General features: G+C 34.3%; 87 protein-coding genes, 1 other RNA gene and 1 pseudogene (1 of these 89 cut by a window edge). 48 read left to right on the forward strand and 41 right to left on the reverse strand.

From position 1 onward, the window contains the following. Positions 1-94: 94 nt before the first annotated feature. On the forward strand, positions 95-2062 hold the full coding sequence (locus FEZ18_RS13215) for a M1 family metallopeptidase (RefSeq protein ID WP_153268751.1): 1968 nt from the start codon (positions 95-97) through the stop codon (positions 2060-2062). Positions 2063-2203: 141 nt separating this feature from the next. Beyond that, entirely contained in the window at positions 2204-3115 is a 912-nt protein-coding gene (locus tag FEZ18_RS13220) for a patatin family protein (protein WP_153268752.1), read from the forward strand. A gap of 1 nt (position 3116) precedes the next feature. Here the strand turns inward: FEZ18_RS13220 and FEZ18_RS13225 are convergent, their stop codons facing one another. Next, entirely contained in the window at positions 3117-3638 is a 522-nt protein-coding gene (locus tag FEZ18_RS13225) for a hypothetical protein (RefSeq protein ID WP_153268753.1), read from the reverse strand. 459 nt (positions 3639-4097) lie between these two features. Next, on the reverse strand, positions 4098-4685 hold the full coding sequence (locus FEZ18_RS13230; protein WP_153268754.1) for an RNA polymerase sigma factor: 588 nt from the start codon (positions 4683-4685) through the stop codon (positions 4098-4100). Between the two features lie 95 nt (positions 4686-4780). Between FEZ18_RS13230 and FEZ18_RS13235 the strand changes: the two genes are divergently transcribed. The 7 genes from FEZ18_RS13235 to nikR all read left to right on the forward strand — a co-directional run bounded on the left by FEZ18_RS13235 (position 4781) and on the right by nikR (position 17572). Next, positions 4781-5938, forward strand: a complete 1158-nt coding sequence (locus tag FEZ18_RS13235) for a FecR family protein (protein WP_153268755.1) — start codon at positions 4781-4783, stop codon at positions 5936-5938. A gap of 176 nt (positions 5939-6114) precedes the next feature. Further along, entirely contained in the window at positions 6115-9624 is a 3510-nt protein-coding gene (locus tag FEZ18_RS13240) for a SusC/RagA family TonB-linked outer membrane protein (protein WP_194269481.1), read from the forward strand. Positions 9625-9635: 11 nt separating this feature from the next. Then, positions 9636-10979, forward strand: a complete 1344-nt coding sequence (locus FEZ18_RS13245) for a RagB/SusD family nutrient uptake outer membrane protein (RefSeq protein WP_153268757.1) — start codon at positions 9636-9638, stop codon at positions 10977-10979. A 411-nt stretch (positions 10980-11390) separates the two neighbouring features. Continuing rightward, positions 11391-13535, forward strand: a complete 2145-nt coding sequence (locus FEZ18_RS13250; RefSeq protein WP_153268758.1) for an outer membrane beta-barrel family protein — start codon at positions 11391-11393, stop codon at positions 13533-13535. After that, on the forward strand, positions 13501-13830 hold the full coding sequence (locus tag FEZ18_RS13255) for an outer membrane beta-barrel protein (protein ID WP_153268759.1): 330 nt from the start codon (positions 13501-13503) through the stop codon (positions 13828-13830). Before FEZ18_RS13250 ends, FEZ18_RS13255 begins: the two co-directional genes overlap by 35 nt. 38 nt (positions 13831-13868) lie before the next feature. Next, entirely contained in the window at positions 13869-16694 is a 2826-nt protein-coding gene (locus tag FEZ18_RS13260; RefSeq protein WP_153268760.1) for a M16 family metallopeptidase, read from the forward strand. A gap of 461 nt (positions 16695-17155) precedes the next feature. Then, entirely contained in the window at positions 17156-17572 is a 417-nt protein-coding gene (nikR, locus tag FEZ18_RS13265) for a nickel-responsive transcriptional regulator NikR (protein WP_153268761.1), read from the forward strand. A gap of 100 nt (positions 17573-17672) precedes the next feature. Here nikR and FEZ18_RS13270 read toward each other — a convergent pair whose 3' ends face one another. The 6 genes from FEZ18_RS13270 to FEZ18_RS13295 form a co-directional block, all read right to left on the reverse strand. Next, positions 17673-19943 carry a TonB-dependent receptor gene (locus FEZ18_RS13270; RefSeq protein WP_153268762.1) on the reverse strand — a complete coding sequence of 757 codons (2271 nt, stop codon included), beginning with the start codon at positions 19941-19943 and terminating at the stop codon, positions 17673-17675. A 284-nt stretch (positions 19944-20227) separates the two neighbouring features. After that, positions 20228-20836 carry an ABC transporter ATP-binding protein gene (locus FEZ18_RS13275; protein ID WP_153268763.1) on the reverse strand — a complete coding sequence of 203 codons (609 nt, stop codon included), beginning with the start codon at positions 20834-20836 and terminating at the stop codon, positions 20228-20230. Further along, a complete protein-coding gene (locus FEZ18_RS13280) occupies positions 20823-21722 on the reverse strand; it encodes an ABC transporter ATP-binding protein (RefSeq protein WP_228122765.1) in 900 nt (299 codons plus the stop codon). Before FEZ18_RS13280 ends, FEZ18_RS13275 begins: the two co-directional genes overlap by 14 nt. 76 nt (positions 21723-21798) lie before the next feature. Then, a complete protein-coding gene (locus FEZ18_RS13285; RefSeq protein WP_153268765.1) occupies positions 21799-22662 on the reverse strand; it encodes an ABC transporter permease in 864 nt (287 codons plus the stop codon). Further along, on the reverse strand, positions 22655-23635 hold the full coding sequence (locus FEZ18_RS13290) for an ABC transporter permease (protein WP_153268766.1): 981 nt from the start codon (positions 23633-23635) through the stop codon (positions 22655-22657). The genes FEZ18_RS13285 and FEZ18_RS13290 overlap by 8 nt, the downstream gene beginning before the upstream one ends. A gap of 10 nt (positions 23636-23645) precedes the next feature. Beyond that, positions 23646-25247 carry an ABC transporter substrate-binding protein gene (locus tag FEZ18_RS13295; protein WP_153268767.1) on the reverse strand — a complete coding sequence of 534 codons (1602 nt, stop codon included), beginning with the start codon at positions 25245-25247 and terminating at the stop codon, positions 23646-23648. Between the two features lie 540 nt (positions 25248-25787). Between FEZ18_RS13295 and FEZ18_RS13300 the strand changes: the two genes are divergently transcribed. From FEZ18_RS13300 to FEZ18_RS13325, 6 genes are all read left to right on the forward strand, one after another. Continuing rightward, positions 25788-26240 (forward strand): hypothetical protein, encoded by a 453-nt coding sequence (locus FEZ18_RS13300; protein ID WP_153268768.1) that lies wholly within the window; start codon positions 25788-25790, stop codon positions 26238-26240. A gap of 753 nt (positions 26241-26993) precedes the next feature. Beyond that, positions 26994-28304 carry a hypothetical protein gene (locus FEZ18_RS13305; RefSeq protein WP_153268769.1) on the forward strand — a complete coding sequence of 437 codons (1311 nt, stop codon included), beginning with the start codon at positions 26994-26996 and terminating at the stop codon, positions 28302-28304. A 162-nt stretch (positions 28305-28466) separates the two neighbouring features. Further along, on the forward strand, positions 28467-29927 hold the full coding sequence (locus FEZ18_RS13310) for a gliding motility-associated C-terminal domain-containing protein (RefSeq protein WP_153268770.1): 1461 nt from the start codon (positions 28467-28469) through the stop codon (positions 29925-29927). A 5-nt stretch (positions 29928-29932) separates the two neighbouring features. Beyond that, on the forward strand, positions 29933-32182 hold the full coding sequence (locus tag FEZ18_RS13315; protein ID WP_153268771.1) for a PorP/SprF family type IX secretion system membrane protein: 2250 nt from the start codon (positions 29933-29935) through the stop codon (positions 32180-32182). 1033 nt (positions 32183-33215) lie between these two features. Continuing rightward, a complete protein-coding gene (locus FEZ18_RS13320) occupies positions 33216-47063 on the forward strand; it encodes a T9SS type B sorting domain-containing protein (protein WP_153268772.1) in 13848 nt (4615 codons plus the stop codon). A gap of 18 nt (positions 47064-47081) precedes the next feature. Then, positions 47082-48059: a type IX secretion system membrane protein PorP/SprF gene (locus tag FEZ18_RS13325; RefSeq protein WP_153268773.1), complete on the forward strand. Its 978-nt coding sequence runs from the start codon at positions 47082-47084 to the stop codon at positions 48057-48059. On the opposite strand, the gene FEZ18_RS13330 is transcribed toward FEZ18_RS13325, so the two are convergent. From FEZ18_RS13330 to FEZ18_RS13410, 17 genes are all read right to left on the reverse strand, one after another. Beyond that, on the reverse strand, positions 48049-48795 hold the full coding sequence (locus FEZ18_RS13330) for a tyrosine-protein phosphatase (RefSeq protein ID WP_153268774.1): 747 nt from the start codon (positions 48793-48795) through the stop codon (positions 48049-48051). The genes FEZ18_RS13325 and FEZ18_RS13330 overlap by 11 nt on opposite strands. Before the next feature lie 621 nt (positions 48796-49416). Beyond that, positions 49417-49986: a Pycsar system effector family protein gene (locus FEZ18_RS13335; RefSeq protein ID WP_153268775.1), complete on the reverse strand. Its 570-nt coding sequence runs from the start codon at positions 49984-49986 to the stop codon at positions 49417-49419. 5 nt (positions 49987-49991) lie between these two features. Next, entirely contained in the window at positions 49992-50831 is an 840-nt protein-coding gene (locus tag FEZ18_RS13340; RefSeq protein ID WP_153268776.1) for a restriction endonuclease, read from the reverse strand. Positions 50832-50845: 14 nt separating this feature from the next. Further along, on the reverse strand, positions 50846-51739 hold the full coding sequence (locus FEZ18_RS13345) for a hypothetical protein (RefSeq protein ID WP_153268777.1): 894 nt from the start codon (positions 51737-51739) through the stop codon (positions 50846-50848). Positions 51740-51929: 190 nt separating this feature from the next. Continuing rightward, positions 51930-52694, reverse strand: a complete 765-nt coding sequence (locus tag FEZ18_RS13350) for a TIGR00730 family Rossman fold protein (RefSeq protein ID WP_153268778.1) — start codon at positions 52692-52694, stop codon at positions 51930-51932. An 11-nt stretch (positions 52695-52705) separates the two neighbouring features. Then, complete coding sequence (locus tag FEZ18_RS13355) at positions 52706-53827, reverse strand: ABC transporter permease (RefSeq protein WP_153268779.1); 1122 nt, start codon at positions 53825-53827, stop codon at positions 52706-52708. After that, positions 53827-54933: an ABC transporter permease gene (locus FEZ18_RS13360; protein WP_153268780.1), complete on the reverse strand. Its 1107-nt coding sequence runs from the start codon at positions 54931-54933 to the stop codon at positions 53827-53829. The genes FEZ18_RS13355 and FEZ18_RS13360 overlap by 1 nt, the downstream gene beginning before the upstream one ends. Positions 54934-55062: 129 nt before the next feature. Further along, positions 55063-55449, reverse strand: coding sequence for a GxxExxY protein (locus tag FEZ18_RS13365; protein WP_153268781.1), 387 nt, complete (start codon positions 55447-55449; stop codon positions 55063-55065). A 154-nt stretch (positions 55450-55603) separates the two neighbouring features. Then, positions 55604-55990: a GxxExxY protein gene (locus FEZ18_RS13370; RefSeq protein WP_153268782.1), complete on the reverse strand. Its 387-nt coding sequence runs from the start codon at positions 55988-55990 to the stop codon at positions 55604-55606. 183 nt (positions 55991-56173) lie between these two features. Further along, entirely contained in the window at positions 56174-56902 is a 729-nt protein-coding gene (locus tag FEZ18_RS13375) for an ABC transporter ATP-binding protein (protein WP_153268783.1), read from the reverse strand. 96 nt (positions 56903-56998) lie between these two features. Next, positions 56999-57901 carry an ABC transporter ATP-binding protein gene (locus FEZ18_RS13380; RefSeq protein ID WP_153268784.1) on the reverse strand — a complete coding sequence of 301 codons (903 nt, stop codon included), beginning with the start codon at positions 57899-57901 and terminating at the stop codon, positions 56999-57001. A 6-nt stretch (positions 57902-57907) separates the two neighbouring features. Next, on the reverse strand, positions 57908-58366 hold the full coding sequence (locus FEZ18_RS13385; RefSeq protein ID WP_153268785.1) for an OsmC family protein: 459 nt from the start codon (positions 58364-58366) through the stop codon (positions 57908-57910). A gap of 262 nt (positions 58367-58628) precedes the next feature. After that, positions 58629-59117: a hypothetical protein gene (locus tag FEZ18_RS13390; RefSeq protein ID WP_153268786.1), complete on the reverse strand. Its 489-nt coding sequence runs from the start codon at positions 59115-59117 to the stop codon at positions 58629-58631. A gap of 12 nt (positions 59118-59129) precedes the next feature. Beyond that, positions 59130-60035 carry an HlyD family secretion protein gene (locus tag FEZ18_RS13395; RefSeq protein WP_153268787.1) on the reverse strand — a complete coding sequence of 302 codons (906 nt, stop codon included), beginning with the start codon at positions 60033-60035 and terminating at the stop codon, positions 59130-59132. A 102-nt stretch (positions 60036-60137) separates the two neighbouring features. After that, positions 60138-61388: a TolC family protein gene (locus tag FEZ18_RS13400; protein WP_153268788.1), complete on the reverse strand. Its 1251-nt coding sequence runs from the start codon at positions 61386-61388 to the stop codon at positions 60138-60140. A gap of 1 nt (position 61389) precedes the next feature. Continuing rightward, complete coding sequence (locus FEZ18_RS13405; protein WP_153268789.1) at positions 61390-62004, reverse strand: TetR/AcrR family transcriptional regulator; 615 nt, start codon at positions 62002-62004, stop codon at positions 61390-61392. 236 nt (positions 62005-62240) lie between these two features. Next, positions 62241-63587: a rhodanese-like domain-containing protein gene (locus tag FEZ18_RS13410; RefSeq protein ID WP_153268790.1), complete on the reverse strand. Its 1347-nt coding sequence runs from the start codon at positions 63585-63587 to the stop codon at positions 62241-62243. A gap of 409 nt (positions 63588-63996) precedes the next feature. Between FEZ18_RS13410 and FEZ18_RS13415 the strand changes: the two genes are divergently transcribed. The 5 genes from FEZ18_RS13415 (at position 63997) to FEZ18_RS13435 (ending at position 68954) form a co-directional block, all read left to right on the forward strand. Further along, positions 63997-64446, forward strand: coding sequence for a KTSC domain-containing protein (locus FEZ18_RS13415; RefSeq protein ID WP_153268791.1), 450 nt, complete (start codon positions 63997-63999; stop codon positions 64444-64446). Between the two features lie 63 nt (positions 64447-64509). Continuing rightward, positions 64510-65823, forward strand: a complete 1314-nt coding sequence (locus FEZ18_RS13420; protein ID WP_153268792.1) for a DEAD/DEAH box helicase — start codon at positions 64510-64512, stop codon at positions 65821-65823. A gap of 274 nt (positions 65824-66097) precedes the next feature. Beyond that, positions 66098-67132: a transposase gene (locus tag FEZ18_RS14750; RefSeq protein WP_228122766.1), complete on the forward strand. Its 1035-nt coding sequence runs from the start codon at positions 66098-66100 to the stop codon at positions 67130-67132. A 29-nt stretch (positions 67133-67161) separates the two neighbouring features. After that, on the forward strand, positions 67162-67452 hold the full coding sequence (locus FEZ18_RS14755) for a hypothetical protein (RefSeq protein ID WP_255473326.1): 291 nt from the start codon (positions 67162-67164) through the stop codon (positions 67450-67452). A 350-nt stretch (positions 67453-67802) separates the two neighbouring features. Then, the gene (locus FEZ18_RS13435) at positions 67803-68954 is read left to right on the forward strand and encodes an iron-containing alcohol dehydrogenase (protein ID WP_153268793.1); all 1152 of its coding nucleotides are present in this window, start codon (positions 67803-67805) and stop codon (positions 68952-68954) included. A 282-nt stretch (positions 68955-69236) separates the two neighbouring features. Here the strand turns inward: FEZ18_RS13435 and FEZ18_RS13440 are convergent, their stop codons facing one another. Continuing rightward, the gene (locus FEZ18_RS13440) at positions 69237-69872 is read right to left on the reverse strand and encodes an alpha/beta hydrolase (protein ID WP_153268794.1); all 636 of its coding nucleotides are present in this window, start codon (positions 69870-69872) and stop codon (positions 69237-69239) included. Between the two features lie 51 nt (positions 69873-69923). Between FEZ18_RS13440 and FEZ18_RS13445 the strand changes: the two genes are divergently transcribed. The 6 genes from FEZ18_RS13445 (at position 69924) to mnmE (ending at position 76506) form a co-directional block, all read left to right on the forward strand. After that, the gene (locus FEZ18_RS13445) at positions 69924-70352 is read left to right on the forward strand and encodes a PaaI family thioesterase (protein ID WP_153268795.1); all 429 of its coding nucleotides are present in this window, start codon (positions 69924-69926) and stop codon (positions 70350-70352) included. Continuing rightward, positions 70353-71474, forward strand: coding sequence for a chorismate-binding protein (locus tag FEZ18_RS13450; RefSeq protein ID WP_153268796.1), 1122 nt, complete (start codon positions 70353-70355; stop codon positions 71472-71474). It begins immediately after the preceding gene. Between the two features lie 38 nt (positions 71475-71512). Then, positions 71513-73192 (forward strand): 2-succinyl-5-enolpyruvyl-6-hydroxy-3-cyclohexene-1-carboxylic-acid synthase, encoded by a 1680-nt coding sequence (menD, locus tag FEZ18_RS13455; RefSeq protein ID WP_153268797.1) that lies wholly within the window; start codon positions 71513-71515, stop codon positions 73190-73192. A 127-nt stretch (positions 73193-73319) separates the two neighbouring features. Continuing rightward, positions 73320-73661, forward strand: coding sequence for a DUF2853 family protein (locus FEZ18_RS13460; RefSeq protein ID WP_153268798.1), 342 nt, complete (start codon positions 73320-73322; stop codon positions 73659-73661). Between the two features lie 599 nt (positions 73662-74260). Next, on the forward strand, positions 74261-75091 hold the full coding sequence (locus FEZ18_RS13465; RefSeq protein WP_153268799.1) for a S1 RNA-binding domain-containing protein: 831 nt from the start codon (positions 74261-74263) through the stop codon (positions 75089-75091). Positions 75092-75096: 5 nt separating this feature from the next. Beyond that, positions 75097-76506 (forward strand): tRNA uridine-5-carboxymethylaminomethyl(34) synthesis GTPase MnmE, encoded by a 1410-nt coding sequence (gene mnmE / locus FEZ18_RS13470; protein ID WP_153268800.1) that lies wholly within the window; start codon positions 75097-75099, stop codon positions 76504-76506. 23 nt (positions 76507-76529) lie between these two features. Here mnmE and FEZ18_RS13475 read toward each other — a convergent pair whose 3' ends face one another. Together FEZ18_RS13475 and FEZ18_RS13480 are read right to left on the reverse strand one after the other, a co-directional pair. Beyond that, the gene (locus FEZ18_RS13475) at positions 76530-76895 is read right to left on the reverse strand and encodes a hypothetical protein (protein ID WP_153268801.1); all 366 of its coding nucleotides are present in this window, start codon (positions 76893-76895) and stop codon (positions 76530-76532) included. Positions 76896-77250: 355 nt separating this feature from the next. Continuing rightward, positions 77251-79350: a helix-turn-helix domain-containing protein gene (locus tag FEZ18_RS13480; protein WP_153268802.1), complete on the reverse strand. Its 2100-nt coding sequence runs from the start codon at positions 79348-79350 to the stop codon at positions 77251-77253. Positions 79351-79577: 227 nt separating this feature from the next. Here FEZ18_RS13480 and FEZ18_RS13485 point away from each other — a divergent pair, with 227 nt between their 5' ends. The 11 genes and pseudogenes from FEZ18_RS13485 to FEZ18_RS13525 all read left to right on the forward strand — a co-directional run bounded on the left by FEZ18_RS13485 (position 79578) and on the right by FEZ18_RS13525 (position 88238). After that, positions 79578-80171, forward strand: coding sequence for an ankyrin repeat domain-containing protein (locus FEZ18_RS13485; RefSeq protein WP_153268803.1), 594 nt, complete (start codon positions 79578-79580; stop codon positions 80169-80171). A 12-nt stretch (positions 80172-80183) separates the two neighbouring features. Further along, positions 80184-81269, forward strand: a complete 1086-nt coding sequence (locus FEZ18_RS13490; protein WP_153268804.1) for an acyltransferase family protein — start codon at positions 80184-80186, stop codon at positions 81267-81269. 342 nt (positions 81270-81611) lie between these two features. Continuing rightward, positions 81612-82613, forward strand: coding sequence for a thioredoxin family protein (locus tag FEZ18_RS14760; protein WP_228122767.1), 1002 nt, complete (start codon positions 81612-81614; stop codon positions 82611-82613). Positions 82614-82681: 68 nt separating this feature from the next. Further along, positions 82682-82840 (forward strand): hypothetical protein, encoded by a 159-nt coding sequence (locus tag FEZ18_RS14605; protein ID WP_194269482.1) that lies wholly within the window; start codon positions 82682-82684, stop codon positions 82838-82840. 120 nt (positions 82841-82960) lie between these two features. After that, complete coding sequence (locus FEZ18_RS13500; RefSeq protein ID WP_153268805.1) at positions 82961-83539, forward strand: hypothetical protein; 579 nt, start codon at positions 82961-82963, stop codon at positions 83537-83539. 128 nt (positions 83540-83667) lie between these two features. Beyond that, positions 83668-83862: pseudogene (locus tag FEZ18_RS15005) on the forward strand (DUF4386 family protein); the annotation flags it as partial. A gap of 168 nt (positions 83863-84030) precedes the next feature. Further along, complete coding sequence (locus tag FEZ18_RS14765) at positions 84031-84321, forward strand: hypothetical protein (protein WP_228122769.1); 291 nt, start codon at positions 84031-84033, stop codon at positions 84319-84321. Further along, positions 84318-84713 (forward strand): DUF6624 domain-containing protein, encoded by a 396-nt coding sequence (locus FEZ18_RS14770; protein ID WP_317164443.1) that lies wholly within the window; start codon positions 84318-84320, stop codon positions 84711-84713. The genes FEZ18_RS14765 and FEZ18_RS14770 overlap by 4 nt, the downstream gene beginning before the upstream one ends. A 14-nt stretch (positions 84714-84727) precedes the next feature. Continuing rightward, on the forward strand, positions 84728-85348 hold the full coding sequence (locus tag FEZ18_RS13515; RefSeq protein WP_153268806.1) for a CatB-related O-acetyltransferase: 621 nt from the start codon (positions 84728-84730) through the stop codon (positions 85346-85348). Positions 85349-85427: 79 nt separating this feature from the next. Next, the gene (locus tag FEZ18_RS13520) at positions 85428-86390 is read left to right on the forward strand and encodes an NAD(P)-dependent alcohol dehydrogenase (RefSeq protein WP_153268807.1); all 963 of its coding nucleotides are present in this window, start codon (positions 85428-85430) and stop codon (positions 86388-86390) included. A gap of 414 nt (positions 86391-86804) precedes the next feature. Then, on the forward strand, positions 86805-88238 hold the full coding sequence (locus FEZ18_RS13525; protein WP_153268808.1) for an amidohydrolase family protein: 1434 nt from the start codon (positions 86805-86807) through the stop codon (positions 88236-88238). A gap of 143 nt (positions 88239-88381) precedes the next feature. On the opposite strand, the gene FEZ18_RS13530 is transcribed toward FEZ18_RS13525, so the two are convergent. Next, on the reverse strand, positions 88382-89233 hold the full coding sequence (locus FEZ18_RS13530) for an ATP-grasp fold amidoligase family protein (RefSeq protein ID WP_153268809.1): 852 nt from the start codon (positions 89231-89233) through the stop codon (positions 88382-88384). Between the two features lie 203 nt (positions 89234-89436). On the opposite strand from FEZ18_RS13530, the gene FEZ18_RS13535 reads away from it, so the two are divergent. Next, entirely contained in the window at positions 89437-90474 is a 1038-nt protein-coding gene (locus FEZ18_RS13535) for a glycosyltransferase (RefSeq protein WP_153268810.1), read from the forward strand. A gap of 415 nt (positions 90475-90889) precedes the next feature. Here FEZ18_RS13535 and FEZ18_RS13540 read toward each other — a convergent pair whose 3' ends face one another. The 11 genes from FEZ18_RS13540 to FEZ18_RS13590 all read right to left on the reverse strand — a co-directional run bounded on the left by FEZ18_RS13540 (position 90890) and on the right by FEZ18_RS13590 (position 103447). Further along, complete coding sequence (locus tag FEZ18_RS13540) at positions 90890-91537, reverse strand: hypothetical protein (protein WP_153268811.1); 648 nt, start codon at positions 91535-91537, stop codon at positions 90890-90892. An 11-nt stretch (positions 91538-91548) separates the two neighbouring features. After that, the gene (locus FEZ18_RS13545) at positions 91549-92709 is read right to left on the reverse strand and encodes a glycosyltransferase (RefSeq protein WP_153268812.1); all 1161 of its coding nucleotides are present in this window, start codon (positions 92707-92709) and stop codon (positions 91549-91551) included. A gap of 74 nt (positions 92710-92783) precedes the next feature. Further along, a complete protein-coding gene (locus FEZ18_RS13550) occupies positions 92784-93770 on the reverse strand; it encodes a glycosyltransferase family 2 protein (protein WP_153268813.1) in 987 nt (328 codons plus the stop codon). Further along, a complete protein-coding gene (locus tag FEZ18_RS13555) occupies positions 93767-94867 on the reverse strand; it encodes an EpsG family protein (RefSeq protein WP_153268814.1) in 1101 nt (366 codons plus the stop codon). Before FEZ18_RS13555 ends, FEZ18_RS13550 begins: the two co-directional genes overlap by 4 nt. Positions 94868-94881: 14 nt before the next feature. Continuing rightward, positions 94882-96084: a glycosyltransferase gene (locus FEZ18_RS13560; RefSeq protein ID WP_153268815.1), complete on the reverse strand. Its 1203-nt coding sequence runs from the start codon at positions 96082-96084 to the stop codon at positions 94882-94884. Between the two features lies 1 nt (position 96085). Continuing rightward, a complete protein-coding gene (locus tag FEZ18_RS13565) occupies positions 96086-97183 on the reverse strand; it encodes a glycosyltransferase family 4 protein (RefSeq protein ID WP_153268816.1) in 1098 nt (365 codons plus the stop codon). A 10-nt stretch (positions 97184-97193) separates the two neighbouring features. Continuing rightward, a complete protein-coding gene (locus FEZ18_RS13570; RefSeq protein ID WP_153268817.1) occupies positions 97194-98159 on the reverse strand; it encodes a polysaccharide pyruvyl transferase family protein in 966 nt (321 codons plus the stop codon). Then, a complete protein-coding gene (locus FEZ18_RS13575; protein ID WP_153268818.1) occupies positions 98156-99442 on the reverse strand; it encodes a hypothetical protein in 1287 nt (428 codons plus the stop codon). The genes FEZ18_RS13570 and FEZ18_RS13575 overlap by 4 nt, the downstream gene beginning before the upstream one ends. 9 nt (positions 99443-99451) lie before the next feature. Further along, entirely contained in the window at positions 99452-100975 is a 1524-nt protein-coding gene (locus FEZ18_RS13580; protein ID WP_194269484.1) for a lipopolysaccharide biosynthesis protein, read from the reverse strand. A 177-nt stretch (positions 100976-101152) separates the two neighbouring features. Next, positions 101153-102433 carry a nucleotide sugar dehydrogenase gene (locus FEZ18_RS13585; protein WP_153268820.1) on the reverse strand — a complete coding sequence of 427 codons (1281 nt, stop codon included), beginning with the start codon at positions 102431-102433 and terminating at the stop codon, positions 101153-101155. 18 nt (positions 102434-102451) lie between these two features. Next, positions 102452-103447, reverse strand: coding sequence for an SDR family oxidoreductase (locus tag FEZ18_RS13590; protein ID WP_153268821.1), 996 nt, complete (start codon positions 103445-103447; stop codon positions 102452-102454). A gap of 536 nt (positions 103448-103983) precedes the next feature. On the opposite strand from FEZ18_RS13590, the gene FEZ18_RS13595 reads away from it, so the two are divergent. The 4 genes from FEZ18_RS13595 to FEZ18_RS13610 all read left to right on the forward strand — a co-directional run bounded on the left by FEZ18_RS13595 (position 103984) and on the right by FEZ18_RS13610 (position 110267). Next, positions 103984-105114 (forward strand): DegT/DnrJ/EryC1/StrS family aminotransferase, encoded by a 1131-nt coding sequence (locus FEZ18_RS13595; protein ID WP_153268822.1) that lies wholly within the window; start codon positions 103984-103986, stop codon positions 105112-105114. After that, entirely contained in the window at positions 105111-107063 is a 1953-nt protein-coding gene (locus tag FEZ18_RS13600; protein ID WP_153268823.1) for a polysaccharide biosynthesis protein, read from the forward strand. Before FEZ18_RS13595 ends, FEZ18_RS13600 begins: the two co-directional genes overlap by 4 nt. Positions 107064-107092: 29 nt before the next feature. After that, on the forward strand, positions 107093-107878 hold the full coding sequence (locus FEZ18_RS13605; RefSeq protein WP_153268824.1) for a polysaccharide biosynthesis/export family protein: 786 nt from the start codon (positions 107093-107095) through the stop codon (positions 107876-107878). 187 nt (positions 107879-108065) lie between these two features. Beyond that, a complete protein-coding gene (locus FEZ18_RS13610) occupies positions 108066-110267 on the forward strand; it encodes a GumC family protein (protein WP_194269485.1) in 2202 nt (733 codons plus the stop codon). A gap of 144 nt (positions 110268-110411) precedes the next feature. Here FEZ18_RS13610 and FEZ18_RS13615 read toward each other — a convergent pair whose 3' ends face one another. Further along, the gene (locus FEZ18_RS13615) at positions 110412-111443 is read right to left on the reverse strand and encodes a glutaminyl-peptide cyclotransferase (protein ID WP_153268826.1); all 1032 of its coding nucleotides are present in this window, start codon (positions 111441-111443) and stop codon (positions 110412-110414) included. Between the two features lie 87 nt (positions 111444-111530). Here FEZ18_RS13615 and ffs point away from each other — a divergent pair. The 6 genes from ffs to FEZ18_RS13645 form a co-directional block, all read left to right on the forward strand. Next, positions 111531-111629: signal recognition particle sRNA small type (gene ffs / locus FEZ18_RS13620), an RNA gene on the forward strand. 142 nt (positions 111630-111771) lie between these two features. Beyond that, positions 111772-112575, forward strand: coding sequence for an SDR family oxidoreductase (locus FEZ18_RS13625; RefSeq protein WP_153268827.1), 804 nt, complete (start codon positions 111772-111774; stop codon positions 112573-112575). A 140-nt stretch (positions 112576-112715) separates the two neighbouring features. Next, positions 112716-113822, forward strand: coding sequence for an alkene reductase (locus FEZ18_RS13630; RefSeq protein ID WP_153268828.1), 1107 nt, complete (start codon positions 112716-112718; stop codon positions 113820-113822). Positions 113823-113865: 43 nt separating this feature from the next. Then, positions 113866-114291 (forward strand): OsmC family peroxiredoxin, encoded by a 426-nt coding sequence (locus FEZ18_RS13635; RefSeq protein ID WP_153268829.1) that lies wholly within the window; start codon positions 113866-113868, stop codon positions 114289-114291. Positions 114292-114484: 193 nt separating this feature from the next. Beyond that, on the forward strand, positions 114485-114676 hold the full coding sequence (locus FEZ18_RS13640; RefSeq protein WP_153268830.1) for a cold-shock protein: 192 nt from the start codon (positions 114485-114487) through the stop codon (positions 114674-114676). A gap of 211 nt (positions 114677-114887) precedes the next feature. After that, positions 114888-115343, forward strand: the start of a protein-coding gene (locus FEZ18_RS13645; RefSeq protein ID WP_153268831.1) for a hypothetical protein. 615 nt of this gene lie beyond the right edge of the window; the window shows 456 of its 1071 coding nt (coding positions 1-456); its start codon is at positions 114888-114890; the stop codon falls past the right edge of the window.

Here is a 115343-nt window from a genome sequence, read left to right on the forward strand (position 1 = left end):
AAACCAGTAAGTAGGACTTTGTATAGATGCAAATTAACCTAGGTCTTAGTGACTGTTTTTTAACAATTTAGTTTAAAGTTTTTATATTAGTGCTATGAAGTTTAGGATTTTATTTTCTTTTTTACAACTAAGCCTTTTTGGGTTTTCGCAACAAACCGAATTTGTTGACTTTAAAACTGCAAAAGCTGAAATTTACCTAAATCCCTCACAAAAAGAAGTGTCAGGAACGATTTACTACACTGTAAAGATTATTAAAGATGTAGATTCTGTTTTTATTGATGCCAATAACTTTAAAGATATTAAATATATTCTCAATAATGAGATTAGGGGGGCTAATTATAATGGGAAGCATTTAATAATAAAGCATAATTTTAAAGCGAATAGTACACATAGGATAAAGGTTACATGGAAAACTAATCCTAAAAAAGCCATCTATTTTATAAATTGGGCTAATACAAGTACGAATAATCAAATATGGACACAGGGTCAAGGCAAATATACTAGTAACTGGTTACCCTCTATTGATGATATGAATGAAAAAATTGAATTTGATTTAACCATCAGCTTTAATTCAGATTATCAGGTAATAGCTAACGGTAAACTCAAAGAAAAAGAAATAAAAGATACCATAACCACTTGGCGTTACGATATGCAAAAACCTATGCCTAGTTATTTGGTAATTCTGGCCATTGGTAAATATCACCAGAAAGTAAGCTATTCTAAATCTGGTATCCCCTTAAAAATGTATTACTACCCAGAGGAGGCCGAAAAATTCGAGCCAACTTATCGTTATACCAAACAAATTTTTGATTTTTTAGAAGATGAAATTGGAGTGCCTTATCCGTGGCAAAACTACAAGCAAGTGCCGGTAAAAGACTTTCTGTATGCAGGTATGGAAAACACGGGCACCACTATTTTTTCGGATACTTTTGTAGTAGACTCGATAGGTTTTGTCGATAAGAATTATGTGAACATCAATGCACACGAATTGGCACACCAGTGGTTTGGTAATTTAGTTACAGCCAAGTCTAGTAAACATCATTGGTTACAAGAGGGTTTTGCAACCTATTATGCCTTATTGGCAGAACGGCATATTTTTGGGGACAATTACTACTATTGGCAGTTATATCAATACGCTAACGAATTATTAGAACAGGAGAAAAACGGGGCAAGTACAGCGCTATTAAACCCCAAATCTAGCAGTACGACATTTTATAAAAAAGGCTGTTTAGCCTTACATGTTTTGCGTGCTAAAATAGGCGATCGAGCTTTTAGAGCTGCCGTAAAAAATTATCTTATAAAGCATCAATTTAATAATGTTGAAACGCTCTATTTTTTAAATGAAGTTGAAAAAACCTCCAATAAAGACATCTCTAATTTTGTTGAAACTTGGTTAAATGATCCTACTTTTTATTATGAAGAAGTTGAGAAATTATTGCGCACTGAATCTGATTTTCTTGAAAATTACATTCAGATGGACTGCAAAAAGCCACACTCAAAATGTGGTGAAAATTTAAGGACTTTAATTTCTGATGAGGCTAAGATTAAAATCATTGATCAAAAGCCAGAACTTATCACAAAAGTAGATTTTAACAACGCTATAAAAGTACGTCAAGCTATAGCAAGAAACATATTAGAAATTCCCTTAGAGTTAAAGGAAGAATACGAATCGCTTTTAGATGATAAATCGTATAATACCATAGAAATGGCATTGGCAACCCTATGGAAAAACTTTCCAAACGAAAGACATCGATATCTCCGTAAAACAAAAGATATTTATGGTTTTAATAATCATAACGTAAAAATACTGTGGCTAACTTTAGCTTTAATTACTGACGATTTTGAACCTCAAAATAAGATGATGTATTTTGAAACCTTAACGAATTATACAAGTGATGTTTACGGTTTTGGGACTCGGCAAAATGCGCTGCAGTATTTAGTACAAATTCAAGCTTGCAATAGGGTGTGTAGAAACAACTTAGAATTGGCTACCAAACACCATAATTGGCGATTTGCTAAATTCGCGAAAGGTTTATTAGCGGTTTTAGATTCTAAAAAATAGAGCTAAAACTATTTTAAGTTTTAATTTAAAAGCTTTGGCATTATCGGGGTGAACTGTCAATTTTAATTTGTTAAAACTTAATTTGTTGTCTTTTTTCTTCTTTCTTATCACTTCTTATTTATATTTACAGCTAAAAACGTAATGAGAGCATTAGTTATTTCTGGTGGAGGTAGTAAAGGCGCTTATGCTGGTGGTGTTGCCGAATATTTAATAAAAGAAAAGGGTAGAACTTACGACATGTTTTTAGGGACCTCTACAGGAAGCTTATTAATTCCGCATTTGGCACTCGGTAAATTAGACAAAATTAACAAGGTGTTTACCAGTGTAAATCAAAACCATATATTTAGTGTAAATCCTTTTGTAGTGCGTAAAAGAGGAGATAGAGAGTTTGTGTCGATAGACTTTTTAAATTCATTATGGCAATTTATAAGAATGAAACGTACTTTTGGCGAAAGTAAAGCACTACGTCGCTACTTAAAAAAGCATTTTAGTTACGAAGAGTTTTTGCAAATTCGGGAAACCAAAAAAGAAGTTGTCGTTACGGTTTCTAATCTTTCGAAAAATCAAGTGGAGTATAAATCGATAAAAGATTTTACGTACGATGAATTTTGTGATTGGATATGGATTTCTTGCAATTATATTCCTTTCATGTCTTTGGTTAAAAAGAACGAATTTGAATATGCCGATGGTGCTTTTAGCTGTGTTGTCCCTATTCGGGAGGCTGTTTTACGAGGAGCAACCGAAATTGATGCCATAATATTAGAGTCGGAAAGCATGGCGTATAATAAAATACTGGGTAAAAACCCGTTTTCATTAATGATAAGTCTGTTTGGTCATTTAACCGATCAAGTAGAGCGAAATGATATCTTGATCGGTAAGCTTGCCGCAAAGAATAGGGATGTAAAACTTAATCTGTTTTATACACCTTCAAAACTTACCGAAAATTCTTTAATATTTAATAAAAAACTCATGAGTACTTGGTGGAAGCAAGGTTATAATTATGCTAAACAAAAGGATGAGCAGGCATACCATAACGAGCTAAGGGCTAATTGATTTACAAAAAATCTGAAACCTCATTCTTTATAAACGACAGGGCTGTATCACTAGGCGGACGTCGCTCCATCATTTCAGTTAAAAGCACTTCCCTCAGTTCGTTCGCAGTTTTTGTTTTTTCAAGCATGCTGGCTTTTCTAATGAGCTGAATGGTAGCATTTTTAGCTGCAGAAATAACACTCCAACATTTTTCGCTAACATAAATTTGTTGCGCTAAATTATGATCCATTTCCTGTTCTATATTTTGTATAAGTAATTGCTCGTAATCTTCTTTATTAGAGCTAATTGGAGCAACTCGAACAAGTAGTTTATTAGGCGAAATTCTTTCTAAAAATAAAGTGAGCCTTTCGTACGCCTGTAGTCTTAAAGGTAATGCAGAAACCTGTAAATCTTTTTTTAATAAAAAACGTCTCCTACCATCTTCATTTTTAGTGTGTTCTTTAAAAAAATGATAAGCAATAAGACCAACTATTAACGATGGTATAAGTACTAAAAACAAATCAATAATCCTTTCTGCGTCCATAAAATTGTAAGTTAAGCGTTTCTAATTCATGTAAATTTAATCTCAAATATAAAACTTTCTTTAATATGTTTTATGAAGTATCTTTTTTTGGTTTTATTGGGTTTTTAGATTTAGAGTGTTTTGTTTGAAAAACTTCTAGCTATCCTATTACTGGAGCATGAATTGAAGTCCGACAAGAATAAAAAGTTTAAGTAGTTGTATTCGTTTTTTGTAATACTCAACAAATCACGTTTATCTGTGTATTCTGTTTGAAATAAACCCTAACACCATACAACAATTGCAGAAATACCCCAAGAAAAACAATTATTCGATTTTTAAATGAACACCGTATTAGGTGAGGTAATTTTGATATTTATTGTGTTCTAAAGATAATCCAGTATAATTAGCGATACTAAGAATTAAAAAATCTTACTTGATGTTGTGTTATTAAGAGCACGAGCTGTTTTATTTAAACAAAAGCTAAACTTTTCGCAGGTCAAACAATAAGAATAAAACACCATTGGTTTTGTCTCCTATTTTTTTACGGATAATAGAAAACGCCTTGGTTATTTGGGCTTCAACCGTTTTTATAGATACACTAAGATACTCAGCGATTTCGATATTGGTTAATCCCTCTTGTTTACTGAGGAGAAAAGTCCGTTTGCATTTTGGAGGCAAGTGTTCTATTTCTGCTTTAACCATGGCAATTAATCGTTCTACAGTAGTTTTATCATCTTCTTCTAAAATCGCGTCTAAGGCTTCTATATATTTCTTTTCAATAGCTGTAGTAGATTTCATTTTTCTATACTGATCAATAAACTCGTTATAAACCGATTTGTAGAGGAACCCCTGCACAGCAAATTCACTTTTAAGCTTATGGCGCTGTTGCCACACGCGAATAAATACATTTTGTACAATATCTTGAGCCAGATTATGGTCCTGCGATAAACTAAAAGCATAAACGCATAATTTTTGGTTGTACTGCTCAACTAAAAAGGTATAAGCCTCTGTTTTTCCGTTTTTTAAGCCTTGAATTAAAGCTGCATTATCTGTTAAATAATCTACCATTTTATAAAATTTCTATTGCAAATTAATAAAAATATTGAATAAAAGTTAGGGTTTGCTAAAATAGCTTCGTTATACTGTAAAGTTATAGGGTTAAAATGAAATTCCAAAAAATCGAAAATATAATAGTCAAATACCTGAGTAATCAAGCCAGTTTAAGTGAACTGGATGCACTTACGCTTTGGCTAGATAATCCTAATAACGCTAAGTTATTTAGCGATTATGTTAAAACCAATTATGCTATTAATTATAATATGAAGCAATACAATTCAAAACAAACCAAAGCGCATGTGCTGCATGTTATCAACAAGGATAAATTGGCTCGTCGTGCGGCTAAAAGGAAAAGAAACCTTTTAAAATATGCTGCACTAGCCCTTATATTTTTATCCATTGGGTTTGGTGCAATACATATCTATTTTGGAAATGCAGACACACTTGTTATTCCAGAGGAAAGCATAACGCTACAATTACAGGATGACCTTATTAAAATTATAAATGATGATGAATCTGCCGAGGTTATTGATGCAAATGGCAATATTATAGGTGTTCAATCTGGTAATCAAATAGTGTATCACAAAAAAAATGAAAACGAGGCCTTAGTTTACAATACGCTCGCGGTGCCTTATGGGAAGCGCTTTGAAATTCAATTATCAGATGGTACCAAGGTAAAATTAAATGCAGGATCGACTTTAAGATACCCCGTTAATTTTGCTCAAGGAAAAGAACGAAAAGTTATTTTAAATGGCGAGGCTTTTTTTAATGTTGCTAAAGATACTAAACATCCTTTTATAGTCCATGCCAATGAAATTGACGTTCGGGTATTGGGTACAAAATTTAATATGTCGTCTTACCCTGAAGATGAGCACATAAACACCGTATTGGTTGAAGGCGCTGTAAGCACTTATAAAACTAGTGATACTTACCAACCTGATAACTCTATAGTGCTAAAGCCTGGTGACAAAGCTGCTTGGAGTAAAACAAATAAAACCATGGAGGTTAACCAAACCCATATCGAATCGCATTTGGCTTGGATAGACGGCAGACTTATACTTTATGAGATCGAATTTAACGCCATATTAAAAAAATTAGAAAGGCAGTATAATGTTGTGTTTGTAAATAACAATAAAGACTTGAACAATCGATTTTTTACCGCAACGTTTGATGTTGAAGATATTACTCAAGTGATGAAAAGTTTAAGTTATTCGGGAAATTTCAGCTATGCATTTGAAGACAATAAAATTATCATTAACCAGTAAAAATGAAACACTTATGAAGAAAACCAACAGTTTCAAAGAAATCACTTTTAAATCCAATTTTAAGACCTGATATTTTCTCAAGAAGGTTTAAAACAAAAACCGGAAAATGCTGCAACATTTCCCGATTTTCAAAAAAAGTGATTCCAATGTCTAACACATTAAATCAAACCAAAAGTATGAAAAAAATTATCATTGAGATAGGTAAAATGCCGTATCTCCCTAAACTAAGTTTAAAAATGAAGCTTACGTATTTTTTGCTTTTTTTAACCCTATTTCAAATACAAGCGCATACATACTCACAAAATGTAAAGGTTACTTTAGATTGTAAGGACATGAAGCTTGAAGATGTGCTGCGCGAAATCGAAGAAAAAACAGCATACAAATTTTTGTATGAAAAAGATGTTTTTAAGAAACATAAAATTGTAAGTATAGCAGCAAACAAAGAAAAACTATCGACGGTTTTAAAAACGCTCTTTAAAAGTGAAGGAATAGATTTTAAAGTAAGTGATAAGCAGATTGTGCTGTTTCCAAAAGTTAAAGCAGATAGTTTAATGGAAAGTGCTGTAAATACGGTAGGGAAACTTTTCCAAAGTTATATTACAGGTAAAATAACCAATACTAACGGTGAACCCTTGGCAGGAGCAACCATAATATTTAAAGGTACAAACAAAGGAGTAAGTTCGAATTTCGATGGCCAATACAGAATAGCTCTAATAGATCAAGCAAAAACGCTATCGGTTTCTTACTTAGGATACGAGACAAAAGATGTTGATATTTTAGACAGAACAGTTATTAATATTCAATTAAGTGAGGCGGTTACTGGTCTAGATGAGACTGTGGTTATTGGGTATGGCAACATAAAAAGAGAGACTCTAACTGGGTCTGTGGGCACGGTAGATGTGTTGAGCATTCAAAATCAAGGTCGAATTTTAAATATTGATGCAGCATTACAGGGCCAAGTGGCAGGTGTGCAGGTTAGTAGTCCAAATGGCAGACCTGGAGCAGCAGCAAAAGTAAGAATTAGAGGAAGCTCTTCTATTTTAGGAACCAATCAACCACTTTATGTTATTGATGGTGTGCCTTTATCTCCAAGTGTAGAAATTCCAGGCTTTAAAGATTTTATTGATTTTTCTACAAATAATAACACGACCGATTTTGAGAATGACGGATTTAATAATGACTTAGGCTTTTTAGATTTTAGAAATATTGAAAGTATTTCTGTTCTTAAAGATGCATCGGCTACCGCTATTTATGGCTCTAGAGGCGCAAATGGAGTTATTATGATCTCAACTAAAACTGGAAAAAAAGCAACAAAACCACAATTTGAGCTTTCTACGACACAACGCGTAAACATAAGTCAAAAACTCAATGTATTAAATTCTAAACAATACCAAGAAATTTACAAAGAAGCGATAGAAAATTATCAAAATTCAGGAGGGGTAATTCCAAATAACGATTTGTTTGCTCAAGGTATTTTGGCGGGTACAGAAGTTGATTTGGGGGTGGATACCGATTGGCAATCTTTGGTAGGCAGTGGTACCTCTTACACCAATGATTACAGACTAGCAGTACGAGGAGCAACCGAGAAAGGCTCTTATTTTACATCACTTAGTATTCTAAATGATAAAGGGGCCATTAAAGGCGACGAATTAACGCGATACAGTTTAGGGCTTTCATTAAAACAAGAGTTAAAAGACAATCTTAAATTTTTTAGCAATTTAAGTTTAGGTTTGGTAGAAAGTGAGGCTGTTCTTGGTGGGTTTTTTAGTGCATCGCAGGCCGCTACAACCATTAGACCAGATAAAACACCCTTTGATGATGAGGGTAATCTTCTTGAAAAAATAGGAGATATTTACAATCCCGTTTCTCTCAAAGAGAATAAAATAACTTCAAGCACATTTTCTATACTCGGAAGTATGGGTTTAGAGTACGAGCTTATTAAAAATTTAGTATTTAAATCTATGGGAATACTACATTTTATAGATGGTGAAAATTATTCTTTTTATCCTAGTTTTACCACAGCAGGATTATCTAAAAACGGCAGAGGTGGCCTAATAAATACCAGAACAATTGATCCTTCTGTTGAAACAACAATAACTTATAATTTTTCTGCTGGAAAGCATAATGCTAATATTTTAGCTGGTAATACGTTTCAAAAAAATAGTTCGAAAACCTATAATACCTATGGCGAAAATTTTCCTAACGATGATACATTAACAGGTATAAGCTATGCCGGCGAAAATTTATCCGTTCAAGAAGCTATTACAAAAAGTACTCTTATTTCTTTTTTCTCGAGGTTACAATACGATTACGACAAAAAGTATTTGTTAAGTCTTTCGGCAAGAGCCGATGGTTCGTCAAAATTTGGTGCCAACGAACGTTGGTCTTATTTTCCTTCGGTAGGTTTGGGCTGGAATATCCATAGAGAAAACTTTGTAAAAGAAGTATCGTGGTTAAGCAACTTAAAAATAAGAGCTAGTTTTGGTCAAACTGGTAATGTAACTTTCGATCCTAATCAATCCTTTAGTTTATTTGGGGCATTAAACGGCAATACTGGTATATACAATGGTGATACGGGGGTGGTACCTTTGCGAATTGGTAATCCTGAATTAAAATGGGAGATTACCACACAAAAAGACTTTGGATTAGATTTTGGCTTTCTTAATGATGCCATTGCTGGTGAGTTTGGCTATTACATTAAAGAAACTAAAGATGTACTTTTTCAAACCACATTACCATCTTCTTCTGGTTTGGGCACTGTTATAGCCAATTTAGGTGATACCGAAAACAAAGGCTTTGAGCTAACGCTTAATTTTAGAATTGTAGATAACAAGGATTTTAAATGGAATATGATGTTTAACGCTGCTACGGCAAGCAGTAAAGTAAAGCGTTTAAATAGTAGTTATAAAGATGATTTGGGTAGAATATATCTAGGAGGAGTATATCTAATAGAAAACGAACCATTAGGCTTAATTAGAGGTTTTGTTGCTGAGGGAATTTTTAAAACTCAAGATGAAATTGATGCTTTGAATTCTAGCTCACCCTCGGGTGTTTATCAACACAGTGATACAGGTCCTGGGGATATTAAATATGCCGATTTGAATGGAGACGGATTTGTAAACGCTTCGGTTGGATCTGGAGAAGATGTGACCTCTATTGGTAACGTAGAACCCGATTTCTTTGGAGGCATTAATTCTAATTTTTCTTATAAAGGTTTAAGCTTAAATATTTTCGCAAATTACAGTGTAGGTAACGATATTTACTGGAAAGCTGGAGAAGAAACCTTTAGTTTCACCTCTACAAACGATCAAGCTAATAAGCTGGTGGATGTATTTAACCGCTGGACACCTAATAATCCAAACGCGAAATATCCAAGAGTGAGTTATCGAAATAATTTAGGAGGTGCTAATCGTAATAACAGACGTTCAAGTTTATATATAAATAAAGGCGACTATTTAAGAATAAAAGCGGTTACGCTAAGTTATAGCCTTCCTAGAGACGTACTTAAAAACATAAATATTCAGGATATGTCAATTTTTGTAACTGGTACAGACTTATTCACATTTACCAAATACCCAGGAGCTAATCCAGAGTTTGCAAATGTTTCCAGTCTTCGTTCTCCTTTAGATCGTAACAGATATCCCGTAGCAAAGCAAGTTACGGCTGGGGTGAGGTTAACTTTTTAAAATAATTTACAATGAAAAACAAAACTATAATATTTTGGTTATTCGCATTTACGTTATTTACAGCTTGCGACGATGCGTTGGATGTAAAACCTGAGAATTACTTATTTGAAGAGCAATTGGTAACAGACGATAAAAGTGCACAAACTTCTTTAGTAGGGGTATATACGCAGCTTAATTCAACCTATATAAGTCAATATTCAGAGCTTCTGCCCGCATTAATGGCAGGGGAGTTAAGCACTACTAATACGGGTTTTTTCAGAGATGCCTCTCTTAACGATTTCGATCCTAATTCTATTAGCGTTAAGCTTTTTTATGAGGTCTTTTACGACATTATAAACTCTGCAAATGCAACAATCTCTGGAGTATTAGGAAACGACGCGGTGTCTAAAGTCGAACAAGACAGAATTCTTTCTGAGGCTTATTTTTTGCGTGCGTTTGGGCATTTTCAGGTCTTGAGATATTTTGGTCAGTTTTTTGATATTAATAGTCCGTACGGAATTGTAATTTTAAAAGAACTTTCTACTTTCGAAAATAGAGAAAGACCCCGTTTAAGTGTTCAAGAAAGTTACGATTTTATTCTTAAAGATTTAGACGAAAGTATCAGGCTAAATGCCCCATTTACTAATAATTTTTATGCTTCAGCTTTGGCGGCAAAGGCTTTTAAAGCAAACGTATTGCTTTATATTGGTGGCGATGCCAATTACACGCAAGCCATTAATTTAGCTAATGCTGTAATTAATGATGGTAGTGTAACTTTAGAGACAAACTTTGCAGACATTTTTGATAATGGTAATAGTAATGCAGAGGTGATTTTTTCGCGTTTTGCCGATAATAGTGCCTCAACTAAAACTGCTTCTTTTTACCAATTACAAAACAAAGCCTCGACTTTAATTAAAAACTATTTACAAAACGACCCAAGAGCTACAGACTCTTATAATTCAACTAATAGTAGAATTAAAAAAGTTTATATTCTAGATTTAAAGGGAGGCCCTACAAACTTTATGCGTTTGGCCGAGCTCTATTTAATAAAAGCAGAGTGTCAAGCCAGATTAAATCTGTTATCTGAGGCCGAAACAACATTAAATTTTGTGAGGCAAAGGGCTTATGGAGCAATACCACCCGCATTAACTTATAATAACAGTGACGAATTACTCAATTTAATTTTTGAAGAATACGTAAAAGAACTTTGTTTCGAGGCTGGTTCCGTTTGGTTTTCTGCTGTAAGGCATAACAAGATAGAAACTGTAAATCCTAATGTTTCAAGTACGAACCAATACATATTACCAATACCTCTAAATGAACTTGAATCAAACACCTTGTTTGGAGCACAAAACCCTGGCTACGATGGCATATAATACATTAGAATTTTGAGTTAGTTTTTTAATAGGGCTTTAAATTTTCCCCGAAGGTTTAGGGCTCTATTTTAAAGATTTTTTATTCATATTATATTTTATGGTGCTACAAAACTTAAAGGAATAGGGCAACGAGGTAATTTGTTCGATTGCTCTCTTTAGCAATTTATGCTAAGCAAATAAACCACCATGGATTAGAAGTGCATAGTTTCAGAAAAAAACAAAATGCCTTTAAAACCACGTTTCGTCTGTAGTGTTTAGGCATTAAGAGAGGTTTCATTATTATAAGTTCTATCGCCTCTTAGCACTCTACCGAAATAATCTGTGCTTAAAAGTTTATAGAGATTAAAGTAACTGTAATGAAAAATAAGAGTATTAACCTGTAAATCGATAATAACTTTAAAAAGATTTTTAATGCTCAATAAAAAGAAAATATATAAGAGCTGTTTTGTATGTGTTTTATTGTTTCATCAATGTGTTTATACACAAATAAGCATAAAAGTACCTACAACTCAAACAAAGAAAGTTACTATTAAAAGTAGAGTAGTCGATACTCAAAACGAACCCATTCCATTTGCAAACATTGTGTTTATAAACTTAGAAACCGAAAATAAAATAGGTGTGATTAGCAATGAAGCTGACGGAACATTTACCATAGAATTACCCTCTGGCGATTATATTTTAGAAGTTAGCGTTTTAGGCTATTCAAAACACATAAAAAAATACACGTTTACAGCAGACACGTTGTTAGCAGACATTATATTTTACGAACAAAATGAACAGTTAGATGAGGTGCTTATTAAAGCGGATATCTCAAAAAATATAAAACACAGTGCCACCACGAGTATGACGGTTAACATACAAAATGACTCGTTGTATAAAAAAATATCGACAGCAGATATTTTGACATTACTTCCTGGAGTACAGCTTGATGAAGAAGACAGTGTTAAACTCAAAGGGGAGTCGGCTACCATTACAATAGATGGTAAGAGGCAAAAGATGAGTACCAAAACCCTAATGATGCTTTTAAAAAGCATTCCAGGCGATCAACTAAAAAATATAGAACTTATTAATACACCCTCTGCAAAACATAGTGGTAGACTAAAAAAAATTATAGATATTAATTTAAAAAAACAACGAAAAGATGGTCTATTAGGGTCTTTATCAACAATGGTTATTAATGCCGATTTGGCTATTGGGGCTTCTGCAATAATTAATTATAAAACGGGTAAGTTTATTTTCTCGGGTATGTCGAACCCTTATTCGTATTCTAAAAGGTCAACAAAAGCTTTTGTAGATAGACAATTATTAGATAATAGTTTGTCTTTTATTGAAACTCAAGAAAACATAAGAGAAAGCCGTAATGGTTTTAATCAATTTGGGGTTGATTACGCCATCAATAAAAAGCATTCTGTATCTGCTACCATGAGTTTGAACAATGGTAGCAATGATAATAATACAGATTTTACAACCCATCAGTTTGCCTTTAATACGTTAACCAATCAACAGTTTAATACTAACAGTGATAACATGCAGGACAAGTCTTATGATCTGGATTTTGCGTATCGTTATGATATTGGGGAGCAAGGCACGCGCTTGGATTTTGCTAGTAGTTACGGCTTTAAAAAAGCAGACTATAGTAATTGGAATGAAAGCGAACTTATTGATATACTTAACAATATAACAAGCAATAATACCAATAGAGACACGCAAGAGCAAGAAAATACGCAATACAGTAGCCGATTGGATTACGCTACACCATTAAAAGACAAAAAAGGAAAATTTGAAGCTGGTATTAAGTTCGACGATTTAAAAATAACAGATGCTAACCGTTTTGAAAGCTTCGATGCTGATGCTAACGCTTTTGAAACAAATCCTAATTTCACTAATGCTTTTATGTATAATGAACAGGTTTATACGAGTTACGCCAGTTTTAATGCCAATCATAAGAAACTAAAATATTCCTTAGGTTTAAGGTTAGAGCATGTGGAGACCCAAAGTTTTTCTGAAACCACAAATCAAACATTCCATAATGCATTCACTAATTTTTTACCAGTGGTAGCCTTAAAATATATGACTAACAAAAAGGAAACCAGTAATATAAATTTATCCTACAGAAAAGGGTATAGTCTTCCGCCATACATTCAATTAAATCCTTTTGAGAGTTTTGTAAATTCTAATACTATAAAACGCGGAAACCCTGAGTTATCTCAAAGCATTTACCATCTCTTTAGTTTGGGACATACCATAAAAAACAAATATTTTTTAACGCTTAACGCCAATTTTTACAACAATTTATTCCAAACCACTCAAATATTGGAAGACGAGCTTACCATTATCTCTTATAAAAATCTAGGAACCCGATCGTTGTATAAAGCTAATTTTAGCTCAAGTTTTACTCTATTTCCTTGGTGGCGCTTTAATATAAACCAGGCCTTGAGTTATAGTGTTTTAAAAAATGAAGATGTAGATAATAAGGTGTTTAGCTGGTACACCAATTTGGCTAATTCATTTACTTTACCTCATGATGTTGTACTGCGCTTATCAACTTATTTCTAATGGAGATTCTAACGGCTTAGATAGCCCAAACAGCTTTATTAGGGTAAACACCAACTTGTCTTTGTCTAAGCGATTTTTAAAAAACAAAGCTTCTGCGCAACTGGGCATAGCAGACATTTTTGGAGTAAGCAATAGAATTAAAAGTACAGCCATTATAGACAACACCAGTTATTCTAAAAGAGTAAGCTTACAACGACCAATTATCAATTTTAATTTGTCGTATAATTTTTCAGCAGGAAAAAAAATTAAAAAGAAAAATAAAAAATCTAGTGGCGTAGATAGCTCTAGGTTTTAAATAAAAAATCAATACATAAACATTGAAAACGTACCACTATGAAACATCTTAAATACCTCTTACTAGCACTTCTTTTTATAAACGCAAATCCTTTTTTTGCTCAAAAAGAAGAATTTAGCATTACCAATCTTGATAAAGAAATCCCCATAGATCCTACCGTAAAAACCGGTACATTAAACAACGGTTTAACCTACTACATAAAGCATAATGCTAAACCAAAGAATAGGGCAGAGCTCAGGTTGGTTTTAAAAGCGGGCTCTATTTTAGAGGATGAAGACCAACTCGGGCTCGCCCACTTTGTAGAGCACATGGCATTTAACGGTACGAAAAGTTTTAAAAAAAATGAGCTTATAGATTATTTACAAAGTCTTGGGGTTGAGTTTGGAGCCGATTTAAACGCACACACCAGTTTTGATGAGACGGTTTATAAATTATCGGTACCTACAGATCAGAAAACCTTTAATACGGGATTACAGGTATTGCGTGATTGGGCAGATGGTATCACGTTTGAAGATGAGGAAATTGACAACGAAAGAGGTATCGTGGCCGAAGAACTAAGAGCTAGACAAGGTGCAGGCATGCGTATGTACTACAAATCCATTCCGCTAATTACCAACAATTCCAGATATGCCCAGCGATCGCCCATAGGCACATTAGATGTGATTATGAATTCCGATTACGATGCACTAAAACGTTTTTACCGCGATTGGTACCGTCCGGATTTAATGGCCTTGGTATTGGTAGGCGATTTTGATGTGCTTGAAACCGAAAAAAAGGTAAAGACCCTTTTTAATAGTCTTCAACCCCTTAAAAACCCAAGAGAAAGAGTGTATTACAAAATCCCGGAGCATAAAGATCCCGTAGTTGCCGTTATTACAGACAAAGAGGCTACTGGTGCTAGAGTTTCGCTGTATATTAAAAAAGAAGAAAGCCAGGTAAAAACCTTGCAAGATTATAGGCAAGTGCTTTTAAATCGCTTGTACACTGGTATGTTGCGCCAAAGATTAAGTGATGTGGAGTTACAGCCCAATGCACCTTTTTTAGCAACCACTGTTGGAATCGGTAATTTCTTGGGCAATATGGACAGCTATTATTTAAGAGCTAATCTTAAAGAGGAAAAAATTACCGAAGGTATTGAGGCCTTGTTCACAGAAAGCGAGCGGGCTAAAAAACACGGTTTTACAACCCCCGAATTAGAACGCTACAAACAATTGCTTTTAAACAATGCCGATTTACGCCAAAAAGAAACCGGAAAAATAGGGACAAAATATTATATCGAGCAATATATAGATCATTTTACAGATCGTAAACCCATTCCAAGTGATGCTTTTGTTTATCAGTTTTACAAAGACGTGTTTCCCACCATTACAGTGGATGAGGTTAATAGCATAAGCGAAAAATGGGTAAGAGATGATAATATGGCAATCGTTTTAAATGCTGTTGAAAAAGAAAACTTAAAACTACCAACCGAAAACGATATTAAAACCATCCTTAAAAATGTACAGTTAAAAAACATTGAAGCTTATACCGATACGCTTGGCGATGTTCAATTAATGCCCGTACTTCCAAAACTTGGAAAAATTACGAGCGAAACCTATAATAAAAAAATAGATGTTACCACCTGGCAACTCGCCAATGGCATTAGGGTAATTGCTAAGCCAACAACGTTTCAAAACGATTTAATTTCTATGAATGGGTATCGTCCTGGTGGCAGTTCCACAGCTCCAGATTCCCTTTATGTTTCTGCTAGAAACGCTGGGGTAATTATTGGTTCCAGTGGAGTTAATGGCATATCGAAAAATGACCTTAAAAAGTTAAATATGGGAAAAACGCTACAGGTAACACCCCGCATCAATTTTTATGACGATCTGATTTCTGGTACGAGTTCATCCAAAGATTTAGAACGGATGTTCCAAATGGTACATTTATATTTTACCAAGCCCAATAAAGACGACGCTGTTTTTAATGCCAATAAGGAAAATTTAAAATCTTTATACAAAAACCAGGATAAAAGTCCAGGACGCTTTTTTGAAAAAAAAATTAGCCAATTCATGACCAACAGTCATCTTAGAGCCATGCCCCAAACCATGCAACAAGTTGAAAATGAGCTGAACATCGATGATGCTTATAATTTTTACAAAGAGCGTTTTTCATCAGCCAACGGCTTTACTTTTATTTTTGTGGGTAGTTTTGATATTGAAAACCTTAAAACATATTCAAGCCAATATTTAGGGAGCCTGCCATCAAACCTAAATGAAGAGAGCACATGGAAAGATACTGGTTTGCGATATACCGAAGGCGTAATTAAAAAGACCATTGTAAAAGGTGTGGACGACAAGAGTACAGTAGATATGCGTTTTACAGGAACTTTGGATTTTTCATTAGAAGAAAAGAAGAAATTAAGTCTATTAGGGAAATTGCTTAAAATTAAACTAACCGAAGAAATGCGTGAAAAAATGGCTGGTGTTTATGGTGTACAGGTTTCTGGTTTTGCTTCAGAGCAACCTTATAATTGGTATAGAATGAATATAAGGTTTACCTGCGATCCAGATAATGTAGAACAACTTATAGCCAAGGTTTTTGAGGAAATCAAAAAAATTAAGAACAAAGGGGCTACAGAAAAAGATCTTAATAAAATTAAAGAGGCCGAATTGGCAAACGCTAAAGAATATTTAGAGATAAATAGCTATTGGATTTATAAGCTAAAAGAGGCCCAAGAATATGGTTTAAACCCAGAAGCTATTTTGGATTACAAAAAAACTATCGATAAAATCGATTCTAAAATGTTTCAAGATGCAGCAAACACCTATTTTAACACGGATAATTATGCAGAGTTTATTTTAGTACCCGAATTGAAAAAATAGAATTTATTAAATTTTGGAGCCAGTGGACTTGGGTTTTTGAACAAAATAAAGTCCGCCCTTGGTATTTCGAAAATCATATTTTTTACCTTGAGTTTTGAAATCACTAGTGTATGATTAAAAATATTGTAATGCCATTAATCCTTTTAAAATAAAGAACTTTGCACATTTTTTTAAATGTTACCGTACTTATTTGAAACAATTATTAAGATTTAAAGGAGCTATTTTGTTATTTAAAGTACTGCTGTTTATCAGTTAGTTAGACTCAAGTCTTGGTTCTTATGTCTATTAGCGAAGCGGTCTTATGTCTTTTGTCGGACATTGATGTTTTGAAAGATTATAAAAAAAATTAGTTCTTGTCATATTCTGATGTGCTAAAGCACTTTTAAAAAAACGAAGAACGATTATTTTTATTTAAGCTTTTAACATTGTAATTTTACAATCTAAACAAATTTAATAAAACCATGTCGAATACTGTAAGATTTGCTATTTCACTTGATCGTGAACTCATGGAAAGCTTCGACCGTGCTATCGATAAGCAAGGTTATGTTAATCGTTCTGAAGCCGTTCGAGATTTAATACGTGACAGCTTAGTTACTCAAGATTGGGATGAAAAGGAAGAAGCTATTGGTACCATAACTTTGGTTTATAATCACCATCGCTATTCGTTATCGGAAGAGCTAAACGACAAACAGCACCAACATCACGGATTGATTATTTCGTCGATGCACCTGCATTTAGACCATGATAATTGCCTAGAGATTATTGCCGTAAAGGGCAAAGGAAATAAAATACGCCAATTAGCCGACTCCTTAATCAGTATAAAAGGTGTGAAACATGGTAAACTAACGCTTACTACGGCTGGAAAGGAGATTTCATAGTTAATCTATTAAACTTACTATGATGAGGATTTTAAAATAAAAAGACCTGATGTTCAAAAAACATGAGGTCTTTTTATTTTCTAGAACAATTTCTTAAATTTTAGAAATTATAACTCACACCTATCGAAAAATTACGTGGTGCAGAGACAGCATAAGATTGCCCATCTGCTGGTCCACCATTATCAAACGCAAAGGTTGAGTAATGCTTATCGAACATGTTGTTTACTTCAACAAAAATCTGTCCACGGTAAGACGAGGTACCAGCGAAGTTATAAAAAAGCTTAGCATCTGTACGGGTATAGCCATCATAATAGAAAAAGTTGTCTATACCGCTGGCCCATTTCCCAACATCTCTAACATTTAAGCGTGCTCCAAAACCTGAATTAAAGGTATAATCTAACGAGGCTGTTGTAATGCTTCTTGGAATATTACTAAGTTCTTTACCCACTATAGATTGAACCTGATTTTTAGTTATTTCGGTTTTAAAATAGGTAAACGATCCATTAAAATTTAAACGTTTTAAAGGTTCTGCTTTAATGCCAAACTCTAATCCGCGACGTTGTGTTTCTCCAGCATTTATAAATATGCCAGAGCCTGGAGCAGTCTCATTAATTTCTTTGGTACTGTTTAATATAAAACCAGTTAAATTTAGGCTTAAACGGTTGTTATGCTCGTATTCTACCCCAGCTTCGTATTGCCAAATTTCAGACGGATCTAAATCTATGTCTTTTTCATAGCGCACAGATCCACCTGGTAATGCGAAACCATTAGAAATATTGGCTCTAAAATCAAAACCTTCAAATAATGTAGAGCGAAAGCCGAACTTTGGACTCACGTGCGATAAATCATTTAACGATTTATCTTCGTTTATGCTACCAGGGTCGAGTATTTCCATATTACCATTGTAAACATCGTAACGAACGCCAATGGTTGGTCTAAAATACGGACTAATATCAAATTCTGCTTGTCCAAAAGCCGAAAACGATTGCAGTTCATAGAGGCGGTTTTGGTTTAGACTATTTCGTACTCTATTACTCGTATTCCATCTTTCATAGTCTGTATATTCGTTATAAAATTCTATACCAGTTATCCAATTTACTTCGGTAGATCCCATAGCGTTTTGTCCATTTAAATTGGCACCTGCTGCATAAACATTTCTAGTGGCAAAATATTCGCTTTGTCCGCCTACATCAACACCAAATTTTGAAAACCGTTGGAAATCTTGTTGTACCGCATAACCAAAAACAAGCAAACGTAAATCATCATTAAAAGAATGGTTTATATCAAGTCGCTCTGAAGCGAAAATTTTACTACCACCATCATTCTCAGCATTTAAAGCTTGATCGTAACGGCGGTTTTTATCGTTAAACTGTTCTGTTGGAATATATCCTGTACCATTCCAATCGCCACTATACCCCATTAGAGTTAAAGCAATATCGGTGTTATCGGTGAGTTGATAACCTACTCGGGCATTTAGATTGCCTTTAAAAAACTTAGAGTTTTCGGTAAAACCATTCGTTCTATAAAGTTGAGCCGCGAAATTGGTTTCTAAGGTTTTCTGTCCAATTTCGATTGGTTTTCCAAGAGCAAATTGCGCATCAAATGTTTCATAAGAACCACCTTTAAGGCTTAAGTCTTGATAGTCGCCACCTTTTCTTGTTTCGAAAGCAAGCGTTCCAGCCATTCCAAAACGGCCAAATAGTGCCGAAGATGGGCCTTTATAAACATCAACTTTACTAATATTTAGTGGGATTATGATGTTTACATCGGCATAGCCATCACTATGGCTTTCCCCTTCATTTAAGGATACACCATCAATTTCTATAGCCGCTTCACCAGAGTGTCCACCACCATTAAAACCACGCAGTACAAACACATCGGCCACACCACCTTGATTATATGCACCAATTTCTACACCTGGTACTTGATTTAAAATTTCAAGTGGATTAGTTAGATGTAACTCCTTAATGCTTTTTAGGTTTACTGTGCTCACCGATTCTGTTCTATTACGTTTTTTTAATCCAGCACCTTTAACAACAATTTCATTTAATTCTAAAGCCGTTTCATAAAGCGTTATGTTTACTGTAGTTGCTTTAGAAGCTTCTACATTGAGCGTTTCTCTACAGGTTTGATACCCTATCGCGGTGGCTTCAATAGTATATTCTCCAGCGGGAATATTAGTGATAACAAAAAGACCGTTTTCATCGGTAAAAGAGCCTTTGTTTGTTCCTAAAACGGCAATACTTACACGATCCATACTCGTGTTTTTTTGTGATACAATTTTTCCATTAATTTCACCCGTTTCCTGTGCGCTAACGGCTAAAATGGATAGAAATGCCGAGAGACATAAAAGTAGTTTTGAAAACTTCATAACAATCTTGTTTTAAATGTTGTGAATAATATTTTTTTAACAATTCGTAATACTTCAAATATAAACGCTAATAATGCTTTAGAAAAGAGAAATTCAATTTATTTTATGTGTTTATTTTTTTTTGAATTTATTTACCAAACGTTCTAAGTTCAATTTTTTACAACGTACCAAGACCTTTTAAACACCAAGAAATTCAATGCATTATGGTATAAAATGGAATATTAATTTACAGCTTAGTTGATAAATGGGGATATAAACAATCCTGTTGGATTAGTTTCTAAAGGTTATTTTTTGGTGAGCTCTTCAAAACTGATTATTCGATCACAGATTCGGTTTAATAAAGGCAATTCATGACTTACTACAAGCATCCCTAATTGGCGTTCTTTAACCACTTGCAATACCGTTTGCCATATTTGCGCTTGGTTAATGGTATCTAGCATGGTGGTCATTTCATCTGCTATTAAGTACTTGGTTTCAGGAGCGATAGTTCGGGCCAAACAAAAACGTTGTAATTCGCCGCCAGATAGTTGAGAAGGGTAGCGCTGTAGCAAATCTTTACTAATACCGAAGGTTTTTAAATCGGTATCACTAAAAGAACCAGATTCGGCTAAAACTTGTTTCATACGCCAGCGTGGGTTTATGGCCTTTTCAGGGTGTTGACCAATGATTTGCACAGGGTTTCTCCCTTTGTGATTATAGGCTAAACCATTCACTAAAACAGTTCCTTTATTTGGTTTTAAGTAGCCTGCAATAACTTTAGCAAAAGAACTTTTACCCGCGCCACTTTTACCGTATAAACCAACTATTTCTCCTGGTTTTAAGACAAAGTTAATTTGATCAAATATCCATCTATCTGGACTATAACGAAAACTTATGTTGTTAATTTCTAGCATAAAAACATCTTACCATGGTGTTATTTACCCATGAGGATTCTGGTTTCTTTTCTCGACAAAGATCGGTAGCTATGGGACAGCGTGGCGAAAATGCACAACCCGAAATCACATCATTAACCCCTGGTTGATGACCTTTTAAAGGTTCAAAATCATTTTCAGGTAAGGCACGCCAAAGCGCTTTGGTGTAGGGGTGTTTTAGGTGTTCACCTTGCCCAGAAAAATCTTCTTTTTTTGCAATTTCAATAGTTTCTCCTGCATAAAAAACAGCAATTCTGTCGGCTATTTTTAAAGCGGCATAGATATCATGGGTAATAAACATCATGCCGCTATTAGTTCTTCCCAGTTGCTTGATATGGCTTAAGGTTTCTTCCCAGTTAGCCTTATCTAAACCAGGAGTAGGCTCATCTGCAATTATTAATTTTGCATCGCTTACCATGGCTGTTGCAATTAAAACACGACGCGCCATGCCTCCAGAAAGCTCAAACGGATAAAGATTACCAGTGCCTTCTGGTAAGCCTAATTTGTAAAAAGCATCTTCTTGAGCCTTTTTTTTATCTTTTTTGTTATGTATGGCGTTTTGTACTTGTTTCCCCGTTTTCATTAAAGGGTCTAGAGCTTTAACCGATTGCGGAATTAATGCAATTTCTTTACCACGAAGCAGGTCTTGTTTGCTTTTTGTTAATGGCTGACCTTCAAAATATACTTTACCTTGAGTTATGGCATTTTCAGGTAAAATACCTAATATGGCATCGGCAAGAAGACTTTTTCCAGAACCACTAGATCCCAAAACAGCAACAATTTCGCCTTCATTAATAGTGAGTTCAAAATTTTTAATAACCGCTACCAACGATTCTTCAAAGCCTTTTTTATACTGGGGAAAGGACAATGAAAAATTTTTGACCTCTAATAGGGGCGTAGTCTCTTCTTTATTAAGGATAGCATTGTTTAACATAATAAAAGAATTAATGTTTTTGTCCTTTAAAAGGATCGAAAACTTTGCGTAAATTACGACCTAAATTATCAAATATACCCACCATAACTAATAACATTAAGCCTGGGAATAATGCCAGCCACCACATGCCTGACGATAAATAACCCATGGCTTCAGAGAGGATAATCCCAATTGCTGGTTCTTCAGAAGGCAATCCAAAACCTAAAAACGTCACACTAGCTTCGTGCAAAATGGCATGCGGAAAGGTTAAAAGAAAACCAATGCTTAACTGCGGAAGCAGGTGCGGGAATATATGGTTTCTAGCAATCCAAAACCACGATTTACCCATGTTCCTAGAAGCCGTAATATATTCGGTGTTTTTAATTTGTATAATCTCTGCTCTTAATAAACGTGACAATCTCGGCCAGTGCGTTAATGCTACAGCGATAATAACACCTTGAAGTCCGCCACCTAACATAAAAGATATAAGTATAAGGGCAACAATGTGTGGTACTCCTAAAAATAAATCAATTAACCAGGTTAAAAAGGCGTCTGCTGTTTTGCTTAAAATAGAGAATAAGCTCAGTATAAGCGAAATCACAGCGCTAAGAAATGCCGCTAATAAGCCCACCCAAAAACTTAAAGTCAAGCCTTTTACAGTACGCGTAAACATATCTCTACCCAGCCAATCTGTGCCAAACAGATGTGACCAAGAGGGCGCACTATTTTGAATATCGAGATTAACAGCAAGGCCAGATTCTCCTATAAAAAAGCCCGAAATAACTAATATCAATAATAATGTAACAGCCAAAAACGAAGTGAGTAAAGCACGTTTTCTGACATTCCATTTTTTGAAATGATTTAAAGTAATGTGTTTAGAAATTTGCTCAGACATGTGATGGTTTTGTTTTCATTCGCGGGTCAATAACAACATATAATAGGTCTGCCAAAAAATTACCAATAAATATAAAAATGACACTAAAGAGTGTGATACCTAGAAGCAACGGTACATCACCACCCAAACCGGCTCTTACAACCGCTTGACCTAAACCGGGATAAGAGAAAACCTGCTCGGTTAATATAGCCCCGCCAAAAAGCTCTCCAAACGAAGCGAAATGCAATGAAATAGCTGGTAAAGAGATGTTTCGCAGTCCGTGTCTCCACAATAATTTTGTACCACTTTCCCCTTTAGCTCTAGCAAAACGTATAAATTCACTATTAAGAACTTCTATTAATTTAGATCGTGTATGCAGAGCTATACTGGCTACACCACCAATACTTAATGTTAAAACGGGTAACACCAAATGTTTTGTTTTATCTAAAAAACTCACCTCTCCAGCTATGCTACCAGCTGGTGCAGCTAGACCTACCGGAAACCAACCAAGCCAAGCAGCAAAAATCATGAGCATTATTAGTCCAAACCAAAAGGAGGGTGTTGAGGCTAAGATGAAAGAAAAACTTTTAATAAAGCGATCAATAAAAGAGTCTTCATTCATACCTGCAAAAATACCGAGTACAAAACCAAAAAAGCCTGATAGTATCCAGGCAATTCCCATTAAAGCTATCGATGCTGAAAAGCGATTTGAAATAATATCAGCAACGGGTTCTCTGTATATTAAGGAGTTTCCTAAATTACCTTGAAGTACGGCTTTACCCCAAAGCATAAATTGCTCAGGTTTAGATTGGTTTAAGCCCCAATACGCTTCAATGTTTTTACGTTGTTCTGGACTAATTTTCGATGCTTCTGCCCCAACGTAAGACCTTACAGGGTCTACTGGAGAGTAGCTTATTAAAGTAAAGGATATGATGCTTATCGCAACGAGTAAGCCCGCTAATTTCGCGATTTTTTTGAGTATAAAAATAATCATTTATGGTGTTTTATTCTTTCCAATGCCAGTTCTCAACAAAATCCATTATTGGCCAATCGTGCTCGTGGGGTTGTAATTTTTGGGGACCAATAACAAGGTTCTCTCGCATGTAAAACAAATGATTTAAATTAACTAACCAAACCCAAGGGGCATCACCTTTATTTGAGAATCCAGTGCTGCCATCCCATTGCGCTTTTTTCCAATACCTATTGGCTTCTTTTTGAGATAGAGCTCCAAGTGCTTTTTCAAAATTAGCATCAACAGCATCGTTCGCGTAAAAATTAGGATTGTTTAGTCCGCGACCTTGCACTTTACTGCTGTACGCATGGTATAATTCTAATGGATTATGACTCCCTAAGCCAAATAGAACAGCGTTGGCGTGCATATGCTCTTCAATTTCATTCCAATTTGTACCTTTAATTTGTATTTTGATGCCAAGTGCCTTCATCATATCTGCAAAGGCAATAGCTAAAGATTGTCTAATCTGTTCGTTAGAAGGGTAGTACAAGGTGAATTCTGCTTTTACGCCGTTTTTCTCACGAATACCATCATCTTTTAGCTTCCAACCTCCGTTTTCTAAAATGTCTTTTGCTTTTTCAAGGTCACCATCATTTTTAATTTCTGTTTCAGGATTCCACCAAGGCAAACCATCAGTTATCGTGTAGGCTGGCGTTCCGTATCCTTTTAAAAGCCCATGAACTAAGGCTTTACGGTCTACACCAATATTCATGGCTTTGCGTATAGCTATATCAGACGTGACGTTGTTTCCTAAAGCTAGACCGTTAAAGGTTTTGCCTTCATTAGGTAGGTAAGGTAGGGCAATACCGCGATTATCGACACTTTGTAAATTAACTAAAGTCATACCATTAATTTTTTCGTCTGCCAAGGTTGGAGATACGGCTGCAATATCCACTTGACCAGATTTTGCAGCAGCAAAGGCGGCATCTGCAGATAAAAATAAAAACACTAATCTTTTAAAATAGGGTGTCTTACCAAAATAATTGGGGTTGGCTTCAATAATAAGTTGTTGCCCTTTATCCCACTGTACAAATTGATAAGGTCCAGACCCTATAGGATTCTCGCTGTAGGTCGCATTATAGGCATGCTTAGGAACAATTCCTAAACTTAATAAATGGTGTATAAAGGTGTAATTTCGCTTTATCAAGCTAAACTTAACGGTAAGTCGATCTGTTTTTTCAACCTTATCAAGATTGGTTAAATCTACTAAAGAAGCACTGTTTTTTGCGGTTTGGAAGGTAAAAACCACATCGTCTGCTGTTAGTGGTTTTCCGTCTGAAAATTGAATGTTATCCCTAAGTTTAACCGTCCATGTTATACCATCGTCACTAATACTATAATGGGTGGCGGCATCGTTTTTAATATTAAAATCTTGATCGTATTTTAATAAGGTACTTTGAAAAATAGGTCTAGCATATTGTCCCCAACCTAGGGTAGGGTCAAACCCAGTTTCGGGCTCACCGCCAATAGCTAAAATTAATTCGTCATTTTGTTGTTTGGTCTCACTTTGGTTGCTGCTATCATTATTTTTACATGAAGTCAAGATCATAAAAAAGACTATAGAAAATAAAAATAGCGATTTTGAAAATCTCATTTTTAGTATGTTTTTAATTGAGAATAAAGCATTTAGGTATTATTTCTTGTGCTTCAAGTATTATTTTAGCAAATATAACTACTTATTTAGAAAATAATCCGCAATCTTAGAATAATATTGTTGCATTTATGAAGCTGTTTTTTAATCCTAAAAATGAGTATCAAAATGATGGTCGTTACTTATAAATTGCTCCCCTTAATCTTCAGAATTGTTGTTTTGTTTTTATGTCGTAATTGATTATGGAGTCGTACCCAAATAAATTAATATTAGAATTTTATAGTGAAAATTCTATCAAATATCGTGTTTACAATCTGTAGGTAATTCATCTTTTCTTATAGCGATGGCATCAACTTAAAATACAATAAACTATGTTGAATTTGTTTATTTACCTTAAACTATCAGTCAAAAGATACCAGAGGTTTTTAGAGTAAATTAGTGGTGTTTTTTCGGTTAAAAAGAATATTTTACGAAAATTATCGACTAAACGCTTGTTTTATTCGATAAAATACATAAATTTGTTTTAAATATAAAATCGTAGATATGAAAATAAAAATTATTTTGATAAGCTTTAGTTTGTTTATGGTCACAGCTTTGGGTTTTGCGCAAAAAAAAAATGCGCCAAAAAGTATTATTAACGGAAATGTTTTTATCAAAAAATATCATACTATTGAAGATCTTGAACGCATGCATAAAGGAGAATTATTAAATTTATATACAGAACGCGTAGAGAGTCTTGTTAAGCTGCTTCCTTACATTGCATTTGCTACTAAGCCAGGGGTTACATTAACTGCTTTGGGAATACCAAACGATAGTAACAATATTAAAATTCTTGATAGAAACCTTGAAGCTACACAGAATTATTTAGAAATAAACGGTCAGTTTCAAAGACAAATTCTACCGTACTCAGATACAAAAAACTTAATTGCGGCTATTTTGTTTTATGAAGAAACCATGAAGTCGTTACATGAGTATAGTGAATTTAATTTAAATTAAAATGGTTATTTGTACTTAATACAAAAGCTATTAGTATCGGGTTAACAATAAAAGTTATGTTATAGTTGATAGCGAAGTTATGTTATAGTTGATAGCGAAGTCAAGAAACTTAACAAAGGTTATAACTTCTAAATTAAAGTTTTAATCAAGATAACAAGCTAAATGTGTTCAGGTTATATCCTGCAGAAATGCTGAGCTTGTATATAAAATCAGGAACTGCTCTGGATTAAATTTTAAAGAGGAACTCGAAGAGCTGAAAAAAAATGAAGAGAGATAAAGTGTTAGATTGCAAAGCTGTCTCTTGCTAGTGATATATAATGCATTGGTCACGTAGAAGTTGATGTTGTGATTAAAAATGATTAAGGACTACAGTATTGAAGCTAAAAACCTTTGTTAGAGACATATTTACGATGAAAAACTAAGAAAACGTACTATAAAACTATTCGATAATAAGGTGTTTTGGAGAGGGGGAAATGGATGTGCGTCATGATATGAGTTATTTGAAGAGAGGTGATGCCATGGAAAAACTACAGTCATTTCGGCTAATTGCATTTATGACTTAAATATTAATGCTGGTTTGCTAATTAAAATATTTAAAAATTCTATACAAGTCAAAGGTGACTTTTATGAGATAAATAGCCACAAATCATGGTGTTTCTTGTATTTAATCGAAATAATTGGTGTTTTGTAGATATTGTTATATATTTGATTGTAACTAAAAAAAAGATAGTTTTTGCCTCAAAATAAATAATCATGAAAAATTTTACTCAATTTCTATTTATATTTCTTTTAATTATTGGAAATGTTTATGGGCAACAGGAAAAAGGAATAATAGGCACTAATAATTGGCTTTACAACTGGACAGAATTTAATCCTAAAGCCATGGAATATGGGGAGCCAACACAAATATTAGCAGGAAGTATTACAGAAGACTTAACCTTATCAAAACGCAATGTGTACTTGTTATCGGGCGATGTTTTTGTAACGAATAACGCTTCACTTACCATAGAACCAGGAACGGTTATTATTGGCGATTTTGCTTCTAAAGCATCCTTAACGATTTCCCAAGGATCAAAAATTATTGCCGAGGGTACAGAAACAGATCCTATAGTGTTTACTTCCAACAGAAGTGTTAAAAAAGCTGGTGATTGGGGTGGTATCATCATTCTTGGTGATGCACCAACAAACAGATTTGGGAGCGGATCGGTGGCCTCATATTACGAGAAATTAAACGCCACTACATTTAACAATTCCAATTTTGGTGGTGAAAACATGGAAAGTAATTCTGGGGTTTTAAAGTATGTTAGAATTGAATATGGCGGAAAACGAATTAAGAATGTGGGATATTTTAATGGGCTTTTGCTTGCAGGCGTTGGTGCAGAAACTGTTTTAGAAAATATAATGGTAAGTCATTGTGCTGGCAATTCTTTTGAAGTTTTAGGGGGTAAAGTGTTTTTGCACCAAGCTGTTTCATACAGATCGAATAGAAATGATTATAGCTTTAACTACGGTACGAGTACTAATTTATCTAATTCTTTAGCCGTGCGCTCGCCTTATGTATCAAATAGTGCTGGTGCAAGATGTTTATTAGTGAAGTCTTATGAAAATAAAGAAGAGGTAGATTTTACCAAACCTGGTACCGTACTTACCGCAAATAATATTACCCTAATTACCGATAGTGATAACATAGAGTCGGATATTGAAAGGGGATTAGTGAAAGAAGCGGTTTATGTAGGTCATAACACAACCGTAGATATTATTAAAAGCGTTATTTCTGGTTTTAATCCGGCAGTTATATTGGAAGATAAAATTAAAGTTAATCAAGAAAATTTGGAGAAAATCAAGTTTAATGATATGTATTTTAATAACTGCAACGGAAATATTTTTGTTGAAAATAATAAAAATAATGACGACCTAGAAAATTGGTATGGAAACCCTGCTTTTCTTAATGTGTATTCTAAAAGTTATCATACTGAAACTTTTATTGATTCTAAAAACAGAAGGCGTCCAGATTATAGATTGCGAATTAATGAAATAATAGCCTCGAACAAAGTTAATAATTAGAAAACGACTGCAAGGTTGAAAACAAGTGGTTGTCTCAGGGTTAAAAATAATAATCCAAGATAGACTACAGTGAGTTTTTTATTAACTCACAATGCTAAACCTAAGTAGCAAGAATGGCTAATGTAAACAAAGCGGTACTAACCATTTAAAAACGTACGTTGCATGAAGAACTTTACGCTCAAGTATTTAACTATCTTTTTTGTGCTTTTTAGTGTTTTAAATAGCAAAGCTCAAATAGATATATATCCGCCAAGTTTGGGTTTTACATCAGCTTGTGCAGGAGAGTTATTTAATGAATACAACGTTAACTTTTCTTTTTCTAATCCTGGAAATCTGGGTGTAAATAATCAATTTATTATTGAACTTTCAGATGCTACAGGAGCCTTCTCAAATCCTACTGTGGTCTATACATCGGCAATCGGGGAGGTGGTATCCTCACCAGCAAACTTAAAATTCTCGATACCTACCAATACCTCAGGAGAGTCTTACCGGGTGAGAATAAAAAGTACAGACCCGGTTGCACAAAGTAATGGCTCTACCTCGTTCCCTGCGTATTATAAAGCTCAAGACACACCATTCACAATAAATAACTTTATCGATACCGGTGTTTATTGTGCTGGAGGAAGTTATTTATTAACAATTGACAATCCTGGAGTGGGAGAAAACGACTCTCCTTTGCAGTATCCATCATTAACTTTTAATTGGTATAAAGAAATTAGTCAAACTACATTCACTTTGGTAGCAACTGGTAATTCTTTGGCTGTTAGTGAGCCAGGGACGTATTTTGCCGAAACCAATTACGGTTCTTGTACTTCGAGCTCCTATTCTAATCGGGTTACGGTTACCGAATTTTCTTCAAATGTAGATTCTTCTATCAGTTCTAGTCTAGGGACTAGCTTTTGTGCTGGTGACGGACCTACAACTCTAAGTGCTATAAATGGTCAAAATTACCAATGGTATAAAGACGGTGTCTTAATTGCTGGGGCAACAAATCAAACTTACGTCACCAGTGAGTCGGGTGTGTTTTCTGTAGATATCGATTTGGGATTTTGTAGTACTAGTGCTTCAATTACCATAGATGGGCTTGATTTTACTAGCAGTATTAATGTGCTGGATCTTACAAATATTGAAGCTAACGAAACTTTAGTAGCTACGGTTACGACAACGGCAGATACACCAGAGTTTAAATGGTATTTAAATGATGTTTTAATTTCCGGTGCCATATCAAACACCTACGAGGTTACTCAGGCTGGAATGTATAAAGTCGAAATTTTACAAACGGTTGGTTGTCTAGCGTCAAAAACATTTCTGTTTGAGGTTACCGTTAACGGTGGAGGTGCAATTGATAATTTTCCAGATGTAGCAAATATTCCGAACGTAATAAGTCCGAATGGCGATGGCATAAATGATACTTGGGTGATTCCTAGGGTTTATGTAAATAATTCAAACACAACTGTTACCATTGTAAACTCGCAAGGTAAAGTTGTATTTGAAACAGACAATTATTTAAATAATTGGCCAGAGAGTCAGTTAGAGTTTAAATCTGTTAACCCTGTTTACTACTACATTATTACAAGTGAAGATGGTCAAACTAAAAAAGGCTCAATAACAGTTGTTAAATAGGTCATATGAAAAAACTACTACTATGTGCAATTTTGTTTTTATCTGTTATTCTTGAGAGTTCATCTCAAGAAAGCGGTGTAGTTGCTTTAGATATACCTTCAAGGAACTCATTAAAGTTCAATAAATACACCATTAACCCGACGTTTAGTTTCGTTAGAGAACAAAATAAATATATCACCTTATATAATAAGAGGCAGTGGATCGATTTTGAGGATGCACCATTAACTTATTTAGTGAGTTATACCGGTAGAATAAAAGAAAATATGGGGATGGGAATTGGTTTGTTTCAGCAAGATTATGGGGTATTAACCACCTTTGGAGGTATTGTAAATTTCGCCTATAATGCGGTGTTAGATACCGATAGTAATTTAACTTTTGGAATAAATTTAGCCTATTATCAAAGCGGAATTAACGACGGCAGAGTAAATGTAAATTTTCCCGACCCCGCCTTAGATAATATTCCATCTAACTCAATAATTACAATTAATCCGGGAATAAATTATGGACTTGCTTTTTTAGATTTTGGAGTGTCCGTAAATAATGCGGTGTCTTATAATTTACTAAATTCTGAAATAATTGAGGAGAACCCAGAGCAAAGCATTCAGCCTCATGTCATGTACACAGGCTATATTAATTCTCGAGGGTTTTTTGACGAGAGTAAATTTTCTGGTTTGTTACAATCTGAATTTAAAAAAGAAGAAACCATATTTTCAGGGCTTGCCATGCTAAGTGTGCCTCGCGGAATATGGGCTCAAGTGGGTTACAATACCTTGTACGGTTTATCTGGAGGATTAGGGTTAAATATTACGAATCAAATCGCAATAGAGTACAATTATGAAAAAGCCATGGGCGAATTATCAAATTTTGGAAGCTCTCATGAAATTACTTTAGCCTATAAATTCGTTAACAAAAAAAGCTACAAATATAGTGGTGACGACGAAGAGGTAACACTGTTTGAAAATAGAAAGGGAAGAAAAGTATTAGCATCCAGTGTTAACCATTCAAAACGCAGTGCCGAACAAAAACAAATTGAAGCCCAAAAAGTAGCTCAGGCTAATAATGAAGCAAAACAATTGGCAGAAAATGCGAAGTTAGAAGAGCAAGAAAACCGAGACGAAGCTAAACTAGAGGCAGAACGATTAGCAAATGAAGAACGCCTCAAGGAAGAAGAAGCTAATAGATTAGCAGCAGAACAGCAAGCTCAACTAGAAGCCGAACGATTAGCAAATGAAGAACGTCTCAAGGAAGAAGAAGCTAATAGATTAGCAACAGAACAACAAGCTAAGATAGAGGCAGAGCAACTGGTCAATCAAGAACCTGCAAAGGAAGAGGAAGACGTTAACATAGGTAGTGAAGCTTTAGACGCTGTTATAATTCCTGTGCCTAAAGACGAAGCCACACAGGAAATAAGAGAGTTGACCAAATTGACAGTAGACACGAAGCTCCAACAACAAAAATTATTATTACAATTAAAAGAAACTGTGGCGAATAAAAATCAAGATCTTAAAGATTTAAAAGAAGAAAACGATTTATTCGAACAAGGTGTTTATTTGGCACCAAAACCATTTAAAAGTATTACGGCAGAAAATGCGAGTATAGAGACTTTAAAGTCTGAAATTGAAGAGGTTATTTCATCTCAAAATAAACAAATAAAAACACTAGAAGATGTCTATATGGTGCGACTTAAAAGTGATGATGTAGACGATGTAAGCAGCAGATTTTACACTAAAACTATAAATAATTTAAGAACCCAACAAAAAGAAGCTATTAGAGCTAAAGACAATTTGATTTCAGATTTAGATAAAATTAACGCTAAAATAGAGGTCGAAAGAAAAAGAAGAATTAGACGTGCAGTTTACAACAACGAACAAGATCGCTATTTAAAAGATCGCGCAGCATTAAATCAGATTAAACAATTTACACCATTATCTTCAAGTGAATTAACTGAAGAAGATTTTGACTCTGGAGATGTAGGACGTGCTAAGATTGAGATTGTCAAGGGAGTAAGAAATGCTGAAAACGGCTTCTACGTTATTGTTGCGGCACATACAGATGTGGAAAAAAGAGATGCCTTTTTAAGAAATGCAGTGGCTGCGGGACAGGATAAAATCGATTTCTTTTATGATGTTAATTCGAGTAAATATTATATTTATTATGAGAAATTTGAGAGTATTCAAGAGGCTATAACGGCGATGGAATTAAAAGGAACCGAACCTTATAATGCTAAAATGTCAATCGTTAAAATTGAAAATTAGTAAAAGAAAAAGGACAGTTGTTAGTTCAAAACCTAAAGCATATAAATAGTTTCGGTTGAGATAAATCATACGGTGTAAATCGACATAAAAAACAGTGTTGCTTTTATTTAAAAGTAATGCTGTTTTTGTTTCTCACTGTTTTTGTTGTTTTAAATGACCTCAAACGCTATTGTAGTCGTTAAAATGTTGGTTTTTAACGATTAAAAACATAAAAATTAACATCTTATTATGAAAGTATCAAAATATTTACGATATTGTTACCGTTTAAAAACATTAAAAATCGATGAAGTGTATTAGTTAGAGCCTTATTAACAGCATTAAGACTTGAAATTAACCTACTTTTTCAGTTTTTTGAATCATAATCTTAGCATCGGTCGCCTATGAAAAAAATTACTTATTCTAATAATTTACACATAGCCACATACCTCTTAATAGCTTTTCAGGTTATTTATAAAGAGGTTGTAATCTTTGTTATTTGGCTTTGTCGATATCTTAAAGATCTTAATATTTTCATATCAAATAAGCTTACTAAAGAAGGTGTCGACCATAAGCTTGACGCTAATACGACACACTACAACAAGAGATCTGGAAAGCTTTTCGCTGTATTCAGATCAAGTCTTGTTGGGTTAGGCTTTGCAAATCCTTTGTATTACATCATTAATCAGATCATTTTATTTCGTGGAATAAATCCTAGAGTGTTAGAGCGCCCTTGTGATTACGGCCTTAGTGCCAATTGAATTTAAGTCTAAAAACGATGACTTAGTTATGACGAGTAGTTTAAAAGATTTGTTCATAAAAATTTACAATAAAAAATAAAATACTAGTTTAAAAACATTATTTATCGGTAAAACGCTTAAAATATGACAATTCTTAATGAAATAATGAAAAAATTCATCATCTTTATACAGTTTAAGAACTTAAAAATCTGTTAAAATGTATTTAACGCTGGTTTTAACGGCGTTACACGCATTTATGGTTTTAAATAAGTTACTAAACATCCCAAATTAAAAAAACAAACTAATCATACTTAACCATGAAAAAAACTACTTATACTAATATTGCGCTAACAGCCTTATTAATATTATTTGGTTTTCAAGCGTTTTCTCAAAATTATGTACCGTTTACACCGCGATTTAATCAGGATGTAAAAGGTGACATTGTATTAATTGGTAATAATATTTTAGGACCAGACAACAATGCGTACAATGATAACCGCACATACAACAGTAATGTTAATATGCAGTATATTGATATAGATGGTGATCCCTCAACATTTAGTTCAAGTAGTGCAGATTTAGAGATAACCAATCAAGACTGTTACAAAATTATTCATGCGGGTTTATATTGGAGTGCTGTAGCACCTGGCGATCAACCCATAGATCAAGTCCGATTTAAAGGACCATCGGGAGGCTATTTTGATATCACAGGAACCGTTATTTTTAATGGTAACGATCTCCCTAATCCAGATAGTATTGATGGAGGCAATAGTTTTCCCTATGCATGTTATGCAGATGTTACTAGTATTGTTACGGGTTTAACCAATAATTTAGGAACCTATACCGTGGCCAATGTATCTAGTAGGCTGGGCAGAACATCTTCGTATACACCTAGAAATGGTACGGGAAATTCTGCTGGATGGTCATTGTACATCGTTTATGAAGATCCTACAGTTACAGGTAAATCTATAACGAGTTTCGATGGCTTTAGCGCGATAAGTGCAAGTAATAACCCCACCTTAGATGTACCTGTTTCTGGGTTTAGAACAGTGCCTGCACCAATTCCTGTTCGAGCAAGATTTGCTTTTGCAGCTTTAGAAGGTGATAAGCGCATCACAGGAGATCGATTATTGCTTAATGGGGTAAGACTATCATCTACAGATCGGCCTTCAAACAACTTTTTTAACAGTACCATTAGCCAATTAAGTGGTTTACCGGTTAATGATAGAGACCCGAATAGTACCAACACCTTAGGTTTTGATACTGGTGTTATTGAAGTACCCAACGCAGGTAATAGTATAATTAATAATGATGACACCTCTGCGATCGTAAGCTTAAGTAGTGTGCAAGATACTTATTTTCCATATTTCTACGCTTTGGCAGTGGATATTATTGAACCCAAAATTATTTTGACTAAAACAGTTGAAGATCTTGCTGGTAATGATATTGGTGGACAAATAGTTAACCTTGGAGATGAATTATACTACGTTCTTCGTTTTCAAAATACCGGAAATGATGATGCCACTAACCTCACCATTAGAGATGTACTTCCTAATAATATCGTGTTTAATTACCCAGCTGATATAGATGTTTTACCTCCTGGTGTGAGCCAAAGTTACGATGCTGCCAATAGGGAATTAACATTTACCGTAGATAATAGTGTGGTTGAAGAGAATGATCCTTACCAAGAAATACGTTTTAAGGTAACCGTTGTTCGTACTTGTAGTCTATTGAATAATGCCTGTGATAATCAAGTTGTAAATCAAGCTTTTGCGACTTATAATGGTACTTTAAATCCTAGTTTTACCATTACAGACGACCCGAGTTACGACTCCAATGCCAGCTGCGTACTAGATCCATCACCTACTAATTTTATAGCAGATATAGACTGTAGTTTTCAAGAAGAGGTTATTCTTTGTGGTGCGAGTACAGTGCTTACAGCTGGTGGTGGTTACGACTCGTATTCATGGTCTACCAGTCCAACAGGTACTCCCGTGATTGGGACTTCCCAAACCTTAACAGTTACAGAACCAGGAACCTATTACGTGCAAAATACGGCAACAGCACCTTGCCAATCCATAGATCAAGAATTTGAAGTCATTACTTTTGGTTATGGGGTAACAAATCCTATGCTACCTTTTGCCGATCAAATTGTTGTGTGTCCGAATGACGGAAAACAATTACCGAATTTCTTTTTGTGTGGTACAGGTGATACACGTCTTATTGAAACCAATATAACCGATACCTCTTCTATAATCTGGGAGAAATTAGATGAAACAAGTTGCGATGCTGTCTTAGATTTAGATTGTGCAAATGAAAACGCCTCCTGTATTTGGAATCAGGTGGCAACTGGACCTAATTTTTTATTGGATACAGCAGGACAATATCGATTAACATTAAATTATACTGGAGGTTGTTTTAATCAGTATTACTTTAATGTTTATACCAATTTAGTAGAGCCAACAGTAGCCCACAGAGATATTTATTGTACAACACCTGGCGAAATTGTAGTAGGTGGTGTACCAAGTGGTTACGAGTACAGTATTGATGGTGTAAATTATCAAGCTAGTAATACGTTTTCGATAACAACTCCAGGTAATTATCCTGTTTTTGTTAGACAAATAGGGGTGTCTCCAAATCCTTGTATTTTTCCTGGAGAGATTGTTCAAATAAGAGAGCGAGACTTTACAGCAACCACAAATATCACACAACCTCTGTGTCATGGGGATTTGGGTAGTGTTGTACTAGGTGCAAACGATGTGCGTGCCCAGTACTATTTTTCAATATTCCAAGGAGCAACCGAGATTAATAGCGTGGGACCTATCAATGCCAATACGTACACCTTTTCTAACCTGAATCCAGGGAATTATACAGTAAATATAAGCACAGATGATGGTTGTACATTCTCTCAAAGTATTTCAATTATTGATCCGCCTTTATTAGAAGTTGATTCGGCCATTACAGCACCATTAACCTGTGAAGACGGTGAAATTACGGTAACACCACGAGGGGGCACACCACCGTATTACTATTATGTAAATAGTACGACTGAGGTTCAAGTACCCACATCGCTGCCTATTGTTATTCCTGTAAGCACTGCTGGAGTGTATAACATCACTATTGTAGATTATAATAACTGTACTGTAAGTACAACCCAAACCATAGTGGAAAACCCTGCACCTGTATTTACCATAAGCCAAACCGATATTTTGTGCTACGGTGAAAATACGGGAGCCATTCAGTTTAATGTGACTAATGCCAATGGTTATACCTTAGAATATAGTATTGATGGCGGTACTACATATTCTTCAAACACCACATTTTCAAATCTGGGCTATGGTGACTATGAAGCTATCGTGAGATACACCCTTGCGGGAGCCGAATGTTTTACAACAGCACAAACCATAACCATTACGCAACCATATGAAGCCTTAACAGCAACGGCTGGAATTTCTGAATTGGCCGGATGTGGCCCATCAGGGGAAGGTAGAATTAGAATAACCAATCCGCAAGGAGGTGTGCCACCTTATGAGTATAGCTTTGATAATCAAACATCTTGGGGGCCAGATAACGACGCTTATGTGCTTCCAGGCACTTATACGGTTTACATTCGTGATGACAATGGTTGTATTTACCCCATGGAAAACATTGTGTTAGATCAAGAACCACCTGCACCTACCATAGCTGTGGCCGATCCTGTTTTTAATTGCGATGGTTCAGGAAACACAACGGTTACGGTAACCAATAATGGGGGACCTTCTTACAGTTATAACTACTATATAGATGGTGCGTTAAATCCTAATACTGCCGATCCTACAACATTTTTAAATGTACCTTCGGGATCGCACACCATTACTGTAGAATACACCTTATTAACCGTGCCAACGTTTAGTAATTTACTTTACGAAACCTTTGGTTATGGAGACGACACAACGTCTCCTGGAATTAATACCACCTATTACTGTTTCGAAAGACAAGTAGCAGCCACACAGTGTAATGGTAATCCTAGAATTAATGATGGTGATTACTCAGTGACGTCTAGTATTAGATCGCCTTTTGGAGCTTGGATAAACCCAACCGACCATACACCAGCAACCTCTCCACCAACACCAGATGGACGTTTTTTAGTGGTAAACATCGGAGCTAGCATACCAACAACAGCGACATTATACCAAAAACAAATAAACGATATCATTCCTAACCGTCCTATACAGGTCGAGTTTGCCGCTATGAATTTGCTTAGACCGGGCAACACTCAGTATGATCCTAATTTAACGGTAGCATTAGTAGATGCTTTGGGGAACGAAATTTCGTCTTACAGTACTGGCGATATTCCTAAAACGGGTGATTGGGTTGAGTATCCAATAACACCAGTAACATTAGATCCAGGATCTAACACCAGCTTAACTTTTGTTTTACGATCTAATGTACAACAAGTGAGTGGTAATGATGTAGCTATTGATGATATTAGAGTATATCAATTACCAGCAATCTGTACAACACGTGTAGATTTCCCTTTTGTTGTGCCATCAGGAAATGCCTTTACAGCTAGTATTACCGGAACTTCATCGGTAAATTGTAGCGGATCTGCAGATGGTACTATTACCATTGCTGCAGAAAATTTTGATCCTATCACAGGATTCCAATACTCTATTGATGGGGGAACCACTTGGAATACGCAATTAACCTCGCCATATACCATAACGGGATTATCGGCTCAAAATTACAACCTTTTAATTCGAAATGAGGATAGTGTAGATAATTGTGAGTTTTCCTTCACACCAACCATTGCCGAACCAAATGCTTTATCGGTTAATGTTACAAATACCGAGGTCACTTGTTTAGATGGTGCCACGATTACAGCCACAGCTACAGGAGGAACACCAGGTTATACTTTCGAATTAATCGATGCGACGAATACCGTTACAAATTTCCCAAACAACGGCGTTTTAACGGGTGTAGCAGCAGGAACTTACACGGTTCGTGCTACCGATGCTTTGGGTTGTGTAGATGCGACAACCACATTCACGCTAGTAGCACCTGTATTACCTACAGCGAGTATAGATCCGAGTTCAGATTTTTGTTACGATGCGGGTAATGCTGCAACTTTAGTGGTTAACGCTTCTTCTGGACAACCACCTTATCAATACAATATTAACGGTGGGGCATTTGGTACAAATAATACATTCTCCAACCTAACACCAGGCACTTATAACATCATTGTAAGAGATTCTTATGGCTGTGAGGTTACTTTGCCACCTCAAATTATAGCGCCTCAAATCGCTATTAGTACCATTGTAACAAAAGAACTAGATTGTACAGCATCACCAGAAGCCATTATCACAGGAACCGTTTCTGGTGGTACTATACCTTACACTTATGAGGTTTCAATAGATGGAGCTGGTTATACAAGCTTTACACCAGCGGGCAATCCGTTTACATATACTGCCGCAAGCGCAGGGACTTACCAATTTAGAGTGACTGATGATCTGGGTTGTGAAGTGCTATCGGAGGTTAACACGGTTGATAGTATAGAATATCCAACAGCAACCACAACGGTTATAGATGCGACTTGTTTTGGTAATGCAGATGGATCGGTTCAAATTATACCATCTGATGGTGTAGGGCCATATACCTATAGTTTTGATGGAAGCGCCTTTAGCGCAACCGCATTATATTCAGGTTTAGCGGCAGGAACGTATGCTTACCAAGTTCGTGATGCAAAAGATTGTGTCTTCTCTGGTAGCGTTACCGTAGGAGAACCAACACAATTAACAGCTACGGCGTCAGTTACGGCGTTTTCTTGTGATGCTAGTAATGCACCCCAAGCTGCCGTGGTAACTATCGATGTACCAACTACTGGAACAGCACCTTATTTATATAGCTTTAATGGCTCGGGGTATACCGCAACCAATACCTTAACCGTAAATGATAATGGTACAGACCAAACCATAAACTATTCGGTACAAGATGCCAATGGGTGTACCGCTGGTGGTTCGCTTATAATTTCAAGATTAGATAGTCCAACAGATTTAACCTTTGCTGCAACAGCAGTGACTTGTTCAGTTACAGAAAGTACGGTGACATTAACACCAACCAATGGTGTTGGACCCTTAACTTACAGCATTATTTCACCAGCAACAGCAACAGGAAACGTTTCAGGTGCTTCAACGGGTGTGTTTACAAATTTAGCGCCAGACACTTATGCGTTTAGGGTAACCGATGCTAACGGATGTTACTACACAGAATCCTTTACGGTAAATCCAGTAAGTAATATTACAGTTTCTGGAGTGAAATTAAGTGATGTTTTATGTTTTGGTGATACTACAGGTGCCATAGAATTTAATGTAAGTAATGCCACGAATTTTACATATACCATTAATGGAGGTGCGGCTACAGCTGGAACATTCCCTATAAATCTTACAGGATTAACAGATGGCAGTTATACCATAGTGGTAACCGATACCGATACCGGTTGTACCGCAACAGAAACCATTTCCATTTTAGAACCCACTGCGGCATTAGCCCTATCGGCAAGTGCAACAAATGTACATTGTAATGATTTTGAATCTGATATTACGGTAACCGCAACAGATGGAACACCAAATTATACCTATGCGGCGGTAGTAAGCGGTGCTGGGCCACCATTAGCTGCCAATTATTCGGCAAACAACCCTATTGCGGTTAATACCAATTTGGGTGCCGACTTAGTTTGGGACGTGTATGTGCGAGATGCCAATGGTTGTATAGCATTGACTACTGTTACTATTGCAGAAGATGCATTACCAACGGTTACAGTGCCAAGCGTACCTAGCAACCAATGTACAGTGGCCTCTGGTTTTACATTTACGGCAACAGGAACAGGTGTTGCACCTTTGGAATACAGTATTAATGGTGGCGCTTCGTATCAATCAAGCCCAACCTTTACAGTAAATGCCCCTGGAACTTATACGGTTACCATCAGAGATGGGAACGGTTGTACGGCAACCAGTGCGACAGATGTGGAAGTGTTTGCGCCTTTAACAGCAAGTGCTTTACTTACACAAGATTTAACTTGTTTCCCAACGCCAGATGCTTCAATCGATATTACAGTTTCGGGAGGTAATGCCCCCTATAGCTATGAAGTAAGTTCAGATGGCGGTGTTACATATACGTCTATTACGGGGTCACCATTTACAACAACAATAGCCGGTACTTATCAATTCTTAATTACCGATGCTAATAGTTGTACCATTGTAACGGACCCAATTGTTGTTAATACGCCTGTTAATCCTAGTATTACAGCAGTAGCCGTATCGCAAGCTATTAATTGTAATGCTGAAGAAACGGGTGCCTTAGATATTACCATTGACACTACTCAAGGAGAAGCTCCATTTGTAATTAATGTAAATAATGATACCACCGGTACAAATTACGGAACACAAACTACCGGATTAGCTGCTGGCGACTATACCATTACAGTTACCGATGCCAAAGGGTGTATCGATACGACAACGATTACGATTACTGAACCAGACCCAATAAATTTTAATTTAACTAATGTTGAAATAACGTGTAATAATCCTGGTGGTTCAGATTTAGGATCTATAACCGTTGAAAATGTAACGGGAGGTACTGGACCATTTACCTATTATATTAGCAATAACTTTGGTGATGTAATAGCTGGTAATCCGCATAACGCTCCAACTGGAGGAGATCACACCTTCACCATTATAGATTATGGTATTTATACGGTTAATGTCGTAGATGCCAACGGTTGTAGTTTATCACAACAAATAACAATGGCATCACCACCATCGGATTTAGATATTGTAGTTACGCCTACGGTAGTAGATTGTGCTTCAGGAGGAACCGTAACAGTAGAAGCCATATCTTTACTAGGAAGTGGTAATTATGCGTTTGGTATTTTAGAATTTAACTCTGCGCCTTATACGACCACATGGTTCGGGCCTGACACCCCAGGAGGTAATATTTATACTTTTACCAATTTAACCCCAGGTGTGGTGTACACTTTTGTAGTGCATGATATCACAACCGATTGCTATTTTGTAAAGTCAGCAGATGTCGCTATTCCACCAGCCTCACCTTTAACATCTAGTGTGACAGCAAACAATGTAGAATGCCAAGGGGAAAATAATGGTAGTGTAACCTTTACTATCGATAATTTTGACAGTACCACCACTTCTGTAGATTATCAAATTTTTAGGGCATTTAGTAACCAACCAGTAGGAGCAATTGGTACTACACCAGTTACATTTGGTACGCCAGTAACTATTACAACACCATCGCCAGGCACATTAGCACCAGGGCAATATTATGTTCAATTTACAGAAACAGGAACAGGCATTTATAATGGCTGTGAATCGGCATCTGTGATTTTTGAAATTACAGAATCTGCAAGACCGCTTAATTTGACTGCTTCGGTAGTTTCAAATGAAAACTGTAGTGCTCTAGGGGTTATATCAGCTGTAGCAAGTGATGGTACTGGACCTTATCAATATCAAATTTTACCAGATACAGATCCTGCTCCTACCGCCACAAGTGGAGGTTGGGGAACATCGAATACGTTTAATAGGTCAGCTGGCAATTACATTGTTTATGCTTTAGATGCTTATGCTTGTGTTGCGCCTTCTGCTGCTGTCACTTTAACGAGAGACGCAGACCCTACCATAGATCCTGTACCGCAACAGTGTTTTACAGGCGCACCAATTAACATCACCTTAACAGGCACAACATTTAGCCCAACAGGTGTAACTTATAGTATTGGTGGTGCCTACCAGGCAAGTCCTAATTTCACCATTACGGCTGCTGGTACTTACAGCGTAAGCATTAGAGATGCTAATGGTTGTACTGCAACAGTTCCTTTTGTGGTAGAACCACCGCTATTATTAGATGCCGTTTTAGATGCAGATTTAACCTGTGGCGCACCAGCTACTATTACTCTAAACCCTTCTGGAGGTACTGGAACGTATACTATATACGAAGAAAGTAGTGATGGTGGTGCTAATTATGCTCTTTTGGCTGGACCTACATTTAATACGACTACCGCAGGTACCTATATATTTAGGGTGACTGACTCACAAGGTTGTCAAGCAGTATCTAATGAAATTGTGGTTACACCAAACACAAGTCCTACTCTTACCCACGTTCAAACCAATGTAAGTTGTAACGGTGGTTCAGATGGTAGCATTACGCTAACACCAGCAAATGGTATCGCGCCTTATGAATTTAGTATTGATGGTGGTGCAACTTACCAATCCTCAAATGTGTTTAGTGGCTTAGGTGCTGGTACTTACAACTTTATAGTTAGAGATGCTAAGAATTGTACTGGCACGTTAGCAGTAACCATTACAGAGCCACCAGTATTAGGAGGCACTGGGGTTTTAACACAAGGCTTAACTTGTGGGGCAGGGAATGCCACACAACCGGCACTTATCACCATTACAGCTACTGGTGGTACTGCCCCATATACTTTTAGTTTTGATGGTGTTAACTATACTTCAACAAATACCTATGCCACTACGGTAGCAGGTACGGTAACGGCCTATGTGAGGGATGCCAATGGCTGTGATATTGCAGCACCTATAACGGTAAACGTCCCTGCTTTAAGTGTACCAACAGACTTAACATTTGCTGCCACAGCGGTAACTTGTATTAATACCTCAAGCGATGTTACGGTAACCACTACAGGGGGTGTAGGTCCATTGGTCTATGACATTATTGCACCAGCAACCGCTACAGGTAATACAACAGGTGCAACAACGGGTGTTTTTACTGGTTTAGCACCAGACACTTATGTGTTTAGAGTAACCGATGACAATGGTTGTACTTATGAAGAGTCTCATACGGTTGCTCCTGTGACTAATATTACTGTTTCTGGTACTGTAGTCGCCGATGTGAGCTGTTCTGGTGGAAATGATGGCGCCGTAGATTTTACCGTAGGGCAGTTTGCTGGAACTTACAGTTATGTAATTAATTCTGGAACGCCAGTAATTGGTCAAACCAATACTAGCATTAATATAACTGGATTATCTGTAGGGCCGCAAACCATTGTGGTTACAGACGATGTGACAGGTTGTACAGACACCTTTACAGTAGATGTTAGAGAGCCTGCAGCCGTGGCGCTTACATTAGTAGATAATATTAATGCCAATTGTAATTTTGGCGCCCAAGTAACTGTACAAGGTTCTGGAGGCACAGCGCCATACCAATACGCTTTTGTATTAGACGGTTCGGCACCTACGGCAGCAGATTACTCAAGCAATAATACTGCAGTCTTAGATCCAGCAACAAGTGCAGATTGGGATGTTTGGGTACTGGATAGCAATGGATGTAATGATATGATAGATCTTGTTATCGCAACAGATTCTTTACCAACTTTTACAGTAACTGGCTCACCATGTATTAGTGCGACAAACGATTTCAGTTTCGCTGTAAACGTAACATCTGGTGTGGGCCCTTATGAGTTTAGCATTGGAAACGGATTCCAACCAAGCCCTAATTTTACTGTTAACGCTGCAGGAACTTATACCGTAACCGTACGCGATGTTAACGGTTGTACCGCTGCAGCTACGTACACCATTGATGAGCCTATCGATTTAACACTTGATCCAATAGATCCGAGTTGTTCAGATGATGATGGTGTGATTACCGTTACAGGTTTTGGAGGTACTGGAAACTACGCTTATAGTATTAGTCCGAATGTAGGAATCACTTTAACAGGAAATGCATTTTCTGGTGTATCTTCTAACATAAATTACACAGTTACAGTTGAAGATACAGTTACAGGATGTACCAATACGGCCCAGGTAACTTTAGAACCTGCAACACCAGTTATATTTACACTTAGCGGCGAGAATTTAACTTGTAATGGCAGTAGTGATGGGGTTATCACGGTTAATTTACCAGCAACTAATGATGAGCCTATATATACCTACGAAATTATTTCAGGACCTAGTACGGCGCCAGCCCAAACGTCTAATATTTTTACGGGGTTACCAGCTGGTACATACGAAATTCAAGTAAGGTCTGGTAAAAACTGTACCAATACGGGCAATGTGACGCTTTCTGAGCCTGCAGCCATTAACTTCGATCCTTTAGTGGTTTCTCAATATGGTTGTACAACGGATAATACCGCAGATTACGCCACCATAACTGTAAATAATGTGACGGGAGGTTCTGGAATTTATAGATTTGAGTTTATTGATGGAGGAACAGTTGTTCAAGATGGACCTTCTAATGTGTATACAGAAGCCGATTTCACTGGTGGCACCTACACTGTAAATGTTTATGATGATAGAGGCTGTACAGCGACTTCTGCAACAGCAGTTATTAATCCGTTTATAAGTTTAGATCGTCTAAATGTTGTTGTTGATACTGAGATTACCTGTACGAACCTTGAAGATATTACTGTAACCGCCATTACCACAGGAGGAACACCTGCTAATATGGAATATACTGTTGAAGATGTTGATGGTACAACCATAGGTGGTGTTTACAGCTCAACCAATACTACAGGAAGCTTTACAGGATTAGATGTAGGAAACTATATTATAACTGTGGACAATTTAGATACAGGTTGTAGTATTCAAACAACACATTATGTTGACAATCCAAACACCTTCGATCTTGAGATTGATAATGTTGTTGATGTGACCTGTTATAACGATAATAATGGTAGTGTAGATATTACCTTTGTAGATTTAGTAGTTTCTGGAACCAACCCAGATCAAGCTGGACCTTTTGCTTACACAATTACCGATGCTTTAGGAGCATTTGTTACAAGTGGTACTGCACCTAATGCTGGCCCAATTACGATATCTAATTTAGAAGGGGGTACCTATACGGTTGAAGCAACCTTGGTTAACACGCCGTTTTGTACCGTAACTGAAAACTTTACCATTACAAGACCACCTACGGCCTTATCGGTTATTGCTACCCAAGCTTCTAGTGTAACTTGTGACAATAACCAAGGGTCTATACAAGCTGTAGCAACTGGTGGATGGAGTAATGTTTATGAGTTCCAATTAATGTTAGGAGCAACAGAAATGGAGCCTTATTCTTCAAACAGTTTCTTTACGGGCTTAGCGGCTGGAACTTATACGGTTAACGTAAGAGATTCTGAGGGTTGTATAGCTTCCGATACGGTGATATTACCTGCAACACCGCCAATTACGGTTAGCGCTGTTCCAAACACAACCTTATTAGCTTGTTTTGGAGACACCAATGCTTCTATAGTTGTAACGGCAAGTGGCGGACAAGGGAGTAATTACTCCTATACCCTAAATACTTTAGCCCCAGTAGTGAGTAACTCTGGACCACAAGCTTCTAATGTATTTAACAACTTGGGTGCTGGCGAATACACAGTAACGGTGACCGATGGGTTTAATTGTTCAACAACATCAAACGTTATTACCATTACAGAACCTAGCGAGATACAAGCCAGTTTAGTGGTTGCTTCAACACCAACTTGTTTAACAGAAGCGACACTTACTTTAACGGCATCAGGCGGAACAGCGCCGTATGAGTATAGTACAGATGCTACATTTACAACATCTACATCTTTTACTTCATCTGCAACAATTCCTAATGCAACACCTGGCGTGTACCAGTATTATGTGCGAGATGCTAATGGTTGTATTGCTAATGTTTCGAATGAAATAACGATTGACCCTTTACCACCATTGGTAGTCAATTTAGATACCACCAATGCTACTATTAATTGTTTTGGAGAGAGCACAGGTGTTATTATCGCTACGGCTGAAGGGGGCTTAGGGAATTACGTATATACCCTACAAGACGAAAACGGCGTAGATATTAGTCCGGCGCCAGTGCAAACCAGTCCTGGGGTATTTACTAACCTGCCAGCAGGAACGTACCAAGTGTATGTGGTTAGCGACGATTGTGTTGAAACAAGCGCGCAGACCGTCATTACCCAGCCATTGCAACCACTACAGGCCAATCCTGTAGTAACCAATGTAATCTGTGCAGGCAGTAATAATGGAGCTATGGAAATTGTAGCCTCTGGGGGTACAGGCCAAATTAAATATGCCATTTCACCGCAATTAAATCAGTTTTTTGAAACACCAGTTTTCGAGAACTTAGCGCCTAGTACCTACCAAGCCATTGCACAAGATGAATTGGGTTGTTTTGTGTATTTCAGTTTTGATATTACTGAGCCCGCTCCAATAGCGATTTCGGTTACGCCAAATTCTATTGTACCAGAACTTTGTAGAGGCGACTTAAATGCGGCATTTAGTGTAGATGTTTCTGGAGGTGTGGCACCTTACAGTTATAGTTTAAATGCCTATGGCGGCCCTTATACTGCAGGAGCCGTAGGAGAAACTCAATTTAGTTTCTCGAACTTACCAGGTGGTAATCATGTGGTATATGTGCGAGATGCTAATGGTTGTGAGTCTGAATTAGAAGTCGTATTGCCAGAGTCGGTATATATAAACCCAATGGCTACTGTAGAGTATGGGTGTACTAATAATTTATCGACCAATAGTGTTGTGGTAACCACAGATGCCAGCGTAAATCCTGCCGATTTAGAGTATGCTTTAAATGGCGGGCCTTATCAAGCCAGTAATGTATTTGTAAATGTTCCTCCTGGGTTAAATCACACTATAGAAGTGAGACACGCCAATGGATGTTTACAAAGTACGGTAGGTTTCGATATAGAGGATTACCACCCACTGGTATTAACTATAGAAGAGGGTAATATGAATGAGGTTGTAATAGTAACCTCAGGAGGAGCTGGCGGTAATGAATTTACTGTAAATGGAGAGTCTGTTGGAAATATCAACGCGTTCTATATTTACGAGTCTGGAGATTATACCGTAACCGTAACCGATCGCTATGGTTGTGTAGCTACCGCCACTGGATATTTCGAATATATTGATGTTTGTATACCAAATTATTTTACACCTAATGGTGACGGAAATCAAGATCTATGGGGGCCAGGCTGTACAGATCAGTACAAGGATCTCACCTTCGATATTTTCGATAGATATGGACGTAAAATTGTTAGTTTACGTGCTGGCGAAAAATGGGATGGAACCTATAATGGTGAAGAGCTACCTACCGGTGATTATTGGTATGTTGTTAAGCTCAATGATCCTAAAGACGATCGTGATTTTGTTGGTCATTTCACACTCTATAGATAATATCTGAAAATGAATAAAATGAAAAAACTACTTATATATCTGTTCTTTGCTACTGTTACTTATAGTTATAGTCAAGAATTTAATCTACCTGTGTTTACCCAATATTTGGCTGATAATCCTTTTGTGGTTTCGCCGGCTTATGCGGGTATTGGCGATAATTTAAGAATACGAGCTAATGGTTTAACACAATGGGTTGGCATTAAAGGGGCGCCAGATAACCAGTCCCTTTATGCCGATATAAGAATTGCTAATCGCTCGGGTGTTGGCGTATCTTTATACAATGATAGTAATGGGAATACGAAGCAAACTGGGGCTAAGTTTTCTTTTGCACATCACCTTGTTTTAGATACGAGAACAGAACAATTTTTATCCTTTGGTATTTCGTACAACCTGAACAGTTTTAGAATTGATATCGATAAATTTAATACTACCATCGAATACCCTATCGTAGATCCTTATGTTATTAATGATAGGCGCAGTACCAACCATAACTTTGATATTAGTGCGCTTTATAGAATTAAAGGTTTATTTGTGAGTTTTAATGCTAATAATATTTTAGATAAAAATATTGATGAAACCATTAGAAGATTGGAGCCGAATTTAATCTCTAATTATCAAGTGTACGCCGGATATACCATACCTGGCCCTAAAAAGACGGGAATAGAGTATGAGCCCTCTGTATTTTATCAATTATTTGCTAGTGATAAACGCTCGGCTACCGATATCAATTTTAAATTTCGAAAACACAGCAGAAATTTCGATTATTATTGGGCGGGTATTTCTTATCGTTTTCTTAACGATCAATTTTTCAAGCCCCTTAATGTGGGGCCTATGGCTGGTTTTAAGAAGTCGCAGTTTTATTTCGGATATTCTTACCAGTTAACCATTAACGATATTGCCAGATATAATTCGGGGACACATATGATTACTATAGGTATAGACTTTTTTAATAATATTAGTAACTGTCCGTGTACACAAACGCAAATTAAGTTTTAGAAAACACACGACAAGTATTTTTAATAATAATAGGAAGCTTTCTAGCCAAACTCTTATTTAGAGTGATGTTAGAAAGCTTTTTTATATGCGTCTCGTTGTGTGTATCTGTAGCCACAAAGTCTATTAATTCTTCTTCAATTAAATAATGCGCCATTTTCTCTACATGATTGCCATAATGGTCTGTTAACGACAGAAAATTCAGTTGAAAAAGACAGCCTAACTGTTTTAGTCTGTGGTAATATGTTTTAGAGTCATGATAAAAAGTATAACGCTCTGGGTGTGCTAAAATGGGCACATAGCCTTTTGTTTTAATTTTAGATATAATGTCTTCTAAATTAATTGGCGCCTGAAAATGAGACATCTCAATTAATATATAATTATCTTTTACTGTAAATAGTTCTTGTGCTTCTAATTGTTCTAAAAATTGAGCATCTAACATATACTCTGCGGCATAATTTAAAGTTACGTTAGACACCAAATTAGGATCCATAGCCCGTATTACATTTTGGTAGGCCTCATCAATAGTCTCTTTGGTATTCTCGTAAACACCCTGCATAATATGCGGTGTCGCTGTAAATTGTTTAACACCTAATGCTTCTAAGCTTTTTATAAGATGAATAGATTCTGATACCTGTTTTGCCCCATCATCAATGCCAGGTAAAATATGAGAATGTATATCGACGAAACCCTCTAAAGAATCCCTAAGGAATATTTTTTTATTAAAAATTTGGAACATGAATATAAATAGGTATAAAGTAAAACAAATAAAACTACTGCGCTTCTTTGGTCTCAAAAATAATAGATTCTTTGGCATTACCAACTATAACGATACCTAAATCGTTTATTTAAATATGGTCGTTATCAAAATGAATTATAGTCTACCATAATTTACAACTTATTTTAACGAAATTAGAGCATCCTGCGCTTTTATCTTATAAGCTTTTTGGGGTTCATTTATCACGTTATTGTATTTATGGTCCCTTAAATGTCATAAAGCTATAAATTAGCAACTTATGATGACATCTTTACACTGTTACGAAAACAAATATTTATTTTTATTCCGCGTAAATCTTCGTAATCTACGGGATAATTCTCCCTTATCTAAAATCTGTTTTCCCGCTGATTTCGCAGACGAACGCAGATTTTTTCGTCGTATGGCGAAAAAAGGATATACAGTCGTATTTCAAGGTACGAAGCTAACGAGAAATCTTTCTGTTAAAATTTTTAATACTTTTGAAGATGGTATTACTAAAAAGCTAGTAAGCTAGAAGTCGGGTATACCAAAACCCTGGATTGATTTTTCGTTTTGAACTATTATGGTTGGGAATCCTTTTAGAATAGACCTTATGTTTTAATATTACATACTTAAAAGAACATAAATAATAGTGATGATTAAACCCAATAAAAACACAAATACAGAATAGAGTAGTAGTGTCTGTTTTTTAGAAATTACTAAGCCTAAAAAATACAGATCGTTTATCAGTTCATTATAAATGGCATGACCTGTATTCATTATTCGCTGAAACTCTTCTCTGAACTCTATTAGACTCTGTTTCGAAAAATTGTCGGCATATAATGTGCCTTTATAACCACTCTGTTTGAAACTTTTCCCTAAATAACGATGTGGAAGCATGCTAAACAAAGCAAAGACCATAGATAACATACTGCTTACAACTAGTATTTTGGTGCCTAAGTCTATAGTTAAGGTTTTACTGCTTTTGTCTATAAAATGAATGCCAAATAGTAGTGATGTAATTATAGAGTTTACGGTTAGAATAATTCTCGCTTTATTATCCACCATTCTCAAAAGATTATAATGGTTTCTAGAGAGTGTTCTAAAAAGCGTTTGCACACCTCTGGAATCGTAGCGTTCTAATTTTTCTTGGCTTAGACTGAAGCTACTGTTTTTTTTATCGCCTTTTTTCATAATAATTAAATTCTACATAATTGTCTTACTTCATCTAAAACACGTTTAATCCTTTTATCTGAAATTCCCATATTTTTCATCGCATTGGAAGCCTTGATTAGCTCCTTAACCAAAACAACATCTTTCTCAATAAGTTGGTGTTTTTCTTTTTTGGTTAATGTGGTTAAAGTGGTAACAGGATATAAAGCTAAGGAATCAATATTTGCTTTTAAACCGTTATTTTTTGGGTAATCCCAACTTAACAAAGTCAAACCTATACATTTCCCATAATTAATAGCATCTTTAGTAAATCTGGTATTGGTTACCAACCAACCTTGTTTTAAATGTGTTTTGTTGTTTGGGTCTGCATTCCATTGTTTCTGTACATCCAAAAATCTGGAGTTAATATATAAAGGTACTTGTACATTGCTTGCCCCTCTAGCATCCGAATGAAATTTACATTCTATGGCATATGAAAACTCATCTTTTTCGGCAAGAACATCAATCTCGTGAGTGACACATTCACCATTTAAAATAACACCTACTTTGGTTTTATATCCTTTTTCTTTTAAGAGCGCACCTATCAATCGCTCAAATGGGTAACCTGTAGGACCTAAATCTAAAATGGCTCGTTTTAAACTGTAACGGGAAGCCGAGATTCTATTGTGTTTTTTCAATAAGGCAAAAGCTTTTTTGTATATGTCATTGGAAGACATCCCATCGTAAATATCGGGTTGAATTCTATTTATTATAGTTTCAATGACGTCTTTTGATGCTCCTGTAGATTTAAGGGATTGTCTTAATTTTTCAAATGAAAAAAGCTCAATCTCATCATTGATTTTTTTAATATAAATTTGTTTTTCCATATTATTTTATTGATTTAAAATCTTAGAATTTCGGTCATAATACCAAATCGAATAACAGATATTTGATGATTAAAATAAATATTATAATAATCCATACCGTGATAAAGTTGAACAAACAACCCAATATCTTCTAAAAATTTAGGATGATAGTAAAAGGTGAGGCTTGCATTGAATCGATCTAAATCAAAGGTCTCTAAATCCTTATAATTATCTAGCATTAGTGTGGTTTCTGCTTTTAAGGAAAAATTTGCTCTATCGCTATGAGAATTAGTTAAAGGAAACTTAAACGATGTAAATGAATTATGCCATCTTAAGGCGCTATACTTGCCTTTTAATTCTGGAATCATCCAACTTTTTGGATGAATTTCTATAGAGCTTTTCATGGTCTTTAAAGCTTTAATTCTGTTACTATAGGCTGTTTTAATAAATCCGAATTCCATGAAATTTGTGGCAAAATTTCCCGTTTGTAAGTTGATGGTATTGTCGTCTTTATAAAAATTCCCATCCTGTCCATTGGAATGATGTGCTATTTTCCCAAACAATACTGCGTAATTAAGCGATTTATTTTTATTAGCTAAATAATAAACTGAAATCTGCGGAATATAACTTGGCGTTCGAACAGGATAAGATTCTTCATTGTACATTCTGATTGTGATTTGAGGTTTTAATAGTGCCACTAGTTTCGAGTCTTTCCGTTTTCTAATAACAAATGAAGGGTTTATATTAGCCTCAAACATTAAGGGGTCAAGGTTTCCTATATCTGTTGGAAATGTGATGTAACTATCGCTCTGATTGATTAATGCTATTCTAGATAAATCTAGTTGTGGAATTGAATCGATGTCTTTTTGTGAAAAAGCGAGATGTACAGACCATAACAGTAAAAACGATAAATACGCTCTAATTTTCATTTAATTAAGTTTTAAGTTATTTGTTGATATTAAAAAATACTACTAGCGAGAAATTTAAAGTTACCAACATTTTCAAAGTCATGTTTTTACTGTTTTTGTTTCATGCATCTCACCAATCCAGAATGATAAGGTTATTGAAAACATTAAGTGAGCCATTCGAACAAGACTATCAATAAGGGTATTGATATTTTTATTTTTCATCTGATAAAGTTTTATTGCCCAATTCCCCAAGCCATCTTTTTGGTTTGACTTGTTTTTGGACTAATCCGAATTTTTTGATGGAATATGTTTCTATATGCTTTATTAAATCTTCCACAGAATCTGTTACAAATAGTAGTTCCATGTCCTCTGGGCTGATACTTTCATTTTCTGCCATTAATTGAATATGTTTACATAGTTCTTTATGGTATTCTGAATCGAAAATAACAACCGGAAAATCTTGAATTATTTTGGTTTGAATGAGTGTTAGAGCCTCAAACAGTTCGTCTAAAGTACCAATACCTCCTGGCATGATTACAAAGGCATAAGAGTATTTTACAAGAATTACTTTTCTGATAAAAAAATAAGGAATGTCAATCCATTTATGAAGATAGGGATTTGGTTTTTGTTCAAAAGGTAAAATAATATTGCACCCAACCGAATAACCTCCAGCTTCAAAAGCACCTTTGTTTGCTGCTTCCATAATACCAGGACCTCCACCCGTTAAAACAGTAAAACCTATTTTTGCTAATTCAGCACCAACCTTTTCAGCAGCTTTATAATGCTCAGAATCTGGTGTAAATCGTGCAGAACCAAAAACGGTCACGCTTGGTCCAATAAAATGCATTTTCCTGAAGGCTTTTATAAAATTGAAAAATATTTTAATTGCAAATTTCAGTTCTTTGAAACGGGATAAAGGGCCTCTAACAAACAAAGATTCGCCAGTAGATAATCTAGCATTATTTTGTGTTTTCATGTCAATGTGTTTTAATTGGTCTTTTTATAACTCCAAACCGCCAATCCGTTCATTACAATAGCGTAGGCCAAGGTTTTTACAGCTAGTGGTAAAATATTTTTAAACCCTGATCCTTTAAGCATAACCATACGTATAATCTCAACAAAATACTTAATAGGGTTAAATTCGGTAAGGATTTGAGCCCATTTTGGCATGCTTTCAATTGGTGTAAATAAGCCGCTCATTAAAATAAAAATCACTACAAAAAACCAAGCGATAAACATGGCTTGCTGTTGTGTGTCGGTAAAATTTGAAATAAACAAGCCCATACCTAGTATTACGAGTATGTAAATAGAGGTGTATCCGTATAGTAATAGTAGGCTACCTACCATGGGAACATTAAAAATAAGTTTTACTAAAATAAGCCCAATTGTAAGTAGTCCCATGCCTATCACCCAAAACGGAAAGAGTTTACCAATTATAAACTGACTTTTTTTAATTGGTGTCACGTTGATTTGCTCTAAAGTGCCAATTTCTTTTTCTCTAACGATATTCATTCCTGATAGAAACAACGTGATCATAGTTACTAATAACACCAATATTCCTGGCACCATAAAGGTTTTATAGTTTAGCGTTTCGTTGTACCAGAAAAGCGGAATGGTTTCGATGTTGACTGGTTGAATTTGTTTATCTGAAATTTGAAATAGATCAACTTTTAACTGTTTATTAAAACGTTGAATGATTTGAGTAACATATACATTCTCGACACCAGCAGCTGCACCATCAATAGCATTAATAGTCACTCCTAAACTATGGTGTTTCTCTTTTTGTAAATCGCGTTCAAAATACTGCGGAATTTCTAAAACAACATCCACTTCACCTTGTAACATAGCAGAGCTTGCTAAGGCTTCCGAAGGAAAATCGGTTAATACATTAAAATAAGTAGATGCATTAAATTGCTCAATTAAAGCTCTTGAAGTGGATGTGCGGTCGTTATCGATATAACCAAACTTTATATTTTTAACCTCAAAAGTCGCTGCGTTAGATAAAATAATGAGCTGCAATAAGGGCAGCACAAAAATAATAGGAAGCATGCCTTTATTTCTAAAGATTTGCTTGAACTCTTTTTGTATGATGTATAGAATTGTTTTCATTACTCTAGTCTAATTTTATATTTCTTTACACTCAAAACAATAAAAAACGCAGTCATTCCCAATAAAATTAAAGTTTCTTTCCAAATAAATGTCATGCCTACACCTTTAAGCATAATGCCTTTTAAGATGATGATAAACCATTTTGCTGGTATGATATTACTAATAATTTGTAAGGGTAAAGGCATGCTTGAAATAGGGAAAATAAAACCTGATAATAAGATAACAGGAAGCATGAGTCCCATTAACGAAATCATCATGGCTGTTTGTTGCGATGCTGAAATTGTAGATATTAAAATTCCTAAAGCTAAAGAACTGATTATAAACAGAACACTCTCTAAACCTAATAAAAACAAGCTTCCTTGAACCGGCATTTTAAAAATGAAAATACTTAGCAATACGATTACTACTGCATTGATTATCGATAGAAAAATATACGGAAACACTTTGCCTATAATCACTTGAAAGGGTTTTAATGGCGATACCAAGAGGATTTCCATGGTGCCCAATTCCTTTTCTCTTGTTATGGAAATAGAGGTCATCATCGCAGAAACCAGCATTAAAATAATGGTCATTACCCCAGGAACAAACATATACACGCTTTTTAATTCTGGGTTGTAAACCATTCGTGATTCTGGTATAAGTTGATAGACTATTGTAATATCCTTGTTTAAATCTTTTTGATAGTTTTGAAGAATAGCTCCTATAAAATTGGTGATGGTATTTGCTGTATTTGGGTCTGTAGCATCTGTAATAATTTGTATGGTTCCTTTGTTTTCTTTAATCAGGTTTTTACTAAAATCCTTTTCGAAATTTAAAACCGCTTTTACTTTTCCTTTTTTAAAAATCGATTCGATATCTGATTCTTTTTCAATAATTTGCTTGATACTGAAATATTTTGAAGCTGCTATTTTATTAATTATTTCTTCTGTTGTAGCATCTTTTGAATGATCCAGAATAGCAATGTCCACATTGTTAATTTCATTGGTAATGGCAAATCCAAATAGTAAAATTTGGGCAATTGGCATCCCGAAGAGGATAAACAACGAACGTCTATCTCTAAAAATATGGTAGAATTCTTTTTTTATGAAGCCTTTGAATCTTTTCATTTCTTTTTTTCCCGCAGATTTTTGTTTATATGTTTTTCTCCCGCTAATTTCGCAGATAAGCGCAGATTTTTTTATGCTTGATTTGATATTTTTTTCTGCGTAAATCAGCGTAATCTGCGGGATATTTTTTTATAATCCGTTTACTTTTCTAAAAATTCCTTTTGTTATATCATCTACATTAAAATTTACTAAAATGCCTAACTTCAATTCTGAAATCTTTAAGTAAGTTAAAACTTGCTTATGATGCACTTTTGAGAGAGTTTCTACAGATTTTATTTCTATAATCACTTTATCATTTACTAATAAATCTAACCTAAAACCTACTTCTAATTTATGGCCTTCATAAAACACTGGTAATGGAACTTGGCTTTTTACTTCTAATCCTTGTTTTTGTAACTCAAAACTTAAAACTGCTTCATAAACAGATTCTAATAAACCTGGACCTAATTCATTATAGACTTTGAAAATTGATCCTCTAATTAGATAGGATATATCGTTTTCTGTTTTGTGTTCCATAATTATTGTTTTCTTTCCCGCAGATTACGCAGATAAATGCAGATTTTTGTTTATATGTTTTTCTCCCGCTAATTTCGCAGATAAGCGCAGATTTTTTTATGCTTGATTTGATATTTTTTTCTGCGTAAATCAGCGTAATCTGCGGGATATTTTTTTATAATCCGTTTACTTTTCTAAAAATTCCTTTTGTTATTTCATCTACATTAAAATTTACTAAGATGCCTAACTTCAATTCTGAAATCTTTAAATATGTTAAGACTTGCTTATGATGCACTTTTGAGAGAGTTTCTACAGATTTTATTTCTATAATCACTTTATCATTTACTAATAAATCTAACCTAAAACCAATTTCTAATTTATGACCTTCATAAAACACTGGTAATGGAACTTGACTTTTTACATCTAATCCTTGTTTCTGTAACTCGAAAATTAAAACCGCCTCGTAAACAGATTCTAATAAACCTGGACCTAATTCATTATAAACTTTGAAAATTGATCCTCTAATTAGATAGGATATATCGTTCTCTGTTTTGTGTTCCATAATTATTGTTTTCTTTCCCGCAGATTTGCTTCGCCAGTTCGCTGTCGCTCGGGTCGCAGATAACCGCAGATTTTTGTTTATATGTTTTTCTCCCGCTAATTTCGCAGATAAGCGCAGATTTTTTTTATGCTTGATTTGATATTTTTTCTGCGTAAATCTGCGAAATCTGCGGGCAATCTTTTCTCATCCACGTGCCAATTTTAAAAACACATCATTCATATTTTCAGCCTTAAATTGTTCTTTCAATTTCTTTGGTGTGTCTAAAGCTTCAATTTTACCGTTAACCATTATGGAAACTCTGTCGCAATATTCCGCTTCATCCATATAGTGTGTGGTTACAAAAACGGTGGTTCCTTTATTGGCTGCTTTGTAAATCAGTTCCCAAAACTGTCGTCTGGTAATGGGATCGACGCCTCCTGTTGGCTCATCTAAAAACACAATTTTAGGATCGTGAATTAAAGACACCGAAAAAGATAGTTTCTGTTTCCAGCCTAATGGTAATGAACCAACTAATTGGTTTGCCACATTTTCTAATCCTAATTCTTCAATTAAAGCATTCGATTTTTCTTTGATTCGCTTTCTTGACAACCCATAAATACCTCCAAAAAAGGTGATATTTTCTCTAACCGTTAAATCGTCATACAAAGCAAATTTCTGACTCATGTAACCAATGTTTTTCTTGATATCTTCAGCGTTAGAATACACATTAAAACCTGCAACAGTTGCGCTTCCAGATGTGGGGTTTGAAATACCAATCAGCATTTTTATAGCGGTTGTTTTCCCTGCACCATTGGCACCTAAAAAACCAAATATTTCACCTTTTTCAACTTCAAAAGTAATCGCATTTACCGCTGTGAAATCACCAAACATTTTGGTTAATCCTTCTACTTGTATGACTTTGTTGTTATTCATATTTATTTCCCACAAAAGTGGTGCTTTTCTTTTTTTCTCCCGCTGATTTCGCAGATTTACGCAGAAAAGAGACTTAAAAAATCTGCGGAAAATATTTTATTTCGCTAATTCCATAAAGGTATCTTCTATAGTTGCCACTGTTTTATCAATGTGAATGTTGGATAATTTTTTAGTTTCTAAATACGCTTTTAAATCCTCAGCATTAAATTCTGTTCTGCTGTCTGTATAATGGACAAATTCACCAAAAGGATACACGCTATGCTTGTATTCATAGTCATTTAAACTGCGTATTAATTGGTACATATTGTTTGCACTTACATTATAAATTTGTTTTGGATAGTGCTTTACAATTGCTTCTGGAGTATCAATCTCTAAAATTTTTCCATCTTGAATGAGTGCTATTCTATCACACAAAGCCGCTTCGTCCATATAAGGTGTCGAAACTAAAATAGTGATGCCTTTTTGTTGCAGTCGTTTTAGCATTTCCCAAAATTCTTTTCGCGATACGGGATCTACTCCTGTGGTTGGTTCATCTAAAAACAACACTTTAGGTTTATGAATTAAAGCACAACTTAAAGCGAGTTTTTGTTTCATTCCACCAGACAATTTTCCGGCACGACGATCTTTAAAAGGCTCAATTTGAACATAGATATCTTTTATTAAATCGTAGTTTTCTTCAATGGATGTTCCAAAAATAGTAGCGAAAAACTCTAAATTTTCTTCAATCGTTAAATCTTGATACAATGAAAATCGTCCAGGCATATAGCCCACACTATTTCTAATACTCTTGTATTCTGCAACCACATCATAACCTGCGACAGTTGCACTGCCTTCATCTGCAAACAAAAGGGTCGTTAAAATCCTGAATAGGGTAGTTTTACCAGCACCATCAGGACCTATGAGGCCAAAAAGCTCTCCTTTTTTCACTTCAAAAGAAATGTCTTGTAATGCGTTTACATGTTTATAAGATTTGCTGATATGGTTAACAGAAATACCCATGATATTTTAATGTTGTACTATGATTTTAGTTTCCATGGTCACTTTAGATGTAATAGAATTTGAAATTAAGCAGGCTTTTTCTGCTTTTTCAACGATACGTTGGGTGCGTTCGCGTTTCGATTCGTCTGTAATTACAACTTCTGGAAACAATAGCACTTCGCTCATGACAAACTTGCCATCTACTTTTTCTAAAATCCCTTTAGAATCGCATTTAAAACTTACATATTCTAATTTTGAGAATTCTGCAATCGCCAAAAATGTAGTCATTAAACAACTGCTCACAGCTGCTGTAAATAAGTGTTCTGGTGACCAAATATGTGGCATGCCTCCAGGGAATTCAGGTGGTGTTGCAACTTCTAAACAGTTGGTTTCATTGGTGTCCTTATTATGTAATTCTGGTGAACACATCATCCCTTTTCGGTCTTGTGTCCAATTAATATTTACGTTGTACGTGTGCTTTTCCATGGTGTTATATGTTTATATTATTAAATGATTATTCGTAAAATATCATCAACCTGTAAATTGTTTTCTATGGAATCAATTATATGTTAACTCTAAAAAACAATTAATGGTTTTCATTCTGTGTAAATCTGCGAAATCTGCAGGATAATTTTCCTATTACTAATATTTGTTTTTCCGCTGATTTGCTTCGCCAGTTCGCTGTCGCTCGGGTCGCAGATAATCACAGATTTTTTTCCCTTAAGGCAAAAATCAGGTACAAGTATTATTATTTAAAATAAGTGTTGTAAGCATTAATATTTTCTTTTATACTTTCTTTTAGTTTTGAAGCATCTTCAACAGTTTCAGCTTTTAAAAGGGCGTCAATTTTCTCAATTAACGGGTGAAGCCAAACGTGTAAATTGTCATGAGATGGCCCTTCCATTGTACAATTTTTTATAACAAAATTTTTCTCCTCATTTAGCTGTTTAGCCAATTTATGATAGTCTGCTAATGTGCTTGGTGATTGCGAATTGATGGTGTTTTGTAGTTTTTGAACCCCCTCATTTGTTATATCATCGGCCTGCCACTTAGTTCCATTATCCATTTGGATGTCGTTTACCCAAGCATTGGCATAAACACTTGATTCTTCGTGCTCTTGATGATTGTTATGGGTTTCGGTAGCGTGTTCAATGGATTCTGTTTTTGTGTCTTGATTTTTTCCGTCTTTACATCCTACTAAAGCCAATAGGCTTAATGTGAAAATTACTTGTTTCATTATTATTAGATTTTATTGATTATTAGTACTTGTGTTGTTTAACCATAATTCTGCAGGCATGCCTATTTTAAGGCTACCATCGTTTTTTACATCCACTTTTACGGCATAAACAAGCGCCACTCGCTCTTCTTTGGTTTGAATGATTTTTGGAGTGAATTCAGCTTCAGAAGCCATCCAACTAATGGTGCCTTTGTAAGATTTCATGTCTTCTGCATCATCAATCTTTACCGTTACTTCTTGTCCGATTTTTATATTAGCTAATTGTGTTTCACTGATATAAACTCGTAATTGCATGGTGCTTAAATCGGCAATTTTATACAATGGTTTGCCAAAAGCAGTAATTTCGTTTGGTTCTGCGTATTTGGTTAATACGGTACCTTTTACAGGATTTACGATTTTGCTTTTCTCAATTTGATCGTCTATTTGTTTGAGTTGTACATCAATACTTTTGAGTTCGTTAACAACCGGTGCATTTTGTATTTCTACGCTTCTAATTTGGTTTTTAATAACGTCTATTTCGCCAGAAATATCATCTAATTGCTTTTGTGTTCCAGCCTTGTCTTTTATTAAATTTTCAGTACGTGTTTTGTTGGTATAGGCTGTTCTTAATTTTGAATTTAAAACGGCAATTTGAGACAAAACACCTTTAGATTTAGAGCTTATCACAGCTTTAGACACCTCTAATTGTTCGCGTTTTAATGCCAAGGGAATAGTATCGATATAGCCTATAAATTGTTTTTTTTCAAGCGTGTTACCCTCATTAACATCAAACTGCATGAGTTTTCCGTTATTTTCAGCTGAAATGGTGATTTCTGTGGCTTCAAAATTCCCGTAACCATCAGCTTTATCGTTGCTGTTTCCGCAGGATAAAATAGTTGTTATAATGATTAATGTTAGTATGTAGATTTTGTTTTTCATGTTGTGTAGTTTTTCTCCCGCAGATTTCGCAGATTATCGCAGATTTTTTTATAATATTTAGTCTTTTTCTGCGTGTATCTGCGAAATCTGCGGGATACATTTTTATTGTCCTTTTATAACGTTATAATTCGCTTTCGCTAATTGCAATTGAATTTTATGCCTCACCAACGTGTTTTCGTCTTCGTATAAATTGGTTAATTCGGTGATATATGCCGAAGAAGTGATTACCCCATTTTTAAGTTGCGAATCTGCCGATTTAAGCACGTCTTTTCGAAGTTTGATAATCTCTAAATCGGATGCAATAAAACCTTCAATTTTATTGATTTCCTTTTGTTGCTGATTCAGTTCTATATTTGTATTCAATTTGAAAGTTTCCGTTTCGGTATCTAAAATATCCTTATTAATTGCCAAGGATTGACGTTGTTTTTTGTTGGAATTCCAATCGAAAACCTTCCAATTTAATTTCAGGCCTACTGTGTAAAAGGTTTGAAAGGAATTATCGAGCATATTCAGTCCCGGATTACCATAACCACCAGTTGCAAAACCGAGTAGTTTTGGTGCATTTTGCTTCGCTATTAGCGTTTCGTTACTTTCAATTTCTTTTCTTTTAAGCTGAAATAATTCTAATTCTGGTCTATTAATTTCGGTTTCTAAAGGTGTTTCTACCAGCGGATTTTGAAATGTGGTTGCAGCATCTAAAGGCCGACCAATAATGCTCGACAAGGTTTCTATTAAAGCTGTCTTATTACTTTCTAATTCTCTAAATTGCTGACTTAGTTTTAAAAGTTCTGCTTCTAAAACTTTATCTGATGCCGGTAAAATGGTACCATATTTAATACCCGATTGTACTTCTTTAAGTTTTGCTTCTAACTGTGCTTCTTTGGCTTTTAACAACAGATAGGATTCCTGCGATAATAAAATGGAAAAGTACAATTGGTTAATCTGTTGCTTTAACTGATAGAGGTTAACGTCAACCTGTTTTTGTTTGGTTTTAGTTTGCACTGCTTTTACATTTAAAGTCGCATCTGTGACTCCACCATTATAAATCAATTGATTTACAGAAAGCGTTGCACGATATTGGTCTTTGTTTAAAGATTCAATATTGGCATTGGGAATTGGGATTTCAATCACATCCGATTGGTAAGTGGCTTGCGCATCTAAAGATATTTGAGGTAATTTTGCATTAGAAATAACTTCAGAGTCTAATTTGTTTTGGTCTTCAAATAACTGAGATTGCTTGGCTAAAGGGTAGTTTTTAGTTGCTAAACTATGGCATGCCTCCAAAGTGATGCGCTGTTGGGCAACACTTGGAAGGGTTATTAAGATTGATATAATAATTATAAAGCGTTTCATTTTAGTGTTTCTTTATCGAATTAATAATAAAGCTAGAAACTTCTGTTTTTCGATCTTCCATGAGTTGTTTGTAGTTTTTATCATCTGTTTTGGTAAGTGCCATGATTAAAGGTTTCGCTAGAAAAGGGAAAATGTTAAGCGCTAAAATGTTAATGAATAATTGTTCTGCACTTATGGGTTTAATGAGACCGTTTTTAACGTCATTATCTATTTGTATTTTAAACTTTTCAAGATTTGGAAAGCCTTTCTTTTCGGTCAATTTTAAAATAAACTCTGGATTTCTATTTAATTCCTGAATGATAAAATTTGGTAAATATGGATGCTTAATAATGAATGAAATATAGTTTGATGTGAAGCTTTTTATTTTGTCTTCAATAGAAGAATCATCGTTTAGAATCGCATTTAATTGCGGTGCCAATAATGAAAAGGCACTTTTAAAAACCGCCTCAAACAGCAGTTGTTTGCTTCTGTAATAATAATGAAGCATGGCTTTGTTAATGCCTGCCTTATCTGCTATTTCTTGCATACGTGCTCCAGCCATGCCTTTGGCCTGAAAGACATCTTTCGCAGCATCTAAAATTTGTCCTTCGGTGTTTTCGTCTTTTGTTTTCGCCATATTAACTATATAGTTTAACCATTTGGTTAGCAAATATACAAAAAATAATCAAACGCGCTGTGGTTTGATTATTTTAACAGTTTTGCAAGTGTAAATCTTGTATTAATACAAATGAGTTTCTTATAATGATCTTAGCAGTTTTCTCTCCGACTAAAATGATCAGCTACCATTTAAATTACCTTTTAGTAAATTCTTAATAAAAAAAAAGCCGACTGTAATTGATTTACTTTTCTAAATTAATGAAACGCTTTTACATCGGCTCCTAGATCATAGACAGCAACCTCGTTTGTTAAGTTAGAGATAATACTGCGACCCGTTGCACTTCTGTAACCACCAGCACAATACACCACTATGGATTTGTCTGTGGGGATTTCATCCTTAGAATCTCTTAATTGATTTAAAGGAATAGGAATGGCTTTTTCAAAAATTTGACCTTCTTCTATTTCACTGGTATTTCTAACATCTATTAAGGTGTAAGCATCCATTTGTTTTTTAAAATCCTCGACATTTAAAACTTCAGAGCTTAAAAGAGAAGTGTCATTTAAGGTTATTAAGCTCACCACTTGTTTTTCATAACCTATTTTGGCAATCCGTTTCATAATATCTTCTCTATCATTTATAGAATTTAAAACCACATAGAAAGGTTCTTTAGGTTTAACAATAGCCCCTAACCATGTTTCAAACTTATCATCTTCAGTTTGGGCAATGATATTTATGCTTTTCGCTAAATGCTTCTTATTAAAATCGTCTTTACTTCTAACATCGATGACTAAAACATCATTTGGATCAAAAGTATTTTCTGTTTTAAAATGTAAGGTTGGTTTGGCTATACCTATTTCAAAATTATCTGCACCTTCTTTGTTCATATCGACATTAAAACCAAAATAAGAAGGGATAAAGGGTTGATCTTTTAAAATATGCTCAACAAACTGGTCTTCGGTTAAATTTTTAAATGCCCAGTTCTCTTGTCTTTCTCTTCCTAAAGTACTAGAAGAATCCTTACTCATGTTTTTACCACACAACGAACCAGCGCCATGTGCAGGATAAACAATAGTACTGTCAGGTAAATGGTTAAATTTATTCTTCATGGTGTTATACATACTTTTGGCCAATTCTTCTCGTTTAGCCCTCATATTACCCGCTTTTTCTCTTAAATCTGGCCGTCCAACATCGCCAATAAACAAAGTGTCTCCAGAAAACATGACCTGTTTATTAGATTCATCTTCAGCTATAATTGTGAGACTATCTGGTGAGTGTCCAGGTGTATTGATGGCTTTAAAGGTAACCTTGCCTAATATGACTTCATTGCCATCATCAAAAGTGTTATGAGGATAATTGGCTCCAACAAGCTTGCTTGTATAAATTGGGGCACCAGTTTCTTTGTGTATTTGTAAATGACTGCTAACAAAATCGGCATGTGGGTGTGTTTCAAATACGGCCGAAATTTTAGCATGATGTACTTCTGCTAATTCGTAGTAGGGTTTGGGATCTCTCGAAGGATCAATTAAAGCCATTTTACCTTCACTAATTATAGCATAAGAATAGTGCGCTAAAGGCTTATCTTCAAATTGTTTAATTATCATTATTATTTTTGTATGAAGATAAAAATTTTGTGTCAATATTTAAAATTAACTACTCATTTAATTTGCTTTTTTATGAACTTAAAAATTTTGACTCGTGCTCTAATTTTATGAGAAGACCTTGTATGTATAACTGTTAATCGGTTTACTAAATCGCTATCGCATGTCTTGTGAATAGTTAAAACTACTTGGTATTTTATAAAGCCGATGACATGTTAAGTAGGGTATCAGAAGATCTGGGTAGCATAATAAAGAAAAAACAGAAGGAGTGCTTTTAACAAATATAAAAGCTATTAAACGGGTTGATTTCATAAGATAATACCTCAAGATGACAATTATAAATTATTATCACGTCACATAACAAGTTATTAGAACGAAATACAGTAATTTTGCGCCCTATAAAAAACTAGTTATGAAACGTATAGCAGAATACAAGAAATTATTTGAGGTACAAAAAGATTTAGACCTCAAAACACTAAAAAAGACGTATCGTAACTTAGTAAAGGAATGGCATCCCGATAAATTTCAAGATGGAGACATCAAAGCTTTTGAAGCCGAAGAAAAAAGTAGAAAAATTATTGACGCTTACCATTTTTTAGTAAGTATTGCACCAGAAACTAAAGCTGCTAATTTAGAAGACTACACGAATACCATTACAAAGTCGGCCATTGCAGACTACCAGCACAATGGTATGCTTTTGGAAGTGACCTTTACAGATGGTCATGTTTATGAGTATTTTGGTATTACAAAGCAGGTTTATATAAAAATGATTAATTCAAATAATATCAATCGTTTTGCCAGACGCACTATTTATTCAAATTACATTTACAGAAAGACTAAACGTCAGTTAGAAGAAGCTTAAATTTTAATTTAAGCCTTAGCATATTATTCTATAAAACGTTTTTACAGGACAACAAACCATCTTATGGCAAACACAATTAAAGATCAGCAGGATATTTTATCGAAATTAAATATTCGCGTTTTAAATCCGATGCAGGAAGAGGCTATTTCTGTGATTGAAAAAAACACCAATACCATACTGCTTTCGCCAACAGGAACGGGTAAAACCGTAGCTTTTTTATTGCCACTAATTAAAGCATTAGATCCCGATTGTAGTGAAGTTCAAGCCTTGATTTTGGTGCCTTCGCGAGAATTGGCGATACAAATTGAGCAGGTGGCACGCACTGTGGGTTCTGGTTTTAAAGTGAATGCCGTTTACGGTGGTCGCCCCTTGTCTAAAGATAAGATAGAAATTAAGCACGTGCCTGCTATTTTGATTGGGACACCTGGACGAATTGCAGATCATTTTAGTAACGATCGTTTTTCTAAAACGGCTATTAAAATGCTCATTTTAGATGAGTTTGATAAGTCTTTAGAGGTGGGGTTTGAGTCTGAAATGCGATACATCATCAATCAATTACCATATCTCAATAAACGCGTATTAACATCGGCAACTCAAGGCGTTAAAACTCCTGGTTTTGTGCGTTTAGATAAGCCAACTACAGTTAATTTCTTAAAGGAAAGCACAGTATCTAAATTGCAAATTAAAACAGTATTAACACCAGAAAAGGACAAATTAAAAACTTTGTTAGATCTCATTCATCATATAGGAAATCAACAAGGCATGGTATTTTGTAATTTACGTGGTAGTATCAATGAGGTGAGTCGGTTTTTAGATCGAAATAAGATTAATCACAGTTGCTTCTCTGGTGGTATGGAGCAAAAAGATAGAGAGCGATCCTTAATTAAATTTAGAAACGGAACGAGCCAACTTTTAATAGCAACAGATTTAGCGGGACGAGGTATTGATATTCCAGAATTAGAATGTATAATTCATTACGAAATTCCTAGGGCAGCAGAAGAGTTTATTCATAGAAATGGAAGAACCGCAAGAGTAGACGCCAAAGGAGTCGCTTACGTATTGCAATATAAAAACCGAAATTTACCTGATTTTATTAAGAATTCTGAAGTTGCAAATATTTCTAAAAAAGCCCTTCAGAAGCCTCAATTTTGGGAAACTTTATTTATTTCTGGGGGCAGAAAAGATAAAATCTCTAAAGGAGATATTGCTGGTTTATTTTTTAAACAAGGGAATATCACTAAAGATCAATTGGGAGTGATTGAATTAAAACAAGATTGCACTTTTGTGGCCGTGCCCTTAAGTATTGCAGATACCTTGGTAGAAAAGTTAAATAATACACGGTTAAAAAAGAAAAAGGTAAGGGTTACGGTGTTATAACAGTTAACTTTTTATTTCCAGTATTTAAAACAGCATGGTCTAGATTTATTGTGTTAGGCTGGTGAACACTATAAAGCCTTTTGTATATCTTTAATATAAACCTATTAAAATTTAGCATTCTGTTATAAGTATTACCTTTCTTATATTTTTAAGGCGCATTCATAAAACGTTAAAACCTTAGTAAAACCGATATTTTTTTCGTAAATTGAAGTAAATAAAAACCCCGAAAAAGGCCATTAAGAGCCAAAAACGGGGTTTTCTTTTATCTACAATCATGAAAATACAAAGAATTAGTGAATTACAGCACGAATTTTCATTTTTATCTGCTACTGAAAATTTTGATGCGTTTTATACCCGTTTTTTAAAGAGTGACCTAGGGAAGATTTACTTAGCTATTCCCTGGAAATCTTTAGTCGAAGCTTTTCAGATTAAAGAAAAAGCATTTGGTTCAAAAATGATCTTTAGCCCCAAGGGAAGAATCGCACTGATGTTTTTAAAGCATTACACATGCAGTTCTGATAGGAAGCTGATAGAACAGCTCAATAGTAATATTGATTACCAATTTTTTTGTGATATTCATTTAGGGTTTTCTAGGATTACGAATTTTAAAATAGTTAGTCAAATACGCTGTGAACTGGCAGAAAAACTCAAGATTGACGCATTAGAAAAGTCACTTTATAAACATTGGCGACCCCATATAGAAAATAAAAATCAAATCACAGTTGATGCCACCTGCTATGAGAGCGAGCTCCGTTATCCCACGCCTCAAAAGCTCCTATGGGAAGCTGTAGATTGGTTGTATAGGCAGCTAAAAAAAATCTGTAAGGTTTTAGGTTTAAAAATGATGCGCACCAAGTATATAAAATGGAAAAAGCGCTATTTTGGATTTAGTAAAATGCGCAGAAAAACCAACAAGAAAAGAAAGCCACTTACCAGGGCGTTATTACACCTATTAAATAAGCTTATAGGCTTTGAAAAAGAGCTTCGCACTTCTTATAAACTTGAATGTCGTGTAGCTTATTTTAGAAGAGTCGCTACTATCAAAAAAGTATATGCGCAGCAACAGCAATACTTTGAAACAGGCGTATCACCAAAAAACAGAATAGTAAGTATTGCGAAAAGTTACCTTAGACCAATAGTGAGAGGAAAAGAAGTAAAATCTGTTGAGTTCGGAGCCAAAGTAAACAAGCTGCAAATAGACGGTATCAGCTTTATAGAGCATTTAAATTTCAATGCTTTTAATGAAGGTACAAGATTAAAGAAAACCATTTACAAAGCACAATCGCTTACAAAAATAAAACAAAAATAGTAGGAGCCGATGCTATTTATGCCACCAATATGAACCGCAAATTTGTTACCAAGAACAATATCAAGACGGACTTCAAGCGTAAAGGCAAGCTTCCTAAAAACTATCAGCAAGAAAAAAAACTCAAAGCATTAATTGCTAAAGAGCGAGCTACTAGGCCAGAAGGTAGTTTTGGAAATGAAAAAGAGCACTATCATCTCAAAAAAATAAAAGCCAAGACGAAAGCTACTGAAAAACTATGGATCTTCTTTGGTATACATACCGCCAATGCTCTGGAAATAGGTAGGAGAATACAAAATAATCTAAACCAGATGGCCGCATAAATTTAAGAGTTAAAACATCATGGGATAAGTATGCCTTGTCGGTAATAAAAATATAATTTTTGACCCAAAAACTTAAAAAAGAAAACCCAAGACTTAAAAATGAATTAAATCTTGGATTTTTTTTATCGATAACATTCATCATGGGTTAAATTCTGAATGTGCCTTTTAAGACATCCTAAATCAAACATCTAGTTAACTTTCATGACAGCCCTACGAAATCTTCACGTTTTGCTAGTTTCTTTAAATTGACCTTTTTTCATAAGTCAATGAGCTGAATAAATAACTCACAGAAAAGGGTCTTGATATACTTTTGCAGCAGAAATAATAAACGCAAAATTAATATTAAAACGATGGCAAAATTTATTGTACCAAAGGAAATACATCACGGCTTAGGAAGTCTTGAAAGATTAAAAGATTTAAAAGGAAAAAAAGCAGTTTTTGTAATTGGAGGTAATTCAGTTAGAAAAAATGGTTCACTTGAATGCGCACAAAAGTTCTTAGCTGAAGCTAATATCGAGTCTGCAGTATTTGGAGGTGTAGAAGCAGATCCTTCAATAGATACGGTTTATAAAGGTGCTGCATTTATAACCGAAGAACAACCAGATATTATTATAGGCTTAGGTGGCTGTTCGGCTATCGATGCGGCGAAAGCCATGTGGATTTATTACGAATACCCAGATTCTAAACTAGAAGATTTAGTGGCACCTTTTGCAGTTAAGCCATTACGTAATAAAGCTATTTTTGTGGCGGCACCTTCAACTAGTGGTACAGGTACCGAGATTACTGGCCTTGCTGTAATAACAGATAGAGAAAAAGGAACTAAATACCCAATTGTTTCTCACGAATTAACCCCAGATGTTGCCATAATAGATGGTGAGCTTTGTGTTAGTATGCCAACCCACGTTACTGCTAATACTGGTTTAGATGTATTAAGTCACGGAGTTGAAGCTTATGTTTCTAATATTGCCGACCATTATAATGATGCTTTAGCAAAGGGTGCGACCGACTTGGTTTTTAAAAATTTACAAACCGTTGTTAAAGAGCCTAATAACTTAGAAGCTCGTCAAACTATGCACGATGCTTCTTGTATGGCCGGAATGGCGTTTACCAATGTTTGGTTAGGAATAGTTCATTCCATGTCTCATCAAATTGGTGGTACTTTTGGGATTCCTCATGGTTGTTGTAACTCTATTTTAATGCCTAATGTTATTCGATTTAACTCGAAAGTAACCGATAAATATGAAGATTTAGCAGGTTTATTAGGAAAATCTACTGCTGAAGATTTCGCTCAAGAGGTTTCAAATTTACGTGAATCTGTTGGTGTTGTCGGTTCTTTAAAAGAATACGGTATTGATCAAAAAGAATGGGAAGCAAAACTAGATACCCTTACTGAAAACGCGATGAAAGATCCTTGTACGCTTTTCAATCCTAGAAAACCAAAATTTGAAGAAATAAAAGCTATTCTTCAAGCTTGTTATGACGGTGAAGCAATTACTTTTTAAGTATAGTTTACAGAGCATGAAAAAGCCCTAAATATATTTTGGGGCTTTTTTTGTGTTTAAAATCATTAAAAGCACAAATAAAACAAAGTGCTATTGCGGTCAATTGATAAGATAAAATAAACACCACAGGGTTTAAAAGTAAGTCAAGTTTTTTTTCTGTTGAGGTTATCTTTTTTTTTTTTTGAAAACTCTTTTGCTTCAGTTGGAAACAAGAAAATGACGTCACATTTAGGAGATTTTCACCTTATTCCCATCATAATAGAGTCCTAGAAATGAGGCTTTTTATACCAAACTATTTATAATATCAACATTCACTTCGTGCTTCCCGTCAAACATCATAACATTCAAGTTTTCTTTAAATAAATTTTTGGCTTTTTTAGTTTCAGAGTCTAAGCGTCCTTCTGTTAAATACTCATCATTAGTACCACAAATTAAAGTTACTTTAGCCTTTAAAAATTTAAAATCTTCAGTACTTAATTCCTCTGGAATGCCGCCAGAATGTAAAATTAATTGGTGGCACTGTAGTTGTCGTTTGGCCACATAACGCAGGGCAACACTAACGCCTTGCGAATATCCTAAAACTATTAGATTAAGGTTTTCTGGGATGTTTTCAGCTTCAAAAATAGCATCAAAATTGCGCATAATATTCTCGGTGTCTTTTGCAGTAGTTTCTTTGGTTAACCAATTGGCGCCAACGCGTCTAAAGTTGGCATTAAGATAATATTTACTAGCAGCTTGTGGTGCAATAATATAATTTTCAACGGGATGTAATCCTTTAAAATACTTTAAAAAATACCGACTTAAATAGCCCATACCATGACAAACAAACCATACGTTTTTAGTCGATCTGGAAAGTGAATTTAGGGTAGAATAGGAGTTGATTGTTGTGTATGAGATTTCTTTTTCTTGTGATTTCATATACGTTTATGTTTTGTATTTTTGTTAGCAATTTTAAAAATACACTATTCTATGCAATTATCTAAAGAAGCCGTTTTAATGAAAGCGAATCAAGCGTGTAAAAACACCTTAATGGAAACCTTAAATATTGAGGTTGTAGATTTTGGAGCCGATTTTTTAGTTGCGAGAATGCCCGTTGATTCTAGAGTTTATCAACCAGACGGTGTTTTACATGGTGGTGCTACAGCGGCTTTGGCCGAAAGTGTGGGAAGTTTTGCATCGCATATATTTAATGATACCGAAAAATTTTTTGTGCGTGGTACAGAGATAACAGCCAACCATTTAAAAAGTGTTACAGAAGGTTTTGTTTACGCTAAAGCGACGTTTTTACACAAAGGAAGAACGACACAGTTGTTGGATATTCGAGTGACCGATGACGATGATAATTTGGTTTCTGTGTGCCGACTCTCAACCATTTCATTACCAAAAAAGAAACAGTAAATGACTTTCGATGATTTTTTTAAGCGCATGGCGGCACAGTACGAAAGCGCTAAACCCTTAGTAGCCTATAGTAAACCTAACGACAACAAAATAAAAGCCATACTTCAAGATACAAATGATTTATACTACACAAATGATTTTAACGAACAAGGGTTTGTGTTTTCAACTTTTGATGATAACAAGGATTCGGTTTTAATGCCATTGGAAAATTCGGAAGTAATTTCCACTTCTCAAGAACTTGAGGTTTCTACGGCTGTAAAAACGCCTATTGAAAACTATAAAATTTCGTCTCATTCTAAAGATTTTCATATCAATCTGGTTAGTAAAGGGATGGAGGCTATTAATGCTAGTGCATTTAGAAAAGTTGTTTTATCCCGTCGGGAAACTGTAAATCTTTCGCACTCTAATCCTATTTTAATTTTTAAAAGGCTTTTAAATACCTATACATCTGCATTTGTATATTGTTGGTATCATCCGCAAGTAGGATTGTGGTTAGGAGCCACACCAGAGGCCTTAATTAATATAGAAGGTCAACAATTTTCTATAATGGCCTTGGCAGGTACTCAAGATTACAAGGGCACGCAGGACGTGGTTTGGAAAGACAAAGAAAAAGACGAGCAGCAAATTGTAACTAATTTTATTCTGGAAGGTTTAAAACCATTAACCGAAAAAATAAAAATATCGGAAACAGAAACCGTAAAAGCTGGAAATTTATTGCACTTAAAAACCATGGTATCTGCAAGATTAAAGGCGCAATCAAATTTAAAGGAAGTGTTGTCTGTATTGCATCCCACACCAGCGGTTTGTGGGTTTCCAAAACTTGAAGCAAAACAGTTTATTTTAAAACATGAAAATTACAATCGAGAATTCTACACTGGTTTTTTAGGAGAATTAAATTTTGAAACTACAAAAGCACCGCGATCTGGAAAGCGTAATATAGAGAATAGAGCCTATGCCATTACAAAAAAAAGCAGTCAATTATTTGTTAATTTACGCTGTATGCAATTAAAAGGCTCTAAAGCTATGATTTATGTTGGTGGTGGCATTACTAAAAGCTCTAATGCTGCGCATGAATGGGAAGAAACGGTATCAAAATCTAGGGTTATTAAAAACGTGTTATAAGTATCTTTTTAAGACCTAATTTCTTACTTTTGTACGATATGAAATACCCTAAAATTCCGCTTGCGCAAACGCTTATAAAGCTTTGCGAAGCAAAAGGCATAAAGCATATTATTATTTCTCCCGGTAGCAGAAATGCCCCTCTAACTATTGGTTTTTCTCACCATCCTTATTTTAAATGCTATAGCATTGTAGACGAGCGTTGTGCCGCATTTTTTGCTTTGGGTATTGCCCAACAATTACAAGAACCAACGGCTGTAGTTTGTACTTCTGGTAGTGCCTTGTTAAATTATTATCCTGCTGTTGCCGAGGCTTTTTTTAGTGATATTCCTTTAGTTGTTATATCGGCCGATAGACCTAAACATTTAATTGGTATTGGCGATGGTCAAACCATTAATCAAAACCATGTTTTTGAAAATCATATTTTATATTCGGCAAATTTAGAACTGAATTTAGACAATAAACAAAGCCTCCAAGACCGTAACGAAATAGAAATAAATAAAGCTCTAAATACAGCGTACCTAAAACAAGGGCCTGTGCATATTAATGTGCCTTTTGATGAGCCTTTGTACGACATGGTTGATGCAGCTTCTGTGAATCCTCAAGTGATCCCTGCCGAAGACAACGTTTTACCAATGGAGTCTTCTGTAATAAACACATGTATTAATGATTGGAATAGCGCATCAAAAAAAATGATTTTGGTTGGGGTTAATCCGCCCAACACCATAAACCAAGAATGGTTGGATGTTATTGCAAAAGACGACAGTGTGATTGTGTTTACCGAAACCACTTCGAATTTGCAACACGACGATTTTTTTCCGAGTATCGATAAGATTATTTTGCCTTTAAACGATGAGGCCTTAATGCGTTTACAGCCCGATATTTTATTAACCTTTGGCGGTTTAATCGTATCAAAAAAAATAAAAGCTTTTTTACGCAAGTACAGACCCCAACAACATTGGCATATTGGCACAACCAAAGCCAACGATACGTTTTTTAGCTTGAATAGATGTTTAGAGGCCAAGCCAAACGACTTTTTTTCTGAATTTTTATCAGGAATTACTACAAAACAGTCTGATTACAAACCGAGTTGGAACCAAATAAAGGCTCACCGAAATAGTAAACATGACGAGTATTTAAAAACCATAGATTTTAGCGATTTTAAAGCCTTCGAAATTATTTTTAAAGCCATTCCCAATCACACGATATTGCAACTAGGTAACAGCTCTACCATACGCTACGCGCAGTTATTCGATTTAAACAAAACGCTAAACGTGTTTTGCAATCGTGGCACCAGTGGTATTGATGGTAGCACGAGTACAGCGATTGGTTGTGCCGTGGTTAACACCAAACAAACCACTTTTATTTCTGGTGATTTAAGCTTTATTTACGACAGTAATGCGCTGTGGAATAACTATGTTCCCAATACCTTTAGAGTAATTGTTATTAATAACCAAGGTGGTGGCATTTTTAGAATTCTTCCCGGACATAAAAACACCGAAAATTTCGACACCTATTTTGAAACGAAACATGAGCTAACGGCAGAACACTTATGTAAGATGTATGGTTTTGAATACACTAAGGTTTCAAATACAAAGGCCTTACAAGGTGCTTTACAATCATTTTATCTAGAGAGTAACCAACCCAAATTATTGGAAGTGTTTACGCCACAAACTACAAACGATGAGATTTTACTCGATTATTTTAGATTTATAAGTTAGATATTATAAAAATGAACAGCGATTTTTTATTTCCTGTGAGAAAAAACAGTAATCTTCTGGTTTTTTATTCTATAAAAAAAAGCTATCTTTAGTTCTTGATGATTAACCTTTTTAAAATTATACAATTATGAGCAAAAGAGATGAACTTATTGCAAAGTATGCTGCAGATTTAAAAGATAAATGCAGTGTAACGCCAGACATGGATTTATTAACCAAAGTGACTATTGGTTGTGGGCCGTCTATTTATAATGCAGATGCCTCTACGGTTTCTGGATCTGACGAATCTGAATTAGCAACGGTTAAAAACAATTTCTTAATAAAAAAATTAGGATTAAAGGATAGTCCAGATTTAGATAAAGGCATTGATGCCGTTATGGAGACCTACGGGAAATCGAATAGAAACAAATACAGAGCGGTGGTTTACTATTTACTTACCAAGCATTTTAAAAAGGAAGCCGTTTATAATTAATTGAAATCATAATATGTTTAAAAGCGTTGCCATGTTAGCAGCGCTTTTTTTATTTTAAAAGTTCTAAAGTCTTGTGTTTTAAAGGAAGTTATACCCATTTAATTTTTATGGTCTTGTTAATTTGAATTATTTACTGTTGAGATGAGATAGAAATCGCAGATTCACGAACTCCATATTTTACTATAATATGGGCGTGAGCCAAAAGCATAATACAACCAAAGTTATGGTTTTACTTTATACCGAAATACGGGCGAAAAAGAGAACAATTATAGGCGACATGACTTGGTTAATTTGGTGTTAATGCCAGTATTTAAATTAGGTTTTTTTTGAAATTTATTGGTCGAAAATTCTTAATTCAAAAATTGTGTTGTTGTGAATAGTTATTTATTGCGCGAGCGATTGAATGGCTTGTTTGAGCTCGCCGACGCAGGAGGAAGCAAGTAATGAAATATTTATATTCATGAGTTCCTTAGTTTAAAATAAAAACCAACGCATAAAGCCCGACCCTTGTAGTCGCGCCCAAAAACACAAGCGAGGTAAAACATAAGTTGCTTTGAGGTTACTGCCCACTTAGACTGAAAAATTATTACCTTTGCCGCATGATAAAATTAGGAGAAATAAATACATTAGAAATACTTCGTGAAAGCGAACATGGCGTTTATTTAATTGATAATGACGACAACCAAGTGTTATTGCCAAACAGGTATGTTCCAGAAACGTTTAAGATATATGATAAATTAGATGTTTTTGTATATTTAGATAATGAAGAGCGCCCTGTGGCGTCGACAGATTTTCCATATATAACCAAAGGTGATTTTGCGCTATTGCGTTGTAATCAAGTTACAGAACATGGTGCGTTTTTAGATTGGGGATTGGTTAAAGAATTGTTTTGTCCTTTTCAAGAACAAGCCTTTAAAATGAAACCTAGCGGTTGGTATTTGGTGCATTGTTATTTAGATGAAAAAACAAATAGACTCGTGGCATCGAGCAAAACGAATCGGTTTTTGGACAATAATGAATTAACAGTTGCCGAGTTTGACGACGTGGATTTGATTGTTTCGCATCCATCGGATATTGGGATGAACGTTATCGTTAACAAAAAACATTTAGGCTTGGTCTACAAGGATCAAATATTTAAAGATATTAGTGTTGGCGATAAATTAAAAGGGGTCGTTAAAAAAATACGTCCGGGAAACAAACTTGATATTACACTAGGACAAATAGGCTACAAGAGTATCGAACCCAATGCCGAACGTATTTTGCGGGAGTTACAAGATAATAGTGGCTATTTAAATTTAACCGATAAGTCTAATCCTGAGCTGATAAAAGATCAGCTTCAAATGAGCAAAAAAAACTTTAAAAAGGCGGTTGGTTCTTTATACAAACAAAAACGTATTGAGATAAAAACCGATGGTATTTACTTAGTTTAAAGGGTATGATAAATCAAGACACTATTGTGGCTCTAGCAACACCGTCGGGAGCTGGTGCCATTGCTGTAATACGGCTATCGGGAAAAGAGGCTATTAAAATTGCTGAAAAGCATTTTAAATCGGTTTCTGGTAAACTATTAAGTAAACAAGCCACACACACTATTCATTTAGGACATATTATGGATGGCGATAGGACTATCGATGAGGTTTTAATATCAGTCTTTAAAAATCCTAATTCCTATACGGGTGAAGATGTTGTGGAGGTATCTTGTCATGGTTCAAACTATATCCAGCAAGAAATTATACAATTATTTTTACGCTCTGGTTGCAGAATGGCAACCGCAGGTGAGTTTACCTTACGGGCTTTTTTAAATGGAAAATTAGATTTATCGCAAGCTGAAGCTGTAGCCGATTTAATTTCTAGCGATAACGAAGCCGCACACCAAATAGCCATGCAACAGATGCGCGGTGGTTTTTCGTCTGAAATCGCTAAACTTCGCGAAGAACTTTTAAACTTTGCCTCTTTAATTGAACTTGAACTGGATTTTGCCGAAGAAGATGTGGAATTTGCAGATCGCAAGCAATTTACAGATTTAATCGAACGTATTTCGATAGTCTTGAAGCGACTCATAGATTCCTTTGCTGTGGGTAATGTGATAAAAGAAGGAATTCCCGTGGCTATTGTTGGCGAACCTAATGTAGGGAAATCAACTTTATTAAATGCTTTATTAAATGAAGACCGAGCGATAGTTTCCGACATTGCAGGAACCACCCGCGATACTATTGAAGACGAAATTTCTATTGGTGGTATTGGTTTTAGGTTTATAGATACGGCAGGTATTCGCGAAACCCAAGATGTTGTAGAAAGTATTGGTATTAAAAAAACCTTCGAAAAAATTGAACAAGCTCAAGTGGTTATGTTCTTGGTAAGCGCAACAGAACTAGCAGTAGGAGCAGAGGCGGTTAAATCGATGGCTATTGAAATCGAGAAAATAAAAAATAAGTTTCCACAAAAGCAGCTCCTTGTTATTTTGAATAAAATAGATGAGATTACTGATTTGGAGTTGGCGAGCATTACTGATGCCTTGTCATTAAAAGCGTCAACCATTATTCCCATTTCTGCTAAAACAGGGTTTGGTATCGAAAAACTAACGAATACACTTCTGGATTTAATTAATACAGGTGCGCTACGAAATAACGAAACAATAATTACAAATTCTCGTCATTATGATGCCTTGTTGAAAGCTTTTGAGGAGATACAAAAAGTCCAATACGGCCTAGAGACCAATTTGTCTGGCGACTTGTTAGCTATAGATATTCGTCAGGCACTATATCATTTTGGTGAAATTACTGGCGAAATAACCAGCGATGATTTACTGGGGAATATTTTTGCTAATTTTTGTATCGGGAAATGATTCTTCATCTTATTTGATATTGCTTAATCAAAACTTGGCGAACATGCTAAAACATCTGCATATGGGTAAATATGTTCCCAAAATGCTTTTCCAGCACTATCATAATGGTCTAGTGCATAATTAAATTTTGTGTTCGAAGCAACTTGATAAATGTATACATCGCAAGAGTAAGAGTATTTCTTTTTAAAACAAACTATCGCGAAATAAAGTGTTTTGTAATCCACAGATATGCTAAAAAAAGTTACTTTCGAGATTGCTTCGCTGTCATAACTCCTATAGGTTGTTCCGTATCCTTCGGATTTTACAAATTCCATTATTTCCTCGCAAGATTGAGCTTTCACATTTACGGTTCCGACTGCAATCAATAGAAAGATGAAAATTTTCTTCATATTACATTTTGGTATTAGTTAGTTCTTGGTTAATTGATTAAAAATTTTTCTTTGGTTTTAAAATGTTTATCAAGAGCTGTAAATTGTTTTTATATGGCTTAAAATGATTTTATAGAGGTGAAATAAAGCATCTTTTTTTACTTTTACTATGTTGCAAATTGTTTTACGATTTTAAGCAATAAAAATTAACTGTGAGATTTCTTTTAAAAGAAGCGTACTGTTTAAAAGTAGAATAATTATCTTAATTTTAAATAGCATTACGAGAAAGAATAAATTTCCATGTTCAGCTTGGTTTTCCGATTCTTAAGGTAGTGTAATTTAAACTCTGTTCAATTCATTTTTTAAATGAATTGAATTAAAGTAGGTTTTTATCTTTTAATGATTTTTTCAGCTCATTATGATTTTCCCAGAATCTATCTCTAATTTTTTGAATAACTTCATCATATGCTGGATGACTTTTTAAAGTTTTCATTAAGGGATCTTCTTCAAGAAACAACAAAACCCAATATTGATAATTATTTTTTGTAGCAAATAGCTTTAATTGCTCAATAGCAAGATTTGGATTTTCTTCGTGTAAGTATTTCATGGCCAAACTAGCTGGCTGGTATATAGATTGGTCATTTTTACAATATTCGGCATATGCTTTGTAAAAATCTTCAGCACTTTCATGTAAGCCCATTTTATCGTATACCAATCCAATTTTTAAATTTTCTTGTGGATACATGCTTAACCCATTATTTTCCTTGATTTTTACAAATTTATCATAGTAATAAAACGCACGATCATACTTTTCTTGGAAATAATAAAATTTGCCCACTTCCTGCATAATATCTAAACGTGTTGTATCTTTTTTCCATTCGTTCTCTAATGCATTTGTAGCCCTTTCTATATTTTGATGCTGAGCGTATTGGATAAATACGTTTAAAAAAGGTGCATAATAATTCTCTGGATTATTATCTAAAGATAAATCTATGTACTTCTTTGCTTCATTTGTAAAACCATTTTGAACAAAGGCATTACTTAAAGCCAAATACATATAGCTTTTGCTTATTGAATCGTTTGTTTCAATATCAAGCTGTAAACCTTTTAAGGCGTACTGCAAATATTTACCTGTATCCGGAATTGCTCGCGAATACAAATCGGCAAGTATTTGAACCACAGAAGACGAATTGGGATTATATTCTAAAGCTTTTTTTAAATGTGGTACAGCCAATCGATATTCATTAACATTAATGTAGTAAAGAGCTTTTGCAATTAAACTTTTGGCAGATCTGGAATCATAAAGCAATGCCTTATCTGCATTATTGTTGATAATATCTGTGTGTTTTTTTTCGGCTTGGTTTAAGTCCAAATAATAGTATGCAATCGCAATATCAGAATATGCGAGCGCAAATTCATGGTCTTGGTCTATCGCTTTTTCAAATAAAATAATAGCAGCTTCCAAGCCCTCCTTAGTTTCTTCTTGCAATCGATCAAGCCCTTTTAAGTAATAATCATAGGCTAGTAAGTTTTCTGTTGGTTTTTTATCAATTTGTTGTAATTCTGCTGGTGTAACTGTTGCCTTTATCGCTTCTGTAATCTTTTTGGCGACGACATTTTGTAAGGAGAAAATGTCTTCCGTTTTATGATTGTACTGTTCAGCCCATATTGGTGTATCATTTGATGCGTCAATCAATTGAATATTCAATAAAACCTGATTATTAAAGCGTTGCCCGCTTCCTTCAATCAAGTAATTGACATTAAGTTCTTCCGCTATTTCTGAGATGGTCTTATCGGTATTTCTATATTTTTCTACAGAGGTCCTACTTATTACTCGGAGATCTTCTATCTTTTGCAAATTGTTTAGTGTCGACTCCATAAGTCCGTTCACAAAATACAGATTATTCGAATCGCTACTCATATTCTTAAACGGCAATACGGCTATAGATTTTCTAAAGTAAACATCTTCTTTACCGGAATTGGGCGTTTCTTTTTGGAAAAACAAGAATGCTACTAGGGTTAAAACCGAAGCAAATACTAATATTATTTGAGCTCTGTACTGTAGAAAAAAACCTTTTTTATTAACTTCAATAGGTTCTGCGGTTTGCTTATCTTCTTGTATTAATTCTGTTTGTTCACCTATTTTTTTTCTAGCCTCGCCTGGCGAATACCCATAATAGTCTCTAAAGCACTTAATGAAATAAGAGTTATTACTAAATCCAACCTGATGCGATATTTCAGAAACAGTAAGTTCCGTTTCTTCTAACAGCGTCATCCCTTTTTGAAGCCGAACTTCACGAATAAATTGACTAGCACTAAGTTGAGTTTGTTTCTTAATCTTTCTCAACAAGTTTGATCTACTCATATTCATGAGGTCAGCCAATTCTGAAACCCCAAATTGCTCATTAGAGATATGCTCTAAAATAAGTGCCTCAGCTTGCTCAATAAATTTTCCTTGATGTGAGATGTCAGTCATGTTGTTTCAAATTTAGAAATTTTTATTTAAACAACGTGCCGCTTCAAGTTTAAAGTGCCTTGTTAAAAAATGGTTACTTGCGTCATAATTTACACTTCTGCGTCATAATTTTCAACCTCACATCAAACTTGATACAATTGGCTTCATGCCGATTATCAGGCAACTAGCTTAGTGTCGCATCTTTGTAGAAACAAAAATCAAGTTGTTGATCATTAAAAATTTAAATCATGAAAACACTTAAAATTACATCAATTAGAAAGGCCGTTCAGATGTTATGCTTTAGCCTTTTATTAACTAGCTCATGCGCACAATCTGACAAGAAAACAAGCTCAGATAGTAATGTTAAAACAACAAAATCAGTAAACAAGCCTAATATAGATATTCATGGAGCTGTACTTACAGGAAATTTGGATGCCGTTAAGCAACATATTGAAGCTGGGACTGATATTAATCAAAAAGAACCTATGAGTGGATCTACACCTTTAATGTCTGCAGCCACTTTTAATAAACCTGAAATCGCTAAAGTACTTATCAATGCAAATACAGATTTGTCTGTAAAAAATAATGATGGCGGAACGGTTTTACATACGGCAGCATTCTTTGGACGTATAGAAATTGTACAGTTACTAATTGATGCAAAAGCAGATAAAACCATTCGTAATAATTTTGGAGCTACACCTAGGGAAATTGTTATGGTAGATTTCGATCAAATGAAACCTATTTATGAAATGCTAATTCAACAATTAAAACCAATGGGATTTACATTAGATCTCAATGAACTACAAAAAGCGCGTCCTGTTGTTGCAATGATGCTACAATAAATAACAACTACGATGACCACAGAAAGAAGATACGATATTGATTGGCTAAGAGTCATTGCTATAGGTTTATTACTTATTTACCACATAGCGATTATATTCCAACCATGGGCCATGTTTATAGGTTTTATAAGAAGTGACGATGCTTTAGTAGTGCTTTGGAAACCGATGACCATGCTCAATGTCTGGCGGATACCTCTACTGTTTTTTATCTCTGGAATGGGCTTGTATTTTGCAATGAAAAAAAGAAACTGGAAGCAATTGTTCTTAGAGCGAGCTAAACGAATTTTCTTGCCCTTTGTGTTCGGAATTTTGGCTATCACACCATTACATTTTTTAATTTTTCAGAACTACTACAATATGCCATTGAGTTATTTTCCGCACATGGGACACTTATGGTTTTTAGGAAACATTGTTGTCTATGTTGTAGTGTTGTCACCTGTTTTATTCTACTTGAAGAATAACGAAAAATGGAAATTTAGGAAAGCCATTTCAAAAGTGATGACCTATGCCATAGGACCATTATCTATATCAGTATTTTTTATGTTAGAAGTAGGTTTTGTTAAACCACAGCTATTTGAACTGTACGCTAAAACCTGGCATGGCTTTTTTATCGGGTTTTTGGCTTTCTTTTTTGGTTTTCTTTTTGTGTATAGCGGTAAAGCATTCTGGCAAACCGTTTCAAAATGGAAATGGTTATATATCGGCTTGGCCACAATCCTCTTCCTAATTCGTTTCACTGGATTTGAGTCATTATCAAATATGTATGTAACCACCATAGAATCTAATGTTTGGATATTGGGTTTATTCGGAATAGGATATAGCTACTTTAATAAACCAAGTGCATTACTAAGCTATTTAAGTGCAGCTGTTTATCCTGTTTATATTATTCACATGTTTGTATTATATGCAGGTGTATTACTCATTCTGCCTTTAGATCTTCATCCTATGCTAGAATTTATAGGAATCACTCTATTTACGTTTATAGTCTGTTTTCTTATTTATGAATTTATCCTCAGACGCATTAATATTTTAAGACCATTGTTTGGATTGAAATGGAAATTTAAAGGCGTAACACAGAAAAAATTAAAGCGTATTTAGAGCCCAATTCAACACGTTGTATTTCAATTTGATAAATCATTAAATCATAATAAAATTATTTAGAAAAAATAGATTAAGAATGATTACCAAAAATAAATTTGGAGCCTATTTAGCTTATGCCGCTGGATAAATTATTCTGGTTATAGTTGGAATCCTCATTGCATTAGAAATTAATGAACATTCAAATAGGGAGAAAAAATTAGAGTTGAGTAACTCTTACATTATTCAATTAAATGCGGAATGACTACAATAGCTCAAAATAGAGAATCATACCTCTAGGCCATTGAATCACTCAAAAAACTAAAAAATACGTTTACTGAATTACTAAATACAAATTAAAAAATGAAGACCGAAAAAAATAAATCAAATAAGAAAACACATCCATTTTGGAGCTTTTTCTGGCTTACTTTTCTGGTCCTTTCTCTTTGGTATGCGTGGTACTCATTTTATGCGCCATCAAATGATATTACTTGGACAAATGACATTGAATCCGCTAAAAAGCTTGCCAACAATTCGGATAAAAATATAATGGTATTCTTTACTGCGGAATGGTGTTCACCTTGTCGCATTATGAAACGTCAAGTTTTTGCAGATAGCGAAGTTATGACAGCTATTGATGCGGAAGTTGTACCAGTTGAAATTGACATGGATGACCCGAATAACGAACAACTTGTAAATCAATATAAAATCGGTGTTACACCGACAACCATTTTTATTGATCCCGAGGGAAAGGTGATTGATTACGCCGTTGGAAAAGTGGATAAAACAAAATTTCTTCAGATTCTTAAAAAAGTAGGCTTTCAGGAAAGTGATAAAACCAAATCTAGTATAACCAAACAACCCACTTTAGCTGATTATAGCTCGGGTGAAAAATGGGTATGGAAATATAAAGGTGTTACTACTGAAGGAGAGGTTCGCTCGGATGGAACAGATACACGGGAAGTCGTAAAATTTGGAGAGGTTCTAGGTATGACTATTGGTAAGGACACCATTCCTGTTAGCGATATTGTTAAACCAGATGTTAGCGAAACGCCGAAGTATGATTGGCCTCTTAAAGTGGGTAAAAAATGGAAATATGAAAACAATTGGACCAGTCAAGATGGAACAACGGGAAGCCAAAGTCAGAATGCCGAAGTATTATCGTACCGAGAGGAAACGGTAGAAGCGGGAACATTTATGGCTTATACAATTAAATATACTGGAAAAACCACCAATTCCAGAGGATATAATGCCGATGAAACAGAGGTTTGGTTATATGCCCCATCCGTAAAAAATTTCATAAAACTCACTCAAAATCAGGGTGATTTTCACTATGTGGAGGAATTAATCGAATATTCAAAATAAAAACAACCATTATATTAAAATAGAAATTATCAATCAATAATAATTCACAAATCAAAAAACGAACAATTATGAAATTAATTAAAAGTAATAAAGGAATTAGACTTGCAATAGGCATCGTTTTAGGAGTATTATTAGGCTTATTAACCTCAAACATAGCTTTGTGGCTTCCTATAGGAATTGCTATTGGTGCAGCGTTAGAATACTCAAAAAAAATCTTGATGTATTAACCAACAATACAAAATAAATCATTAATCAAAAAACGAACAATTATGACATCAATAAAAATGAAAACACAAAAAATTATTCTATTACATAGATTCTATTATTAGCACTTATTTCAGAAAAAAATGAAACGATTAACCAAATTTATAGAAAAGAATATTTCAGGAAAAAAAGTTTTAGGTCTTTTTATCTTGACAAATGCTGTTTACACCTTTATGCTCACTGTTACAATTCCTAAAACATTGGAATTCTCTAACGGAATGAAATTACTGGATATGATGCCTACAGGATATGATTTGGATTATGTAAGTGAATTATTCAGTTTGCTTGGAGAAAATGGACGTTTGACATATCTAAACAACCAAATACCTTTGGATATGATTTACCCACTACTATTCGGACTTTCTTACTGTTTGCTTTTGGGTTATTTCTTAAAAAAATTGAACAAATTAAATTCCCCTTATAAATATCTCTGCCTAATACCTATAATTGCAGGAATTGCAGATTATTTAGAAAATTTTGGAATTATCAGAATGTTAAAAAGCTACCCTGATTTGACAGAGATTTCAGTAAATACGACTAGCTTATTTTCACTGATAAAAAGTATTTCGACAACTGCTTTTTTTATAGTCTTGGTAGTAATGCTAATTATACTTGGAATTAAATTAATGAAAAGGAATAAAACAAGTGCTAATAATGTGTAACCGCAATTACGGCGGATTCGACTACATCCAAATCCGCTTGGAATTGCTAAAGTTGGTGTCAAACCGAAAATTGTAACAATTACTCTGTTACATAGTCATAACTGATATCTAAATAGTTCCCTGTCTGGTTAGGAAGAGTCCTTATTTTAGGTGGTATGGGTTATCTAATTTCTACAGTTATACGCTACGCCGGAATTGATTTTAGCTTCAATAGATTTCTTACTCTACCTGCAACCATTGGAGAATTTTGGATGATTGGTTATTTGCTAATTTTTGGAATAAGACCAAATTATGGAGTAAAATTAAGTGGAAACTCGAAATAGTGCCGAATGTAGGGCATAATCAAAAAAAGATGGCACAGGCAGCAGCAGAATATTGATATAAATAAAATAGATAAAACATTAGCTAATAATGTGTATTATTCTCTGATTATTGTCTTTTTAAACAAAAATTCAGACAGATTAATCATGGTATTAAAAACCTTTAAAGAAATGAAGCATATCTTATTATTCAGTTTAGTTTTAATGTTCAATTGCACAAATAAAACCAAAGCAGAAAAGAAAGTATCAGTAAATGAAAAAGAAAACCTAATAGCACTAATTGATGAAATCTGGAAAACAGAACAAGAACCTATTAGACGAAGAGATTCATTAATGTCAATTTATGGTGTCGATTCTGACATAGTTAAAAAGCAGCAATTCATCATCGATAAAAACCTCGCTATTAATGAGAAGAAAGTGATAAATATTCTCAAAAAATATGGTTGGCCAAAAAAAAAATGATAGGCGAACGAGGTAATTGGACCATATGCAACGTTATTCAACATTCAGATAATGAAGTTCGAATACAATTCCTACCAATGATGAGACAAGCCGTTAAGGATAAAAAGTTAGAACCTCGATTTTTGGTAAGAGCAGAGGATAGAATAGCAACTGAGAGAGGTGATTTACAAATCTATGGTGGACAAATGAAATACTACCCAGAAACCAAGAGTTTTAATTTATGGCCAGTTTTTGATCCAGAAAACATAGATAAACGAAGAACAGCAATTGGGCTGGATTCAATCGCAATATTTCTTAAAAATAGATTTGATTTTGAATGGAATCTCGAAGAACAAATCAAAAGAACAAAAGAGTTTGAATTGTCAAAGCAAAGAAGAAATAGTATCAACTAAAAATATAATAACTTATGAACGGACCAGATAAAAACATAAAATACCCACTAGAGAATTACGACAGGCTTTGTTTCTTAAAAAATGTTGTAAAGAATCCCAATATTAGTGTTGGCGACTACACCTACTATGACGATTTTGAAAATGTAGAAAACTTTGAAAAGAACGTAAAATATCTTTTTGACTTTGTAGATGACAAATTAATAATAGGAAAGTTCTGTATGATTGCTTCAGATGTTAAATTCATAATGAATGGTGCAAATCACTTAACAGATGCCTTATCAACATATCCTTTTGCAATTTTTGGGAAAGGTTGGGAACGTGCAATGGACGGAAAAAGTTATCCAAATAAAGGAGATATTAATATTGGTAATGATGTTTGGATTGGCTACAACGCCACTATTATGGCTGGAATAACCATTGGAGATGGCGCAATTATTGCCACAAACTCAACAATAGTTAAAGACGTTGAACCCTATTCAATTGTTGGTGGAAATCCTGCTAAAGAAATCAAAAAACGTTTTGATAACAGCACCATAAAAAAACTATTAGAAATAAAATGGTGGAATTGGGACATCGAAAAAATCACAAAGAATGTCCAGAACTTAACAGATAACAACATTGAAAATTTAATTTAAAAATTGGTTTGGTTGAGTTTTATAAAGGCAAACTTTTGAAGATTATATGTTTCTCAATTTTATTTTAGAATAATTTTATATGAAAACAGCAATTTATACAAAATATGGTTCACCAGAAATTATCAAGATTATTGATGTTGAAAAACCTTCGCCAAAATCAAATGAGGTTTTAGTGAAAATTAAGGCTTCATCTGCAACAAGAGCAGATACAATGATGAGGCAAGGATCACCAACATTCGGAAGATTGTTTTTAGGTCTTTTTAAACCTAAGAACACGTCTCTAGGAACAGGGTTTTCTGGAGTAATTGAATCCATTGGTGATGAAGTTTCCAAATTTAAAATTGCTGATGCCGTATTAGGTGAAAAATTATTTAGTAATGGTTGTAATGCAGAGTATATATGTATTGCAGAAGATATGATAATTACACACAAGCCAATTAATATTTCACATCAAGAAGCAGCTCCAATTTGCGATGGTTTTTTAACCTCTTATAACTTCTTAAAAGACATTGCAAACATACAACAAGGACAACATGTTTTAGTAAATGGAGCTTCTGGTAGTTTGGGCAGTGCAGCAGTACAATTGGCTAAAGTAATGGGAGCTAAAGTGACAGGCGTTTGTAGTACTAAGAATATGGAGTTGGTCAAATCCTTAGGAGCTGATTTTGTGATCGACTATAAAAAGAACCATTTCTCAAAAAACACCAATATGTATGATGTCATCTATGATTCGGTAGGAAAAACCAATTATAGTATGTCCAAAAAAGCCTTAAAACCTAATGGAGTATTTATGACACCTGTTTTAAGCCTGAATGTCTTATGGTATTCAATTAGTAATTCAAAAAGAGTAAAGTTTGGGGCAACAGGTCTGAAAAAACCTGAAGATTTGAAACCGTTATTTTTAGAGCTAGTAACCTTTTTTAAGCAAAAAAAACTTAAAACGGTTATTGATAAAAGCTACGACTTATCAGAAATTATAGAAGCTCATCATTATCTCGAAACTGATCGAAAAGTGGGTAACATCGTCATCATCAATCAATAAGAATTCATCAATCAAAAAACGAACAATAACGAAAGCAATTAAAATGAAACTAGAAAGCCTAATGAAGAGAACTGGTGCGAACAAGGTTCATATTTAAATCTTAAAGGAAATGGAGGCATTTTATCAAGAGTAAGCGATTTACTATTATGAAGTAAAGCCATAAGGGATAATTCAGTACTTGATAAAAAATCAACATCAAAATATCTTTATCCTCATATTTTGGAATACAGTGATGAAATTCGTATCATGGATATGGTTGGGTAATTGAAAATATTGATTTAGAAGATAAGTTGGTATGGCACAATAGTGGAAGTGAAACGTTTGCATCGGATTTCATAAGAAACAAAATCAAAAGTAAAACCACAACGACTACATATTTCTTACTGATATAATCCGTCGTTTAAATTTATTCAAATGAAAATAGTAAAACGAATTTTAAAAATTGTCATCGCTCTCATCGGCTTACTTTTGCTGACAGGAATCATTACACTCTGGCTGGATTCATCAGGAACAAATTATCTCAAGATTAATAAGAATGAATCTCAATTTGGTAATTCTTATCTCATTAAGAACGTAAATATTATTCCAATGAACCAAGACACTGTTTTAGTTGACAAAATGGTGTATATAAAAGAAGGAATTATTAAAAAAATTGCAGATACTATTGAGGTCAATGGAATTCAAATTTTTAACGGGGAAGATAAGTATCTAACACCAGGACTTATCGATATGCATGTACATGTGTGGGATAGATATGAACTCGGACTTTATCTATCAAATGGTGTTACAGCAGTTAGAAATCTTTGGGGCATGCCAATGCATTTAAGAATTAAAGAAGATGCAATGGCAGACAATATTTTTTCACCAGCCTTTTTTACGACAGGACCAAAACTAACAGGCTCAGAATTCGTTGGTGATGACAATTTAAATCTAAGTAATCCGAGTGAGGCTAAAGAAAAGGTTATTTTATATAAAGACAGAGGTTACGATTTTATCAAAACATATTACGGATTGGATAAAGAAATTTTTGATGCCGTGATTGAACAAGCCAAAATTTCTGAAATTGATATCGTTGCTCACCCTTCTCAAAAAGTGGCATTTTCATATCATTTAAATCCCCAAATCAAATCTATTGAACATGCCGAAGAAATAGTGCAGCAACCGTTACAGTTTGATTTAGATGTCATTAAGTTGCAACCTATTATTGATTCCATTTCGCAATCCAAACACACGAGGTATAGTACTACAATTACTGTATTTAATAATATTTATCAAATGATGATGGATGATTCAATTTTAGATTCGGAATCATTGGAGTTTATGAATCCACTCATCTTAAAAGTAGATAGTGAAAATCAATTTAACCGTTGGTTTAATGCAAAGCAAGAAGATTCAACTACAGTTAGTAGAATAAAAAAACAACATGATTTTCATATTACCATTGTAAAAAAACTGCATGAAGCAGGTGTAACTATAGTTTGCGGAACGGATGCTGGTATTGGTGTTACCCTGCCGGGATTTTCAATTCATAAAGAACTGGCCTTTTACAAAGAGGCAGGCCTTTCTAATTATGAAATTTTGAAAACAGCTACTATAAACGCCTCCCAAACGCATTCCATGATGAGTCAACTTGGAACTGTTGAAGAGGGTAAGATTGCTAACTTATTATTAGTGGATGAAAACCCGCTTGTTACCTTATCTACACTTAAAAATCCAATCTGTGTTTTTGTGAAAGGACGAAAATTGAACAGAGAGACACTAGATTCTTTTAATGAAAAGGCAAAAAATCGAAAGAATTTGATGGCTTCGACGCTAAGATATTTGGAAAACTTAGCAATTGGCAAATGATTCCTTATTTTATTTGATATCATTTAATTCGTTTTAATGTTAAACCTCTCTTTTATGGCGTTATAGATAGTTTGTGTATTTTCTTTACTTTTCTAATTATAAAGTATGGATGAAAATTTTTATATCTTTTAACTAATAAGGTTTTAATCCCATAAGTGACCCCATTCCAAATCTTTTTCGTAAGATTTAAACTTGTCAATACCACCGCCTGGTGTAAATGTATATTCACCAAAATATATTTTATTATTTACCGAGTATAAATCTAATCGCACATAATCGAAAGGCTTGGAGAGTTTGGTGGCCAGTTTAACCATATCTTCAAAATTTTCTGGTTTTTTAACTTTAGAAGGGTCTTCGACTTCATTGAATATATAAGGATATTCTTGAATTTCCCATTTATCATCGAAAAAGGCTACTTTGGTATTTATAAATCTATCTATATAAACCCCCAAATAAATCTTATTTTTAAAACAATAAAATTTGTAATCTTTTGGTATGCTACCCTGTTCATCTAGAAGTAGCTCCTCTACAATAAGCCTTGGTTTAATTGCTTTATAATGCAACTCCATCCCCAGTAAATAATATTTGGTTTTAAGCCAGGCATCTGTAATTTTTTTTAGTTCTGTATAACTGTAATCCGCCTTGTTTTTTACTATGGCATTAAATCCGCTACCGTGATTTGCTTTTATTACAAAACTATTTGGAAGTTTCTTGTAAATCACTTCATTTAAACTCTCCATTTCAAAAAGCATAGGCACCAAATACTGTTCGCCAATGCATTCTCTAACATGCTTTCTCACGGCTATTTTATCAGATAAAAGAGTCATTTGTTTGGTGTATTTAAAACGTCTTTTAGCCATTCGCTCATTATGCGTCTTGGGGTTTTTAAAATTTGGGTTATATTTTAGGTTGGCTTTAAAACTTTGTTTTACATAAAACTCTGGATTAACTTTAGATAAAAAAACCTTAATTTGATGTCTTAAAAACGATTTCATGTAGTTTTTTATTAAATTTATATTCGATCTATTACTGCATTACTTTTATTATTATTTGAAAGTCCTTGAGAAAATCACAGCACACAGCATATAAATATCACTACAATAAATATAATGTTTTATTATAAAAATCCTTTATATTGTTTGGTGTTTATAGGATTTTAACTCTAAATTTATAAATAATCATTATTTATTAAAAATTATTGGAAACGTCGTATACTCTTAGCGTAGTCATTCCTATGTATAATGCCGAAGATTATATAGGCATTTGCTTAGATAGTCTTTTAAACCAAAACTTAAAGTTAGATTCTTACCAAATTATAGTTGTAAACGATGGCTCTAAAGATAATAGTAAAGCCATTGTAGAGGGGTACGTAAAAAAGTATTCTAATGTTATTCTCTACAATCAAAATAATTCTGGAAATGGTGCGGCTAGAAATAAAGGTATGGAATTGGTTAAAGGAAAATACCTGTATTTTTTAGATGCTGATGATTATATTGCGAGTGCTGTTTTAGATGAATTAGTATCCGTTTTAGAGAAAAAAAACTTAGATATTTTAGGTTTTAATTCGATTAATACAAGATCTTCTCATTTAAATACCTCTAAGACCGCTTTAAATATTCGTGCACTTGAAGATTACAAAGTTAAAACAGGTGTAAAATTTATTGCCGAACATAATTACAGAGCAGAGGTTTGGTGGTATATTATGAAAACAGATTTTTTTAGAAGTACGGGAGTTGTATTTTACGACCGTAAATTTGTGCAAGATTCGTATATAACCCCTACTATTTTTCTTAAAGCAGAACGCGTTTTATTTATACCCCATGATGTCCATAGATACCGACAAAATGATGATTCTATAACACACATAAAAGCACCCGCTCATATAAGAAAGCACATGAATGATTTAATTTTTGCAGTTAAAAAATTGGATGCATTAATACACAGCGTTAATGATGAGCCATGTGAAAACCGTTTAAAAAACAGGCAACAAGGCTATGTTTTTTTCTTTTTAATTCGATTTGCCAAGTCTGATATGAGTTTTAGAGCACTTCGCAGTATTTTAAGTGAACTTAAAGCGATTGAGGCCTACCCAATAAGGCATTTTATTGGAAAAGATTATCACGGGTTTAAATATAGAGTTTTAGTATTTGTTTTAAATCGTTCGTTTTTAAGAGCTATTTTTTTATACACTTATAGGTTTGCATATCAGCAGATTAATAAAAACGATAGACCTTAATTAATACCAAATTATCAATGTCATGTTGCATATAATTTGTTTTTTTTGCTCATATTTCGGTATAACATAAAACCATATGTCAGATTAAAAATATTATGATGCTGTCAATCCTTTTAAAATAAAGAACTTTGCACATTTTTTTAAATGTTACCTTGCTTATTTGAAACAATTATTAAGATTTAAAGGGCGTTTTTTGTTAATTAAAGTACTTTTGTTTATCAGTTAGTTAGAGTCAAGTCTTGATTCTTATGTCTATTAGCGAAGCGGTCTTATGTCTTTTATCGGATATTGATTACTTTCAAAATTAAAATTATAGATTTTCAAGTTTATCTATCTTTTCTAGAATTTCTGAACAACATAGCTCATAATCCTCAAAGTAGGTGCTATTATCAATAATATAATAGTTTTCTTGCTGTTATTGTGAAATGTAATCTTTTTTTGCCTTAAACTTCCGATAGGATTTATCTAACTCTTCACGTTTCTCTTCACTTGAAAGCCCTCGCCAATTAACGGGCCAGTCTTCTGTTCTTTCAGAAAGCCTAGAATAAACCGTATCGATATCACAATCAATAAAAATAAATAATGACTTGTTTATGTTCCATTTTGTGCTTTTTAAGTTTTTATAGAACAAGTCGAGACTCGCCGCGTTGCACTCGTCCATACCAATAGAAGACGCGTGTAAAAGGCCCTCATCTAAAACGAAAAGGCATTTATTATTGTACGTTTTCTTCAAATCATTAATAATTCTATAGTTTGAAAATATATCAAGTAAGTACATCGCTAGATTCGTTTTTGTTTTAAAAGGATATGGACTCGATACAAACAAACGCCATAGCGATTTTAGTAAATAAAAATCAATGACTTTAAGGTATTGTTTGATGATGTTTAACCGAATAAGATTTTTATTGGTTGTCGGTTTTTTAGTGTTTTTTATAAGATTTATATCATGCCTATTAAATAGCTTAACATCTTTTGATTTCAATTCCTTTTTGAGATAAGTGTAGAGTTTATCTGAAAAAAATGTTTTGCCTGATCCTGGTACTGCTATAAATTCTATTATCATCTATTGGATTTTTATACAAGATTTTTATAAAATTCCACCCAAGCATTCGATATATCCTCCGATGAAAAGTTATGTCTGGTATATTTTAAACCTTGCGCACCTAAAGTGCTTCTTAGGTTTTTATCGTTTGCTAATAACTTCATTTTATCATACAAATCATTCACGTTTTTAACTTTATGTCTCAATCCTGTTTCGTTATCCATAATCGTGTCAAGCAGGCCATAGGCGTCACTACATATTACTGGAATGCCACAAGCAGAGGCCTCTATAACACTCATTCCGAACCCTTCTCTATAACTAGGTAAACAAAAAACATCACAACTCTGATAGTACATTTCTGGAGTGTCTGTTTTACCAACAAAGTTAAAAAAGGCTTTGTCTTTAATAATTTCTTTCATGGCCTCAAGAGCGCCCTCATCAAAACCTGCAACCAATAAATAGGCGTTTTTATTTTCCAATCGAAGCTTATTAAAAGCTTTTGCCAATTCAATCACCCCTTTGTCTTCTGTGATTCGTCCAATAAACAGAAAAACAACCCAGTCATCCGAAATATTGAGCTGCTTTCTAAGCTCAGACCGCTTGATAACATTTGGAGCAAATCGATTTAAATCTACACCACAAATAGAACCCGCGCCTAAAACTTGGCCTTGATTAACTTTAAGAATCTTTTCTGAAATTAAAAAGTCTCTCTGAGAATTTCCATCCACTAAAATATGAGTAGACCAATTGGCGATAACTTGATCTAATTTTTTTAATAGGTATCTAAAAGCACCTTTTTTTGTCGCCCAAACTTGTCCGGTGAAAATATGTACTCTTATACCAACTCCAGCTAATTTACCCGCAATTGCGGCAGTTAAGCCCGCTTTTGGAGTTAGAGAATGAATGGCATCAAACGAGTTGCTTTTAAAATATTTATAGAGTTTATAAATACCATGGATATCTTTTGTCATGTTTATACTTCTCTGTATTGGGATGTTTTTAAAGCTTTTGTGTTCAAAATTATCCAATATAAGACTATTGGTATCATTTATGTTAGCTACCAGATGAATATGATAATATTTACTCAGCTTTTCTAAATGAACCTTTAGAAAAAAGAAAGAATAAGGGGAGGATACGATAAAACAGATGTTTTTTTTCATGTGTTTGTATTTATTGTTTTTCATCGGTCGCATGCAACATCCATTTAATCATTTCCTTGAGTCTCTAGTTTTAGCTATGGATGTTTCATAATTTCTTTTATCATACTTTATTTCAGAGCAACCCGAAATAGAGGATTTGTTATTCTAAACAGCCAAAAATGTTTTAAAAAAGTTCTTCTAAAAAGGTCTTTTTTTCCTTCTGGTAGTGCATAATTTACATGAAAAAGGTTTTCATTTTTCAACAGTCTTTTAACTTTTTTGATTTCTGCATAAGTCTTTTTATTTTTTATAAGTTGATAAAAAATAGTCACATTAATAAAGCACATTCGGTAACCAAAATATTGATTGTTTTTTGAGTTTTGCTCTGCTTTTTCGCTAAAAGACTTCGTAATTCGTAAAACTGTTATAAGATCATTAAGCATTTTTGCTTTTTTTTTGTCGCTTGTATTTCTTGTAATAGAATCTGGCGATTGCAAGTAATGAGCGCCAATGGTATCTACTGCCATGACGTTTTGAGCATGATAAAAGACACGTGTGTTAAACTCGAAATCTTCAATATAAATTTGTTCTAAAAATAAATTGTTATGTTCTAGTAAAAGTTTCCGTTTATATAATTTGTTACAAGCCGAATTCATGTATTTAAAGCGGTTGTAATAGTCTATACCTTCATAAATTTTACCATTACTATGCATCGCAACTTTGTATGTTGTGTTTCCGTTAGGCAATACGCCTTGACTGCCAAATTCTAAGATATCAAGTCTTTTACTTAAGGCCATATCAACTAAAAATTTAAAAGTATTTGGCAAGAGATAATCGTCTGCGTCTAGAAATAGTAAATATTCCCCTTTAGCATGTGTTATTCCCGTGTTTCTTGCGCCACCTAAACCCTTGTTTTTTTGACTTATTACTGTAATATTAGCGTGTATTTTTGACATATCTTTGGCGATATCGAGACTGTTATCGGGCGACTCATCATCTACCATAATAATTTCAAACTCATCTGTACTTAAACCTTGATTAAACGCAGACAGCACACATTTACGCAGGTATTGCGCTACATTAAACATGGGTATAATGATACTTAATTTAATCATTGTATATAATTATAGTATATAAACATAAAATAGGTAAACATGAAATACACAAAAAGTACTTTCCCGATAACAATGTGCTGCCTTTTAAAAAAATTCTCTTTCAGAAAGGGATAAATAATTACCAAAGGCATTAAAAACCACGATAAATAAGCAAAACGATTGGAGAAATTGGCTCTAATCACCAATATCCAAAAGGCATTTGCAGTTAAATAAATATTGAATAGCTGAATAAAAACGGGATCGTTGTATTTTCTTTTAAAAATGAAGTAAGCTCCACTAACTACGGCAAAAGCACTATAGAAAAGAAAGTCGTATCTAAAACTAGTATTGGCAAAAGCCTCATGTCTTTCCCCTGTTAAATAGCCACTTAATCTATCGTCTGCAAAACCAAGTTGTGCGAATAAATTCTCCCAAAAGTTACCTAAGGTTATCGATAGCGGTATGGCTAATAGCCAACCATACATATACCATTTTGGGTTTTTTACAAAAAGTGTTAATATGAAGGCTCCAGTAGGTAGAAGCATGGTTTTATGAAATAAGCACGCGAGTATTATAACGGGTATAAATACCGTTTTTTTATTGTGATAGGATAGGGCTAAGATAAACAAGGATGTCGCCATACCGTTTCTAATGCCATTTACCCCATAGGTCCAAAACGAAAAAGACACCACAAACATAAAAAAGGCATAAAACCAATATTTATAAAAAAATCGTTTTGAAGCAACATAAAGTGGTACGATATATATAATGGCGCATAAAAAGAAAAAAGCACTGGTAGAGAGAAAATAGGAACAGATTTTCATTAATCGATGAAAAAACAGGTCGTTCTTTATAGTTATTTCTCCACCCATAGCATAACTATCGTAAATGCGAGCATAAGTAATCATATCGACAAAATATTTCCCGCTAATGGGGCGTAAACCAATATATAATGTTAGAAAAATCAAGATAAAATATCCCATGAAGTTAGTGTATCTTATATTTTTCTCTTCATTTATTTGTAATATAAATGTATGAAACAGTGTGAATAAGGCAATACCCAAAGCACTATAAATATAAACTCTATAATAGTATTCTAAGGGTATAATTTCAATCATTGCGGTAAACCGTTTTACATTAAATATTTTTTTGATACGACCTCTACATCAAATTTATATAATAAATCTGTTCTCTTTTCGAATAATTGATCCTTTAATTTATTAGATTTCAGGGCGTATTCTAAAGCCTCAGCAAATTTTTCTTCTTCGGGTATATGTTGGGTTGTTTTGGGTATTCCTAATTGGCCTTTATATAAATTAGGGGTTATAATACCGGCATCGACGTGTACATTTTCTTCATTTACTTGTTTAGACTGCATGCTCATCAATTCCATAATGCCATCGGTACAATACGAGGATACCACAGGAACCCCAATAGCTATCGATTCTACAATAACATTTGGCGTGCCTTCATAATGAGAAGATAAGGCAAGAACATTAGCGTGTTTTAGATATTTATACGGATTATTTTTTCGGCCTAAAAAATGAATTTTATCATCTATGGCGTAGTTTACACCCAAAGATTTTACTTTTTCGATAACGTTCAAATTACCATCTCCAATAAAAATTAAATGACAGTCAATCTCTTTTTTTAATACCAAATTAAACGCATTAATAAGATGCCAAGGTGATTTTTGTATGGAAAGTCGCCCTATAAATAAAATAGTTTTTTTTGAGAATAAGGCTTTTTCTACTTCGTCGTTAATCGGTTCTTCAGAAAGCTCAAGTAATTTTTTTATGTTATGCGGATTGTAAATGACTTCAATTTTATTAGAAAACCGAAAACCACAATTTTTTATTAAATCGCGTTTAATATCATGACTAATACAAACTACTTTTTTAAAACGACCATATAAATTTTTGTAGCTAAACTTAATTAGTTTATTAAAGCTATTATTAGCATTTAACTCTACACTTTTTAAGGCGTGTATACTGCCAATTTTATTTTCTCTGGTGTAGCTTAAGGCACTAAAAATATTAGCCATATCTCCAAATGAAATTGAATCTGTTGCCTGTTCTTTTTTTAGTATTCGCCTTATTTTAAAAGGCGCGACTATATAAAATAAAGCTCTTTGCAAGATGTTTAATTCTGAAAAGTCCTTATCGCTCAGAAAATATTCATCATCATTAAAATGAATAATATCAGATTTAAGCTTAATCAATTTAATAGCTTTAACCTGATAACCTTTTAATTGATAATGGTTATAGAAAGTAAGTGCCAAGCGCTCCATTCCGCCAACACTTCCATAGGGCATTATCAATATAATTTTTTTCATATTATTGTTTTAAGCTTTTAAAAAGAGCATCCCATTTTTGCATTATTTTTTCGGGTACATAGTTTTGGGCTTTTACTTGGGCATTTTCACCCATGTCTTGTCTTAAACTTTGGTTTTCTATTAGTTTTATAATGGCGTCTGCAAAACTTTGTATATTACCGTTTTCTATTAAAATCCCATCTTTGTAGTCTGTAATAATATCTGAAGGGCCATAAGGACAATCGAAGGAAACACAGGGCAAGCCATAAGACATGGCCTCAATTAACACCATGCCAAAACCTTCGAAACGCGATGACATGGCATATATCGAGGCCTGCTCGTATTTATCTTCAATATTTTTTACGGGTTTATGAAAGTTTACGGTATCGCCAATACCCAAATTATTGGCCTGAGTTTGTAGTTTGAGATTTTCATCAATTTTTCCGTAAATCTCTAAGTTCCAATCTGGATGTTTTTTGTGAACAATATGCCAGCTTTTTAGTAAACGATCATAAGCTTTTTGATACGATTGTCTGCCAACAGCTAAAACAATTTTATGGTTTAATTTTGAGGTTATCTCTGTATTAAAAGGTAATGGGTTAGATATGACAAGAATGTTCTTTAAATCCCATTCTTTTAAATTTCCACGAGTAAGAACAACAAAGGCATCGTAGCGTTTGGCACCAAACAACATGAGTTTGTGTTTAATTTTTTGGGCAATTGAAGCGAAATAATTGTTTTTATCTTTTTTTTGCTCCACATGAATAGAAACATGCCGCTCGTAAACCATGGGGCAAGGTTTGTTTGTAAATAGAGGTACGTAAAAACCTTTCAAGCCATCATCGCAAACTAAAATAATATCTGGTTTAATTTTTTTAATAGTCTGTCGGATGCCTTTTATATATTGAAAAACGGATTTAAAAACAGTGCCTTTATAGGGGATATCGTGATAAATTAACTTGTCGCTAAAATCGTAAAATAGCGGTGTGTTGTTTTGATTGAGGGTTAAAATATGAACTTCGTAATTTAACGTATCGGCAAGGTAGCTCGCTTTGATTGAGAGGACTCGTTCTAAGCCAGCAGCACCAGAAATTTGATTGGTTATATACAATAGTTTCATAAAAAACAGTTTATTTTACAAAAGCTTTACAAGTTTCTTTAAGAGCTTCGGCAAGCTCATGATGTTTGCCCAAATTTTTAACCATAGTGTGTTTATCAATTTTTCCGTCGAGTTTAAAATTAGCCTTCCAATTACCGTCATCATCCACATCAATCCTATTAAATAACTCAATAATACCGTCAAACCTGCATGTATCGACAAACGAATTAAAACTGTTTAAAAAAATTACAGGCGTGCCCATGGCTAAACAGGGTAGGGCGCAGTGAATTCTTGAGGTTATAACCAATTTAGCTTTGGCGTATTTTTTTAGACAGGAATCGGCATATTCAAATTTTTCTTCTTCGGTTTGTTTTCCTGGCGGAAGTATTTGCGTTATGTAGTTGGCATTTTCCAGTAGTTCTTTATCAACAATTTTTTTTAGCTGATTTTTTATTTTCCCCAGTTTAAAAACATCGCCATTTAAAACACTTTTTACAAGGTGTTTTGGAGTTAAAGACACCTTTTCGAGCGTGGGGTAATTATAAAAAGGATCTACAATGTAAATGGCATCTTCTCTTTCTGAATCACTTACTTTATATTGATCTAAAGTTAAGGTGAGGCATCCCGTAAAATAGGCCTCGATGCCTTTATCTTTAAGGATCTTTACAGTATACTTATCTCTGCAGCCAATAGGTTGATGTTTTTTAAGATAATTAATACCTTTTTCACTTAGCATGTACGGTGCTGCAGTATTATTCATATGAAAGGACACAAACAAGGGCATGATGTCTTCGCTTGGTACCCAATGCATAATATTATGAGTAAACCAACCATTCATAATAAGTTTTGTTGGCTCGTTTTTGTATTCGCCTAGTTTTTCCCGATTTATCCATGTGTTAACAGTTGGTAAATATTGCTTGGCAGCTAAACTTTGAACGTAGTCGCCAACATTGTATTTCTCTTTACTTTCTTGGTATGTTAATAGGCCGTACTTCATAATTTTGAATATCTAATTTTTTTATAAAAAGCATATAATTTTGAAAACTTATTTCTAATAATAAATTTTCTAATGGCGAGTTTATTTACTTTTTCTTCGTTTTTATTTATAATTTTTTTTAGATCGAGCTGCGCGAATGTATGTAATAGAGCGCTTTCGCTTTCTTTATTGTCAATCACAAAAAAAGGCTTGTTTTCTTTGGCTTTTTCCTGTAAACACCACCATTCGTATTCTAAGCCTTTACTCATGGTTGTATTTTGATTAAAAATGGATAAAATTCGATGGTAAAAATTCTCGGGTATTTCAAGGCCTAGATTAATAGGATTTGTGTTGGTCATAATCGTGCCTAAAATGGTTCGAAGGCATTTAGCACATTTGTTACAATTGGCACCATGGCGTAACTCTGAATAGCAAACCCGGAGTTTTATTGATGTGTTGTTTGCGTTTATATAAGAGACTACGTTTTCAATTTTTTGGGTTCGTCTTAAATGATATCCATCGTGAATCACGCTACAGTTTGCCCATTTCATTTTCTCGTCAATATTTGGACTTGAGCCCCAGCCAAAGTCTACTTCATTTGTATTCGACGAACCTATTAATACCGTATCGAAATTTAATTTATAGCTTAAAGGTGCTAGCACGCCTAATAATGCCATGCCGTGTTGAATTTTGCCCCACCATCCTATGTCTACCAAGAGCTCTACATGGTAAGTGTAAAAATCTCTCACATTAGTTTCTATGTATTGAAGCCTATTTTTATTTACAATTTTTTCTTCGTTGTTAAAGCGCTTAAAGTCTGCCCAACGTTTTGTATCGTCTATTGCAATATCTGCCCCGTGTATGGAGATTAAATAGGGATTTAAACTGTAGTTTCTAGTATAAGATTCAAAAGAATCTAAACCACCACTAAATAACAGGGCAGAATCACCTCCTTTAATGTTGTTTTTAACTAAAGTGCTCGCTTTTAAAGCACCACCTAAGGTTTTATTGGGATGGTATTTTGTGAATTCTTCTTTCAAATTTGCTAAGGCCTTGTAAAAATTTTCATCGACTTCGTCTACAAAAACATCAAAACCTACAAACCAGGCTATAGGCATGATGTTAGATAGAAGAGGAATAACAGCAATACTCTTTGGGGTGGCACTAACATCGATATCATATTTAGAGTAATAAGAGTCATTTAAATTGAAATATTTAGATAGGGATTTACTAATACTGTAATCATAGCAAATTTTTTTACCCGACTCTTCAAATGTTATGGAATGTAGTTTAAAATGCTTCATAGCTAGTTGTTATGTTATTCTGCTGAATATTGCTGAAAATGAATTTTTAAACAAATCTTTTTCAAAATTAACCATACCAAAAAAGTATATTAAAACGCCGTATGTTAGGGTATAGGTCACTCCTTTTATGACGAAATTAATCCATCCAGATCCTGGAATTAAATTAATAAAAAAACTAATAAAAACAACAGCCAAAACGACTATTATTGTTTTATTTAATAAGCCTTTGAAAAATCTAGGTATGTTAAGACCGATAACATTATGATAATAAAAATTCATGACATTTTGCACAATAAGCCAACCGGAAATAGAACCAGAAATCATACCAATAGCGCCATAAGATCTTGCTAGGAAAGCTCCGGCAACGGTACCTATAAACATAAACGTTAAATACAAAATAGCTTTAAACGACAGTTTGTTTTTAGCTTCCAAAATAGAGTTGCCAAAACCTTGAACTAGAGGTAGGGTATAGGCTACCATAATCATTAATGCAATTAACCATGTTTCGTAGCTGCCTTGCTCACCTAACTCTGCACCAACCCAAAGCTGGACAAATTGTTTTCCAAAAAACACAAAAGCAACTAATATATACATGAGTATAATAAATGAAAGTCTTCCTATTTTAATCATCATAGAGGTTAACTCTTCTCCAGAAGCATTTCTCACCGACATTTGTGTTGCTCTTGGTAAAAAAACACTAGAAATGGCCGTAGAAAATGCGCCGTAATAGCTACCTAAAACAATACCAATTCCATAAATGGTTAAAACTTCGGGTGTGGCGATGCGGCCTAAAACCCAATGCCCAGATTTCCATTGAAAAAGACTAACTAATGCAAAAACAAATATCCAAGTCGAATAACTAAAAATGTGCTTTACAAATTTACCAGATAGTTGATGTAGTTTTATTTTTACCTTTAATTTTTTAAAAACAAAATAGGCTGTTGATGCGATAACGAGAATATTAAAAATAGATTCTACAATAACTAGTGCGATAGCCTTACCACCAAAAGATAGAATAGCTACCACTGTTAATGAGCGTAATACATAACGTATAATATTGAGTGTTTTAGGAAAAACAAAGGCTTCATAACCATTACAGATGCCAGTTAAAGCGCCGCCAGGGAGTCCTATTGCTAAGTTGAAAATTAGTATAATAAAAATAACCTTAGCTATTTCTAGTTCTGCTGAAGTCATTTGTGTAAAATAGGAGTCGATATAACCGTAAAACACCATGCCAAAAATAACCACGAGCGTCGATATTATACCGTATAATAGCATGGTTGTAGCAAGAAAATTTTCAAGTCCAATACGGTCTTTTTCCGCTTTATACTTTGCCACAAACCGCACCACGGTATTGTTTAGTCCGAAATCTAATAGCGAAATTGTTCCTACTAAAGCACCAATGGTTATATAGATACCATATTCAGATTTACCTAGATGATTCAAGATAAAAGGAGTCATTAACAAACCTATTATGTTTGTTAAAAAAATAGTAATATAATTTAGAATAGCTCCTTTTTTAAGTTGACTCAAAATATTTAATTTATTTATTATCTGAACGTTAGCAGACTATTTTCATGATATGAATTATTTTTATTTTCAATTCTTATTAGTTTTTCATGAGTTGATGGCAAACGCCGATTAAAAATAAAAATAGAGCGATCTATAAGAAACAAATATCATGTTGCTAAGTTTCTGTCCAGACCCTATTTACAATCTTCCATGCACAAACTCTTTTAAAACACTTTTAACATCGTATAGTACACCGTTTTTATTTAAAAACGATTTAAAATTTATCTCTAAAAACGCTCTATGTGCCACGGTGAGCACGATAGCGTCGAAGGTGTCTTTGGGCATTTGGGTAACCATATCTAATCCGTATTCACGCTTCACATCGTTAGGATTTGCCCAGGGGTCGTAGATACAAACATCTAGTCCATAACTTTGTAATTCTGTGATTACATCTACAGTTTTAGAGTTTCTAACATCTGGACAGTTTTCTTTAAAAGTAACCCCTAAAACCAGAACTTTAGAACCTTTAATTTTTAAGTCGTTTTGTACCATGAGTTTTATTACTTCCGATACAACATAATTGCCCATACTATCATTAACGCGGCGACCAGCTAATATGATTTCTGGATGATATCCAACCTCTTGTGCTTTTTGAGCTAAATAATATGGGTCTACACCAATACAATGCCCACCTACAAGACCTGGTTTAAAAGGTAAAAAGTTCCATTTTGTTCCTGCTGCTTTTAAAACTTCTTGGGTATCAATATCTAAAAGGTTAAAGATTTTTGCTAATTCATTTACAAAAGCTATGTTTATATCACGCTGTGAATTTTCTATAACTTTCGCTGCTTCGGCAACTTTTATAGAAGGAGCCAGATGTGTACCAGCTGTTATAACGCTAGCGTACAAAGCGTTTATTTTTTCTCCTGTTTCAAGATTAGAGCCAGAAGTTACTTTAAGTATTTTATCGACAGTATGCTTTTTATCTCCAGGATTTATGCGTTCTGGAGAATAGCCCACATGAAAATCTACGTTAAATTTTAAACCGCTTATTTTTTCTAGAATTGGCACGCATTCATCTTCTGTCGCGCCAGGGTAGACTGTAGATTCGTATATAACGATATCTCCTTTTTTTAAAACTTTTGCAACTGTTTCGCTGGATTGATATAGAGGTGTTAAATCGGGTCTATTGTTTTTATCAACGGGCGTAGGCACTGTTATTATATAATAGTTACAGTCACTTATAGCCTTTATATCAAACGAGCAAATTAGACCTTTGTTTTGGTTCGGTTTGGTTCTTAACACTTCCCGAAGTGTGCTTTCTTCAACCTCTAAAGTGCTGTCCTTTGCTTGATTTAATTCGTTTATTCTATTTTGGTTAATATCAAAACCAGTAACATGGTATTTGGTTGCAAAAAGACTTGCTAATGGCAAACCCACATACCCTAAACCAACAACTGCAATTTTAATGTTTTTCATTTATAAGTTTTAATAGTATTATTTTAAGTTCTCCCAATACCATTGTACTGCTTCTTTTAGGCCAGCACTCACATTGTATTTAGGGTTGTAATTTAATAAGGTTTTGGCCTTATCAATAGAGGCTAGAGAGTGGGGTATATCACCAATTCTGTTTTCGGTATGTTTAATTTCTATGTGGTTTATAGCATCGTCAAATTGCGCTAAATAGGTTTTTAACATGGTCGCTAATTCAATTAATGTTGTGCGTTCGCCGCAAGCCACATTATAAACTGTATTTAAGGCATTAACATTATTAGTTGTAAGTGCATTCATGTTGATTTGAATCACATTATCTATATAAGTAAAGTCTCTTGAATAGCTGCCGTCTCCATTTATAACAGGAGATTCATGCCTAATAAATTGTTGCACAAATTTTGGAATTACCGCTGCATAAGCGCCACTGGGATCTTGTCTTTTTCCAAATACATTAAAGTATCGCAATCCTATAGTATCTAAATTATAAGTCTTTTTAAAAATATCGGCGTACAATTCATTTACATATTTTGTAATGGCATAAGGCGACAGGGGGTTTCCTATAGTGTCTTCTACTTTAGGTAAAGCCTCATGATCGCCATAGGTAGAAGAACTTGCCGCATACACAAACCGTTTAACGCCTGCATCTCTTGCGGCCACCAACATATTTAAAAAGCCAGATACGTTTACAGCATTTGTGGTAATGGGATCTTTTATAGACCTGGGTACAGAACCTAATGCAGCTTGATGCAATATAAAATCTACACCATGGCAGGCTGTATGGCAATCTTCTAAACGCCGAATGTCGCCTTCAATTAATTTAAAATTAGAATTTTTAAGGAAAGGTGCTACATTTTCTCTTTTTCCAGTAGCAAAGTTGTCTAAGCACACAACTTTTATATTGTAACCTAATAAAGTTTCACATAGGTTGGAGCCAATAAATCCTGCACCGCCAGTAACTAGCACTTGTTTTCCTTCTAATTTCTTTAATTGAGCAGTCATTTGTATGGGGTATTTTAATTTATTTTGAGCTTTACAAATATGATTAAAATAAACCAAACCTACTTAGTTATTTACTTCAAGGTGGTGTTTTTTTCGATGAACTCCATTTTCTAATTAGATATTGTCATTTTTAAAGTGAATTCTAGTCAAAATTATCGTTTTGGTCAAATCGATAAAATGTAATGTTTTATCGCCAACCAGATTGCGCTTTGGTAGTTGAGCGACTATTGTTACTGTATAACGAATTAGTGATTTAGTTTATTTGTTAATTTAAATTAATTAGTAGATTTATATTGATAAAAATAGAATTATTTAACACTAATCAGTAAAAAAATGCAATTTAAAATGAATTTTATTTTTTTCTGTCGATGGATTAAAGTTTAATTATCCGTGGTATAGTAACCCTAAAAACTACAGATTTTATTGTAAAGATTTGGAATGTTTTGAATGTAAATTGATTTTTTTTTGTCCACAAGAAAACATGACGCCTCCAGTCTTATTACAGAACGAATAATTTAATAGATACCTACAAACGTATGTCTAGTAACACAAAAATATATTTATCATCACCTCACATGGGTGGCGCAGAATTAAAATTCATAAATCAAGCTTTTGACACTAATTGGATAGCGCCCTTAGGACCAAATGTAAATGGTTTTGAGGAGGATTTAAAACGTTTTTTAGGTGGTGAAAATGAAGTTACTGCTTTAAATTCTGGGACTTCAGCCATACATGTTGCTTTACAGTTGCTGGGGGTTTCAAATGGAGACGAGGTGCTATGCCAAAGTTTTACATTTTCAGCCTCGGCTAATCCAATTGTTTATCAAGGTGCCAGACCAGTTTTTATCGATAGTGAGCTTGATACTTGGAATATGTCTCCAGAATTACTTGAAATTGCTATTAAAGATCGCATTGCGAAATATAAAAAACCCAAAGCGATTGTAGCAGTTCACATTTATGGTATACCTTTTAAAGCGAACGAAATAAATGCCATTGCCAAAAAATATGAAATCCCAGTAGTTGAAGATAGTGCCGAAGCTTTTGGGAGCACATATTTTGATAAGGCTTGTGGCACATTATCCGATGTTGGTGTTTTATCGTTTAACGGCAATAAAATTATAACAACTTCGGGTGGAGGTGCGCTGGTGGTTAAAAACTTAAAGCTGAAGAATAAAGCTGTTTTTTTAGCAACCCAAGCACGAGATAATGCGCCGCACTACGAGCATTCTTCCATTGGATTTAATTATCGATTAAGCAATGTCCTGGCGGGCATTGGAAGAGGGCAGATGGAGGTTATTGAAGATCGCGTAGCATCGAGAAGAAATAATTATAATTTTTATAAATCTAACTTATCAAAATATAAATCTATTCAATTTCTAGAAGAGCCAGAAGGTGTGTTTTCAAATCGGTGGATGACTTGTATAAATACAGAGTCTTACGAGATGCGCGAGTCTATAAGATTAAATTTACAAGACAATGAAATAGAATCCAGACCCTTGTGGAAACCCATGCACTTGCAGGCAGTTTTTAAAGATTGTTTAGCCTTTACAGACGGTACTTCAGAGCGCTTGTTTAACAACGGACTGTGTTTGCCAAGTGGTTCAAATTTAACGCCAGAAGATTTACAAAGAGTTTTAAGTGTAATTTTAAAAACCCAAAACCAATGATGACAAATTACTTCAATTATTATTCACAGAAATCTGCATCAAAATGGTTGATTTTAGCCATTGATTTATGCATTGTATTGTTAACGTTTTTTGCAACCTATTTCATTCGGTTTAATTTTACTTTAAACTTTGACATTGATCAATTCTTATATCAAATACCTTTCTTATTTGTTATTGCCTTAGTAAGCTTTTTAATTGTTGGTCCCTTTAAAAGTGTAATTAGACATACGGGATTTACAGATATTGTAAACCTATTTAAAGCTACTGCTCTCATGTCGTTTTTAGCGGTGGCATTTATTTTGTTTAACCGATTAACAAATCTAATTCCGAAATTTACAATACCGCTATCTATAATAGTAATACATGCACTTCTTAGTTTTGTCGCACTTAGCTCAAGCAGATTATTATTTAAAATGTTGTATAGGTTTTTAAAATGTAAATTAGCAACTTCTAAGCGCATTCTTATTTATGGTGCTGGAGACTCGGGTATTATTACTTATAACGCCTTAGTGAGCGATTTAAGAGCGCGAATTAGTGTGGTTGGTTTTATTGATGATGATGAAAATAAGAACGGAAAATCTATCAATGGTATCCCTATTTTTCTAAGGAAAAAAGTTACTAAAAATTACGTTAAAGCCAATTCTATTAACGAGATTGTGGTAGCCACACAGGCCATAGACTCAATTAACTTATTGAACCTATTAGACAATTTAACCGATTTAAATGTTAAAGTGACAAAAGTGCCACCAATTGAAAAATGGATTAATGGTGAATTAAGAGCTAATCAAATAAAACAAGTTCAAATTGAAGACTTACTCGATAGAGCTCCCATTGAGATAAACAATCCGAATTTATTAAATGAATTTAGAGGTCAAACCATTTTAGTCACAGGGGCAGCTGGATCCATTGGTAGTGAATTGGTTAAGCAATTGTCTAATTTTGAAGCAAAAAAACTAATTCTTCTCGATCAAGCGGAGTCTGCTTTGTACGATTTGCAACAAGATTTAAAACTAAACGGAAAAAACAATTTTATCGCTATTGTTGCCGATATAAGAGATGGCTTAAGAGTTGATGGTATTTTTCAAAACCATAAACCAACCATGGTTTTTCATGCGGCTGCTTATAAGCATGTGCCACTCATGGAGCAATCTCCTTACGAGGCCATAAAAATAAATGTGAATGGTACTAAAATACTAGCAGACACAGCATCGCGTTATCATGTTAAAAAATTTGTATTTGTATCTACAGATAAAGCGGTTAATCCTACAAGTGTTATGGGAGCTACTAAACGCATGGCCGAAATGTACATTAGTTGCCTTCAAAAAGAAAGTAAAACCAAATTTATTACAACAAGATTTGGAAACGTACTGGGGTCTAACGGTTCTGTAATCCCATTGTTTAGAAAGCAAATTGAAAATAACGGTCCTTTAACCTTAACCCATAAAGATATCACACGCTATTTTATGACTATTCCAGAAGCCTCGCAATTAGTTTTAGAAGCTGGTACTATGGGTAAAGGAGGAGAAATATTTATTTTCGATATGGGAGATTCTGTAAAAATTTTCGATCTTGCTAAGAATATGATTAATTTATCTGGATTGAGATATCCTGAAGATATAGATATTAAAATTACGGGCTTGCGTCCTGGAGAGAAACTTTATGAAGAATTATTAGCAAATGGAGAGAACACTTTGCCTACGTATCATAAGAAAATACTAATTAGTAAAACTAGAAAAATAAATTATCGTAACTTAAAGTCGCAAATTGAGTCTTTATGTATCACGAACCGCTTCCAAAGCGACGCTATTGTGTTGAAAATGAAAGCGTTAATTCCAGAATACATGTCTAATAACTCGTATTTCGAAAAATTCGATAAAAAAGCACAAGTATCTAATAAAATACAAAGATTGTTGGGAGGTAATGAAGAAAAAGAATACGGTATTTTGTAAAATAGTATCTAAACAAATTGTAGCAGCTTATGAAAAAAAATATTTTCACCCCCAAAGTTTCGGTTTTATGTATTTTGTTTTTAGTTTTTTTTAGTTCATGTAAAACAAAGCAAGACATTGTGTATTTTCAAAACGCTAAAAATTTTGAAACGATTACCGATGTAGAAACCTTTAGAGCAAAACTAAAAGTTGGAGACATTCTTAGTATTTATGTTTCTGTTTTTAGTGCTGGAGATGTCGATCCTGCAGAACCGTATAATATAAAAATTCAAACCGGGCCAGGTCAAGGTCAGTTAATAGATTATTTAATAGATGCAGATGGCAATATAGATTTTCCTGTTTTGGGTAAAATCAAATTACTAGGGTTATCTATTGAAGAAGCCAAAACACTATTTAAACAAAAATTTGAGGAAGCCGAGCTACTTAACGATCCTGTTATAATAATGCGTGTTTTAAATTTTAGAATAACAGTGGCTGGAGAGGTAAATAATCCAGGGGTTTATCAAGTAAGTGGTGAACGAGTTTCTATTATAGAAGCCATAGGTATGGCTGGCGATTTAACGATTAAAGGGCGTCGAGATAATGTTATGGTTGTTAGAAATACCAACGGCACAAAAACCATTACTTACATAGACTTAACAACCAAAGAAGTCTTTAATTCTCCGGTGTATTATTTAACTCAAAATGATATTGTTTATGTAGAACCTAACAATTCTGCGGTTAGTGGAGCATCTGGAGATTTAAGGATTGGTACTATTATTAGTATTACATCGTTTATTTTAACAACAGCACTTATTTTTGTAACAAGAAATTAATTTTATGATTACAAATGATAATAAAACAACAAACACCGTTGGACCGGAGTCATTTAATTTAAAGAAAACCATCTCAAAATACACCAAGCAGTGGAAATGGTTTTTGTTAAGCCTTTTTTTATGCCTTAGTTTCTCTTTTTTCTATTTAAGGTATACTTCACCAAAATTCGCTGCCTATTCTAAAATAATGATTTTAGATGATGCAGAAAGCAGCTCTGGTATAGATGTTTTTAAGGATTTATCTATTTTTTCTGAAAAAGAAGAAGCTGCTATAGAAGATGAAATTCAAGTAATCACTTCAAGAAGTTTCATGCAAAATATTGTAAAAACCTTAAAACTAAATGTACAATATTTTACAAAGGGAAGAATTTATGAATCTGAGTTGTATAAAAAACCACCCATAATCATTAATTTTATTGCTTCAGATTCTGTAATAAATAAGGTCAATTTCAATTTCTATATAAATATAACCTCAGATAGTAATTTTAATTATCAGGTTTTAGAAGACGACCCTCCAAAGAAAATTATTTTTGGCGAAAACATCCCAACTTTTTTTAATGGTATGATTATTACGCCTAGCCCATATTTAAATAATTATATTGGCAAAACTATTCGCGTAAAAATTACTCCTATTGAGCGTGTTTCGGCACAATTAAAGAATAAAATCTCTATAGTACCCGCCGCAAGATCCTCAAAAGTACTCACTGTAAGCATTGTAGATCCTGTTAAAGAGAAAGCTATGGATGTTTTAAATCATTTAATAGATGAGTACAACACGTCAACTTTAGAAAAAAAGAACATTAAATCTATAAATACCGCTAAATTAATTGACGATCGTGTTGAATTAATAGCACAAGATTTAGTTAGTGTAGATAGCAGTATTGTAAGGTTTAAAACCGGTAATAAAGTGACTGATGTGACGTCTGAAGCTGGTATGTTTTTATCATCTAGTGCACAAAACGAACAACAATTAGATGCCACACGTACCCAACTGCGTTTGCTTAGTTCGGTTAGTGAGTCTTTAACCGATGACTCTTATCATTCAATACCATCAAATTTGGGTTCTGGAGACCCTTCAATTGCGGCTTTAACCGCTAAATACAATGAGTTAGTTCAGCGTCGAAATGCGCTTTTGCAGAATGGTGCTGGAAAAAAAAACCAAATGGTGGCACAGTTTGAGAAATCTATAAATAGCATCAAACAGGATTTAAAAAATAGTGTAGAGAACTCTAAGAAGTCTTTTGGAATACAGATATCTAGTTTAGAAAATCAATCGAGTAGAATTAATTCCAGAATTTATTCAGTTCCTGGACAACAAAGTAAATTAAGATCTATTGAGCGTAAACGAGGTATAAAAGAGTCTATTTATTTATACCTTTTAGAAAAAAGGGAAGAAGCCATAATTTCTCAAACCGCGACATCACCAAATTTAAAGGTTATCGATAGGCCTTACGCACTAGACGGCCAAGTCTCTCCAAATGCCAGAATGGTGTATTTTGGAGCTTTATTTATTGGATTGTTTATACCCTTTTCCATCATTTATGTTTCAGATTTATTAGATACCAAAATCCATAATAAAGAAGATTTAGAAAAAGAAATAAGAAACATTCCTATTCTTGGAGAAATTCCAGAAGTGAAGTCTAAAAATGTTTTAGTAGAGAGAAACGACCGTTCCATTTTGTCTGAGTCTTTTAGAATTATTAGAACGAATTTTGAATATATAAAACGCGGTCGAAAGTTAGTTAATAACAAAAACATAATTTTTATTACCTCTACCATAAATGGTGAAGGGAAATCTTTTTTCAGTATGAATATGGCTTTAACACTTGCCAATACAAATAAAAGTGTCTTGTTAGTTGGTGCCGATATTAGAAACCCTAAACTGCTTTTAGGTTTAAGCAGTCAGAATAAAAACAAAATTACAAAACGTGGACTAACAGATTATCTAGTTGATGAGAGTGTTTTGCCAAATGACTTTATTAATACCTATGAAATTAAAGGTAATAAATTAGATATTCTATTATCGGGTAAGGTGCCACCTAATCCAGCCGAAATATTAATGAGCGATAGGATGAAAACACTTTTTGATACCGTCTCTAAGCAGTATGATTATGTCATTGTCGATACCGCACCCGCCATGTTGGTAACCGACACCTTATTATTTAGCCAAAATGCGGGATTCACTATTTATTTAACACGAGCAAATTATACCGAAAAAAGAATTTTAAATTTTGCCAAAGAGCTACATAGTGAAAATAAACTTAACGGTATGATGCTTGTTGTTAACGATGTTAAAAAATCTAATTTTGGATATGGCGCCAAATATGGCTACTATAGCGATCAGAAAAAAGGTTTTTTAAAACAAATATTTACTAATAAGTCCACATAACATTCAATGATTCTCTTGTTTTATTTTATCGATTTTAAGAGATGTAACTTAAATTAATGTTTGTTTTCTAAATAAAACAGTATCTGAGATGTAGAGCAGAAGGGATATTTTTAAAATGTGTTTATACCTTCTTATTCAAGATTGTTATTTTATTATTTCTACTTCAAATAACTTATCCCATAGTTTTCCAGTAACAAATAAAGTTTCAGTTTTGGTATTGAAAGCAAGACCATTTAAAACATCCAATTTGGGGTGCTGGGTAACCTTTTTGCGTAGGGGAGAAAAGTCTACAACACCAACAACGGCACCATTTACCGGATTTATAATGGCAACACCGTTTTTGCCATAAATATTGGCGTAAATATAGCCGTCTATCCATTCTAACTCATTAATACGTCCAATTTTACCTTTATTGGTAAAGACTTGAATGTAATCTTGTTCTTCCAAGGTTTCAGGATTTAAAGTCCATATTTTCTCGGTACCATCGCTCTTAAAAATTGTTTCACCGTCGTTACATAAACCCCAGCCTTCTTTACTGGCGCCGTATTTAAAGGTGCTTAAGCGCTCTAAACGCTCTAAATCGTAAACAAAACCTGTATTTTCTTGCCAGGTTAATTGGTATAATTTACCATTTAAAATGGTTAAGCCTTCACCAAAATACTCATCAGATAAATTTATATTCTTTAAAACTTCACCGGTCTTGTAAACAATTTTTCTAAGTTTCGATTCTTTATACTGTCCTGTACTTTCGTAAATGAAATCTTCGTAAAATTCCAACCCTTGCGTGTACGAAGTAATATCATGTGGGTATTCGTTTATAATATTAAAAGTATATATTTTTGGCGCTTCATTATTTAAGATGGTAACACTTGTTTTGGCCTTTTGAGTTTCATCTTTTAAATAAATGGTGGCTTCAATTTCATGTTTTCCTAATTTATGATTAATTAAGATATGATTCTTCTCGATTTTTTCCCCATTTAAAGTATAAGACACAGAGTCGATGGTGTAGCTCTTTTTGTTTATTATCGTTAAATTTAGAGTATCAGATATTGAAAGATTACCCTTTAAAGCATTTGTTTTAATAGCGAAATCGTTTTTTTTCTGACTAGAACTTGATCCACAAGAAGTAATGATAAGACTTAAAAATATGATTGTGAATGATTTGTAGATACTCATGATAGGTTTAAATTTTCGAGCAAGATATTTATTTAAAAACATTTTAAAAAATTATTGCAGAGATTTTAAAAGATTGTATATTTGCACCGGCAAGTCCTACACAACCAGCTCCTGTTGAATCCTCCAGGGCGGGAACGCAGCAAAGGTAGATGGTCGTAGCGGTGTGATGTAGGTAGCTTGCCTTTTTTTTGAAGTCATAATCAATTTAAAACAATTGATTTTTAATATAGAAAAGATTTATTGGTTGTTACTAGTAAATCTTTTTTCGTTTACAAGTGTTTTGTCATTTTCATTATTAAATTTAAGTTTTAATTACTAACTCATTTTTATGTCTAAAGTTGTTTTAATAACTGGTGGCTCCTCAGGAATAGGAAAGTCGGTTGGGGAGTATTTAACCCAAAAAGGATTTACAGTTTATGGAACCAGCCGAAATCCAGAACAATACAAAAACAGTATGTTTCCCATACTCAGATTAGATGTTAAGAACAAGGACAGCATTACAGAAACTGTGAGTTATATTATTAAAAAAGAGGGGAAATTAAATGTTGTTGTCAATAATGCAGGGGCTGGAATTACTGGACCCATAGAGGAAATTCCAGAAACTGAGATTAAAGCAAATTTCGACACTAATTTTTTTGGACCTATCAATGTGATTAAAGCCATTTTACCACAAATGCGTAAACAGCAATCGGGCTTAATAATTAATGTAACCTCTATTGCGGGATATATGGGGTTACCTTATCGCGGAATTTACAGTGCAAGTAAAGGCGCTTTAGAGCTTTTAACAGAGGCCTTTAGAATGGAGTTAAAAGCTTTTAATATTAATATGACTAATGTGGCTCCTGGTGATTTTGCTACCAATATCGCAGCAGGTAGGTATCACGCTCCTTTACTAGACGATTCTCCTTATAAAAAAACCTATGGCAAGACTTTAGAATTAATGAATGAACATGTGGATGCTGGTAGTAATCCCAATATGATGGCAGAAGCCATTTTTAAGATTATAAACACTAAAAATCCTAAAGTTCATTACAAAATAGGGGAGTTTATGCAAAAATTCTCTATCGTGCTCAAAAGAATTCTACCCGACAAGCTTTACGAGAAGCTTCTTATGAAGCATTACAAGTTGTAATATCTTTCTATAGCGTTAAACATATCTTTCTACTTTTTAAAAATTAAATGTTAAAGCTTCATTAATTTTAGGGGTTCAACATGGAATTGGTCTGAAAGTCATCTAAATTTGTTATATCTTAAACTACAAAATAAATTTCGATGAGTAAACAACCACTATTAACACCTTATACAAATAACCTTAATTTAAAAAATAGAGTTGTTATGGCACCCATGACTCGCAGTAGAGCCAATAATGACGGGAATGTGCCTACAAACGATTTACACGGCCTTTACTACGAACAACGCGCATCTGCAGGGTTAATTATTACCGAGGGCTCTCAAGTATCTAAACGTGCCGTTGGTTATATTCATACCCCAGGTATATATTCAGATGCTCAAGTTGAAGGCTGGAAAAAAGTTACAAAACGAGTACACGATAACGGAGGTAAAATTTTTATTCAGCTATGGCATGTTGGACGCATTTCTCATCCCGATTTTCATAACGGGGCATTGCCCTTATCGGCTTCAGCTATAAATCCAAACGCCAAATCTTTTACCCCACAAGGATTTAAAGACACTGTGACGCCCAAAGAAATGACTGTAAATGACATAAAAACTACGGTTAAAGATTTTCAAAAAGCCGCAGAAAACGCCATAAAAGCTGGTTTTGACGGTGTTGAAATTCATTCCTCAAACGGGTATTTGTTCCATCAGTTTTTTAGTGATTGTTCTAATAAAAGAACAGATGATTATGGCGGATCAGTAGAAAATAAAACCCGTTTCCTTTTCGAAGTCCTTGAGGCGGTTAAACAAGTTGTTTCAGAGGAAAAAATTGGTTTGCGCTTTAACCCATCTTTACATGGTTTGTTTGGAATCACGGTAAATGAAAACACCATTCCAACTTTTGAATATATGGTTAAAAGGTTAAACGATTATAATTTGGCCTACCTGCACCTTTCTGAGCCCTTTACAGACGTTTCTGAGGTGCCCTATGCCGTTACAGAAATCGCTAAACATTTTCGTCCTTTGTATAATGGTACTCTCATGATTAACGGAGATTTTGATCAAGAAAAAGGAAATAAAATTTTAGAAGATGGTTATGCCGATTTAGTCGCCTATGGAAAACCCTACATATCTAACCCCGATTTAGTAGAGCGTTTTGAGAATAATTTAAAACTATCAGAATGGGATCAAGAAACCTTCTACACCACAGGATCAAAGGGATATACCGATTATCCCATGGCCTTGGAGTACAGTAAAGAATAAACTCGTAAATTGAAATAGCGTATTAAATTTAAAACATATAATCATGAAATTCACAAGAAAAGCAAGTGCAGAGTGGAAAGGTAGCGGCAAAGACGGTAAAGGCAATCTAACTACAGGAAGTAAAGTTCTAGAGAAAACATCATATTCCTTTCATACTAGATTTGAAGACGGAGAGAAAGGCACAAACCCAGAAGAGTTGGTAGGAGCAGCCCATGCAGGTTGTTTTGCCATGCAGTTAAGCTTCTTGTTAAACGAAGAAGGTTTTACTGCCACAACATTACAGGTAGATGCCTCGGTTGATTTCCAAGATGGAGCGATTACAAAAATTCGATTGAATCTAGAGGGCGTTGTACCAAATATTGAGTCGACACAGTTTAATGAAATAGCTCAAAAAGCCAAAGAAGTTTGCCCAATTTCCAAACTATTAAGCACAGAAATTGAGTTAAATGTTCTTTTAAAAACTTTATAATGGTTGTAATGGTATTTTCTATTATGCTCTTAAGACAGTATTTATAGGCCAATCTAGCGTTAAGACTTGCGAAAAACACAAAAATAGTTAAGACTTTTTAAAATTTTTTAAAAGATTTTTAATTTTTATAGTGTTTTATGATTTATTTGGCGTTAGCTTTGCGCATTCAAATATTAATTACAATTACATTATTATGAACAAAGGAACAGTAAAATTTTTCAACGACACAAAAGGATTTGGTTTTATCACTGAAGAAGGTGTAGACAAAGATCATTTTGTACACATTTCAGGATTAGTTGACGAAATTCGTGAAGGTGACCAAGTTGAATTTGATTTACAAGAAGGAAACAAAGGATTAAATGCAGTAAACGTAAAAGTTATCTAAATTTATATATTTTCAAGTTTTTAAAAAAAGTCTATCACTAGTGTGGTAGACTTTTTTTGTATGGTAAGTAAAAATTTGGTCAAAATAATTTTAAGGTGTTCATGCTTTTCTAGTTTTTTCTGCCGATTTGTACATTAAATTTGGCGATATTCAACTTGTTTTGTTATCAGATTATAAATAAAAGCTTTAAATTTGATTAAATCTATAATACATGCAAGATTTAAAAATATCATTAAAAAAGCCATCTTTTCCAATCTCAGAACAATTAGATGCTTACCTAACACGGTATAATAGAAATATAGAAATTCCTATTTTCTATGATGACTTACTGCGTTTTCAGGGGTCTATTGTTGTGTACGACAAGGATGATAACGATACTTTGTGGATTCGTGTGTATTACAATGATTTTGAGCGAGAAGAAATAGATTTATCCCTAAAAAAAGTTTACACCATCTTACACTCTGATGGTAATGAGGATACCATTCCGTTTTTAAATGTAGACTCAATCGATTTTTGCACTTTTGGAAATTCAAAACCCTTTAGAGTGAAGGTGAGAAATATTTTGAACGATAATTACACGTATTTCTACGTAAAAACTGCAGATGCCTCGCGTATATATGGTTTAGAGTTAGAGCACATGTTATCTCCCTATAATTTGAATTTTCTC

It is taken from the genome of Oceanihabitans sp. IOP_32, from assembly GCF_009498295.1.
Taxonomy (GTDB): Bacteria; Bacteroidota; Bacteroidia; order Flavobacteriales; family Flavobacteriaceae; genus Wocania; species Wocania indica.

What these genes read in the sequence shown, in the direction of transcription:
- FEZ18_RS13475 (WP_153268801.1), bottom strand. Translation starts at nt 76,895, where the DNA reads ATGAAGAAAATTTTCATCTTTCTATTGATTGCAGTCGGAACCGTAAAT.
- FEZ18_RS13525 (WP_153268808.1), top strand. Translation starts at nt 86,805, where the DNA reads ATGAAAATAGTAAAACGAATTTTAAAAATTGTCATCGCTCTCATCGGC.
- FEZ18_RS13530 (WP_153268809.1), bottom strand. Translation starts at nt 89,233, where the DNA reads ATGAAATCGTTTTTAAGACATCAAATTAAGGTTTTTTTATCTAAAGTT.
- menD (WP_153268797.1), top strand. Translation starts at nt 71,513, where the DNA reads ATGAAATACCCTAAAATTCCGCTTGCGCAAACGCTTATAAAGCTTTGC.
- FEZ18_RS13640 (WP_153268830.1), top strand. Translation starts at nt 114,485, where the DNA reads ATGAACAAAGGAACAGTAAAATTTTTCAACGACACAAAAGGATTTGGT.
- FEZ18_RS14760 (WP_228122767.1), top strand. Translation starts at nt 81,612, where the DNA reads ATGAAGACCGAAAAAAATAAATCAAATAAGAAAACACATCCATTTTGG.
- FEZ18_RS13365 (WP_153268781.1), bottom strand. Translation starts at nt 55,449, where the DNA reads ATGGAACACAAAACAGAAAACGATATATCCTATCTAATTAGAGGATCA.
- FEZ18_RS13240 (WP_194269481.1), top strand. Translation starts at nt 6,115, where the DNA reads ATGAAAAAAATTATCATTGAGATAGGTAAAATGCCGTATCTCCCTAAA.
- FEZ18_RS13230 (WP_153268754.1), bottom strand. Translation starts at nt 4,685, where the DNA reads ATGGTAGATTATTTAACAGATAATGCAGCTTTAATTCAAGGCTTAAAA.
- FEZ18_RS13575 (WP_153268818.1), bottom strand. Translation starts at nt 99,442, where the DNA reads ATGAAGCATTTTAAACTACATTCCATAACATTTGAAGAGTCGGGTAAA.
- FEZ18_RS13590 (WP_153268821.1), bottom strand. Translation starts at nt 103,447, where the DNA reads ATGACTGCTCAATTAAAGAAATTAGAAGGAAAACAAGTGCTAGTTACT.
- FEZ18_RS13350 (WP_153268778.1), bottom strand. Translation starts at nt 52,694, where the DNA reads ATGAAAACACAAAATAATGCTAGATTATCTACTGGCGAATCTTTGTTT.
- FEZ18_RS13385 (WP_153268785.1), bottom strand. Translation starts at nt 58,366, where the DNA reads ATGGAAAAGCACACGTACAACGTAAATATTAATTGGACACAAGACCGA.
- nikR (WP_153268761.1), top strand. Translation starts at nt 17,156, where the DNA reads ATGTCGAATACTGTAAGATTTGCTATTTCACTTGATCGTGAACTCATG.
- FEZ18_RS13220 (WP_153268752.1), top strand. Translation starts at nt 2,204, where the DNA reads ATGAGAGCATTAGTTATTTCTGGTGGAGGTAGTAAAGGCGCTTATGCT.
- FEZ18_RS13500 (WP_153268805.1), top strand. Translation starts at nt 82,961, where the DNA reads ATGAAACGATTAACCAAATTTATAGAAAAGAATATTTCAGGAAAAAAA.
- FEZ18_RS13570 (WP_153268817.1), bottom strand. Translation starts at nt 98,159, where the DNA reads ATGAAGTACGGCCTATTAACATACCAAGAAAGTAAAGAGAAATACAAT.
- FEZ18_RS13245 (WP_153268757.1), top strand. Translation starts at nt 9,636, where the DNA reads ATGAAAAACAAAACTATAATATTTTGGTTATTCGCATTTACGTTATTT.
- FEZ18_RS13480 (WP_153268802.1), bottom strand. Translation starts at nt 79,350, where the DNA reads ATGACTGACATCTCACATCAAGGAAAATTTATTGAGCAAGCTGAGGCA.
- FEZ18_RS13460 (WP_153268798.1), top strand. Translation starts at nt 73,320, where the DNA reads ATGAGCAAAAGAGATGAACTTATTGCAAAGTATGCTGCAGATTTAAAA.
- FEZ18_RS13410 (WP_153268790.1), bottom strand. Translation starts at nt 63,587, where the DNA reads ATGATAATTAAACAATTTGAAGATAAGCCTTTAGCGCACTATTCTTAT.
- FEZ18_RS13465 (WP_153268799.1), top strand. Translation starts at nt 74,261, where the DNA reads ATGATAAAATTAGGAGAAATAAATACATTAGAAATACTTCGTGAAAGC.
- FEZ18_RS13595 (WP_153268822.1), top strand. Translation starts at nt 103,984, where the DNA reads ATGTCTAGTAACACAAAAATATATTTATCATCACCTCACATGGGTGGC.
- FEZ18_RS14755 (WP_255473326.1), top strand. Translation starts at nt 67,162, where the DNA reads ATGAACCGCAAATTTGTTACCAAGAACAATATCAAGACGGACTTCAAG.
- FEZ18_RS13420 (WP_153268792.1), top strand. Translation starts at nt 64,510, where the DNA reads ATGGCAAACACAATTAAAGATCAGCAGGATATTTTATCGAAATTAAAT.
- FEZ18_RS13325 (WP_153268773.1), top strand. Translation starts at nt 47,082, where the DNA reads ATGAAAAAACTACTTATATATCTGTTCTTTGCTACTGTTACTTATAGT.
- FEZ18_RS14750 (WP_228122766.1), top strand. Translation starts at nt 66,098, where the DNA reads ATGAAAATACAAAGAATTAGTGAATTACAGCACGAATTTTCATTTTTA.
- FEZ18_RS13295 (WP_153268767.1), bottom strand. Translation starts at nt 25,247, where the DNA reads ATGAGATTTTCAAAATCGCTATTTTTATTTTCTATAGTCTTTTTTATG.
- FEZ18_RS13315 (WP_153268771.1), top strand. Translation starts at nt 29,933, where the DNA reads ATGAAAAAACTACTACTATGTGCAATTTTGTTTTTATCTGTTATTCTT.
- FEZ18_RS13625 (WP_153268827.1), top strand. Translation starts at nt 111,772, where the DNA reads ATGTCTAAAGTTGTTTTAATAACTGGTGGCTCCTCAGGAATAGGAAAG.
- FEZ18_RS13370 (WP_153268782.1), bottom strand. Translation starts at nt 55,990, where the DNA reads ATGGAACACAAAACAGAGAACGATATATCCTATCTAATTAGAGGATCA.
- FEZ18_RS13235 (WP_153268755.1), top strand. Translation starts at nt 4,781, where the DNA reads ATGAAATTCCAAAAAATCGAAAATATAATAGTCAAATACCTGAGTAAT.
- FEZ18_RS13565 (WP_153268816.1), bottom strand. Translation starts at nt 97,183, where the DNA reads ATGAAACTATTGTATATAACCAATCAAATTTCTGGTGCTGCTGGCTTA.
- FEZ18_RS13400 (WP_153268788.1), bottom strand. Translation starts at nt 61,388, where the DNA reads ATGAAACGCTTTATAATTATTATATCAATCTTAATAACCCTTCCAAGT.
- FEZ18_RS13380 (WP_153268784.1), bottom strand. Translation starts at nt 57,901, where the DNA reads ATGGGTATTTCTGTTAACCATATCAGCAAATCTTATAAACATGTAAAC.
- FEZ18_RS13355 (WP_153268779.1), bottom strand. Translation starts at nt 53,827, where the DNA reads ATGAAAACAATTCTATACATCATACAAAAAGAGTTCAAGCAAATCTTT.
- FEZ18_RS13360 (WP_153268780.1), bottom strand. Translation starts at nt 54,933, where the DNA reads ATGAAAAGATTCAAAGGCTTCATAAAAAAAGAATTCTACCATATTTTT.
- FEZ18_RS13550 (WP_153268813.1), bottom strand. Translation starts at nt 93,770, where the DNA reads ATGATTAAATTAAGTATCATTATACCCATGTTTAATGTAGCGCAATAC.
- FEZ18_RS13225 (WP_153268753.1), bottom strand. Translation starts at nt 3,638, where the DNA reads ATGGACGCAGAAAGGATTATTGATTTGTTTTTAGTACTTATACCATCG.
- FEZ18_RS13395 (WP_153268787.1), bottom strand. Translation starts at nt 60,035, where the DNA reads ATGAAAAACAAAATCTACATACTAACATTAATCATTATAACAACTATT.
- FEZ18_RS13390 (WP_153268786.1), bottom strand. Translation starts at nt 59,117, where the DNA reads ATGAAACAAGTAATTTTCACATTAAGCCTATTGGCTTTAGTAGGATGT.
- FEZ18_RS13610 (WP_194269485.1), top strand. Translation starts at nt 108,066, where the DNA reads ATGATTTTAGATGATGCAGAAAGCAGCTCTGGTATAGATGTTTTTAAG.
- FEZ18_RS14765 (WP_228122769.1), top strand. Translation starts at nt 84,031, where the DNA reads ATGAAGCATATCTTATTATTCAGTTTAGTTTTAATGTTCAATTGCACA.
- FEZ18_RS13600 (WP_153268823.1), top strand. Translation starts at nt 105,111, where the DNA reads ATGATGACAAATTACTTCAATTATTATTCACAGAAATCTGCATCAAAA.
- FEZ18_RS13345 (WP_153268777.1), bottom strand. Translation starts at nt 51,739, where the DNA reads ATGAAAATTAGAGCGTATTTATCGTTTTTACTGTTATGGTCTGTACAT.
- FEZ18_RS13215 (WP_153268751.1), top strand. Translation starts at nt 95, where the DNA reads ATGAAGTTTAGGATTTTATTTTCTTTTTTACAACTAAGCCTTTTTGGG.
- mnmE (WP_153268800.1), top strand. Translation starts at nt 75,097, where the DNA reads ATGATAAATCAAGACACTATTGTGGCTCTAGCAACACCGTCGGGAGCT.
- FEZ18_RS13250 (WP_153268758.1), top strand. Translation starts at nt 11,391, where the DNA reads ATGCTCAATAAAAAGAAAATATATAAGAGCTGTTTTGTATGTGTTTTA.
- FEZ18_RS13275 (WP_153268763.1), bottom strand. Translation starts at nt 20,836, where the DNA reads ATGCTAGAAATTAACAACATAAGTTTTCGTTATAGTCCAGATAGATGG.
- FEZ18_RS13485 (WP_153268803.1), top strand. Translation starts at nt 79,578, where the DNA reads ATGAAAACACTTAAAATTACATCAATTAGAAAGGCCGTTCAGATGTTA.
- FEZ18_RS13260 (WP_153268760.1), top strand. Translation starts at nt 13,869, where the DNA reads ATGAAACATCTTAAATACCTCTTACTAGCACTTCTTTTTATAAACGCA.
- FEZ18_RS13615 (WP_153268826.1), bottom strand. Translation starts at nt 111,443, where the DNA reads ATGAGTATCTACAAATCATTCACAATCATATTTTTAAGTCTTATCATT.
- FEZ18_RS13335 (WP_153268775.1), bottom strand. Translation starts at nt 49,986, where the DNA reads ATGAAAAAAGGCGATAAAAAAAACAGTAGCTTCAGTCTAAGCCAAGAA.
- FEZ18_RS13445 (WP_153268795.1), top strand. Translation starts at nt 69,924, where the DNA reads ATGCAATTATCTAAAGAAGCCGTTTTAATGAAAGCGAATCAAGCGTGT.
- FEZ18_RS13435 (WP_153268793.1), top strand. Translation starts at nt 67,803, where the DNA reads ATGGCAAAATTTATTGTACCAAAGGAAATACATCACGGCTTAGGAAGT.
- FEZ18_RS13545 (WP_153268812.1), bottom strand. Translation starts at nt 92,709, where the DNA reads ATGCGACCGATGAAAAACAATAAATACAAACACATGAAAAAAAACATC.
- FEZ18_RS13415 (WP_153268791.1), top strand. Translation starts at nt 63,997, where the DNA reads ATGAAACGTATAGCAGAATACAAGAAATTATTTGAGGTACAAAAAGAT.
- FEZ18_RS13405 (WP_153268789.1), bottom strand. Translation starts at nt 62,004, where the DNA reads ATGGCGAAAACAAAAGACGAAAACACCGAAGGACAAATTTTAGATGCT.
- FEZ18_RS13300 (WP_153268768.1), top strand. Translation starts at nt 25,788, where the DNA reads ATGAAAATAAAAATTATTTTGATAAGCTTTAGTTTGTTTATGGTCACA.
- FEZ18_RS13450 (WP_153268796.1), top strand. Translation starts at nt 70,353, where the DNA reads ATGACTTTCGATGATTTTTTTAAGCGCATGGCGGCACAGTACGAAAGC.
- FEZ18_RS13285 (WP_153268765.1), bottom strand. Translation starts at nt 22,662, where the DNA reads ATGTCTGAGCAAATTTCTAAACACATTACTTTAAATCATTTCAAAAAA.
- FEZ18_RS13340 (WP_153268776.1), bottom strand. Translation starts at nt 50,831, where the DNA reads ATGGAAAAACAAATTTATATTAAAAAAATCAATGATGAGATTGAGCTT.
- FEZ18_RS13255 (WP_153268759.1), top strand. Translation starts at nt 13,501, where the DNA reads ATGATGTTGTACTGCGCTTATCAACTTATTTCTAATGGAGATTCTAAC.
- FEZ18_RS13515 (WP_153268806.1), top strand. Translation starts at nt 84,728, where the DNA reads ATGAACGGACCAGATAAAAACATAAAATACCCACTAGAGAATTACGAC.
- FEZ18_RS13540 (WP_153268811.1), bottom strand. Translation starts at nt 91,537, where the DNA reads ATGATAATAGAATTTATAGCAGTACCAGGATCAGGCAAAACATTTTTT.
- FEZ18_RS13330 (WP_153268774.1), bottom strand. Translation starts at nt 48,795, where the DNA reads ATGTTCCAAATTTTTAATAAAAAAATATTCCTTAGGGATTCTTTAGAG.
- FEZ18_RS13305 (WP_153268769.1), top strand. Translation starts at nt 26,994, where the DNA reads ATGAAAAATTTTACTCAATTTCTATTTATATTTCTTTTAATTATTGGA.
- FEZ18_RS13270 (WP_153268762.1), bottom strand. Translation starts at nt 19,943, where the DNA reads ATGAAGTTTTCAAAACTACTTTTATGTCTCTCGGCATTTCTATCCATT.
- FEZ18_RS13375 (WP_153268783.1), bottom strand. Translation starts at nt 56,902, where the DNA reads ATGAATAACAACAAAGTCATACAAGTAGAAGGATTAACCAAAATGTTT.
- FEZ18_RS13320 (WP_153268772.1), top strand. Translation starts at nt 33,216, where the DNA reads ATGAAAAAAACTACTTATACTAATATTGCGCTAACAGCCTTATTAATA.
- FEZ18_RS13290 (WP_153268766.1), bottom strand. Translation starts at nt 23,635, where the DNA reads ATGATTATTTTTATACTCAAAAAAATCGCGAAATTAGCGGGCTTACTC.
- FEZ18_RS13630 (WP_153268828.1), top strand. Translation starts at nt 112,716, where the DNA reads ATGAGTAAACAACCACTATTAACACCTTATACAAATAACCTTAATTTA.
- FEZ18_RS13605 (WP_153268824.1), top strand. Translation starts at nt 107,093, where the DNA reads ATGAAAAAAAATATTTTCACCCCCAAAGTTTCGGTTTTATGTATTTTG.
- FEZ18_RS14770 (WP_317164443.1), top strand. Translation starts at nt 84,318, where the DNA reads ATGATAGGCGAACGAGGTAATTGGACCATATGCAACGTTATTCAACAT.
- FEZ18_RS13555 (WP_153268814.1), bottom strand. Translation starts at nt 94,867, where the DNA reads ATGATTGAAATTATACCCTTAGAATACTATTATAGAGTTTATATTTAT.
- FEZ18_RS13520 (WP_153268807.1), top strand. Translation starts at nt 85,428, where the DNA reads ATGAAAACAGCAATTTATACAAAATATGGTTCACCAGAAATTATCAAG.
- FEZ18_RS13310 (WP_153268770.1), top strand. Translation starts at nt 28,467, where the DNA reads ATGAAGAACTTTACGCTCAAGTATTTAACTATCTTTTTTGTGCTTTTT.
- FEZ18_RS13585 (WP_153268820.1), bottom strand. Translation starts at nt 102,433, where the DNA reads ATGAAAAACATTAAAATTGCAGTTGTTGGTTTAGGGTATGTGGGTTTG.
- FEZ18_RS13560 (WP_153268815.1), bottom strand. Translation starts at nt 96,084, where the DNA reads ATGAAAAAAATTATATTGATAATGCCCTATGGAAGTGTTGGCGGAATG.
- FEZ18_RS13440 (WP_153268794.1), bottom strand. Translation starts at nt 69,872, where the DNA reads ATGAAATCACAAGAAAAAGAAATCTCATACACAACAATCAACTCCTAT.
- FEZ18_RS13635 (WP_153268829.1), top strand. Translation starts at nt 113,866, where the DNA reads ATGAAATTCACAAGAAAAGCAAGTGCAGAGTGGAAAGGTAGCGGCAAA.
- FEZ18_RS14605 (WP_194269482.1), top strand. Translation starts at nt 82,682, where the DNA reads ATGAAATTAATTAAAAGTAATAAAGGAATTAGACTTGCAATAGGCATC.
- FEZ18_RS13490 (WP_153268804.1), top strand. Translation starts at nt 80,184, where the DNA reads ATGACCACAGAAAGAAGATACGATATTGATTGGCTAAGAGTCATTGCT.